Origin of the sequence: Paenibacillus lacisoli, assembly GCF_030580655.1 — a bacterium.
In the GTDB taxonomy this organism is placed as follows: domain Bacteria; phylum Bacillota; class Bacilli; order Paenibacillales; family Paenibacillaceae; genus Paenibacillus; species Paenibacillus lacisoli.
This window is the reverse complement of the sequence record NZ_JAUQTB010000003.1, coordinates 57,672-173,014: the sequence shown is the minus strand read 5'-3', so window position 1 is coordinate 173,014 and position 115,343 is coordinate 57,672. Positions and strand designations below refer to the sequence as shown.

At 50.7% G+C, this 115,343-nt stretch carries 106 protein-coding genes, 5 pseudogenes and 1 riboswitch (2 of these 112 cut by a window edge); of the genes and pseudogenes, 41 read left to right on the top strand and 70 right to left on the bottom strand.

What is annotated here, in order from left to right; all coding sequences use genetic code 11:
• The 3 genes from Q5741_RS07765 to ypfJ form a co-directional block, all read right to left on the bottom strand.
• A protein-coding gene (locus tag Q5741_RS07765; protein WP_305023507.1) for a hypothetical protein crosses the window boundary here: on the bottom strand, positions 1-65 show its 5' end (the start). Its footprint begins 1,354 nt before the window's first position; the window shows 65 of its 1,419 coding nt (coding positions 1-65); its start codon is at positions 63-65; its stop codon lies beyond the left edge, outside the window.
• A gap of 74 nt (positions 66-139) precedes the next feature.
• Positions 140-1,948: an LTA synthase family protein gene (locus Q5741_RS07760; protein ID WP_305023506.1), complete on the bottom strand. Its 1,809-nt coding sequence runs from the start codon at positions 1,946-1,948 to the stop codon at positions 140-142.
• Positions 1,949-2,070: 122 nt separating this feature from the next.
• Positions 2,071-2,913 carry a KPN_02809 family neutral zinc metallopeptidase gene (gene ypfJ, locus Q5741_RS07755; RefSeq protein ID WP_305023505.1) on the bottom strand — a complete coding sequence of 281 codons (843 nt, stop codon included), beginning with the start codon at positions 2,911-2,913 and terminating at the stop codon, positions 2,071-2,073.
• 178 nt (positions 2,914-3,091) lie between these two features.
• Between ypfJ and Q5741_RS07750 the strand changes: the two genes are divergently transcribed.
• The 5 genes from Q5741_RS07750 (at position 3,092) to Q5741_RS07730 (ending at position 8,157) form a co-directional block, all read left to right on the top strand.
• Positions 3,092-3,781: a response regulator transcription factor gene (locus tag Q5741_RS07750; protein ID WP_305023504.1), complete on the top strand. Its 690-nt coding sequence runs from the start codon at positions 3,092-3,094 to the stop codon at positions 3,779-3,781.
• The gene (locus Q5741_RS07745) at positions 3,778-4,782 is read left to right on the top strand and encodes a sensor histidine kinase (RefSeq protein ID WP_305023503.1); all 1,005 of its coding nucleotides are present in this window, start codon (positions 3,778-3,780) and stop codon (positions 4,780-4,782) included. The genes Q5741_RS07750 and Q5741_RS07745 overlap by 4 nt, the downstream gene beginning before the upstream one ends.
• Positions 4,783-4,921: 139 nt before the next feature.
• Positions 4,922-5,683: an ABC transporter ATP-binding protein gene (locus Q5741_RS07740; RefSeq protein ID WP_305023502.1), complete on the top strand. Its 762-nt coding sequence runs from the start codon at positions 4,922-4,924 to the stop codon at positions 5,681-5,683.
• Complete coding sequence (locus Q5741_RS07735; RefSeq protein ID WP_305023501.1) at positions 5,673-7,607, top strand: FtsX-like permease family protein; 1,935 nt, start codon at positions 5,673-5,675, stop codon at positions 7,605-7,607. The genes Q5741_RS07740 and Q5741_RS07735 overlap by 11 nt, the downstream gene beginning before the upstream one ends.
• 52 nt (positions 7,608-7,659) lie before the next feature.
• Complete coding sequence (locus Q5741_RS07730; RefSeq protein ID WP_305023500.1) at positions 7,660-8,157, top strand: hypothetical protein; 498 nt, start codon at positions 7,660-7,662, stop codon at positions 8,155-8,157.
• A 6-nt stretch (positions 8,158-8,163) separates the two neighbouring features.
• Here Q5741_RS07730 and Q5741_RS07725 read toward each other — a convergent pair whose 3' ends face one another.
• From Q5741_RS07725 to Q5741_RS07705, 5 genes are all read right to left on the bottom strand, one after another.
• Positions 8,164-9,192 (bottom strand): YdcF family protein, encoded by a 1,029-nt coding sequence (locus tag Q5741_RS07725; protein ID WP_305023499.1) that lies wholly within the window; start codon positions 9,190-9,192, stop codon positions 8,164-8,166.
• A 220-nt stretch (positions 9,193-9,412) separates the two neighbouring features.
• On the bottom strand, positions 9,413-9,769 hold the full coding sequence (locus Q5741_RS07720) for a nucleotide excision repair endonuclease (protein ID WP_305023498.1): 357 nt from the start codon (positions 9,767-9,769) through the stop codon (positions 9,413-9,415).
• Between the two features lie 230 nt (positions 9,770-9,999).
• On the bottom strand, positions 10,000-11,016 hold the full coding sequence (locus Q5741_RS07715; RefSeq protein ID WP_305023497.1) for an SDR family oxidoreductase: 1,017 nt from the start codon (positions 11,014-11,016) through the stop codon (positions 10,000-10,002).
• 253 nt (positions 11,017-11,269) lie between these two features.
• A complete protein-coding gene (locus Q5741_RS07710) occupies positions 11,270-12,328 on the bottom strand; it encodes an LLM class flavin-dependent oxidoreductase (protein ID WP_305023496.1) in 1,059 nt (352 codons plus the stop codon).
• A gap of 130 nt (positions 12,329-12,458) precedes the next feature.
• Positions 12,459-13,040 carry an NAD(P)H-dependent oxidoreductase gene (locus Q5741_RS07705; RefSeq protein ID WP_305023495.1) on the bottom strand — a complete coding sequence of 194 codons (582 nt, stop codon included), beginning with the start codon at positions 13,038-13,040 and terminating at the stop codon, positions 12,459-12,461.
• Positions 13,041-13,160: 120 nt separating this feature from the next.
• Here Q5741_RS07705 and Q5741_RS07700 point away from each other — a divergent pair, with 120 nt between their 5' ends.
• Positions 13,161-13,592 carry a MarR family winged helix-turn-helix transcriptional regulator gene (locus Q5741_RS07700; protein ID WP_305023494.1) on the top strand — a complete coding sequence of 144 codons (432 nt, stop codon included), beginning with the start codon at positions 13,161-13,163 and terminating at the stop codon, positions 13,590-13,592.
• 62 nt (positions 13,593-13,654) lie between these two features.
• Here Q5741_RS07700 and Q5741_RS07695 read toward each other — a convergent pair whose 3' ends face one another.
• On the bottom strand, positions 13,655-15,238 hold the full coding sequence (locus Q5741_RS07695; protein ID WP_305023493.1) for a histidine kinase N-terminal 7TM domain-containing diguanylate cyclase: 1,584 nt from the start codon (positions 15,236-15,238) through the stop codon (positions 13,655-13,657).
• A 264-nt stretch (positions 15,239-15,502) separates the two neighbouring features.
• Here Q5741_RS07695 and Q5741_RS07690 point away from each other — a divergent pair, with 264 nt between their 5' ends.
• Positions 15,503-16,420 carry an aldo/keto reductase gene (locus tag Q5741_RS07690; RefSeq protein WP_305023492.1) on the top strand — a complete coding sequence of 306 codons (918 nt, stop codon included), beginning with the start codon at positions 15,503-15,505 and terminating at the stop codon, positions 16,418-16,420.
• Positions 16,421-16,539: 119 nt separating this feature from the next.
• On the opposite strand, the gene Q5741_RS07685 is transcribed toward Q5741_RS07690, so the two are convergent.
• The gene (locus tag Q5741_RS07685; protein WP_305023491.1) at positions 16,540-17,379 is read right to left on the bottom strand and encodes an SDR family oxidoreductase; all 840 of its coding nucleotides are present in this window, start codon (positions 17,377-17,379) and stop codon (positions 16,540-16,542) included.
• A gap of 407 nt (positions 17,380-17,786) precedes the next feature.
• Between Q5741_RS07685 and Q5741_RS07680 the strand changes: the two genes are divergently transcribed.
• Positions 17,787-18,284, top strand: a complete 498-nt coding sequence (locus tag Q5741_RS07680) for a DUF1036 domain-containing protein (protein WP_305023490.1) — start codon at positions 17,787-17,789, stop codon at positions 18,282-18,284.
• Between the two features lie 97 nt (positions 18,285-18,381).
• Here the strand turns inward: Q5741_RS07680 and Q5741_RS07675 are convergent.
• The 7 genes and pseudogenes from Q5741_RS07675 to Q5741_RS07645 form a co-directional block, all read right to left on the bottom strand.
• Positions 18,382-18,672: pseudogene (locus tag Q5741_RS07675) on the bottom strand (darcynin family protein); the annotation flags it as partial.
• 26 nt (positions 18,673-18,698) lie between these two features.
• Positions 18,699-19,280 carry a Crp/Fnr family transcriptional regulator gene (locus tag Q5741_RS07670; RefSeq protein WP_305023488.1) on the bottom strand — a complete coding sequence of 194 codons (582 nt, stop codon included), beginning with the start codon at positions 19,278-19,280 and terminating at the stop codon, positions 18,699-18,701.
• A 112-nt stretch (positions 19,281-19,392) separates the two neighbouring features.
• Positions 19,393-20,040, bottom strand: a complete 648-nt coding sequence (locus tag Q5741_RS07665) for a histidine phosphatase family protein (RefSeq protein WP_305023487.1) — start codon at positions 20,038-20,040, stop codon at positions 19,393-19,395.
• Between the two features lie 89 nt (positions 20,041-20,129).
• Positions 20,130-21,287, bottom strand: coding sequence for a chromate efflux transporter (gene chrA, locus Q5741_RS07660; RefSeq protein WP_305023814.1), 1,158 nt, complete (start codon positions 21,285-21,287; stop codon positions 20,130-20,132).
• A gap of 231 nt (positions 21,288-21,518) precedes the next feature.
• Positions 21,519-23,807: a carbohydrate-binding domain-containing protein gene (locus tag Q5741_RS07655; protein WP_305023486.1), complete on the bottom strand. Its 2,289-nt coding sequence runs from the start codon at positions 23,805-23,807 to the stop codon at positions 21,519-21,521.
• A 28-nt stretch (positions 23,808-23,835) separates the two neighbouring features.
• Positions 23,836-24,519 (bottom strand): DUF4956 domain-containing protein, encoded by a 684-nt coding sequence (locus Q5741_RS07650; RefSeq protein WP_305023485.1) that lies wholly within the window; start codon positions 24,517-24,519, stop codon positions 23,836-23,838.
• Complete coding sequence (locus tag Q5741_RS07645) at positions 24,512-25,255, bottom strand: polyphosphate polymerase domain-containing protein (RefSeq protein ID WP_305023484.1); 744 nt, start codon at positions 25,253-25,255, stop codon at positions 24,512-24,514. Before Q5741_RS07645 ends, Q5741_RS07650 begins: the two co-directional genes overlap by 8 nt.
• 295 nt (positions 25,256-25,550) lie before the next feature.
• Here Q5741_RS07645 and Q5741_RS07640 point away from each other — a divergent pair, with 295 nt between their 5' ends.
• Together Q5741_RS07640 and Q5741_RS07635 are read left to right on the top strand one after the other, a co-directional pair.
• A complete protein-coding gene (locus Q5741_RS07640) occupies positions 25,551-26,228 on the top strand; it encodes a response regulator transcription factor (protein ID WP_305023483.1) in 678 nt (225 codons plus the stop codon).
• Positions 26,228-27,508, top strand: coding sequence for a sensor histidine kinase (locus tag Q5741_RS07635; protein ID WP_305023482.1), 1,281 nt, complete (start codon positions 26,228-26,230; stop codon positions 27,506-27,508). Before Q5741_RS07640 ends, Q5741_RS07635 begins: the two co-directional genes overlap by 1 nt.
• Before the next feature lie 52 nt (positions 27,509-27,560).
• Here Q5741_RS07635 and Q5741_RS07630 read toward each other — a convergent pair whose 3' ends face one another.
• Complete coding sequence (locus Q5741_RS07630; protein ID WP_305023481.1) at positions 27,561-28,973, bottom strand: aldehyde dehydrogenase; 1,413 nt, start codon at positions 28,971-28,973, stop codon at positions 27,561-27,563.
• Entirely contained in the window at positions 28,966-29,340 is a 375-nt protein-coding gene (locus Q5741_RS07625) for an ArsR/SmtB family transcription factor (RefSeq protein WP_345784153.1), read from the bottom strand. Before Q5741_RS07625 ends, Q5741_RS07630 begins: the two co-directional genes overlap by 8 nt.
• Positions 29,341-29,500: 160 nt before the next feature.
• Between Q5741_RS07625 and Q5741_RS07620 the strand changes: the two genes are divergently transcribed.
• Positions 29,501-30,565 carry a bifunctional transcriptional activator/DNA repair enzyme AdaA gene (locus Q5741_RS07620; protein ID WP_305023813.1) on the top strand — a complete coding sequence of 355 codons (1,065 nt, stop codon included), beginning with the start codon at positions 29,501-29,503 and terminating at the stop codon, positions 30,563-30,565.
• 66 nt (positions 30,566-30,631) lie between these two features.
• On the opposite strand, the gene Q5741_RS07615 is transcribed toward Q5741_RS07620, so the two are convergent.
• Positions 30,632-31,921, bottom strand: coding sequence for a sensor histidine kinase (locus tag Q5741_RS07615; protein WP_305023480.1), 1,290 nt, complete (start codon positions 31,919-31,921; stop codon positions 30,632-30,634).
• Position 31,922: 1 nt separating this feature from the next.
• Positions 31,923-32,597 (bottom strand): response regulator transcription factor, encoded by a 675-nt coding sequence (locus Q5741_RS07610; protein WP_305023479.1) that lies wholly within the window; start codon positions 32,595-32,597, stop codon positions 31,923-31,925.
• 204 nt (positions 32,598-32,801) lie between these two features.
• Here Q5741_RS07610 and Q5741_RS07605 point away from each other — a divergent pair, with 204 nt between their 5' ends.
• From Q5741_RS07605 to Q5741_RS07595, 3 genes are read left to right on the top strand one after another with little or no spacing between them, the layout of a single operon-like run.
• A complete protein-coding gene (locus Q5741_RS07605) occupies positions 32,802-33,293 on the top strand; it encodes an FMN-binding protein (RefSeq protein ID WP_305023478.1) in 492 nt (163 codons plus the stop codon).
• Positions 33,286-34,197: an FAD:protein FMN transferase gene (locus tag Q5741_RS07600; protein WP_305023477.1), complete on the top strand. Its 912-nt coding sequence runs from the start codon at positions 33,286-33,288 to the stop codon at positions 34,195-34,197. Before Q5741_RS07605 ends, Q5741_RS07600 begins: the two co-directional genes overlap by 8 nt.
• Positions 34,198-35,025 carry an RnfABCDGE type electron transport complex subunit D gene (locus tag Q5741_RS07595; RefSeq protein ID WP_305023476.1) on the top strand — a complete coding sequence of 276 codons (828 nt, stop codon included), beginning with the start codon at positions 34,198-34,200 and terminating at the stop codon, positions 35,023-35,025.
• A gap of 13 nt (positions 35,026-35,038) precedes the next feature.
• Here Q5741_RS07595 and Q5741_RS07590 read toward each other — a convergent pair whose 3' ends face one another.
• Positions 35,039-35,929 (bottom strand): diacylglycerol/lipid kinase family protein, encoded by an 891-nt coding sequence (locus Q5741_RS07590; protein ID WP_305023475.1) that lies wholly within the window; start codon positions 35,927-35,929, stop codon positions 35,039-35,041.
• Between the two features lie 109 nt (positions 35,930-36,038).
• On the bottom strand, positions 36,039-38,069 hold the full coding sequence (locus tag Q5741_RS07585) for a serine hydrolase (protein ID WP_305023474.1): 2,031 nt from the start codon (positions 38,067-38,069) through the stop codon (positions 36,039-36,041).
• 197 nt (positions 38,070-38,266) lie between these two features.
• Here Q5741_RS07585 and Q5741_RS07580 point away from each other — a divergent pair, with 197 nt between their 5' ends.
• The 4 genes from Q5741_RS07580 to Q5741_RS07565 all read left to right on the top strand — a co-directional run bounded on the left by Q5741_RS07580 (position 38,267) and on the right by Q5741_RS07565 (position 41,647).
• Positions 38,267-38,971: a response regulator transcription factor gene (locus tag Q5741_RS07580; protein ID WP_305023473.1), complete on the top strand. Its 705-nt coding sequence runs from the start codon at positions 38,267-38,269 to the stop codon at positions 38,969-38,971.
• Positions 38,972-39,934 carry a sensor histidine kinase gene (locus Q5741_RS07575; RefSeq protein ID WP_305023472.1) on the top strand — a complete coding sequence of 321 codons (963 nt, stop codon included), beginning with the start codon at positions 38,972-38,974 and terminating at the stop codon, positions 39,932-39,934.
• 101 nt (positions 39,935-40,035) lie between these two features.
• A complete protein-coding gene (locus Q5741_RS07570) occupies positions 40,036-40,980 on the top strand; it encodes an ATP-binding cassette domain-containing protein (RefSeq protein WP_305023471.1) in 945 nt (314 codons plus the stop codon).
• On the top strand, positions 40,952-41,647 hold the full coding sequence (locus Q5741_RS07565; RefSeq protein ID WP_305023470.1) for an ABC transporter permease: 696 nt from the start codon (positions 40,952-40,954) through the stop codon (positions 41,645-41,647). Before Q5741_RS07570 ends, Q5741_RS07565 begins: the two co-directional genes overlap by 29 nt.
• Before the next feature lie 85 nt (positions 41,648-41,732).
• Here the strand turns inward: Q5741_RS07565 and mmuM are convergent, their stop codons facing one another.
• Complete coding sequence (mmuM, locus tag Q5741_RS07560; protein ID WP_305023469.1) at positions 41,733-42,701, bottom strand: homocysteine S-methyltransferase; 969 nt, start codon at positions 42,699-42,701, stop codon at positions 41,733-41,735.
• Positions 42,685-44,085: an S-methylmethionine permease gene (gene mmuP, locus Q5741_RS07555; protein WP_305023468.1), complete on the bottom strand. Its 1,401-nt coding sequence runs from the start codon at positions 44,083-44,085 to the stop codon at positions 42,685-42,687. Before mmuP ends, mmuM begins: the two co-directional genes overlap by 17 nt.
• Positions 44,086-44,164: 79 nt before the next feature.
• A riboswitch (SAM riboswitch) is annotated at positions 44,165-44,269 on the bottom strand.
• Positions 44,270-44,530: 261 nt separating this feature from the next.
• Here mmuP and Q5741_RS07550 point away from each other — a divergent pair.
• From Q5741_RS07550 to Q5741_RS07535, 4 genes and pseudogenes are all read left to right on the top strand, one after another.
• A complete protein-coding gene (locus Q5741_RS07550; protein ID WP_305023467.1) occupies positions 44,531-46,822 on the top strand; it encodes a 5'-nucleotidase C-terminal domain-containing protein in 2,292 nt (763 codons plus the stop codon).
• A gap of 142 nt (positions 46,823-46,964) precedes the next feature.
• On the top strand, positions 46,965-47,492 hold the full coding sequence (gene infC, locus Q5741_RS07545) for a translation initiation factor IF-3 (protein WP_305023466.1): 528 nt from the start codon (positions 46,965-46,967) through the stop codon (positions 47,490-47,492).
• A 317-nt stretch (positions 47,493-47,809) separates the two neighbouring features.
• Positions 47,810-49,183 (top strand): annotated as a pseudogene (locus Q5741_RS07540) (discoidin domain-containing protein); the annotation flags it as partial.
• A pseudogene (locus tag Q5741_RS07535) lies at positions 49,175-49,627 on the top strand (AbfB domain-containing protein). The pseudogenes Q5741_RS07540 and Q5741_RS07535, both read left to right, overlap by 9 nt.
• Before the next feature lie 39 nt (positions 49,628-49,666).
• Here Q5741_RS07535 and Q5741_RS07530 read toward each other — a convergent pair.
• Positions 49,667-50,110 carry a MerR family transcriptional regulator gene (locus tag Q5741_RS07530; protein ID WP_305023465.1) on the bottom strand — a complete coding sequence of 148 codons (444 nt, stop codon included), beginning with the start codon at positions 50,108-50,110 and terminating at the stop codon, positions 49,667-49,669.
• Positions 50,111-50,216: 106 nt separating this feature from the next.
• Between Q5741_RS07530 and Q5741_RS07525 the strand changes: the two genes are divergently transcribed.
• From Q5741_RS07525 to Q5741_RS07515, 3 genes are all read left to right on the top strand, one after another.
• On the top strand, positions 50,217-51,068 hold the full coding sequence (locus Q5741_RS07525) for an SDR family NAD(P)-dependent oxidoreductase (protein WP_305023464.1): 852 nt from the start codon (positions 50,217-50,219) through the stop codon (positions 51,066-51,068).
• 99 nt (positions 51,069-51,167) lie between these two features.
• Positions 51,168-52,394, top strand: coding sequence for a low temperature requirement protein A (locus Q5741_RS07520; protein WP_345784155.1), 1,227 nt, complete (start codon positions 51,168-51,170; stop codon positions 52,392-52,394).
• Between the two features lie 75 nt (positions 52,395-52,469).
• A complete protein-coding gene (locus Q5741_RS07515; protein WP_305023463.1) occupies positions 52,470-53,918 on the top strand; it encodes a DEAD/DEAH box helicase in 1,449 nt (482 codons plus the stop codon).
• 63 nt (positions 53,919-53,981) lie between these two features.
• Here Q5741_RS07515 and Q5741_RS07510 read toward each other — a convergent pair whose 3' ends face one another.
• The 3 genes from Q5741_RS07510 to Q5741_RS07500 all read right to left on the bottom strand — a co-directional run bounded on the left by Q5741_RS07510 (position 53,982) and on the right by Q5741_RS07500 (position 56,188).
• Positions 53,982-54,467, bottom strand: a complete 486-nt coding sequence (locus Q5741_RS07510; protein ID WP_305023462.1) for a tetratricopeptide repeat protein — start codon at positions 54,465-54,467, stop codon at positions 53,982-53,984.
• Positions 54,468-54,551: 84 nt separating this feature from the next.
• Positions 54,552-54,965, bottom strand: a complete 414-nt coding sequence (locus tag Q5741_RS07505) for a VOC family protein (protein ID WP_305023461.1) — start codon at positions 54,963-54,965, stop codon at positions 54,552-54,554.
• An 89-nt stretch (positions 54,966-55,054) separates the two neighbouring features.
• The gene (locus tag Q5741_RS07500) at positions 55,055-56,188 is read right to left on the bottom strand and encodes an AraC family transcriptional regulator (protein WP_305023460.1); all 1,134 of its coding nucleotides are present in this window, start codon (positions 56,186-56,188) and stop codon (positions 55,055-55,057) included.
• Positions 56,189-56,409: 221 nt separating this feature from the next.
• Between Q5741_RS07500 and Q5741_RS07495 the strand changes: the two genes are divergently transcribed.
• Positions 56,410-57,033 carry a TetR/AcrR family transcriptional regulator gene (locus Q5741_RS07495; protein ID WP_305023459.1) on the top strand — a complete coding sequence of 208 codons (624 nt, stop codon included), beginning with the start codon at positions 56,410-56,412 and terminating at the stop codon, positions 57,031-57,033.
• A 113-nt stretch (positions 57,034-57,146) separates the two neighbouring features.
• Positions 57,147-58,616, top strand: coding sequence for an MDR family MFS transporter (locus Q5741_RS07490; RefSeq protein WP_305023458.1), 1,470 nt, complete (start codon positions 57,147-57,149; stop codon positions 58,614-58,616).
• Positions 58,617-58,694: 78 nt separating this feature from the next.
• Here the strand turns inward: Q5741_RS07490 and Q5741_RS07485 are convergent, their stop codons facing one another.
• The 6 genes from Q5741_RS07485 to Q5741_RS07460 all read right to left on the bottom strand — a co-directional run bounded on the left by Q5741_RS07485 (position 58,695) and on the right by Q5741_RS07460 (position 68,421).
• Positions 58,695-62,567, bottom strand: coding sequence for a glycosyl hydrolase 53 family protein (locus tag Q5741_RS07485; protein WP_407074330.1), 3,873 nt, complete (start codon positions 62,565-62,567; stop codon positions 58,695-58,697).
• 254 nt (positions 62,568-62,821) lie between these two features.
• Complete coding sequence (locus Q5741_RS07480; protein ID WP_305023457.1) at positions 62,822-63,757, bottom strand: SMI1/KNR4 family protein; 936 nt, start codon at positions 63,755-63,757, stop codon at positions 62,822-62,824.
• 220 nt (positions 63,758-63,977) lie between these two features.
• A complete protein-coding gene (locus Q5741_RS07475) occupies positions 63,978-64,988 on the bottom strand; it encodes a Gfo/Idh/MocA family protein (protein WP_305023456.1) in 1,011 nt (336 codons plus the stop codon).
• A gap of 229 nt (positions 64,989-65,217) precedes the next feature.
• Positions 65,218-66,192 carry a 2,3-diaminopropionate biosynthesis protein SbnB gene (locus Q5741_RS07470; protein ID WP_305023455.1) on the bottom strand — a complete coding sequence of 325 codons (975 nt, stop codon included), beginning with the start codon at positions 66,190-66,192 and terminating at the stop codon, positions 65,218-65,220.
• The gene (gene sbnA / locus Q5741_RS07465; protein WP_345784152.1) at positions 66,189-67,172 is read right to left on the bottom strand and encodes a 2,3-diaminopropionate biosynthesis protein SbnA; all 984 of its coding nucleotides are present in this window, start codon (positions 67,170-67,172) and stop codon (positions 66,189-66,191) included. Before sbnA ends, Q5741_RS07470 begins: the two co-directional genes overlap by 4 nt.
• A 13-nt stretch (positions 67,173-67,185) precedes the next feature.
• The gene (locus Q5741_RS07460; protein ID WP_305023453.1) at positions 67,186-68,421 is read right to left on the bottom strand and encodes a phenylacetate--CoA ligase family protein; all 1,236 of its coding nucleotides are present in this window, start codon (positions 68,419-68,421) and stop codon (positions 67,186-67,188) included.
• Between the two features lie 200 nt (positions 68,422-68,621).
• Between Q5741_RS07460 and Q5741_RS07455 the strand changes: the two genes are divergently transcribed.
• The gene (locus Q5741_RS07455; protein ID WP_305023452.1) at positions 68,622-69,428 is read left to right on the top strand and encodes a YheC/YheD family protein; all 807 of its coding nucleotides are present in this window, start codon (positions 68,622-68,624) and stop codon (positions 69,426-69,428) included.
• 110 nt (positions 69,429-69,538) lie between these two features.
• Here Q5741_RS07455 and Q5741_RS07450 read toward each other — a convergent pair whose 3' ends face one another.
• From Q5741_RS07450 to Q5741_RS07435, 4 genes are all read right to left on the bottom strand, one after another.
• Positions 69,539-70,195, bottom strand: a complete 657-nt coding sequence (locus Q5741_RS07450) for a GAP family protein (RefSeq protein ID WP_305023451.1) — start codon at positions 70,193-70,195, stop codon at positions 69,539-69,541.
• Between the two features lie 11 nt (positions 70,196-70,206).
• Entirely contained in the window at positions 70,207-70,965 is a 759-nt protein-coding gene (locus tag Q5741_RS07445) for a MerR family transcriptional regulator (protein WP_305023450.1), read from the bottom strand.
• Between the two features lie 23 nt (positions 70,966-70,988).
• Positions 70,989-71,138, bottom strand: a complete 150-nt coding sequence (locus Q5741_RS07440) for a hypothetical protein (protein ID WP_305023449.1) — start codon at positions 71,136-71,138, stop codon at positions 70,989-70,991.
• Positions 71,139-71,575: 437 nt separating this feature from the next.
• On the bottom strand, positions 71,576-71,926 hold the full coding sequence (locus tag Q5741_RS07435) for a YciI family protein (RefSeq protein WP_305023448.1): 351 nt from the start codon (positions 71,924-71,926) through the stop codon (positions 71,576-71,578).
• Between the two features lie 299 nt (positions 71,927-72,225).
• On the opposite strand from Q5741_RS07435, the gene Q5741_RS07430 reads away from it, so the two are divergent.
• The 3 genes from Q5741_RS07430 (at position 72,226) to Q5741_RS07420 (ending at position 74,845) form a co-directional block, all read left to right on the top strand.
• On the top strand, positions 72,226-72,693 hold the full coding sequence (locus tag Q5741_RS07430) for a MarR family winged helix-turn-helix transcriptional regulator (protein ID WP_305023447.1): 468 nt from the start codon (positions 72,226-72,228) through the stop codon (positions 72,691-72,693).
• A 45-nt stretch (positions 72,694-72,738) separates the two neighbouring features.
• Positions 72,739-73,677 (top strand): NADP-dependent oxidoreductase, encoded by a 939-nt coding sequence (locus Q5741_RS07425; RefSeq protein WP_305023446.1) that lies wholly within the window; start codon positions 72,739-72,741, stop codon positions 73,675-73,677.
• Between the two features lie 178 nt (positions 73,678-73,855).
• Entirely contained in the window at positions 73,856-74,845 is a 990-nt protein-coding gene (locus tag Q5741_RS07420) for a carbohydrate deacetylase (protein WP_305023445.1), read from the top strand.
• Positions 74,846-74,922: 77 nt separating this feature from the next.
• On the opposite strand, the gene Q5741_RS07415 is transcribed toward Q5741_RS07420, so the two are convergent.
• From Q5741_RS07415 to Q5741_RS07375, 9 genes and pseudogenes are all read right to left on the bottom strand, one after another.
• The gene (locus tag Q5741_RS07415) at positions 74,923-75,243 is read right to left on the bottom strand and encodes a DUF4303 domain-containing protein (RefSeq protein ID WP_305023444.1); all 321 of its coding nucleotides are present in this window, start codon (positions 75,241-75,243) and stop codon (positions 74,923-74,925) included.
• Positions 75,189-75,479 carry a DUF4303 domain-containing protein gene (locus tag Q5741_RS07410; protein ID WP_305023443.1) on the bottom strand — a complete coding sequence of 97 codons (291 nt, stop codon included), beginning with the start codon at positions 75,477-75,479 and terminating at the stop codon, positions 75,189-75,191. Before Q5741_RS07410 ends, Q5741_RS07415 begins: the two co-directional genes overlap by 55 nt.
• Before the next feature lie 37 nt (positions 75,480-75,516).
• On the bottom strand, positions 75,517-76,635 hold the full coding sequence (locus Q5741_RS07405) for a GNAT family N-acetyltransferase (protein WP_305023442.1): 1,119 nt from the start codon (positions 76,633-76,635) through the stop codon (positions 75,517-75,519).
• Positions 76,636-76,715: 80 nt separating this feature from the next.
• Positions 76,716-77,159 carry a MarR family winged helix-turn-helix transcriptional regulator gene (locus tag Q5741_RS07400; RefSeq protein ID WP_305023441.1) on the bottom strand — a complete coding sequence of 148 codons (444 nt, stop codon included), beginning with the start codon at positions 77,157-77,159 and terminating at the stop codon, positions 76,716-76,718.
• Entirely contained in the window at positions 77,143-77,613 is a 471-nt protein-coding gene (locus Q5741_RS07395) for an EVE domain-containing protein (protein ID WP_305023440.1), read from the bottom strand. The genes Q5741_RS07400 and Q5741_RS07395 overlap by 17 nt, the downstream gene beginning before the upstream one ends.
• Positions 77,606-78,052 carry an SRPBCC family protein gene (locus Q5741_RS07390; RefSeq protein WP_305023439.1) on the bottom strand — a complete coding sequence of 149 codons (447 nt, stop codon included), beginning with the start codon at positions 78,050-78,052 and terminating at the stop codon, positions 77,606-77,608. The genes Q5741_RS07395 and Q5741_RS07390 overlap by 8 nt, the downstream gene beginning before the upstream one ends.
• 255 nt (positions 78,053-78,307) lie before the next feature.
• Positions 78,308-78,880, bottom strand: coding sequence for a hypothetical protein (locus tag Q5741_RS07385; protein ID WP_305023438.1), 573 nt, complete (start codon positions 78,878-78,880; stop codon positions 78,308-78,310).
• 317 nt (positions 78,881-79,197) lie between these two features.
• Positions 79,198-79,568 (bottom strand): annotated as a pseudogene (locus tag Q5741_RS07380) (MarR family winged helix-turn-helix transcriptional regulator).
• The gene (locus Q5741_RS07375; RefSeq protein WP_305023437.1) at positions 79,549-80,547 is read right to left on the bottom strand and encodes an alpha/beta hydrolase family protein; all 999 of its coding nucleotides are present in this window, start codon (positions 80,545-80,547) and stop codon (positions 79,549-79,551) included. Before Q5741_RS07375 ends, Q5741_RS07380 begins: the two are co-directional and overlap by 20 nt.
• Positions 80,548-80,669: 122 nt before the next feature.
• Between Q5741_RS07375 and Q5741_RS07370 the strand changes: the two genes are divergently transcribed.
• A complete protein-coding gene (locus Q5741_RS07370) occupies positions 80,670-81,113 on the top strand; it encodes a MarR family winged helix-turn-helix transcriptional regulator (protein WP_305023436.1) in 444 nt (147 codons plus the stop codon).
• Between the two features lie 457 nt (positions 81,114-81,570).
• On the opposite strand, the gene Q5741_RS07365 is transcribed toward Q5741_RS07370, so the two are convergent.
• The 6 genes from Q5741_RS07365 to Q5741_RS07340 all read right to left on the bottom strand — a co-directional run bounded on the left by Q5741_RS07365 (position 81,571) and on the right by Q5741_RS07340 (position 88,531).
• Entirely contained in the window at positions 81,571-84,162 is a 2,592-nt protein-coding gene (locus Q5741_RS07365) for an ABC transporter permease (RefSeq protein ID WP_305023435.1), read from the bottom strand.
• Positions 84,159-84,842: an ABC transporter ATP-binding protein gene (locus tag Q5741_RS07360; RefSeq protein WP_305023434.1), complete on the bottom strand. Its 684-nt coding sequence runs from the start codon at positions 84,840-84,842 to the stop codon at positions 84,159-84,161. Before Q5741_RS07360 ends, Q5741_RS07365 begins: the two co-directional genes overlap by 4 nt.
• A 24-nt stretch (positions 84,843-84,866) precedes the next feature.
• A complete protein-coding gene (locus tag Q5741_RS07355) occupies positions 84,867-85,799 on the bottom strand; it encodes a VanZ family protein (RefSeq protein WP_305023433.1) in 933 nt (310 codons plus the stop codon).
• Positions 85,800-85,902: 103 nt separating this feature from the next.
• Positions 85,903-86,904: an ATP-binding protein gene (locus Q5741_RS07350; protein WP_305023432.1), complete on the bottom strand. Its 1,002-nt coding sequence runs from the start codon at positions 86,902-86,904 to the stop codon at positions 85,903-85,905.
• Complete coding sequence (locus Q5741_RS07345) at positions 86,905-87,588, bottom strand: response regulator transcription factor (RefSeq protein WP_305023431.1); 684 nt, start codon at positions 87,586-87,588, stop codon at positions 86,905-86,907. It abuts the gene before it with no gap.
• Positions 87,589-87,646: 58 nt separating this feature from the next.
• On the bottom strand, positions 87,647-88,531 hold the full coding sequence (locus tag Q5741_RS07340; protein WP_305023430.1) for a TetR/AcrR family transcriptional regulator: 885 nt from the start codon (positions 88,529-88,531) through the stop codon (positions 87,647-87,649).
• A 140-nt stretch (positions 88,532-88,671) separates the two neighbouring features.
• Here Q5741_RS07340 and Q5741_RS07335 point away from each other — a divergent pair, with 140 nt between their 5' ends.
• Positions 88,672-89,265 (top strand): isochorismatase family protein, encoded by a 594-nt coding sequence (locus tag Q5741_RS07335; RefSeq protein ID WP_305023429.1) that lies wholly within the window; start codon positions 88,672-88,674, stop codon positions 89,263-89,265.
• 167 nt (positions 89,266-89,432) lie between these two features.
• On the opposite strand, the gene Q5741_RS07330 is transcribed toward Q5741_RS07335, so the two are convergent.
• From Q5741_RS07330 to Q5741_RS07315, 4 genes are all read right to left on the bottom strand, one after another.
• Positions 89,433-90,074, bottom strand: coding sequence for a hypothetical protein (locus Q5741_RS07330; RefSeq protein WP_305023428.1), 642 nt, complete (start codon positions 90,072-90,074; stop codon positions 89,433-89,435).
• A 1-nt stretch (position 90,075) separates the two neighbouring features.
• On the bottom strand, positions 90,076-90,312 hold the full coding sequence (locus tag Q5741_RS07325; RefSeq protein ID WP_305023427.1) for a hypothetical protein: 237 nt from the start codon (positions 90,310-90,312) through the stop codon (positions 90,076-90,078).
• Positions 90,313-90,397: 85 nt separating this feature from the next.
• A complete protein-coding gene (locus tag Q5741_RS07320) occupies positions 90,398-91,012 on the bottom strand; it encodes a hypothetical protein (protein ID WP_305023426.1) in 615 nt (204 codons plus the stop codon).
• Positions 91,013-91,115: 103 nt separating this feature from the next.
• Positions 91,116-91,451 carry a winged helix-turn-helix transcriptional regulator gene (locus Q5741_RS07315; RefSeq protein WP_305023425.1) on the bottom strand — a complete coding sequence of 112 codons (336 nt, stop codon included), beginning with the start codon at positions 91,449-91,451 and terminating at the stop codon, positions 91,116-91,118.
• A gap of 105 nt (positions 91,452-91,556) precedes the next feature.
• Here Q5741_RS07315 and Q5741_RS07310 point away from each other — a divergent pair, with 105 nt between their 5' ends.
• Positions 91,557-91,940, top strand: a complete 384-nt coding sequence (locus Q5741_RS07310; protein ID WP_305023424.1) for a RidA family protein — start codon at positions 91,557-91,559, stop codon at positions 91,938-91,940.
• 101 nt (positions 91,941-92,041) lie between these two features.
• Here Q5741_RS07310 and Q5741_RS07305 read toward each other — a convergent pair whose 3' ends face one another.
• Positions 92,042-93,790, bottom strand: a complete 1,749-nt coding sequence (locus Q5741_RS07305; protein WP_305023423.1) for an ABC-F family ATP-binding cassette domain-containing protein — start codon at positions 93,788-93,790, stop codon at positions 92,042-92,044.
• 105 nt (positions 93,791-93,895) lie between these two features.
• Here Q5741_RS07305 and Q5741_RS07300 point away from each other — a divergent pair, with 105 nt between their 5' ends.
• Together Q5741_RS07300 and Q5741_RS07295 are read left to right on the top strand one after the other, a co-directional pair.
• Positions 93,896-94,201, top strand: coding sequence for a hypothetical protein (locus tag Q5741_RS07300; RefSeq protein ID WP_305023422.1), 306 nt, complete (start codon positions 93,896-93,898; stop codon positions 94,199-94,201).
• A gap of 4 nt (positions 94,202-94,205) precedes the next feature.
• Positions 94,206-94,442 (top strand): DUF6953 family protein, encoded by a 237-nt coding sequence (locus Q5741_RS07295; protein ID WP_305023421.1) that lies wholly within the window; start codon positions 94,206-94,208, stop codon positions 94,440-94,442.
• Between the two features lie 428 nt (positions 94,443-94,870).
• Here Q5741_RS07295 and Q5741_RS07290 read toward each other — a convergent pair.
• Both Q5741_RS07290 and Q5741_RS07285 read right to left on the bottom strand, forming a co-directional pair.
• Positions 94,871-95,719, bottom strand: a pseudogene (locus Q5741_RS07290) (SDR family oxidoreductase); the annotation flags it as partial.
• 172 nt (positions 95,720-95,891) lie between these two features.
• Positions 95,892-96,815, bottom strand: a complete 924-nt coding sequence (locus tag Q5741_RS07285; RefSeq protein ID WP_305023420.1) for a ketopantoate reductase family protein — start codon at positions 96,813-96,815, stop codon at positions 95,892-95,894.
• A 149-nt stretch (positions 96,816-96,964) separates the two neighbouring features.
• Between Q5741_RS07285 and Q5741_RS07280 the strand changes: the two genes are divergently transcribed.
• Both Q5741_RS07280 and Q5741_RS07275 read left to right on the top strand, forming a co-directional pair.
• Positions 96,965-97,516 carry a TetR/AcrR family transcriptional regulator gene (locus Q5741_RS07280; RefSeq protein ID WP_305023419.1) on the top strand — a complete coding sequence of 184 codons (552 nt, stop codon included), beginning with the start codon at positions 96,965-96,967 and terminating at the stop codon, positions 97,514-97,516.
• Between the two features lie 306 nt (positions 97,517-97,822).
• On the top strand, positions 97,823-99,271 hold the full coding sequence (locus Q5741_RS07275) for a serine hydrolase domain-containing protein (protein ID WP_305023418.1): 1,449 nt from the start codon (positions 97,823-97,825) through the stop codon (positions 99,269-99,271).
• 244 nt (positions 99,272-99,515) lie between these two features.
• Here the strand turns inward: Q5741_RS07275 and Q5741_RS07270 are convergent, their stop codons facing one another.
• Positions 99,516-100,487 carry an aldo/keto reductase gene (locus tag Q5741_RS07270; protein ID WP_305023417.1) on the bottom strand — a complete coding sequence of 324 codons (972 nt, stop codon included), beginning with the start codon at positions 100,485-100,487 and terminating at the stop codon, positions 99,516-99,518.
• Positions 100,488-100,638: 151 nt separating this feature from the next.
• On the opposite strand from Q5741_RS07270, the gene Q5741_RS07265 reads away from it, so the two are divergent.
• A complete protein-coding gene (locus tag Q5741_RS07265; RefSeq protein WP_305023416.1) occupies positions 100,639-101,091 on the top strand; it encodes a MarR family winged helix-turn-helix transcriptional regulator in 453 nt (150 codons plus the stop codon).
• A 166-nt stretch (positions 101,092-101,257) separates the two neighbouring features.
• Here the strand turns inward: Q5741_RS07265 and rlmH are convergent, their stop codons facing one another.
• The gene (gene rlmH / locus Q5741_RS07260; protein ID WP_305023810.1) at positions 101,258-101,737 is read right to left on the bottom strand and encodes a 23S rRNA (pseudouridine(1915)-N(3))-methyltransferase RlmH; all 480 of its coding nucleotides are present in this window, start codon (positions 101,735-101,737) and stop codon (positions 101,258-101,260) included.
• Positions 101,738-101,901: 164 nt separating this feature from the next.
• Here rlmH and Q5741_RS07255 point away from each other — a divergent pair, with 164 nt between their 5' ends.
• On the top strand, positions 101,902-102,525 hold the full coding sequence (locus tag Q5741_RS07255; RefSeq protein WP_305023415.1) for an acetate uptake transporter: 624 nt from the start codon (positions 101,902-101,904) through the stop codon (positions 102,523-102,525).
• 211 nt (positions 102,526-102,736) lie between these two features.
• Here the strand turns inward: Q5741_RS07255 and Q5741_RS07250 are convergent, their stop codons facing one another.
• The 6 genes from Q5741_RS07250 to Q5741_RS07225 all read right to left on the bottom strand — a co-directional run bounded on the left by Q5741_RS07250 (position 102,737) and on the right by Q5741_RS07225 (position 113,745).
• Positions 102,737-102,904, bottom strand: a complete 168-nt coding sequence (locus Q5741_RS07250; protein WP_305023414.1) for a CxxH/CxxC protein — start codon at positions 102,902-102,904, stop codon at positions 102,737-102,739.
• Between the two features lie 272 nt (positions 102,905-103,176).
• A complete protein-coding gene (locus Q5741_RS07245; RefSeq protein WP_305023413.1) occupies positions 103,177-106,080 on the bottom strand; it encodes a glycoside hydrolase family 3 protein in 2,904 nt (967 codons plus the stop codon).
• 174 nt (positions 106,081-106,254) lie between these two features.
• Positions 106,255-108,639, bottom strand: a complete 2,385-nt coding sequence (locus tag Q5741_RS07240) for a phosphoketolase family protein (protein WP_305023412.1) — start codon at positions 108,637-108,639, stop codon at positions 106,255-106,257.
• A gap of 232 nt (positions 108,640-108,871) precedes the next feature.
• Entirely contained in the window at positions 108,872-110,971 is a 2,100-nt protein-coding gene (locus Q5741_RS07235) for a TerD family protein (RefSeq protein ID WP_305023411.1), read from the bottom strand.
• Between the two features lie 353 nt (positions 110,972-111,324).
• Entirely contained in the window at positions 111,325-112,845 is a 1,521-nt protein-coding gene (locus tag Q5741_RS07230; RefSeq protein WP_305023410.1) for a malate:quinone oxidoreductase, read from the bottom strand.
• A 264-nt stretch (positions 112,846-113,109) separates the two neighbouring features.
• Complete coding sequence (locus Q5741_RS07225; RefSeq protein ID WP_305023409.1) at positions 113,110-113,745, bottom strand: TetR/AcrR family transcriptional regulator; 636 nt, start codon at positions 113,743-113,745, stop codon at positions 113,110-113,112.
• Positions 113,746-113,891: 146 nt separating this feature from the next.
• On the opposite strand from Q5741_RS07225, the gene Q5741_RS07220 reads away from it, so the two are divergent.
• Positions 113,892-114,305, top strand: a complete 414-nt coding sequence (locus Q5741_RS07220) for a VOC family protein (protein WP_305023408.1) — start codon at positions 113,892-113,894, stop codon at positions 114,303-114,305.
• 46 nt (positions 114,306-114,351) lie between these two features.
• Here the strand turns inward: Q5741_RS07220 and araA are convergent, their stop codons facing one another.
• Positions 114,352-115,343: the 3' portion of an L-arabinose isomerase gene (araA, locus tag Q5741_RS07215; protein ID WP_305023407.1), read on the bottom strand. 430 nt of this gene lie beyond the right edge of the window; only the last 992 of its 1,422 coding nucleotides appear in the window; its start codon lies beyond the right edge, outside the window; it ends in the stop codon at positions 114,352-114,354.

The window sequence follows — 115,343 nt, the reverse complement described above, 5'->3', positions numbered from 1 at the left end:
AAGCCGATAATGAGTGCAATAAATGCCAGATATACATAATGAATAGCTGTCAGATGAATAAGCATGCCCAATACCCCCACTGCAAAGTTGTGCTATATGCTATGCGGGGGAATGGGCTTGTGTTCAGATTATCCAGAGCCTAGAACAGCAGATTATCTGAATAATTCTGCCCCTCCAGAATGTCATACTCCACCATTTTGTAGTCATTGAGCAGAGCTTGCTGCTCTGGTGTCAGGTTCTTCAGTTCACCCTGTGCACCGATCAGCACATTTTTACTGAGGCCCGGAATTTCCGCTTTGACCTTCTCCAGCAGCTTGTAATACGCTGGCATCTGCTGACCGGTCAGCTGGAACATTGTTGGTCCGATAAATGCCGGGCTCAGCGTTCCCAAGGGCTGATTGCCAATATCGAAGTTAGCCATGTACATGAGCTTCGTCTCATGCTTCAGGCGCGGATTGCTGTCCCAGCCAGCCTGGGTATAGATTCCGGAGGACAGTGCAGGCAGGTGATCGCCCCAGAAGGCGACAACCGTCGGGCGTTGAATCGTCTTAAGCTGCTCACTTAGATACTTCAGCGCTTCATCCGTCAGTTTCGTATCCTGCACATAGGTCTCCAGTTCATCCTTCTGTGCTGCAGGTACGCCGCCTACGTCAATCGTTGTAGGCCCGTTAAGCCCTTTGGTGAACGGAAAATGGTTCTGCATCGTCACCAGGTGTAGGAAGGTTGGTTTGTCGGACGACTGCAGCTCACGAACCGCTTCCTTCACGGCTGCCATGTCCGAGATATAACCATCCGGCGTCATCCGCTCTGCATTCGGAAGATCACCTTCCGTCTTGAACTGGTCAAAGCCCATAATCGGGTAGACCCGGTTGCGGTTGTAGAAGGTTTTGTCAAACGGATGCAGGGCCAGCGCTTCATAACCCCGTTCCTTCAGGATGCTGACAATCGAAGGCAGCGAGGACATTTTGACAATGCGCTGCTGATATGGGATCGAGCCATCATTGAGAAAATACATCGACAGCCCGGTCAGCGCCTCAAACTCGATGTTCGCCGTATTGCCGCCAAATTCGGGCGACAGCATATAACCGGACGGTGTCTTGTCCGCCTGTTCATGAATGAACTTTAGGGGATCCTCACTGAAGGTATACGTAGGCATCCGTGTCGGATCGAAGAAAGCCTCATCCATCATATATACAATATTAGGCTGTTCCGCTGGCGCAGCAGTACCTGCATTATCCGGTAGTGCTGCGTATTTCTTGGCGATGGCCGTGATGGCTTCCTTGCTGTAACCTGCCGGTTCAGCGATCAGATTCTGCTTCAAGTTTCCAGTAAAGGCGAACAGAAATCCATTCTGGGAGTAATTCGCCTTCTGATTCCAGTAGACATTCTGGTACTTGATCGCGGCAGACAGCTTGCCGCCGCTGCCCACCATGGAGATAAATCCGAGGATCAAGGCAGTCGAGAGCACTGCCAGTCCGACACGAAGCGGAAGCTGAACACGGATCTTCGGCAGCTTGATGATCAGATAGACCAGAGCAGCCACGACCACAATCGTCAGAATAACCGCGAGCGGAGAGATCATGCCGCGCGTAATCTTGGCCATCTCCTGCGCGTTCTTCACCTGGTTGAGGTCCCAGGGGAAGAGCGGTTCGCCGGTTGTAGACATTTTCTTATAATTAGCGATGCCCAGTACGAACAGCGCGATGAATGCAATCAGCGGACCGGTATACGTATTCGGAATGATAGCCGCAAACACCAGCAGAATGAAGAAAAAAAATAAACTGCCGCAAATATAAAGCCAATAAAAATTTGAGATCCAGGTCAGCACACTGCTTACATCCATATTCAGCGAGGAAGCCTGCAGGAAGAAATTCAGCAGGAAACCGCCAATCAGAAGTGAGAGCAGCAGGTAGCCCACCCGCTTCGTGGGAACAAACCAATGACGCACATGTATCCTCTCCTATCTTGTTAGAGGAACAGTATACGCCATTTTACTTAAGAAAAGATTAAAAAAACGGCAAAAAATTTTGCCGTTTCTGGTAAGAAGACGCCGGAGCATCCCGCCGCAGTCTATAATGAAGCTGCTGTAAACGTGTTTCCTCCCTCAATTGTACCGTTCTCAAAACCTTTATAGAACCAGCGCTTGCGCTGCTCGGACGTTCCGTGGGTGAAGCTCTCCGGCACGGCATAGCCCCGGGCCTTCTTCTGAATGGTATCATCTCCAACCGCACTGGCGGCAGTCAGCGCCTCATCCAGATCGCCTTCCTCCAGCAGATCCTGTCCCTGGGCGTAATGCGCCCATACCCCCGCATAATAGTCGGCTTGCAGCTCCAGTTTCACCTGGATTTTATTATATTCCGTTTCGCTGAGCTTCTGGCGCTGCGGAGCCACCTTGTCCATCGTGCCGAGCAGCGTCTGCACATGATGCCCGACCTCATGAGCAATGACATAGGCCATTGCAAAATCACCCGGTGCGTTAAACTGCTGCTTCAGCTCATCATAGAAACTCAGGTCAATGTACAGCTTGTGATCTCCCGGACAATAGAACGGCCCTACCTGTGAACCCGTGACACCGCATGCCGACTGCACACTGTCCGTATACAGAACCAGTGTAGGATTCTCATACGTCATCCCTTTCTGCCGGAACACTTCTTTCCATACGTCCTCCGTATCTGCCAGCACAACCGACACGAATTGTGATAATTCCTTCTCCTGTGCGGTCTCCTGATAAGGAGCACTCGTATCCGAGCTCCCGCCCGTAACCCCGTTCAGAATCTGACCTGGGTTGCCGCCGAGCAGGGTAATGATCAGAAAGACGATCACCCCGCCAATGCCAAGCCCGCCGCCTACGACGGCGCCCCGGCCTCTGCGGTCCTCTACGTTGGAGCTGCCTCGCCTGCCCTGCCATTTCATGCTGTTCCCTCCCTAATATCAATGCTTCATTCCCGCTTACACTGCAAGCTGTATCGTTTAGTTGTGATTTACCCCAAAACCTCCCTCGCATCCCACACAGAATCAGGAAGACGCTGGTCTGCCTGGACAATATACTATACAATTTCTATAGCCAATCCAGCCCAAAGCAGGTGATTACATGTTTACAATACTTCTGATTGAAGACGACCAGACCCTGTTCCAGGAGATCAAAGACCGATTGACCCAGTGGTCTTATGAAGTGCATGGCATCCGTGATTTCAGCCAGGTGCTTCAGGAATATACAGCGATTAAGCCTGACCTTGTTTTAATTGATATCCAGCTGCCCAAATATGACGGTTTCCACTGGTGCCGGATGATTCGCTCTCACTCGAACGTACCGATTATTTTCCTCTCCTCGCGCGACCATCCAACCGACATGGTCATGTCCATGCAGCTTGGTGCGGATGATTATGTACAGAAGCCGTTTCATTTCGATGTGCTGATCGCCAAGATTCAGGCCATTCTGCGCCGTGTCTATAATTACAGCAATGATGCGGTTGCCCTGAAGACGTGGTGCGGAGCTGCTGTCGATTACGAGAAAAATACCGTTACCGCGGAGACCGGCACCGTAGAGCTGACCAAGAATGAAATTCTGATCCTCAAGCAGCTAATTGAGCATAAGAACAAAGTCGTCAGCCGGGAGCAGCTGATCCGCAGTCTGTGGGATGACGAACGGTTCGTAAGCGACAATACATTAACCGTCAACCTCAACCGGCTGCGTAAGAAGCTGGATGAGATTGATCTCGGACAATATATCGAAACCAAGGTCGGTCTGGGTTATATGGCCGTGGAAGGCGTCCCGTCATGATCGGCCGGTTCCTGCTTGAACGGGCCAGCTGGATCTCGTTCATCCTGCTGCAGCAGGCCCTGATTCTGTTCATCGCTCACATGGATACGTCGATTCCCTTCTGGCCTGTAGCTTACATTGTCCTGCTGTCCATGCTGATTTTTATCATGTTCCTGACTTTCCGGTACTTCAAGGAGACCCGCTTCTACCGTAGCCTGGAAGAGTGGAACAACAGCCTGGATATGAACAGCCTTCAGGACCCGAACAGCCCGTTCGAGCATATTATCGATAACAGCATCACCGAACAGACCGGGCGCCTGCGCCAGGTTGCCTCCCATAACCAGATGCTGCTGGAGAGCGAGAAGGATGACCTGCTCTCCTGGATTCATGAAGTGAAAACACCGCTGACGGCGATGCATTTGATGATGGAACGCATGGAGGATACCTCCATCAAGTCGCATCTGACCTATGAATGGCTGCGTATCCATCTGCTGCTCGACCAGCAGCTGCATCACAAGCGAATTTCCTTTCTGGAGAACGATCTGTATATCGAGAAGCTGAGCCTGAAGACACTCGTGGTCACTGAAATCAAAGCCCTTCAGTCCTGGTGCATGCAGAAAGGGATCGGCTTCGATCTCCAGCTGAAGGCACCTGAGGTGTATAGTGATGGCAAATGGCTCTCCTTTATCATCCGGCAGCTGCTGACTAATGCGATTAAGTACAGTGAAGAAAGTGACATCACCATTCTGAGTACACTGCAGGAAGGACAGGTCATCGTGGAGGTACAGGATGCGGGCCGAGGCATTGAAACTCAGGATCTTCCACGCATCTTCGACAAGGGGTTCACCTCCACGACACAGCACCAGGATCAGGCTTCAACCGGAATGGGTCTGTACCTGTCCCGCCGTGCGGCGGAAGCCCTGTCCATTCTAATTCAGGCAGAATCCGAGCCCGGCCGGGGTACCCGGATGATTCTCCGCTTCCCGAGGCGGAATGAATTCGTGGATATGATAAGCATGTGACGAGTTTGTCACATGCTTATGCTGTTTTGTTAGCTGAATCAAACGCCGGACCCCGTTCCCCTTCGATATACTAGGAACATAAAGCCGCGCATGAACGTCATGCAGAGATCGGCCATTTCAGAGGATGAGGGGTAGTTCAATGAGCATATTGGAAGCACGTAAAATTCATAAATTGTACGGCAGCAAGTTCAACAGTCAGGAAGTGCTGAAAGGCATTGACGTCACGATTGAGGAAGGCGAGTTTGTCAGCATCATGGGGCCTTCTGGCTCTGGCAAGACGACCCTGCTCAATGTACTGTCGTCCATCGACAAGCTGAGCCAGGGATCCATCCGCATCAACGATGTTGAAATGAGCAATATGAAGGAGAAGCAGCTGGCGGAGTTCCGCAAGCAGCATTTGGGCTTTATTTTTCAAGACTATAATCTGCTGGATACCTTGACGGTCAAAGAGAATATTCTGCTGCCGCTCTCGATTACGAAGATATTGAAGAAGGAAGCGAACCAGCGCTTTGAAGCAGTGGCTGCTGAACTGGGGATTCTGGATCTGAAGGACAAGTACCCGAATGAGATTTCCGGCGGCCAGAAGCAGCGTACATCGGCAGCAAGGGCCTTCATCCATGAGCCCAGTATTATCTTCGCTGACGAACCTACAGGGGCGCTGGATTCCAAAGCCGCTTCCGACCTGCTGAACAAATTAAGTGATCTGAACCGCCGCCGCCGCTCTACCATCGTAATGGTTACCCATGATCCGGTCGCTGCCAGCTACTGCAGCCGTGTCATTTTTATCAAAGACGGACAGGTATATACCCAGCTGAATCGCGGTGCACAGGATCGTCAGGTATTCTTCCAGGATATTATGAAAACACAGGGTGTATTGGGCGGTGTGCAGCATGAACATTAATCACCTGATCTGGCGGAATCTCCGCAAAAATCTTAAAAATTATTACTTGTACGTGTTTGCCCTAGTTTTTAGCTCGGCGCTGTATTTCTCCTTTGTTACACTGCAATATGACCCGTCTATGGATGAAACCAAGGGCTCCATAAAGGGAGCCGCTGCACTCGGGGCCGCATCCGTACTGCTGGTCGCGATTGTAGCGATCTTCCTCCTGTATGCGAACAGTATTTTTATCAAAAGGCGCAGTAAGGAGATCGGGCTCTTCCAGCTCATCGGGATGACAAAGCAGCGGATTTTCCGTATCCTGAGCGCCGAGAACTTGATGCTGTACTTTGGCTCACTGATCGTAGGAATTCTGGTCGGCTTCTCGTTCTCCCGCCTGATGTTGATGATTCTGTTCAAAATCATGGGGATTGAAACGGCGGCTGCAATGAGATTCTCGGGTCAGGCTCTGGTACAGACACTGATCGTCTTCCTCTGCATTTACGTCCTGATCATGATCATGAATTATACGTTCATTGCACGGCAGAGCATCCTGTCCCTGTTCCGGGTTCGTTCCTCCTCCGAAGGCAAGGTGGGCAGGCTGTCCTTCTGGGAGATCGTCATGGGTCTGCTCGGCCTGGGCCTGATTCTGTCAGGGTACTACGTTTCGTCCAAGCTGTTCGATGGTGATTTCCTGTCCACAGCCGCGTTATTCGGAGCTATGCTGTATATCCTGGCCGCCGTCATTATCGGGACCTACCTGTTCTATAAGGGATCAGTGAGCTTTATTTCCAAAATGCTCCGCCGGAGCAAGGGAGGCTATCTCGGCATTACCGATGTTCTGTCCCTGTCCTCCATCATGTTCCGCATGAAGTCCGGTGCACTCATGCTGACCATTATCACGACCGTTTCTGCACTGGCCATTGGCCTGCTATCCCTGTCTTACATTTCCTATTACTCTGCGGAGAAATCAGCAGCTGATTCCGTGCCGCTGGATTTTGCGCTGACCAAGACGGAAGATGCCGATCTGCTGGGACAGGCGCTGACCAAGGGTGACGTTGCCTATTCCCTGAAGCAGGTTGAGGTTATACGTGTGCCTGCTGACATTAAAGAGATTCAGGATGGGGGGGCGAGCGAGCTCATCTCCAGCGGTGAGGAGAATATAGATCTTGTCGTGGTTGGAGAGAAGGCTGTGAACCAATTGAACCTCGGTAAGAATGAAGCTCTGTTCGCCGGCCGCAACGATCTGCTGGAGAAGTTCCTGCCGCTCAAGGACTCCGGTGAAATCAAGCTGATCAACGGCCAGGAAACGATTCCCTTGCATTATCTGGGGCAGCGCCGGGACCAGGTCATTTCCACACAATATTCGATTGGTACCATGCCTACGTTGGTTATAGACCAGGACCTTTTTGAGCACCTCAAAAAAAGCAGTGACAAGATATTTATGTATAACGGCATTCAAATTACAGACTCCGCCAAGCTGGACCAGGCTAACGAAATCTTCCATGAACAGGAGCCCTTGATGAAAGGAAGTCCATTATCCCGTCTGGACCTGATTCAGAACCAGCGTCTGAATATGGGCCTGATCATGTTCATCGTCGCGTTCCTGGGACTTACTTTCCTTATTACATCCGGCTGTATTCTATACTTCAAGCAGACCGGCGAGAGTGAAGATGAGAAGGACAGCTATACCATTCTACGCAAGCTCGGCTTCACCCGCGGTGATCTGCAGAAAGGCATCCGGGTCAAGCAGGTATTCAATTTCGGCATCCCGCTGATTGTCGGGCTCTGCCACAGCTATTTCGCGGTTCAATCCGGCTGGTTCCTGTTCGGTACCGAGATCTGGACGCCAATGCTCATCGTTATGGCTGTTTACACCGCTTTATATTCCATCTTCGGTATTCTGTCTGTGCAGCATTACAAGAAGGTCATCAAGAGCGCATTGTAGAATATTAAGTTTAAGAGCCCCCTCCACTGGGAGGGGGCTCTTTCACATTCGAATGGGACAGAAGAATATCATCCAGGGAGGTGAGTTCATTATGCTTTTGTTCCTGATTCAACTGGCCGCCCTTGTCATCAATACCGTAACAGCTGTTTTTGCCGGAGGGGCTGTCTTCATCGGTCTCATCTTCATGCTCATTGGTCTGCCGCAGGCAGCGTCAGGTTTCAGGACAAACTCACGGGAACTGCTGCGTTTCCTGCTGCCGGTTATAGCAACCCTGCTCGTGATCGGCGTATTTCTGGTTCTCATGTATACGAATGTCAAGCTAAACGGCAGACTGGCCATCTCCCGTTCCCTTCCCTCCGGGACACGCCAATCCATAGGCCAATGGCTTATGCTCTCAGGAATCGCCGAACTCCTCTGGTTCTGGCTGTGCCAGCAATGGCTCTTCAAGCTGCTTATTGACGGTATCGACTTGGAACGTAAGCACATCCTTATTATTTGGGCTGGGGCTGGACTAAGCATCGTTGCCGGGGCCGCAGCCTATTTCGCCTGATCGTCGTTAACTGCTGGAATATACCGCCTGTCCAGCGGCCAGCCCAACCATGATCAGAATGACAGCAAGCGTAACACTGAGATGAATCCATCTATGCAGAGTCAGAATTGCAATGTATTCCCGGAGAAAGGCATTCGGTAAATAATACAGCGCCGTACGGGACCCGATCCCTGTTCCGGGAATACCTGCATCCCGGGCATAGATACCCGCCCGTGCCAAGTGAAAATTGCTCGTCACATAAATACATTTGTACTGGCCCTTTTCCTGATCCATCATCGCTTTGGAGAACGTCAGATTCTCCATCGTATTAGAGGAGCGATCCTCGACCAGAATGGACGCTTCGGGAATTCCCTTTCCCAACAGGTACCGTCTCATAGCCTCTCCTTCAGCAAGCGTCTCATCGCTCCCCTGTCCACCCGACACAATGAAACGCGGCGGCGCCCCTACCCGGCTCTGTCTGTAGTACCAATTCACGGCCCGGTCCAGCCGGCCGGCCAGCAGCGGCGGAACGCGGTTCTGAATAAGACCACTACCCAGCACAATAATAAAATCCTGATTCCATGCAGGCCGCTGACTGTTAGCAAGAATGCAGGAGACCAGAAAACTGATCAGCACGAATCCGTAATAACCGGCGAGCAGCAGCAGAAGCAGCACATAGAAGCGGGTATCCGAATTCCACTGACCGATCGCGTACAGAGCAGCCAGTCCGGCAATGACAGCCCCCATACCGAGTGACAGCAGATTGGGCAGCTTTCTCCCCTCCTTCGAAATGAGAACCCGGCCGTTCTGAATGAGCGCAATGCCCAGGGCTATGGCGAGAAAAGGGGCAATTACGATAAGCAGGACCAGCAGCACGGTGAGAATATACTGCGGGATCCCCTCAGCATCCAGGTAACTGCGCAGTCCAAGACTCAGCAGAAATAAACCCAGTCCGAGCGTCAGAAATACGCCGCTGCGCAGCATCCGCGGGTCAGTCCGATAGCTGATCAGGAAGGAGACCAGACAGGTCAGTGCAGCAAGATGAAGAACAATCATGAATATTCCTCCTCGTATCCACTTCTTTTAACATTTCATATGTATGGCACCTGCATGAGCGGTAACCTTCAGCCAGTCTGCCCCTTATCATTAAACAGGCCTTATCCCGTCGAACCCTTCACATGGCGATAAACGCTCCTTTTTCTCATCAGAAAAAGCCTCTGACCGCAGGGAGCAGCAGCTCCTTCGAGAACGGTACAGAGGCTTTCTATATTCCGGCTTATTTAAAGAAGACTTTCTCTACATTGTACTTTGCCTTCTGCTCATTAATGAGAAAGGTCTCGTAGATTTCACGGTGCACTGGATTCTCCACTTCACAGACGGCTATTTTAGTTACTTCTTCACGGTGATCTTTCATCGGAGATACGCTGTCTTCAAAATGCTTCTTGATCCGCGGTCTAAGCTTTCTGGCCTTGCCTACAAAGAGCAGCTCATCCTGCTCATTATAAAACATGAAGATACCGCCCTTCTCGCGGGTAATTAAATGGAAATCGGTGAAACCGTAAATATGGCTTAACTGCGGGTTATCCTGTTTAGTAATGGTCACGTCCGGTACCGGTACAGTCACTAGAATCATCGTTCTACACTTCCTTCATTCTAATCCTTATTGGATGTTGTGGTCTTTGAAAAGGTTATCCTACCATGGATTACGCAGCAATGCCATGGCTATTTTCGCGGATCTCAAGCACCTCTTCCTCAGCCTTCCCTAAAATCCTTTAATTTAAGGATTACAATAAAGAATAAAGCCCCTCTTCTCCTACAGGATGAGTAAGGGGCTTATGCTGTATATAATTAGAACGACTATTCTTAACCCTTCACGGCTTGGACCGCCTGATCCAGAGCCTGAATCACCCGGTCGCACCAGGCATCAAACTCGGGATCCTCCTGCTGCAGCTCCGGGTTGGCCAGAATATGCTCAACGGTCTCCTTGATTCCCTGATCCACGCGCGTGGTGGCAGTAAAGTCCGGCACAAGCCGTTTCAGCTTACTGTTGTCGAATACGACTGTGTTGGCCTTATCCCCCAGGAGGCTTCCTCTGAAGTCCTCGGTACTGCATGCATCCAGAAATTCGGACGGTACATGCACAGCCTTCAAGGGGACTCCGAGCGCGTCGGCAATAACATGGTAAATCTGGTTCCACGTCACTGATTCATCGGAGGTAATATGAACAGCCTCACCGATCGCGTGCAGATTCCCCATTAACCCGATAAAGCCTTTGGCAAAATCACGGCTGTGCGTCATTGTCCACAGAGAAGTACCGTCACCGTGAATGATAACCGGCTTGCCTGCCTGCATCCGCTTGGCTACCTGCCACGAACCCTTGCTGCCATGGACACCCAGTGGTATAGAGCGCTCACTGTATGTATGGCTTGGCCGAACAATCGTCACCGGGAAACCCTGTTCACGATACTGCTTCATCAAGTAATCTTCACAGGCAATCTTGTTGCGGGAATATTCCCAATACGGATTAGACAGCGGGGTACCTTCCGTAATGCGATAGTCCGACAGAGGGGTCTGATAAGCTGATGCCGAGCTGATGAAGATAAACTGCTTGGTTTTGTCTCTGAATAGACGGTAGTCTCGCTCCAGCTGCGAAGGGACGAATGCGATAAAATCAGCCACCACATCGAATTGATGTTCAGCAATCAGGCCTGCAACATGTTCTTCGTCATGGATGTCAGCCTGCAGCAGATGCGCACCTTCCGGAAGTTCATCCTTCCGATTGCCCCGGTTCAGCAGATACAGATCACACCCCTGCTCCAGCAGCTGCTGGGTAATTGCGGTACTGATCGTACCCGTGCCTCCAATAAATAACGCTTTCATGACTCCACCTCCAAAAAAATAGCAACCAAGCCCTATTACCCGACCCTGCTTCAGCGAAATTTGAGACAGGCTTCGGATGTTATTCTAATTTTCTATGCCGATCCATCCTATACCTTGTTTCCACAACAAGATTGCTGCTATTTCACAGTGTATAAAAATACTTTGTCCGAACGAACGACAAAACAGAGGAGCGCATGCTCCTCTGTCCCAGTTGCAGAAGAAGATGAAGACTTCTCCACACTAATAGATGTTCTTACTTACCTTCGTTCTCGGCTTCCCACTGTGCCACTTCTTCACGTACCCGTGGCGCCACTTCCTTGCCCAGCAGCTCAATGGCCCGCATGACCTCTTCGTGCGGCATGGTGCCCAGCGGCACATGCAGCAGGAAGCGTGTAATGCCAACATGCTTGCGCAGATTAATAATTTTGCGGGCTACCGTCTCAGGATCGCCGACATACAGCGCTCCTTCCGGACTCCGGGCGGCATCGTAGCTGGCACGGGTATATGGCCCCCAGCCGCGTTCGCGTCCCAGCTGCGACATGACAGCCTGGGTGGACGGATAGAACTTCTCTACTGCAAGGTCATTCGTATCGGCAATAAAACCGTGAGAATGGGAAGCTACTGTCAGCTTGGAGGCATCATGCCCGGCATGCTCTGCTGCACGCTTGTAGAGCTGTACCAGCGGCGCGAACTGCACGGGACGGCCGCCAATGATGGCCAGTACGAGCGGCAGGCCGAGCAGACCTGCACGGATAACAGATTCCTGATTGCCGCCGCTGCCAATCCAGACTGGAAGCGGCTGCTGCACCGGACGCGGATATACGCCCAGATTGTTAATGGCTGCCCGGTGCTCCCCGGACCAGGTTACCTTCTCGGCGTCCCGCAGCTTCAGCAGCAGATCCAGCTTCTCATCAAACAATTCGTTATAATCATCCAAGTCATAGCCGAACAGCGGGAATGACTCGATGAACGAGCCGCGGCCTGCCATAATCTCAGCCCGGCCGTTTGAAATGCCGTCTAGCGTTGCGAAATCCTGGAATACGCGCACAGGATCCGCTGAGGAGAGAACGGTAACGGCGCTCGTAAGGCGAATATTGTTCGTCTGGGAAGCAGCCGCCGCAAGAATGACAGCCGGTGATGAAGCCGCATAATCCTGACGGTGATGCTCGCCTACACCGTACACATCCAGGCCCACTTGGTCCGCCAGCACGATCTCCTCCACAACCTGGCGGATCCGCTCGGCATGGCTGATCAGTTCACCGGTCACAACGTCCGGCGTGGTCTCTACAAAAGTACTAATTCCGATCTCCATCATATAACCCCTCCTGTTTGTCTGTACCGACTCCAATTGATCTTTTAATATCTTAATTCAATTTATCTTAATGTTCAACAATATATATGAAATCAACTGAATGATGCTCTCTATGGTGATCCGTTTACACTTACACAGTCTTACAATAACGATAGATCCTCTCCAGCTTCTCTTTCTGTCTGCCTCGTGGACTCTCCATGCTGCCGAACTCGAAAAACTTGACTCGCCGTATCCCGACATACTGAAACAGCGCCTTGCGCATCAGTACCTGGTGAGCGTTACGCAGCCACAGCAGAGGGTAACGGGCCGGACCCATCATGGTCGATATGCACACAACTGACTTTCCTTTGAGCAGCCCCTCTGGAAACCATCCTCCCTTGTTCTGATAGGCAAAACCTGCCGCGAACATTTGATCAATATAACCGAGCAGCATCGCTGGCGGCCGCCCCCACCAAATCGGATAAATCATGACAATACGATCTGCCCAGGTCAGCTGCTCCCGGTATTTGGCCAGATTCGGATCATACTGCATATCCCTCCGCCGTTTCTGTTCATGAAATACCAGCACCGGATCGAAGCCCTCTTTATACAAATCCAGCACCTGAATTTCTGTTACGTTCTTGTTTTCCCGGCTGCCGCGCAGCACTTGCTCCAAAAATGCATAATTGAGACTTTCGTGATTCGGATGTGTAAAGATGACCAGTACGTTCATTCCCGCACCCCATTAGTTGTTATTTGATAACTACTAAGCTAACAGACACCATTATACTTGTCAAATGATAATTGTTTTTGGATAATCACTTTGTTATCTTGATACCTATGGGGTGATGTCTTGGATCAGAATTTGCTTTTTCACCAATTTGTTGTCTTCTCCGCTGCTGTACACCAGCTAACCAATGATCTCTCTCAGGGCGTAAAGGCTGCAGAAATTACACCGCTTCAATATAAAATACTGGAGTATCTGGCTGTCAGTCAGCCTGTAACACTCAGCGAGATCAGCCAATGTATGCATATATCTATGCCCAATACGAGCCGCGAGCTTCGCAAGCTGACCGAGCGGCAGCTGTGCGAGAAAGTGACCGACGAGACTGACCGACGCAGACAGGTAGTCCGGCTATCGCCGCAGGGCCAGTCCATGATGGACCAGGCTCTCCGGCAGATCCGTGCCCGGCTGTTCGAGCGTATCGGCCACCTGTCTGCCGAAGAGCTGCTGGAAGTCGAACAGGCGATGGATCTATTGAACCGCCGGATTTTTAACCCGTAATTCCGGATCATGGAACACCAAAAAAGCATGGGCTGTATGCCCATGCTTTTCGCTGCTGTATATTATTCTCCAGCACTGAGGCTGCTGTTGTGCGATTCCGCGTAGATGTGAACCCCATTCCGGCCTCTCCTCTTGACGGCATAAAGTGCAAGATCTGCTTCTCGCATGAGCCTGCGCATGACCTGATCTGTCTCTTCTTCCAATTGAGAGGTACCCGCTACCCCGAAGCTGGAAGTCACCCGGATGATCCTGTCCTCGAAGAGCAGATCGATCCGGGCTACCCTCCGGCGTATATCATCAGCCGTCTCATACGCTTCCTGGAAAGTTGAATTGGCAAGGCAGACAATGAATTCATCCCCGCCATAACGTGCAATGATTCCATTCCCGGCCAGTGACTCTCTGGCAGCAGCTGCGACATGAACCAATGCCTGGTCACCGGCTTCATGACCGTACGTATCATTCACCTTCTTGAAATTATCAATATCGAACATGATCACATGGAGACTGCCGCCGGATGGCTTGAGCGCATGAATCGTTTGTTCGGAACGCTGCATGAGTGCACTTTTGTTAAGCAGCCCTGTCAGACTGTCTGTGCTCGCCAGCCGTTTCAGCTCTTCTTCCATCTGGACCCGTTCGGTAATGTTCATGAAGGCTACAATGGTTCCTACTTCCACCTGGCCGGGATTACGGACGGATGAAAAACGGATGTGATAGTAAGTGCGCTGCTGATTCGCAGTGAAGGCATAATCTGCATCCACCCCAGTCAGGATCACATCTGCCAGTTCAGGCCGTCCCGGAATCAGCGCCGTAATCGGAGTGCCTACAGAACCCGGATGCAGATCCGGTAGAATATCCAGTACCGCATTATTGTAGTCCACCAGCGCATAACTCTCATTTAGCACGATAACTCCCTCTTTCATGCTCTCGAAGACCGTGTCACGTGCAATCGGAACCATGTTGAACATCCGGTACCGCATAAGAGCCACCGTGTGGAATACATAGGATACACTGAGGAAAACAGGCCCGAGATCCACCCCGTTCGGACTCATGCCCCCTACATAAAAAAAGCTGGCGACGATCGGTGTAATAAGACCGGCAACCATCGTAAGGATCTGCTGACGGAATCTTCTTTTCACCTTCTTCAACTGCATCAGCAGCATGACTACACAGGCCACCATACAGGCGTACAAATAAACAGAGTGAATGTAGAAGAAAGGTCCATGCTCAAGTTCAACAACGGGAAAGGGAGAGTTCTCTCTCATCTTCATAGAGGTGTAGTACAGATGATGCCCATCATTCGTAATCTGCATCGTCATGGTGAGAAGGGGAATGAAAAACAGGATGTACAGCAGCCACCGCGGCAGCTTCTGCCCGATATAAGAGCAGCACATCATCAGGGTGAAGGCCGGTATCAGTGGTAATGCAATATATTCAATCCTTAACCAGAATTTAATCTGGGTCAATGTAGGACTGAGCAGCTCAAACAGATAGCTGAAGCTGAACATGGCAGCCATAAAAGTAGCTGCGGTATAGGCTTTGCCCCCCGGGGCATCCCTTAATCTGAACGAAGCATAAATGCCCAAGCATAAACAAAGGGTACTGCCTGTGATGATCATGAGTACATAAACAATTAAATCCTGTGCCATCTTCACCTGCTCCAATGCATCTCAAGCCTGCTGCCTGCTGTAATGTCAGGTGTCAGGTTGTATGTGAATATAAGACTAGTCCATTATATATTGCTGCAGGCGGTTAAGACCAGTGTCGATTTGATAGCGCTCCAATATAGATTGCACAACAGAAAGGCGACAGGTATTGAAATAAGAAGGCCTTTTGTGTGACAATCAGGGAGCATGGAATAATGAAGACGGTTACACTTGCTCATTATACTTAAACATCAAGGAGGATATACCATGAGAACCATGAAGCTCGGAAGCAGCACCCTGGAGCTGCCTGTTATATCTGTCGGCTGTATGCGTCTGAATTCGCTGGATTCGAACGAGGCAGAACGTTTTGTTCAGACTGCATTAGAGGAAGGTGCTAATTTCTTCGATCACGCTGACATTTACGGTGGAGGTGCCTGTGAGGAAATCTTTGCAGATGCTATTCACATGAATGATGACGTACGTGAGAAAATCGTCCTGCAGTCCAAATGCGGAATCCGCCAAGGGATGTTTGACTTCTCCAAGGAGCACATTCTGAATTCGGTTGATGGTATCCTGCAAAGGCTGAAGACCGATTATCTGGATGTCCTGCTGCTGCATCGTCCGGATGCGCTGGTTGAGCCGGAGGAAGTAGCCGAGGCCTTCGATAAGCTGGAGAGCTCGGGCAAGGTCCGCCATTTTGGTGTATCCAACCAGAAGCCTATGCAGATTGAGCTGCTGAAGAAATATGTCCAACAACCGCTCGTCGCCAATCAGCTGCAGCTGAGTATTACGAATGCCAACATGATCTCGAACGGCATTAACGTCAATATGGAGAACGAATCCGCTGTGGACCGTGATGGCAGCATTCTGGACTACTGCAGACTGAATGATATTACCGTCCAGCCATGGTCGCCTTTCCAATACGGTTTCTTCGAGGGCGTTTTCCTCGGCAGCGATAAATTCCCTGAATTAAACAAACAAATCGATGAAGTTGCCGCTAAATATGGTGTCAGCAATACGACGATCGCAGTGGCATGGCTGCTGCGTCACCCGGCTCAAATGCAGCCAATCATCGGCACCATGAACACCGAGCGCCTGAAGGACTGCATCAAGGCAGGCGATATTCATCTGACTCGTGAAGAATGGTATGCAATCTACCGTGCAGCAGGCAATATCCTGCCTTAAGCCGCATGGTGTTCTCTAATCGACCAAGCCCCCTGGCTCATTCAGCCAGGGGGCTTGTGTCGTTCTGGAAAGCCTGAAGCAGCATAGACTGACACCTCAGATCTTTTAGTTCAAGCCGTCTATCGGTTCAAATGAAGCTTGCGGGTGTTCAGCAGGCCGTCGAGCCCGGTAGGATCCTGCTGCACCTTGAAGCGCACGAACTGCTCGGCGGACTCTGACGTACGGATGCGCAGCGGCTTCGTCTCCATCTGCAGCAGATCTCCAACCACCTCTGCTACGGACTCAGCCGTCTGCGGCTCGGATGTACGGCTGCGGAACGCCTCAAGATAGCTGTTCAGCATCGGTTTGTATTCGTCATCCAGAATCCCGCCGGTGTCGTTCAGCTGCCCCATCACGGTGCTGTTGAAGTTGGTCGCAATGGCGCCGGGCTCCAATAAGGTAATGTCGATGTTAAAGGCTGGCTTGTAGTAAGTGGCCATACTTTCAAGCAGACCTTCAATCGCAAATTTACTGGCGCAATAGATCTCGTTGAACGGCTGACCCACCAGCCCGCCGACGCTGGATGTAGCGATGATATAACCCTGACCGGCCTTCTGGAGAAGAGGCTGTGCGGCCCGTATGGAATGCATCACTCCGTAGACATTGGTATTAAACACCCGCTCTATATCCGCCGGGTCCGCCTGGCCGAGAGCCCGCAGGTAGCCGAATCCTGCATTGCAGAATAACACATCCAGCTTACCCTGCTCCTGTTCAATTCGGTCCATAGCCTGCTGCAGGGAGGCTGGTTCGGTAACTTCCATTTCGATGAAAGTCAGGTTCTCCACATCTGCATACTGTGTCTGATCCCGCTCTACATGCCGTGTTCCGGCGTAGACGATCCATCCTTCACGGGCCAGCTTCAGGGCAGAGGCCAGTCCGATCCCGGAAGACGCTCCGGTAATTGCGATAATTTGGCTCATCGTATCAGCCTGCCTTTCAATTTGAATACTTCCCATTCATATTATGGTATATTGTAGCTGATTGCACGTTTACATATTCTGGATTTTACCTCCGGTCTCATCTTTTAATCGGAAAGGAGTTTATTGATGAAAAAAGTATGGAACTGGCTGCTGCTTCTGACCTGAACCACATTCATCAGGCTTGCCGTGCACTAACGATCCTTAGCCTTGATTCCTTTTCTAATCAGGGCCTGACCGGCTTCAAGCCGGCAGGCTCTTTTTGTCCTATCAGCCTGTACTTTTCCTGTAATTCCCCTATAAATTCCACGTCTGACCCCCATTCCCTACCCTGCATACATCCAGTCCATTCCTTAAAGCGCTCATAGAATAAGACTGTAAGATGAAATTATCTGAAAGGATGTGTCATGATGAGTCTCTATTTCCGTAACAGTACGAGATCGACGGTATACGTCGCTTATGCTTATCCTGACTTCAGCTGCTCGCCAGTCAACTATGCCAAAATTGGCTGGTATCGCATCAGTCCAGGGCAAACCCGTGAGGTATGGAGCGGTTATGCCGGCGGCACCACGTTCTTCTTCTACGCCGAGAACAGCTCCCGCAGCCTGGTATGGGAAGGCTCCTACTTCACCCAGGTTCCGCAGCAGGCATTCCAGTGGTGCTGGGATACACGCTGCACGAACTGTAGAACTGTCGGATTCCGCAGATTGTACGTGCCGTCACAGTATGGCAACTATACCGTCAACCTCGTCACTGCCAACAGCGGTGTTCGTTCCACGAAGGGCAGCATGAAGGCGGTACTCCCGCTCAAGGTGAAGAAATCGGCTGTTCGCCGGACACCTCTGAAACCTAAATCCAAAGTCATTAAAGGCAAGCCGAAAATGACAGGCCGCATCGGATTAAAGTAATAAAAATCAGTAATATAAATTAAAAAGGCGCAGGTCCATTCGGCCTGTGCCTTTTTGTTGTTATACAGTGTTGCTGCATAACATTGCTGCCTCTGCTCTAGGAACGCTCCATGTTCAACACATCGGCTTCAAAAGCACGAAAGGCATAGTCCATCCCCATTATGACGTCTTTGATTTTCATATATCCTATGGTGTAAGGGGCGGAGTCACGAATCTCTTCCCACATGTAATGGTAGGACTTCAGATCTTCCGTATCGCAGATTACAAAATCCGTATAATCCTTCCCCGGAAGCGCTTCGGCATCACAAAAACGGGTCTGAACCTGGGGACTGTACTTCTGCAAAATCCCCTCAAGCACAGCCGCATGCTTGCGGCGCTCCTCCCTCGGCTTCTCCTGTGACGCATTAACCTAGGTTAATGCCCTTCCTGCCGGAGCAGTCGGCTCAGCGATACAGGGGATATACCCAGATAAGAAGCAATATGATATTGCGGTATACGGGCAGCTAAGCCGGGATATTTTAGATGAAATACGTCGTAGCGCTCCTTCGCTGTCAGATACAGTAATTCACGTTCCCGTTCTTCCTTGCGGATATAAAGTCGTTCCAGGCTGCGGCGGACATACCGTTCCCAGCCTCGACAGCAGTCCATCAAGGACTGAAGCACTAAGCTCGGAATTTCAATTACCGTTGAATGCTCCATGGATTCAATGGAATACGCGGCAGGCTCTCCGGTAATCACGGCGGCATAAGCTGTGGCAAAATCCGGTGCAACGGTAAAAACCACGTTATACTCACGCCCATCAGCCAAGGTATAATAGAGGCGAAACAATCCTGTTGTACAAAAGTAGGCATTCCTTACCTGCTGGCCCGCTTCAATTATTCGTTCCCCGGGAGCAGCCTGGAGCAGGCGGGTCCCCTGTTCAAACGGCCGCCATTCTGCTTCCTTGACACCCGTCTGTCTCACTTGATGATAGAGCAGCTCATAATGACCATTCATAGCATTCTCCCTTTAACAAACCAGATGATAATTAATAATGTATCATCAATTAGCTGCCTGCCCAAACAAAAGACGGGCCAGCTCTGCTCACAGCAGCTGACCCGTAACGGGTTCATTTCATCAGATTCTGCAGGTCTCCCGGTGATACACGACCGACAATCTCATAACCCTTGCCGGGGCCATTCGGTTTGATGATCACCGTACCCAGATTCGGAATATCGCCAAGCCCCAAGCCTTCAGGAAAGCTGTGGGCTACGATGACCTGGTTCGTGCCGGCAGGAGGGACTTTCTCAAGTACCGTGACGAGCTCCGCCAGCGTAGCCTGCTGCTCTGCCGGCCCGGCTTTGCCGCTAAGCCGGTACACCTTCACCCAGAACGGGTCAGGCTGAACCTGCTCCTGGCCGAATGCAAGTGCAGCTGTCTCCATCGTCCGGCAGAATGGACTGGCCAGTACCGGCCTGGCGACCGGGATCTGCAGCCTGCGCAGGGCAGCCCCCCATTCTGCAGCCTTCTGCTTCGCGTCCGGGGACAGATTACGCTGGGTAGAGCAATCCTTGAAATCCAGATTGGCAGCATCCTCCCCGACATTTGCTTCACCGTGACGGATATACAGGATATAGCCTCCCTGCCGCAAGTCGTTCAGCAGAGAAGGAACAGGCGGTGCTGCGGGAGCGGCAGCAGCTGTTCCTGTCAGCGCTGACGTATGGGACAGGAACAGGGTCAGCAGTGTTAATATAAAACCTAGTGCACCTTTTCTCATCATTTCATTCCTTTCATTTTCTGGTTAAGTGTTCATCCCTGTCTAGGTTGTACCAAAAAATGAAATTTCATGAGCCTGTGCAGCAGCCTTTAGAGCAGCAGACCGCCGGCTGCTCCTGCCAGAACAACCAGCCACGGGGGCAGCTTCCAGAATACAAGCAGCACGAACAGCCCGGCCGCCAGTGCAAAATCACCCGCACCCCGAACAGTCGTTGTCCACAGCGGGTCATACAGCGCAGCCAGCAGCAGACCAACCACTGCCGCATTGATGCCCAGCAGTGCCCCTTGTACCCGTGGACTGCTGCGAAGGCTGTTCCAGAATGGCAGAGCGCCTGCTACCAGAAGAAATGCCGGCAGGAATATGCCGATGGTGGCGACGACGGTTCCCTGAATCCCTCCGAAAACAGCACCCAAGTAGGCTGCAAAGGTAAACAGCGGGCCCGGTATAGCCTGGGTTACACCATAGCCAGCCAGAAAATCGTTCTCGCTCACCCAGCCGGTAGGCACCACCTCACGCTCCAGCAGCGGCAGCACGACATGGCCTCCCCCGAACACCAGTGAGCCGGAGCGGTACATGCTGTCGAACAGTGCCAGCGAGCCGGATGCCCAGGAAGAGCGAAGCAGCGGCAGCACGACAAGCAGCAGCAGGAATATACCCAGACAGCAGGCACCGGCCCAGCGGCTGATGCGGATAGAGTATGCTGCAGGACGTTCGTCAGCTGTATGTCTGTACAGCCATAGACCCGCCCCGCCGGCTGCCGCAATGATCAGGACCTGGCTATAGGGCGTCTGCCAGAATAAAGCTGCTGCAGCTGCGAGGACAACGAGGGTCATGCGCGCCCGGTCCGGCGCCAGCTTCTGCCCCATACTGAGTACGGCTTGGGCAACAATGGCGACGGCAACCATTTTGAGCCCATGAATCCATCCTGCCGCCGCCAAATTCATTCCTTTCATTAGGAGCGCAAACAGAACCAGCAGGATAACAGAAGGCAGCGTAAAGCCAAGCCAAGCCGCAATGCCGCCAAGCCATCCTGCCCGCAGCATGCCGATCCCGATCCCCACCTGACTGCTGGCCGGTCCAGGGAGAAACTGACACAGCGCGACCAGATCGGCGTAGCTGCGTTCATCCAGCCAGCGGCGGCGGTTTATGTACTCTTCATGAAAATAACCCAAATGTGCCGCAGGACCTCCGAAGGATGTCAGCCCCAGTTTGGCCGATACGCCCAGTACCTCCAGCCATGCAGTCATTCTGCCTCTGGTGCCATTCTGCTGTCCGCCATCCTCTTGTCCGCCCGTTCTCGTCATAATGGGTCCTCCTGTAAACAAATATTCGAATAGAACTTGGGTTCTACTATGCCACAGGCAATTCCCTTCGTACAGCGGTTTAACACAAATCTGTATTTGAACCCCTGTTCTTTTACAACAGGTTAACGTAAGCAGCAAAAGACGGTCACCCCGTTAGGAGCGGCCGTCTTTATCTTATTTTGAATCTGTCGCGGTACTTGTGCTGCTCTCTACCACCGTACCTTGCACCGCAGTACTACTTTCGTTGGACGTAGTACCTGTAGAGGGTACGTCTTTGTCGCCGGATCGGACGCCTTCCGGACGTCTCCCGCCGCCAGGACCGAAACCACTATTGGCTGTGGTCACCCCGGATTCATTAACCCAGGTCGTTACGCTGTCTTCTACCTGGAATTGAACCACTTGGGTCCCTCCTGTATATTGTCCTCCTTCATACCAGCCATCACTCTCGCTGCCTGTCGAGCTGCCGCCGGTATACAATGTGTACGTCCCCCCGTCCTTCAAGACTGGAGAACTGATCACAACCGATCTGAATTCCTTTGAAGGAGCAAATGTCGCAATCGTGTTTCCTTCACTATCTTCTACATGAATCAGTGTGCCTGCCTTCTGGGCTGCCGTAAAGGTCATAGCAATGGAACGCTGACCGGAGGTATCGGAGGGGGCCTGTGCCATACCTGCGCTGCCGGCTGCCACCAGAGTGCCGCCGCTGATGTTGAAGTCACCGTCAAAATCGAGTGGACCATTCCCGTCATCCGTTGGTCCATTAATGATGGCGGTTCCGCCTGTCATCGTGATCGAACCGTTCGCATCCAGCCCGTCACCGCCGGCATCCACGTTCAGAACCCCGCCGTTCAAGATCAGCTGTGCATTGGAGGACCCGCCTTCTGGACGGGGACCCGGAGCCGTCGTTCCAGCATCCGCTGCGGAGCCGGCAGCAGACGCTTCATCTGCACCCGTGCTCGCTGTATCCTCACTGCCGCCGGAAGCATTCACACCGTCATCCGAAGCGGTAACACTAATTTTCCCATCATTGATAGTGATGATATTAGCCTCCAGACCTTCGTAGCTTTTCTTGATGCCGATCGTACCGCCGTCGATTGTGAGAGCATCATCTGCATGAACCCCATCGTCACCTGTACGGATATCAAAGGTACCCCCGCTGATCAGAATCAAGCTGTTGCTGTGCACAGCATCATCCATCGCGTCAATCGTATACGTACCGCCATGAATAACGAGGTTGGTCCCGGCCTTGATTGCCTTCGCGCTCTCGGTCGCCGTTTCTGCATCAGCCGCTGCTGCGGTCGTAGTACCTGTTCCGGTCGGCGCTGCCCCCGCTTGGGCTGTTGACGCTGGAGGAGCATCCGGTACCGCCGTACTGGACGTTGTTGTCCCTGCCGCTGAAGATCCCGAAGCTGCACCTGTGTTCGTTTCCCCGCTTCCATCCGCAGGGGCTGTCACACCTGGCGGCAGTGCAGGACGTTCACCCGCAGGAGGTGTCCCGCCTCCGCCAAATCCCCCGGGCATTGTCTCCATTTTGACCGGAGCATTGGCGCTGCCGCCCCCGGTCGCCACCGTATACGTTCCCCCATCCAGCAGCAGATGGGTCTCTGCCTGGATACCGTCATTGTGGGCTTTGATATTAAAAGTGCCGCCTGCGATTGCTACAAAACCTTTCTTCGCATCTTCATCATTGGTGGACTTGATACCGTCACCGCCTGCCTTAACTGTGACCGTTCCGCTCTTCACTGCAACCATGTCCTTGCCTACGATGGCGTCATCGGCCGATTGAATCCAGATCGTACCGCCGGCAATTTTCAGATCATCCTTGCTGCGAATCCCGTCCTTGTAATTGGCGGTAATCGCAAGCTTACCCGTTCCATTGATCGTCAGATCCGCCTTGCTGAAGATAGCTGCATCCGGCTCTTCCTTCGTAGTATCGTCAAAGACGTAGTTCTTGCCGTCAGAGAGGGTGCTTTTGGTTCCAGCCTGCAGCGTAATAACTGCCTTGTCCGCCTTCTTAATGTAGATCGGGGCACTGGTGCTGCTGTGGATATTGGCGCCGTTCAGCACGAGGTGCACAAGACCTTCATCACTCGTATTGACGACGATTTGCCCTTCGCTGAGTGTCCCGCTGACCACGTACGTGCCTGCCTTCGTAATCGTAACCTTTCCGTTGGCAGCCGCAGCGCCTGTGCCGTTAATTGCCGCTGTTTTCCCGCTGAGCTTGATCATGGTGGAGCTGCTCTGGCTCCAGGTGGTGCTAGTATCGGTGCTGTCGAAGGTGACGAGGTCCCCCATGACCAGATTGGTCGTCTTGGCTACGGCAGCTGCAGCCGCAGTGCTGTCGGCATTGGTGGTTGTTCCACAGGCAGACAGCATCGCCGCGGTACAGAGAAGAACTACGCCCATCTTGCCTTTATTGCTCATTAATTGCCTCATTGTCTTGGTCGGTTTTAATTTTTTCATAGTTAAAACTTCCTTCCTTCAAGTCGTATTAGTATTCAGCCGTTGTCGGATTCATGGTCAGGGACAGATCCAGATTGCCGTTACGGCAGCGGATTTCGTCCAGGAATTCCTTCTGGTTGGTCAGCTGGTTCATCGTGACGGCATATACCAGTTCGTAGAGGCTGCCCAGCTCGGTAGTTCTGATTTTCTTCAGTTCATACTGCACGTTAAACTTCCTGAACACTTCATCAAAGGCCTCGTCATAAACCAGATTTTCCGGAATGGTCACTTTGAGCGTTCTTTGCAGTGACTTACGTGTTCCGTAATTCATAGAACTCAGGACGAACATCAGGACGCAAAGGATAATCGTAAACAGAACCGCGTAGCCAAAAGCGCCGACACCGCAAGCCAAACCGGATGCCATCGTGAACAGGACATACGCGATATCCTTCGGATCCCCTGGTGCACTGCGGAAGCGGATGATGGAAAAGGCTCCTGCCAGACTGAAAGCTCTTGCGATGTTGCTGCCGATCAGCAGAATGATAATTGCGACGATCACAGGGAGCACCACCATGGTCAGGGTAAAACTCTGGGTGTAGCCGCCCGGGTTCGTCTTCATGTACGTATAACTGATCAGACCGCCGAGAACGACGGCCAGCAGAATGGTGATGATCGTACTGGAGAGGGTCAGGGTGTCATCGGTAAGGGTTGTACTGAAAAGAGAATCAAGCATAAAGAATTCGCTCCTGTTCTGTTCGTTCATTTCTGATCTGATTTTTGTATTCATTGCCGTATTTGGAAAAGCCGGTCCGGTAGAGGCCGTGCTCCGACAGCAGCCTGGACAGCCAGAGCGGCACGGTCTTCTCCGCTTTCACTTCCATCAACCATTGATTCTCCTGCAGCAGCGGGTCACCATAATCGCCCTGCTCCAGCCGCAGGTCATACCGTCTGCAGCGGATGTTGGTATCAAAGGTGATCCGCAGATCCCGGCTTTCCTTGGAGAACAGCGCCTTACGGTCATACGATATGTATACCTTGGGCTCCAGATTATAGAGGCGCAGGAAGTAGCTGATCTCGTTCATCACCTGCTTGTTCATATAGTCCTGCAGTTCAGGGGCCTGTCCGGTACGGACGAACTCGTAGGCCTCATCCAGCTTCAGCGCGGTTCTTCTTTTATTGACGAGACCCAGCACCTTTTTCTTGATCTCCAGGTACACCTTCGCATTCTGCTCCGGCACCCCGTAGGCCCGCAGCCGCAGCTTTTCCTTATACTTGGGCTTCTGGATACTGGCTCGGATCAGGGAGTGATGCTCCGTATCAAAATAAATATTACTGATGGAATAAAACTCGTGTTTTTTGTTGTATTCATCCAGTTCCATATGCTCCATAAGGTCGAGATACAGCCTGCGATAGGCGCTTCCGCTGAGCAGGTATTTGCTCTCGTAGCGGTTGAACACTTCAATAGCCATATGAATTCGTTCCTTTCTGTCATCGGATGTCTCGCTTCCATGTCTGTATCTTACCGGGCTAACCTTTAATGAATCTTAAAGTTTTACATGATTTTGATGTTTTTTAACACCCGCTTGACCTTTCGGTGCTTTGCGCATTTTCCCTACATTAATAGCTCTTGAACAACTTCTGCCGGAGGTGGTGAAATGCATTGGAATGTCCATTTGTATAAGCAAAAATTAAGGTTGATTAAAGGTAATCCCGATATACTTAAGAACAGAAGAACCTATGAACGAGACAGAGGATGACGAATGAATGAGAATATTAATTGTGGAAGATGAACTGCATCTGGCAGAGGCTTTGACCCAGATTTTGCGCAAACAGCACTATTCCGTCGATGCTGTCCATGACGGCCGGACCGGGCTGGATTATGCACTGACCGGCATTTATGATCTGCTGCTGCTGGATATTATGATGCCTGAGATGGACGGTATCAGCGTTCTGAAGTCGCTGCGCGGCAAAGGTATGGCCACCCCGGTGATTCTGCTGACCGCTAAAGGGGAGGATGAAGATAAAATTACAGGACTGGATCACGGTGCTGACGATTACGTTGCCAAGCCCTTCTCCTCCGGCGAGCTGCTGGCACGCATCCGCGCCGTTCTGCGCCGCCGGGGTGAGATGATTCCCGAGGATGGGCTCCGGTTCGGGGATATCGAGCTGAATGCCTCCAGCCTGCGGCTGACGGTGAAGGGTAAGGATATTAAGCTGAACCCCAAAGAGAATGAGCTGCTGGAGCTGCTGATCAGCCGCAGGCAGGCCATTACATCAAAGGAGCAGATTATTGAGAAGCTGTGGGGATTTGATTCCGACGTAGAGCACAACAACGTGGAGGTATATATCTCATTTCTCCGCAAAAAGCTGACCTTCCTGAACTCCGACGTACGGATCAGCACCATTCGGGGCGTCGGTTATGTCCTGGAGGTGAACGATTAATGTTTACGAAGCTGCGGAACCGGTTTCTCATTGTCAATCTGACCATTATTACGCTGGTGATGCTCGTGGCCTTCGGGGCCATCTACATCATTACATTTCAACAGGTGCAGAGAGATATCGATATGGAGCTGGGGAAGGTCTCCGATTCTTATTCGCGACCTCAGGAAGACCGGGGGCCTCGGTCGGAGCCGTCCACCGGCTCAAACGCTCGCAGGGATCAAGGCGGTATCTTTCCAGACAACGGCGGCCCGCCGCCGGAGCGCGCCGTATCTTTCATGCTCCAGACAGACATGTCTCGCAAGCTGACCGGCACCGAGTCCCGTATTCAAAACGTGGATGCAGACTTTTTCGCCCAGGCTCTGAAGAAGGCCCTATCCATGAACCGCAATGAGGGCCAATTCGAACTGGACGACAGCCGCTGGGCCTTCCTCCTTCGCGAGAACAATGAAGGCTACATGTATGTATTCATGGATGTGAGCGAGCGGCACAGCATTTTGACCAACCTGATCTATACCTTCGTCATTGTCGCACTCGCCATGCTGCTGGTCCTTTACTTTACCAGCCGTTATTTTGCTAACCGCTCTATCAAACCGATCCGTGAAGCCTTTGAGAAGCAGAAGCAGTTCATCGCCGATGCCTCTCATGAATTGAAGACGCCGCTGACCATCATCGGCACCAATGCGGACGTCCTCCTCGCTAACGGCAGTGAACCGATCGACAGCCAATCCAAGTGGCTGCATTACATCAAATCGGAAACCGAACGCATGACAAAGCTGACGAATGACCTGCTCTATCTGACCGAAATGGAAGATTCGCGAACCGGACTGGTATATGCCAAATTCGATCTGAGTGAAGCGGTGGAGACTATAATTTTGACGATGGAAGCCGTTATTTACGAAAAGGAGATTGCGCTGGAATACGATATTGAACCAGAGCTGATGGTCACCGGGAACCGGGAACAGATGAAGCAGGTGGTCATGATTCTGCTGGATAACGCGGTCAAATATGCAAATCCTCGCGGTACCGTCACACTTACACTGAAGAAGCAGCATAACGAAACGGTCCTTGCCGTAACGAATACTGGGGAAGGCATCGCCCCGCTGCATCTGACCCGTATCTTCGACCGCTTCTATCGGACCGATACGTCCCGGGCGCGTAAGCAGGGCGGTTACGGGCTCGGACTGGCTATAGCCAAATCCATCATAGACCAGCATAAAGGCAGGCTGTATGCCAAGAGTACAGAGGGCGAATGTGCCACGTTCTACGTGCATCTGTCCTGACAGCTAATAACCCCATCCAGTGAATAGGATGGGGTTATTAGTATTCATAGAGTTACTTCATCATCCGGCGGATGAATTTCTGTTTCTTCGGCGTGTACGGGGGGAAAAGGAGCTGCAGCCGGATCCGGCTGTTCTTTTTCAATATACTTTTCTCGTGAGAGAATGTAACAAAGCTGCGATGACCGTGATACGATCCGATACCCGAAGACCCGACCCCGCCGAACGGCAGTTCAGGGTTTGCCAGATGGGTGATGGTATCGTTAACGCTGACACCTCCGGCCGAGATCCCGGCCAGTACACGCTGCTCTACACTGAGGTCCTCCGTGAACAGGTAGAGCGCCAGCGGTTTGGGCCGGCCGTTCACAGACGCTATAACCTCATCAAGCCGTTCGAAGGTCAGTATCGGCAGAATCGGTCCGAAAATTTCATCCTGCATACTCGCTGACTCCCATGCAGCTTCCAACAGCGTTGGCTCCAGGTACCGCGTTTCGGGGTTCATGCTGCCGCCGTACCGAATACCGCCGCGGTCCTGCTCCAGGATGTCCCGCAGGCGAGTCCAGTGCCGGTCGCTCACGATACGCCCATAATCTGCACTGTCCTCCATCGACGTGCCGTAGAACCGTACAAGGGTCTGCTTCATCTCGGTCAGCAGCTTCTCCTTCACGCTGGCATGCACCAGAAGATAGTCCGGGGCGACGCAGGTCTGGCCAGCATTAAGCGTCTTGCCCCAGATAATGCGCTCGGCAGCAGCGCGAAGATCAGCCGTCTGATCCACGATAGCCGGACTCTTCCCCCCAAGCTCCAGGGTTACTGGTACGAGATGGCGGGCAGCGGCTTCCATCACAATCCTCCCCACCGCAACACTTCCGGTGAAGAAAATGTAGTCAAACGGCGCATGAATCAGAGAGGTGTTCGTCTCTACCCCGCCTTCAACACAGCGGATATAGGCGGGATCGAAAGTGCTGCCGATCATCTCCGACAGAACCGCGGACACATGCGGTACAATTTCTGAAGGCTTGACAACAGCACAGTTCCCGGCCGCCATCGCTCCTGCCAACGGTTCAATCAGCAGCTGGAACGGATAATTGAACGGCGCGATAATCAGCACGCTGCCATAGGGCTCATACATGACTTTGCTGCTGGACGGGAACAGCACGAGCGGTGTCCGCACCCGCTTCGGCTTCGACCAGGAACGAAGATGCTTCATCGTATGGCGGATGCTGTTCAGAACAAAGCCGATCTCTGTAGCGTAGCTCTCGAATGCAGATTTCCCGAGATCCTGCATCAATGCTTCGTTCAGCCTGTCCTCGTAATCCAGAATGGCCTGTCTCAGCTTGTTGAGCTGACGCAGCCGGAAATCGATATCCAGGGTCTCCCTGTTCCCAAAATAATTCTTCTGGGCAGCAAGTATGCCTTCAATCTCCGGCGGTGTCCATTCCCCCGGATGACGTCCATGTTTATTCATGCGTGCCCCCTCCTTCCCGCTGCATCGGGGTCGCCGTATTCACCGCCTGATCGCCGGCCATGCGCCTGCTCTCTTCCTGCTCCAGCAGCCCCGTCAGCTCTTTCAGCAGGCCGATGGATGAAGTCAGTGAAGCAGAATAGATCCGCTGGGTCCCCTGCTGCTTCACCGCAATTAAGCCATGCTCCCGCAGCAGCTTCAGATGGTGAGATATCGCCGGACGGGACAGCAGCGACTGTTCTGCAATCTCATTCACGGTCAGCTCTCCCTGTTCACACAGGGTGAGAATGATACGCTGCCGATGGGGGTCTCTCAAGGTCTCAAATACCGGAATACACTGCTGAAAAACCTGAAATGCCTGCTTGCTCATCCTTTCCCTCCGTTCATATGTTTAAACATTTAAACATATTGTACAACGATCACTCCCGTGTAACAACTCTAAATAAAATCCATGCCTGATTTTCGGCGGCGTTCTGCACGCAAAAACTTTATAATGAGATCAAATTGATGAAAAGAGGACGTGCTTGTCCATGATCCAGGCCGAACGTTATTCCGAATTTTATGAAGCACTGCTGCAGAAAAACACTGAATATGAAGGGGTGTTCTATGTCGGTGTCCGAACAACCGGCATATTCTGCCGTCCTACCTGTCCCGCACGCAAACCTAAATTCGAGAACTGTGAGTTCTTCGCAACAGCCCAGGAGGCACTGCTCGCCTCATATCGGCCATGCCAGCGCTGTCAGCCGCTCTCACATCCGAATCATGTCCCGCCGACCGTCCGCCTCCTGGTGGAAGCTGTGGAGCGCCAGCCCGAGAAGCGCTGGAAGACACAAGACTTTCGGGAGCTGGCAATTGACGAATCAACAGCCCGCCGCCAGTTCAAGAAGCGGTTCGGAATGACCTTCGTCGCTTACGCCCGTGCCCGCCGGATGGGCATAGCACTCAAAAACATCCGTGCAGGACGCACGGTTGTCGACACGCAGCTCTCCGCCGGTTATGAGTCTGACAGCGGCTTCCGTGATGCCTTCTCCCGTATTATGGGCGCCGCCCCTTCCAGACTGAACGACACCCGTGTCCTGAAGGCATCCTGGCTGGATACACCGCTTGGACCCATGATGGCTATTGCCGATGAGGATGTCCTGTACCTGCTCGAGTTTGTAGACCGCCGGGGGCTTGAACGCGAGGTCGAGCGGATGCGTCAGCGCCTGAAGTGCGCCATTGTACCGGGAAGCTCGGCACCGATCGAGTCGGTCGAGCAGGAACTGAAGCTTTACTTTGTAGGGCGTTTGACCTCCTTCGAGACCCCGCTCGGGCTGCTCGGCTCGCCCTTCCAGCGGAGCGTGTGGGCACAGCTGACCGCCATTCCCCCGGGAGAGACGCGCTCCTACATGGCGATTGCGGCTGCTCTCGGCCGGCCGACAGCCTATCGGGCTGTTGCGCAGGCGAATGGAGCCAATCAGCTGGCCATCATCATCCCCTGCCACCGGGTCATCAATGCGAACGGTGAGCTGGGCGGGTATGGCGGCGGGCTGCCGCGCAAGACCTGGCTGCTGGAGCATGAGAAGAAGTGTCGGATGGAAATCGCAGAAACCTAACCTAACAGGTCACGATCAATATAGAAAAAGGCTTATCTCCTTAGAGATAAGCCTTTTTTCACACAATTAATCGCTCATCCTTTTTCGCCCCATCGGGAACTGTATCGTAAACTGGCTGCCCGCTCCTAATTGACTGGATACCCGGATTCTGCCGCCATGCTGCTCCACGATCCACCGGGCAATAGAAAGACCCAGACCGGTACCTTCATAACCGTCTTCCCCCTGCCGGGTCCTAGCTTTATTCCCCCGGTAGAAGCGGTCGAAGATCCTCGGCATGTCTTCAGGTGGAATGCCTGAGCCCGTATCACGAACAGACGTATAAATCTGCCCTCCCCTAACCGAAGCCTCCACCTGAATACGGCCGCCATTTGGCGTATACCTCAGAGCATTATCCAGCAAAATGACAAGCAGCTGGTAGAGCCGCTCCGGGTCCCCCGAAATTTCAATACCCGGCTCGACTGCTGCGGTTACCAGAATGCCTTTAGACTCGGCCAGCTCTGCAAAACCACGGGCTGTCTTCTCCAGCAGGCTGCTCAGATCCACTGGTGACAACTTCAGCTCCAGCTGGTTGGCATCCGATTGGGCAAGCGTCAGCAGCTGGGTGACCATCCGGGTCATATATTTGATCTCGCTGATCGCCTGGGAAATATGCGGGCTCTCCTGCTCAATCGTATGTTTCGGATGACGGAAGAGCCGTTCCAGATTCAGCTTCATGACCGCCAGCGGTGTACGCAGCTCATGTGAAGCATCCGCTGTAAATTGGGACTGTCTGTTCCAGGCAGACTGGATAGGAATCAGTGCCCGGTGTGCCAGAAAGAAACCGGCCAGCACAGCTACCGCAAGGCTGACAAGGCTGCCGAAACCGATGAACCTGCGCAGGTGCTCCAGCATTTCGTGCTCTCGTACCAGATTATAGACCAGCTGCACGCGCTCCACGTACATGGACTGATGATCCACCGTTACCTGCTGACCCATCGGCACCTCCAGCACCCGGTAAGCGGCTCTTTCTACTTCGAGACTCTGCAGCGCGTCCGTCCGCGGCAGCTGTCCGATCCGGCCGATCGTCTCATCGTTCAGCACGTTCTCCGGCAGCTCTTTATCCAGCTCCCCTTTCTTGCCCCATAACAAAAGGACGGTTCGCTGCTCGTAGTTATCATCATAGCTTTGCAGCCATTCCGATGTTCCTTCCTGTTGTTCCTGCAGAATGTACCGTTTGACGTGCTGGAGTGTCTCGTCTGCCTGGCTGTAGAGCCGGTGCTGCATAAAGGTGTACAGGAACGTGCCAAAGCCAAGCAGAATGACCAGCAGAACGATGGAATTCACCAGTATCAAGCGGCGTCTCGTTTGTTTGAACATGTTATTCCTCCGACAGCATATAGCCGACACCGCGGACCGTACGGATCCATTCTCCGCAGCTGTAACCACTCAGTTTCTTGCGCAAGTAATGGATATAGACATCAACCACAGTCTCACCGGCATTGGAATCAAGTCCCCAGACCCGGTCATAGATCTGGTCACGGATCAGGATCTGCTCCCGGTTCTGTATCAGATAATGCAGCAGCTCATACTCCTTTTTCGTCAGCTTGAGCTCCTGCTCATCTACGCGGCATGTCTGCTGTCTCGTATCCAGTACCATCGGCCCGTAGTGGAGCCTGCCTTCAATACCCAGCTTCCCGGCTCTCCGCAGAACGGAACGTACCCGTGCCAGAAATTCCTCTGTTGCAAAGGGCTTCACCAGATAATCGTCTGCTCCTACGTCCAGTCCTTTAACCTTATCTTCAACCCGATCCTTGGCTGTCAAAATCAGCGTCGGCGTGTCCTTGCCCTCAGCGTACAGCTCCTGAATCACCGTAATCCCATCCATCTCCGGAAGCATCAGATCCACAATAACGAGATCATAATCTCCCGAACGGGCCATCCACAGCCCTTCCTTTCCCTGCCCGGAGGCCTCTACCTCGTAGGCTTCTTCCTCCAGGATGGTCGTTACAATATTTCGCAGCGCGGTATCGTCCTCAATGATCAGTATTCGCATCCATTCACCTATTTTCTTCTTATTCGAGCGTCCAGCATTGATTATAATACCGGTTTCTTTAGTTTTGATTAGAAATGACGGCCTTTATATCCTTCTTGTTGTCAGCACCATCATCGTGCATAACTCTAATAAAATTCTAAGGTTCTGTCGCTATACTGAAGCCAGTTGACCGATTAATCGATGTCTATAACGGAGGATAAGCATATGGCTAAAATGGATAAAAAGTGGGTGGTTCTATGTTCGGCAGCCATCACGGCTGTGTATGCCGCCGGTTACCATCTTACAGATCCCTCACTCACCGATGCAGCGATCCCGGCATCAGCACAGTCTCACGTTCAGTCCGGATCAGCGGCCGGCTCTCTTACGATCGACAGCACAGCCTCTATCCCTGCACCTGCGGATAAGCCAGCTGCCGCAGCTCCGAAACGAGTCTATCAGGACGGGACCTTCACGGGACTGGGAATGAACCGCCGCGGCTCTATCGAAGTTACGATCAAGATCAGCAAGGATAAAATTACAGACGTGGTGATCAGCAATTACGGTATGCACTATTCCATGAGTGACGTGGCAGATCTCCCTGCAGAGGTCATCCAGCAGCAAAATACGTCGTTAACAAATGTATCCGGGGCTACTTACAGCACGGAAGCCTTCACAGATGCCGTTAATGATGCCCTGGCCAAGGCACGCAATGCCTGACTCATTGCATGTGCTGCGGCGTACCCGGCTCTATATGGACACCGTTGTCGATATCCAGGCGGTCCACGATGACAGCCTGTCCTTGCAGGAGGCGGAGCTGCACATTCAGCAGGCATTTGAAATGTTCCGTCAGGTTGAGCTGGCCTGCAGCCGTTTTGATGCTGACAGCGAGCTGTCCATAGCCTGCCGGTGTATTCAGCAGCCCGTGCCACTCAGCCCTTATCTCTTCGAGCCGCTCCGTTTTGCCATACAGCTGGCTGAGGCTACGGAGGGCCTGTTTGATCCTTGTATAGGCAGCACACTGATTAAACAGGGGTTTGACCGCCACTATCTGACCGGTGAACGCATGGCAGCAGATTCAGTCAATACATCCGCCACGTACCGGGACCTGATTCTGGATGAGGCGGATCGAACGTTGTACATCCATCAACCGCTGCTTGTGGATTTGGGAGCTGCTGCCAAGGGATTTGCCATCGACCTCGCAGCCCGACAGCTGCAGAATCTGCATGGCTTCCTGGTCAATGCCGGCGGGGATTTGTATGCGGGAGGGCGAGATCATCGTGATCAGCCGTGGGCCGCTGGCATTCAGCATCCGGAAATTGCAGATGAATTGATCCACCTGTGTCTGCTGGAGGATGAAGCTTTATGTACTTCGGGCAGCTACGAACGCCGCAGCCGCAACATTCCCGGCAACCATCACATTATTCGGCCGGACACCATGCGTTCGCCCCAGGATCTGGTGAGCATCAGCCTCAAGGCGCCTTACGCCATGATGGCAGATGCATTCTCTACAGCGGCCTTTTTATACGGCCCGGACAAGGGAGCCGCCTGGATTGAGGCTATGGGTCTCACGGCTCTCTTCGTTACAGGCCAGCTCGATATCATCAATATAGGAGGGTTCTAAATGACTTTCACCAAATGGCTGCGAACACCCAAGGCCTACATGCTGCTCGCCATGCTGTTCTGTCTGGCTGCTGCCTCCGCAGGTTCTCACACTCTTACGGGCGTGATTCATACCCTGGCCGCCGTGTTGGCTGCCGTATTAACAGACAATGTTTGCCGGGCGGTCACACGCAGGAAGTGGTCTGTATCCGACAGCACACTCATTACCGGGTTCATTGTCGGGCTGATTCTGAGCATAACCTCCTCCGCCTTGACGGCCGCCGTCACTGCTGTTTTGTCCATTTTGTCCAAGCATTTACTGGTTTATAAGAAGAAAGCGGTCTTTAATCCTGCCGCCGTCGGCCTGCTGCTCGTTATCCCGCTGCTGCATACTGGTCAAAGCTGGTGGGGTGCTTTTGGGGACCTGCCGGTCTGGATGCTGACATTTCTGCTGATCTGCGGGTATCCCATCGTGAATCGGATCCACAAATACCCTCAGGTATTCACCTTCCTGGCGGCAACCTTTGGGCTCCTGAGCCTTGCAAGCTTGCTTGGTCTGGGCGAGGTATCGGATGCGTTTCGGCCCCCATTCATTAATGCAACGTTATTTTTTGCTTTTTTTATGCTGACAGACCCGCCAACAAGCCCCGCCAAAACCACACAGCAAATGCTGTTCGGACTGCTGGTTGCCATGGTCGGCACCCTGGTATATGTATATTGGGGGGGTCTCAGCTACCTGTATATCGGATTGCTGGCAGGAAATCTGTACAGCTATTTGAACAAGCGCTCAGCCGCTCGGGCATCCGTCCGCCGCTCCCAAACTAAAAAGGCACGCAGCCCGGCAGGCTGACGTGCCTATGACTTTATTCTTCTTCCGGTACGACGACCTCCACATACCTCGGCAGGATGCTCAGATGAATGGGAAGAGGAGGCCCCTCCTCCCCATCCACATTGGTGGAGACGGACTCTGTCGAGCTCACTTTCACCTGACGTGCAGTAAAATAAACAACATCCTTATGATTCATCAGACTGCCGAACAGCAGTGACGTTCCCAGGGTCAGCGAATTGAGCACCCCAATATTTTTAATGACAAAGCAGTGAATCCAGCCATCATCAACCTCAGCACCGGGAACCAGCTTCTCGAATCCGCCGACGGAGTTGGTCAGTGCGGCCAGGAACAGCGGGGCTTCTCCTTCCCACACCTGTCCGTCATGCTCAATAACCAGCGGATAGGCGGGAGTATGGATCAGCTTCTTGATGCCTTCCTTGATGTAAGCCAGAGATCCCAGCTTCGACTTTTCTTCTGATGATACGGCCGACAAGGACTCCGCCAGTGAACCTGCGGCAGCGACATTGGCGAACAGACCTTCATTTATTCTCCCCAGATCCACAGGATGAACCCGGCTTGAATTCAGGGTGGCAATTGCCTGCTCCGGATCCAATGGAATATGGAGAGCACGGGCAAAGTCATTTACTGTACCGAGTGGCACTACACCCAGCCTGGGACGATGATCCTGGTCAATCATGCCGTTAATCGTCTCATGCAGCGTACCATCGCCGCCAATCGAGACGACCAGGTCACAGGCATCCCGGCAGGCACTCCGGCAAAAGTCCGTAGCATCCCCTTCACCCGCTGTCTCATTCAGAATGACTTCATATCCCTGACTGGCCAGTACATCACGGACCTGATCTACATAACGCTGAGCCTCTTCCCTGCCCGAAGATGGATTGCTGATCATCATCGCTTGCCGCATCTGTCATCTCTCCCTTAACGTCTCACTCACTCCATTCTTAACCTAAATACCGCCGGTTGCATCGGAAGCCGCCATCCCATCCGGCCATCCTTCCTGTTATAATCCATTCCTAAGGCAGCAGCGGCTTCTCGGGCAGCATCAGCAAATACTGGATGGCCGCCAGCTCCTGGCGGTTCAGCGCACGCCGAGAACCGTAGTCATATACGCCCTCATTGAGGGTGACCTCCCGGCCATGTATCTGCAAATCAATCAAGGTACGGACCGCCGCCTCTGCCCATGGCGATGTGTCTCCCGCCAGCATAGTGCGGCTCTCATTGACAGGGATACCTGATAAGGTCAGCAGATTCCGGACAATAACCGCTGCCTCTTCACGTTTAATGCTGCGGTTCGGTTCAAAACGGCCATTCCCCATGCCGGACAGCAGCCCCAGGTCGACGGCTCCCTGAATTTCGGCTTCATAGGGTGACTCGGCCGTATCTTTAAATACCGACTGGTTACGTGATGGCGGAAATTGGAATTGATGCATGAGGGCATGAATAAACTGCTCCCGGGTAACCTCCTCTTCCGTTCCGAACTTCTGCTCTGGTGTTCCCGTGATGACTCCAAGGGACTGCAGTCCATAGATGTATTGGCCATACGGATGGTCTGCCGGTACATCGGCAAATCCTCGCGCCTGTTCTGCCTTGGCGGCATAACTGCCGGGATTGCTGTATTTAATGTACTGGATCTGCCCCTCTTCATCCGCCTTGAAGGCGGCCGGGTTGCCCTGCTCATCGACAAACAGCAGATCCCCGGTCTGCTTCAGCACATGCTGAATACCGGTCTGATCTCCGAGCGTCAATGTACCGTCCGCGTTGGCGCGGATACCGGTCAGCATGCTGCCGATCCGCAGGTCCCTGTAGATTCCTTCAAACTTATGAAGAGCAGCCTGAGACTGGGACGGATAGTTTGCTGTACCGAAGTTCGGCTTCCCTGGATAGTAATAGTCCATGAACGCTTCATACAGCTTCTCATTAAGACCACTTACGCTCGTACTGCTCACGAATAAGGCGGTCTTCGCCTCCGGCAGCAGGAACATGTAGGACTGGAAGCCGGGAATACTGCCGCCCTTGGCAATCACATTCCTTCCATTCGCTGCGGAGAGCGGCATCGGGGCCTCCAGCCCATAAGTCATATCAGGCACATCCGGATGAATGGACACATGATACGTCTGCATCGCTTGTAACGATGATTGCGACAAGATCTGCTTTCCATCCGCAGCACGCCCTCCATTCAGAAAAGCATTCATGAACTTCGTCATATCCGAAGAGGTTGTCAGCATGCTGCCCTCTGGCAGAACGGTTGGAGACACCCGGTACTCCGGCTGCTCTTTTCCGTCAGGACCATAGGCCACCGGCAGTCTCTGACCCAGTTCCCCGGAAGGGTCGAAGGTGCTGGATGTCATGCCCAGAGGTTCAAAAACATGCTTGCTCATATAGTCGTTAAAAGGCTCCCCGCTCACTTTTTCCACGATGTAACCGGCCAGCTCGGAGGCAAAGTTATCATACATATAGGAGGTTCCGGGCTCCCGGACAACAGGTGGCATGACTTTGAATAGATGCTCCTTCAGCGACAGCTGCTTCTGGGAAGGATTATACAGAATGTTATCTGCCGTCGGATCACGAACCTCAAAGCCTGTCGTGTGGGTCAGCAGCATCTCTACGGTAACCGGGGTACCGAACGGATTCTTCAGCTTGTAGCCGTCCAGATACTTCTCGATATTGTCATCCAGCTTCAGCTTCCCTTCATCGGCCAGCTGCATGATGCCCATGACGGTGAACACCTTTGATATGGATCCTACCCGAAATGGAGTCTGTGCCGGATCCACCGGCTTGCCTGATGTTTTGTCAATGCTGCCGTATCCTTTTTCTGCGATCACTCTACCGTTCTGTACAACGGATACCGTTGTCGCCGCACCTTCCTTCTTGATCTCTTCACGGGCAAAAAAGGCATCCAGAAATGCGGCTGTATCGGATGGGCTTACCACGTGATTACCGGATACCGCTGTCTGCAGCGGCTTCTCCTGAGCGAATACAGCTGCCGGCGTTCCCATCGCCAGAGTCAGTGCGAGCAGTCCCGCAGCAGTTGAACGGATTCTCATCAGATCATCCTCCTCGATTTATTAACTAATTAATTCACCAAGATTTTACCACGAATGGTACTGTCAGGAAATGTATAACGTTTGTCAGATATGTCTTGTGGTTTCCCTGACCCTCACTTACAGTAGAATTAACATTCATTTCCTGCCCTCATTTCACCGGTGGGGACTAAGATAGATGAGTATAGGAGGACCATTCATTGCAAGCCAATCTGTTAATTATTGAAGATGACCCGGAAATCAGCTGTATGGTTGCTGAATATCTCGCTGCCGAAGGCTATCATTCTACGGTAGTGCACGACGGAGAACAGGCTCTGCCGCAATTCCTGTCAGCGTCCTACGATTTGGTTCTGCTCGACCTGATGCTGCCCAAGCTGAATGGCATGGAAGTTCTGCGCCGGATCCGGGAACACAGCCGTGTGCCTATTCTGATTCTGTCAGCCAAGGGCAATGAAGTGGATAAAGCGCTGGGCCTGCGGTTCGGGGCTGACGATTATATAGCGAAACCCTTCTCCCTGATCGAGCTGGCCGCACGCGTGCAGGCCTCCATCCGCAGGGCGACACAATACGCGGTGCCTGAACCATCCAGCCTGGACGAGCCAAGCCTGCTATGCTATGCGGAACTCCGTATGGATCCTGATAATTTTAAGGTGTGGAAGGGTGAGCAGGAGGTTAAGCTGACGGCCAAGGAGTTTCAGATATTGAAGCTGTTCATTCAGCATCCTACCCGGGTCTACACGAAGGCGATGCTGTACCAGCAGGTCTGGAACGAAGAGTACTACGGAGATGAGAACGTGATTAACGTACATATGCGCCGTCTGCGGGAGAAGATTGAGGAAGACCCCTCACACCCCCGCTATATCCGCACCCTGTGGGGCATCGGCTATCGGCTGGGGGAACAGTAAATGAGCCTGCTGTGGTGGCTGATGCTGCTGGTAGTTTTGATTATCCTTGTACTCTATCTCCGGGAACACACCTCCCACCGCGCATTGCGAAGGGATTTGACCTATATTAATCAGAAGATGACGACACTGAACGGGCCCGGGCTGACGCTTACCCGGGAGAGGGTTCAGATTGTAACTGGCGTTCAGGAGCTGCGGGAACTGCTTCAGGGTCTCAATACCCTGCTGGATCATGCCCGTCAGTCGTCAGCAGATTACATCCGTACTGAGCAGGCCATGCGCCGGATGCTCGCCAATGTATCTCACGATCTGAAGACACCACTTACCGTCATTATGGGCTATACGGAGTTTCTGACGGGACCGATCTCCCTCTCCCCGGAGGAGCAGCAGCGCATGCTTGGCCAGGTCCACAGGAAGGCCCTGGAATTGCATGAGCTGATTCATGCTTTCTTCGACCTGTCCCGCCTGGAAGCTGACGATTACGATCTCCCCTTGACTCCGCTGGATGCCTGTGAGGTTTGTCGCCACCGCATTCTTGCCTATTATGATCTCCTCGCCGAACAAGGATTTGAAGTACAGATTGCTGTTCCCGAGCACCCGGTGTGGGTGTACGCTAACGAAGAGGCCCTGTCGAGAATTCTTGATAACCTGCTCTCCAATGCGGTGCGTTACGGGGCAGACGGTCGCTATCTGGGCCTGTCCTTAACCTGCTTGGAGCAGAACGTGCATATCCAGGTTGCAGACCGGGGAGCCGGGATTGCGCGTTCAGAACAGGCCCGTGTATTTGAACGCATGTACACAATGGAGGATTCCCGGAACCGCCGTGTGCAGGGCAGCGGGCTGGGGCTGACCATTGCCCAACGGCTGACCGAGCGGATGAACGGGAAGCTGAGCCTGGACAGCGAACCCGGTGCAGGGGCGCGTTTCACCCTGACTCTACCCGCATCCACATACAGAAAGCCGTAACCGTTACCGAACTTAAGAAACAAGTAAGATTTGCGACATAGAAACGAAAGAGTTCCTCGATAAGATGTAAACATAACAAATCCAACGGGGAGTGAAATACAGTGACGGATATTATACAGACACGGCTGCTCAGCAAGCAGTATGGCAGTGCTACCGCAGTATCCAATGTCAGCATGAATGTGAAGCAGGGTGAAATTTACGGATTTCTCGGTCCCAACGGTGCCGGTAAGTCCACGATTATGAAAATGCTGCTCGGCCTGGTCAAGCCGACCGGCGGACAGATCGAGCTGTTCGGGGAGCGGCTGCTGGTGGATTCCATTGACCATTTGAAGCGGATCGGGCACCTCATTGAAACGCCGGTCTTCTACGAAAGGCTGACAGCCGAACAGAACTTAGAGCTCCATGGTGAATACATGGGCTACTACAATCCGCAAGCGGCAAGAGAGGCACTGGAGCTGGTCGAGCTGCTGGGTGTGGAGAACAAGCAGGTCCGCCAGTTCTCCCTCGGCATGAGGCAGCGGCTGGGCATTGCCCGAGCCATCTCGACCCGTCCCGAGCTGCTGATCCTGGATGAACCGATTAATGGATTAGACCCGGAGGGCATTCATGCCATGCGCATTCTGTTCCGGCGTCTGCGCGACGAATGGGGCATCTCGCTCCTCATCTCCAGCCACCTGCTCTCGGAAATTGAGCAGGTCGCCGATACGATCGGCGTCATCCATCATGGACGTCTGATCCGTGAGGTATCCATGGATACGGTACGCGCTTCGACCACAGAATACGTGGAGATTGTTACGCCGAATGTGAACCACGCGGCCTTCGTGCTGGCCGACAAGCTGGGTATCCAGCAGTTCAAGCGTACCGGGGAGCAGTCCATCCGGGTCTACGAGACAAAGATGACTCAGGAAGCCTTGTCCAAGGCGCTCATAATGAACGACGTACCCATCTCTTCCATTAATCGGCGCCATCAAACGCTGGAAGAGTATTTCTTCAATATGATCAAGGGAGGCGAAACCGATGCTGCATCTCATCAAGCTGGAGCTTAAGAAAGGTAAGCTGAAGGGCTTTATGTGGGGGCCCCTGCTGGCCTATGCGATCATCGCCGGCTTTATGGCCCTGCTCTATTTTGTAGATGGAGATAATCCTGCAGACCCGCCGTTCCATACCCTGGAAGAGATGCTGCAGGCTGTTGATCTGTTTGTTCGTGCTACCTTCGTGATCTATGCCGGGGCGTTCATTGCGAGACTCATTATTAGTGAATTCAGGGATAAAACGATGGCGCTGCTCTTCGCCTACCCGGTCAGCCGTCAGAAGCTGATCTCGGCCAAGCTGCTGTTGGTGCTGGTATGGACCTTCACAAATGTGTTGATTGCCAATCTGCTGATCGATGCCTTGTTCATTGCCATTAATTCTAGTGTCGGCCACGTTCAGGAAACCTTCACATCCGATCTGCTGTACAGCCAAGGCCTTTACGTCCTGCTGCAGGCAGCAGGGGCTGCGGGTATGAGTCTGCTGCCGCTTGTGGTTGGTCTGCGCCGCAAATCCGTCACCGCCACCTTAGTCTCGTCTATCTTTATTGTGATGGTCGTATGTTCTAACAATGGTGGCTTCTCGCTCAGCTCGATCATCGCGGTTCCGCTGTCCCTGGGGGCTCTGGGCATCCTGGTAACCTACCTGAGCTTCCGCAACATTCACCGTGTGGATGTGGGCTGACAGCTAACACAAAAGGCCGTTCCCTTGCTCTTCGACAGAGCAGTGGGAAAGGCCTTTTTCAGTGATTCTAAGATAACTACATCGGTCACATACTGCCCCTACGCCAAGCCTCGGCAATTCCCCGGATCTGCTCTGGCGTCGTCCTGCAGCAGCCTCCAATGATTCGTGCGCCGGCTTCGTACCACTCTCCAGCTTTGTTATCAATGCTGTCGCAAGCCCCCTCACCGTGCCATGTCTTGGTATTGGCATCATAGGTCTCTCCCGAGTTCGGATAGACGATGATCGGCTTACCCGTGCCTTGCCGCAGGACAGTGACGGCTTCCGTTACGATCGTTAAGGGTGCGCAGTTGATTCCGATCGCAGCGATCTGTTCACAGCTCCCGAACGTTTCTGCGCATACCTCCAGCGGTGTACCGTCGCTGATCGCCTGTCCGCTGCTCAGAGAGAAGGACAGCCAGGCATAGGCCTGCGGATAGGCCGTCAGCAGCTCAGCCAGCACCTTCGCCTCCTGGAAGGATGGTATCGTCTCGAATGCCAGCAGGTCGGCGCCAGCCTGGATCAAGGCTTCCATACGCGGACGATGAAAATCCCGCAGCGTATGGTCCGACACCCCGTAATGTCCCACGTATTCGGAGCCGTCTGCCAGATAGGCCCCGTAAGGACCTACGGATGCGGCAACCAGCGGCTTCGGTCTGTTCTTATCTGTATTCTCTGCCCAAAAATCATCACGCGCCTGACAAGCAATGGCTACGGTTTGTTTAATCAGCGCGAGAGCATCTTGTTCAGGTATCCCCCGCGCAGCCAACCCGGCTACCGTCGCCTGGTAGCTCGCTGTTATGGCACAGTCTGCGCCAGCCCGGAAGTATTCGAGGTGAACCTGGTAAATCAGGTCCGGCTGCTCAAGCAGAACACGCGCAGACCAGAGCGGATCGTCCAGGTTCGCGCCATGACGCTCCAGCTCCGTTGCCATGGCACCGTCGAGAATTAGAATGGGGTACTGCTGAAGAATAGATTGTATAGGATTCGTAACTGGATGTTCAGATGGAGTCGACATCGGCTGTTCCTCTTTTCTGTAAATACTGTGTCAAATAATAAGTGCCGTAGCACAATAGGATGAATGGAATCCCGCAGTACAGAGCGATCCGCTGGGTCGGGTCAAAGGCTATCCCTATCAGAGACGCAAGGCATAACAGGAAGGAGGCAATCGGAACAACCGGATACCACGGGGTTACATAAGCCAGATCCTTGACCAAACCTCCCTCACGGATATACTGCCTGCGGAACAGCAGCTGGGACAGGCTGATGCTCATCCACACGACGACGACAGCCAGACCGGAAATAGATACGAGGGCAATATAGACCGTATTGGGTGCAAATATACTCGACAGCAGCGCCAGACCGCCTCCTGCCATACTGAAAATGACCGCATTAACAGGCACGCCTTTGCCGTTCAGCTTCGCAAATACCGGAGATACGGTCTTCTTGTCAGCCAGCGACCAGAGCATCCGCGATGATGCATACAGCCCCGAGTTGGCAGCAGAGAGAATGGCCGTCAAAATGACAACATTCATAATGTCCGCCGCGTACGGCACGCCGATCTTCTCAAAGACCGTAACAAACGGACTCTCTGTCACACCAGCCTCCGCCATAGGAAGCAAAGCCGACAGTACGACAATCGTTCCTACGAAAAAGATAATCAGACGCCACAGCGTTGTGCGGATCGCCTTGGGGATGGTCTTCTTGGGATCCACCGTCTCACCGGCCGCAATCCCGATCAGCTCGGTGCCGGAGAAGGCAAAGTTAACCGCAAGCATCGTCATAACAATCGCAAAGGCGCCGTTCGGAAACCAGCCTGCGCTCACAAAGTTACCGAAGAGCGGAGCAGGCTGTGAATTCTCCATCGGAATGATGCCAAACATTGCCCCTGCCCCCACAATAATGAATACGACAATCGCAAGAACTTTAATAGCAGAGAACCAGAATTCGGACTCCGCAAAAAAACGAACCGTCAGTACATTCACGAACAGGATCACAATCGCGAACAGAGCGCTCCAGATCCATACCTCGATGGTCGGGAACCAGCGCTGCATCAGCAGGCCCGCAGCTGTAAACTCGGAACCCAGCGCTACCGTCCACGTCAGCCAGTACAGCCAGGCGACCGTATAACCCGTGCCCGGACCTATGTATCGGGCGGCATACGTATGAAAGGCTCCCGTCTCTGGCATGTGTACAGACAGTTCCCCCAGACAAAGCATGACCAGATAAACCGCCAACGCGCCGATCAGGTACGACAGAATGGTTCCAAAGGGCCCCGCCTGCTGAATGGTGTATCCCGAACTCAGGAACAGCCCTGTGCCGATCACACCGCCGAGTGAGAGCATGATGACATGTCTTGCTTGCATTTTTCTCTGAAAACCAGGCTTATTCTCGTTGTCCATTCTCTCTTCTCCCTCGTCTACATCCAGAAAACAACAAAACGCACTCTTCCGAGTGCGCTGCTGACAAATAAAACCGCTCGTCTTATCTATCAGGGTTCTTCACCCGCAGGAATTAGCACAGTGTCTTCGCAGACCTGCTGCTGAGGCTTCATCGGGCCTGTCCCTCCACCTCTCTGGATAAGAAATAATTTTTTATAACTTTAGCAATGTGAAGCGTAAATGTCAATGTTTTTCATTCCGCCTGGGAACTCCAAAATCAGGATGATCCCTAATAGTAAATACTAACATTTATCGTTATATATGCATTTATCATTCGTCTTTATGTCTATTTTTACAAATAAATAGTCCTATTTTTGTTATTGATGTTTACATTCCGTTAACATTTCTCTAGAATGATACCCGTACTAGATCCGATACATATTACCCAATTAGGAGAGATACCCTGATGCATAAATCAGCCGCCAAACGTTTCGCCTGCATATCGCTGTCCCTCGTAGTGAGTGCTGCCGTTTTCCTGAATCCGTTTACCCATTCGTCAGTTCATGCTGAGAAGGCTTCCTCTGACACCACAATCACGCTGCTCGGAACCTCTGATATTCACGGCCGGTTCATGCCCTGGGACTACGCGCTGGACGGCCCCAATCCCGCCGGAAGCCTGACACAGCTGTATACGATTGTCAAAAAAGTACGTGCGGAAAATCCGAACACCATCCTGCTCGATGCAGGTGATATGATCCAGGATAATTCCGCTGAATTGTTCAATGACCAGCCTCAATCCCCGATGATGGTGGCCATGAACGAAATGAATTATGACGCCTGGGTGATGGGCAACCACGAGTTTAACTTTGGACTGGATGTTCTGGAGAAGATCTCCTCCCAATTCAAGGGCCGGGCGCTTGTAGGCAACGTGTTCAAAGAGAACGGCGACCGGTATAAGCCCGCCTATACCATTATTGAGAGAGATGGGATTAAGGTAGGCGTGATCGGCATGAATACCCCCATGATTACCGAGTTCGAGAAAGGCACCGATCACCTGGATGGTGTCATCGTTAAAGATCCGATCGAAGAAACGAAAAAGGCTGTCGCTGAGCTGAAAGGAAAGGTCGACGTTATGGTAGGACTCATGCATATGGGTCTGGATAACGAGAACGGCAAATCAGGTACGGGGGTCACCGACATTGCCAATGCCAACCCGGAACTGGCAGCTATCTTCGCCGGTCATATGCATACACTGGTTGAATCCAAGACGGTGAATGGTGTCCTGATCTCGGAACCGAACAAGTATGGCTCCCATATTTCCCGAATTGATCTGACCTTTGCCAGACAGGGAGACCAGATTGTTTTGAAGAGCAAGGAAGCGATGGCTCTTGCGGTCAAAAATCAGGATGGCTCCTACCAGGTATCCGATCCGGGCCTCGAAACCACCCTGCAGCCGTTCCATGAATTCGCAAGGGCGGACGCCAACATCGTGGTTGCCCAGCTGAAAGGCACCAATCTGGTTCCTGCCAATGAAATCAAAGGGATTCCAGCCGTGCAGATTCAGGAAACGCCATTGTCCGACTTCTTCAGTGAAGTTATGCTCCACTACAGCAAGGCTGATGTGGTTGCACATCAAATTGATAATGACAAGGCCAGACTGGATGTTGGTCCGATCAAGAAAAAGGACATCGCCTTCAACTATCAGTATGCGCTGGGCGAAGTGACCGTTTATGAGGTGACCGGGCGCGATCTGAAGGATTATATGGAGTGGTCAGCCGGTTATTTCAACTCGACCCGTCCTGGTGACGTCACGGTCAGCTTTGATCCCAAGCGCCGGGCATCCAAATACAGCACCGACGATTTCTTTGGCGGCGTCACCTATGAAATTGATCTATCCAAGCCTTACGGCAGCCGGATTACCAATCTGAAATACAAGAACGGCCAACCTGTTACGATGAGTGATACCCTCAAGCTGGGTATGAATGCATACCGCATGGAAGCTCTCATTGCCAAGGGCGGTGCCCTGGAAGGCAGAACGTTCAAGCAGGTCTGGTCTTCAAAGGATGCCACCGCATTTGGTGAAGACAAAGGTACGATCCGCAACCTGGCGATTTCCTATCTGAAAGACGTCAAGAATGGCAGCTATGAGCCTGTCATCCAGCATAACTGGAAGGTTACCGGTGTTGATGTTAACGCCGCAGCACGTAAGGATGTGGTGGAACTGATTAATGACGACATTCTGAGCGTACCTGCAACAGATGACGGTAAATACACAAACATTGCCTCCATTAATGTGCTGGATAAGGTCACACCGGAAGAAATGACCGAGCTGTCGGCTAAAGCGAAGGTTAGCCCTGCCTCACTTGCCGGAGTGACAACCAAGGGTGAGTTTTATCAGAAGCTGAATCAGGCCAGGAAGGCAGGAACACAGCCTAAGCCTGATCCCAAACCGGAAACACCGGCACCGGTGAAGCCAGCACCAACACCGGCTCCTGCTCCCAAACCGGGCAAGCCTTCAACTCAGCCGGCACCAGCCCGGCCAGGAACGGTAAAAGACACGACTTCTGCCCAAGCCAAAGTAACGGCGGCCTTTTTGAATATCCGCGCAGGGGCTTCATCCAAAGCCAAGGTAATTACCGCTGTTCCGCAGGGAACGGTGTTAACCGTGACGGGCACCGCCAAGTACGGCTGGATCCAGATCACGTATAATGGCCGCACCGCATTTGTTTATGCTAAATATGTAAGTATGCTGCCTTAGTATGAAATGACGTTATTTAAGGGCAGCTCCTCACGGGGAGCTGCCCTTTTTGGCATCACTCTCGACTGGTCAGCAATTGCTCCGGGTGATCGTAATCGGTATGATATCACTATCGTTGTTTATCAAGGGAGGAACATGCATTATGGCTGCATTCATTAACGAACAAATCCGGGCTTCCGAAGTCGAACTGACCGGAATGCGGGGCGAAAAGCTGGGGGTCGTATCCCGTGAAGAAGCATTGACCCTGGCCCGCTCCCAAGGAGCAGACCTCGTCTGTACCTCTCTGATGAGCAGTCCGCCGCCCTGCAGCCTGCTGCCCAAGGGTAAAGGCAAGGCGCTTGCACAGGAACAGAAGAAGACCAGCCCTAAGAGCAGCAGCCAGCCAACAGGCAAACAAGGCAAAGGCAATTCCAAGGAGAAGGTCAAAGAGCTGCGCTTCACCGCACATATAGAAGAACATGATTATGAGACGAAGCTGCGGCAGGCGGACAAGCATCTTCGTTCAGGCAAGCCTGTTCAGCTGGTGGTCCGGGCCAGCGGAGCTAAGGAAGCTGCAGCAGCGAAAACCGTCATCGAGCGGCTGCTGGCCGATCTGAAGGAAGTCGGCCTGCGGGAGACGGGGATCCAGTCCAGCGGTAAAGGCTCGCAGGTCAAGGTGAATCCCAAGTAATCGCAATTGGCTGCCCCGTCTTCATCTTAGGAAAAGAAGCCGTTAACATTAACGGCTTCTTTTCTATAAAATCAACCGAATTCCCAACAATTACATCGCTCATCCGCTCGAATGACAGATTAAATCCGTTCTGTTCACTGATATGCAGAATGTTCACTTGATCCTGAAGGAGCATTCGATACAATTATTTTGAAATCGCTTACCATTACAATTGTAAATACTCCTGGGTGGTCTGTGCTTTCTAATCTATTGGGAGGTGTTAAGGAATGAGGAGCAAAAGCTGGTTATGGGTTTTGGTATTTACGTTAGTTGTGACGATGTTTGGATTCCCGCCCGGTAAGTCTCATGCGGCAAGTGCGAGTATAACGAACGGCACAGACTGGCTCGACACAGCCGGAAATCCCATTCAGGCGAACAGCGGCAATATTCTCAAAGTAGGCGGTACGTATTACTGGTATGGCGAGCATGCCGTGAACGGCACATTTGACCGGGTGAATGTATATACTTCCACCGATCTCAAGAACTGGACATTCAGTAATTCGATTCTGACCAAGAACTCTGCAGCAGAACTGAATTCCAGCAAAATTGAACGTCCCAAAGTCATCTATAATGCCTCCACCGGACAATACGTGCTGTGGGCCCATTACGAGAACGGAAGTGATTACAGCCTGGCCCGTGTCGCCGTGGCTACAAGCAGTACACCGAACGGTAACTTCACCTATCAGGGTAGCTTCCGCCCGCTGAATTATGAATCGAGAGACATGACGGTATTTGTAGACAGCGACGGTACCGGCTACCTGATCTCCGCATCCCGCAAAAATGGCGGTGCCAATGATACAATGGCCATCTTCAAGATGAATGCAAGCTATACCGGAATTGATTCGTTTGTAAGCTGGCAGTTCGAGAACGGATACCGGGAAGCGCCGGCCGTCGTCAAGAAAGGCAGCCGCTACTATCTCTTCACCTCCCAGGCATCCGGATGGTACCCGAATCAGGGCGCCTATGCTACAGCGGCTTCCATGACAGGGACATGGTCAGCATTATCCCCATTCGGCAATCCTTCGGCTTTCGGCTCGCAAATCCATGATATTGCGACCATCACAGGCAGCAATACGACCTCCTATATTTATATGGGAGACCGCTGGAACCCTCTGAATCTGAGCGATCACAAACATATCTGGCTGCCGCTCACGCTAAATGACAGCAGCGGCACAGCCACCTTGGAGTGGTACAGCCAGTGGAGCATCGATGCCGTTACCGGCAGCATTAACCTGCCCTCACTAATCAACCATGCCTCAGGCAAGACAGCTTCAGCCAGCTCCGCAGCGTCCGGTTCTCCTGCAGCCAGTGCCAATGACGGTAATTACCAGACCTCATGGGCAGCCTCCTCGAGTTCCTGGCCTTCCTGGTGGCAGGTGGACTTCGGCTCACCGAAGACTATCACCGAGATTGATACGTCCTGGTTCATGTACAAAGGCTCCGAAGCCTATTACAAATACAAAATCGAGATTAGCAACGACGGCGTGAATTACTCGACAATAGACCGGACAGGCAATACCACTTATGGCTTCACCACGGATGCTGTACATTTTACTGCCAGGTATGTCCGGATTAATCTGGTCAATGCCGTACTGTGGAATAATCCGAATAACTGGTATACTCCGACCCTTCACGAAGTCAAAATGCTGGGCCCTTCCGCGCCTGAGGCCGTGGGCTACAGCCAGTTCACATCCTATAACTACCCGACTTATTATGTCCGCCACTCCAACTTCACGGCACGTATTGACGCTAATGTCACTCCTGCCCTGGATGCCCAGTTTCGGGTCGTTCCCGGCTTGGCTTCCTCGTCAGGAATTTCGCTGGAGGCCATCAACTGGCCAGGATATTTCCTGAAGCGGAATAGCAGCAATAAAATCATACTCTAAGCCTTCTCGAATACGGAGACCTACAAGGCAGATGCTACCTTCCTGTCCAATCCGGGCTTGGCCGACAGTACCAAAGTGTCACTGCAATCCTACAGCCAGCCTGGCTATTATGTCCGGCACTATGACTATGTGCTCCAGTTGGACGCTGTCAATGCCGCCAGCAGAGCCACCACCAAAGCCGACGCTACGTTTGGCCGGCTTAATTTCTAGATCACTTCAGGCAAATCGAAAGACAGGCGGCTTTCTTCATTATTTTACGGAGAAGGCCGTCTTTTTGCGCTTTCTTCGGATTTCAGGAAGACCGGTGTTATTCCCGCAGTCCTCCTGCCGGGAGCCTTCGCTCTCCAAATGGACATCAATAAAATCAACGATCAGCTGAAGAGACGCCATTTGCTCCAGGATACTTTGCCGATAGGCCAGAATATTCTCCAGCAGGTCCGGGAACTTCTTGATGTCATCCATAATCGTCAAGCGCAAATAAGGCTTCATATCTTCCAGAGGCATCCCTGTTTTGCGCATACAGACAATCAGCTTCATAACCTCAATATTATCATCCGTGTAGGTACGATGGCCGTTAGACTTGCGCGCTGCCCGCGGTAGAAGCCCAATTTTCTCATAATAACGGATGGTGTCCTCCGTCAGACCGGATTGTTCTGCGGCTTCCTTAATGGATAACAAACTGGATTGAGCCATGTTTCTCTCCCCCTTTTAGCTCTATATAAAAACATTCTTGACTTGGAGTCAACTCCAACTTATAGACTGTGACTATGATCATGAAATCAAGCAAAGGGGATACGATATGTCTACATTTAAACACAATAAAACAGCCCTGATTACTGGAGCCAATAAAGGCATCGGACTGGAACTGACGCGGTGTCTGCTGCAGGAGGGCTGGAACATTATCGCCCTGAACCGCTCCTTGTATAACAACGACAATGAGCAGATCAACCGAAGTCTTGAGCAGGGGAGCCTGCGCGTTTATCAGGCCGATCTCAGTGACTTTGACAGCCTGAAGGCAGCATTGCAGCAGATCAAGGCCTCGGAAAATAAAATTGACGTGCTGTTCAATAACGCAGGCGGCAGCTTTCCGGAGCTGATTCTGACCAAGCAGGGCCGGGAAAAGCATTTTGACGTGCAGATAGTGGCGCCTTATATCATTTTGATGGAGCTCAAAGAACTGCTAGGGAAGGGTTCCATGCGAACCGTGGTCAACACGTCATCCAGCATCATCAAGACTGTCAGGCATTTTGATCCTGCTCATTTGGCCCACCCCCCTCAATTTAAAAGACTGTTCGGCCCCTACGCTACCACTAAGCTTGCCCTCTCCCTATGGACAGAGGAGCTTGCCGGCCAGCTTGCCCATGAAGGATTCCGCCTGCTCAGTGTTGATCCCGGAGGCAATAACACCCTCAGGAAAGATAAAGATTCCGGGCTTCCCATCTATATGAAGATGATTATGAAACTGTTCTTCCCTCATCCCGGCCGAGGAGCTTCTCTGCTGTATGACGCTGCATTCAGCAGTACACGCAGTGTACCCAGCGGCTCATTCCTGATCAAGGGAAAGGCGGCCTCGCTGAAATTCACAGAGCAACGCCGTGCAGTACTGGACATGGTTCACGACATCTACCAAGAAGCGTTCATTGGTAATTGATTCTCCATGGATCTCACTTGCTCCATCAGCTCGTTCAGCCACCGGATATCGTACTTGATCAGGCCCTTCTTCCGAAGCACTTTGAATTGATACCCATAAATAAAGGAATTTAGGCTATCCCCGAAGAAAATCTCACCCATTGCAGATATTACTGAAGGGAGTTGTAAGCCTATTCATCCAAAAAAAGTAACCTGGCTGGAGCTGTTCTACGATTTGATCTATGTCGCCGCTGTCTCGATGGCAACCCATATTCTTGCCGAGGCTCACGGAGGCCACATTTCATGGGATGCCATTATCAAATACCCGCTGATTTTCATTCCGTTATGGTGGGCCTGGACCGGGTTTACTGTATATGTTAATCGCTTCGGGCAGGATAACACGACAGAACGTATCGTCTATTTTGTACAAATGGTATTCGTCATTCTCATGGCAGCTCATATTAACATTGATTTTGAAGCACACTACCTCTTCTTCATGCTCGGTTATGTCGGTATTCGCTTATCCACCGTGTTCATGTATGCAAGAATATGGCGGGTGCGGGATGGCGTATCCCGTCAAGTTGCCCGATATCTCTGTATTAGTTTCCTGATCGGGTCTTTCATCAGCTTCAGCTCCGTTCTGTTTCCGGGCATGGCCAAATTCTACGTTCTATATCTCGGCATCTTCCTCGATATTCTGCTTCCACTGATCGGAAGGCACCAGCTGCGGAAATTACCGGTTCATCACCACCACCTGATGGAACGTTACGGTCTGGCTACCATTATATTGCTGGGTGAACTTATTCTTGTGATGGTAGATACCATCCGTGATCACTCCATTACCGTGGAGTCAGGAATTGTCCTACTGCTGGGATTCCTGATTGCTGTAGCCATCTGGTGGCATTACTTTGAATCATCCGAGGCAGCGGCACAGGAAGAGCGCACCAGCTCCGGACAATCGATTATCTATGGTCACTTATTTACATTTATGTCGCTGGGTATTACATCGAATGTGGTTCGTTACGCCTTCAATCGCGAACTCGAGCTTCCCGGCTTTGCCTGGCTGGCGCTGGCGGGTTTGGGCCTGTATGTCGTCTCTGTACTGGTGATCTTCCATCCGCTGAAGAAGAACGCGGCCCGAGGTACGTATCGTCTGCTCGGTTATCATTTGGCTGTACTGGGGTTGGCTGCAGTGGTGCTCCTCCTGCTTCCTTCTATTATAGCTGTCTACATCGCCTGCACGATCTTCTTCGTCGGCTATGCGCTGGTATCCCTCAAGACTCGCAAAGGGGGCAGAAACAGCACTTACACGAAAAAGCAGAAGATTCACCACCGAACTGGAGTATAATAAAATGCATATACAATGGACGTCCCGCCAATCAATATGTATAGGTAACTAAATCTAACGCAGAAGAGGTTTTACATGAGTGCAGAGCATTTTACAGATTACCCTCTGGGAGAAGAAATCCTGAGAGCACTGAAAGGCCTGGGGTACGAGACACCTACTGAAGTTCAGTCCAAAGTGATTCCGGTTGCCCTGAAGAATAAAGACCTTGTCGTCAAATCACAGACGGGAAGCGGCAAAACCGCCGCCTACGGCATTCCGCTGTGCGAGCAGGTCGATTGGAATGAAAATAAGCCGCAGGCCCTCATTCTGACACCCACGCGTGAATTGGCCCTTCAGGTTAACGAGGACATTATGAATATCGGGCGGTTCAAGCGGATTAAATCCACACCCCTGTACGGAAGACATCCCTTTCATATGCAAAAAGCGGAGTTGAAGCAGAGGACCCATATGGTGGTTGGTACACCGGGTAGGGTGTTAGATCACATAGATCGAGGTACCCTGCCGCTGAACCGGATTGCCTATCTCGTCATTGACGAGGCGGACGAGATGCTGAATATGGGCTTTATCGAGCAGGTAGAGTCCATTATTCAGGCACTGCCCGCGGACCGGGTTACGATGCTGTTCTCAGCAACCTTCCCAGACAATGTCGCCGAGCTGTCCCGCAAATACATGGATCATCCTGTTGAAATTGAAATCCAGGCCAGCGGCTTAACGACTGCCACCATTGAGCACGCCCTGATTCAGACCGCAGAGAAGGACAAGCTGGGACTGCTGCAGAAGCTGCTGGTGGTTGAGAATCCGGACAGCTGTATTATGTTCTGCCGTACCCAGGAGCATGTCGATCAGCTGTTCCGGCAGCTGAAGGATCTGGGTTATCCGTGTGACCGGATTCATGGGGGCATGGAGCAGGACGAGCGCTTTGAGGTGATGAATGCTTTCCGGAGAGGGCAGTTCCGCTATCTGATTGCCACGGATGTGGCCGCCCGCGGGATTGATATCACGAATATTACCCATGTCATTAATTATGATATTCCGCTGGAGAAGGAGAGCTATGTGCACCGCACCGGACGTACCGGACGTGCAGGCAAAAGCGGCCGAGCCATCACCCTTATCACTCCACGAGACCAGCAGCGATTAGCGGAGATTGAGACCTATATTGGATTTTCCATTCCGCGGGAGGAGCCGCCAACCGAAGATGAAGTCGACCGTCACCGGGAAGCCTTCGAACAGAAACTCAAGATCGGCCCGGTTCTGAAAAAGGATAAGCGGGAGCAGCTAAACCAGCAGATTATGAAGCTGAACTTCAACGGCGGCAAGAAGAAAAAGCTGCGTGCGGTAGATTTCGTAGGGACGATTGCCAAACTGGACGGAATCACTGCCGATGACATCGGCATTATTACGATTCTGGATAACGTGACTGATGTTGAGATTCTGAACGGCAAAGGACCGCGGGTCTTGGAGATGATGAAGAATACAACCGTCAAGGGCAAGCTGTTAAAGGTTCGCCCCGGCAAAAATAAGTGAGTACTGCAAAAAGCCGAAGAAGAGCGGTTATCTGCTCTTCTTCGGCTTTTTATAATTTAAAGACTACTCCCACACCTGATCCAGCTTGTCAGCATAAAACCGAATAGCCTTCGCGTAATCTTGAATGCTCTGCTCCTGCGAAGTTTCTGCAAGACACGTTAACAAAATTTGCATCGCCTCCTCATGCCGCTGGAGATTGTAGAGGGTCATGGCATAGAAGACCTGGAGTGCCTGATGCCCGGGGAACTGTTCCATGCCTTTGCGGAAAACCTCTGCGGATTTCTCGTATTGAGCCAGTGTCCGGTAGGTGCTGCCCAGTCCTAATAATGCCCCTTCCAGATCCTCTCCCGTTAATCCCAGACGGATTGCACGTTCGTAATAGGGAACTGCTGCCCTCTCCTCGCCCATTACGTCAAAGCTCCAGGCACATTGATATTGGATCTGAGCATCTTCCGGGTATGTTTGCACCAGCTCCAGCAGCAGCTGATTCGAGGCCGCAAGATCTCCTTTTTTCCTCAGCTCTACAGCCTGCTCTAATTGTTTCTGCATGTGAACGGCTCCTTTATGTGTGTAACTCTAAGACCTACATTATGGATGCTGCAACGAGAGAGATGCTGCATTCATAAACAGCTATTACCCGCGGCAGATCATCAGCTTGTTCCCGTCAGGGTCCTTTACTACAAACCAATGATCATGTTCAATTTCTGTGACAACATCGGCTCCGATCGCTCTCAAATACGCGAGCGAGGCTTCGATATCCTCGGTCAGAAGCATGAAGGCTGGCGTCTCTGTAGGCGGAGCCCCCTCCGGCCGGTCTCCTCCCCACTTGGGCATCGTGTCAAGAATAAGCCCGGTTCCCTCCATCGGCAGCGGACACAGATGACCGTTCATAATTTCGCAGTCCGTTTCATTCAACCCCAGCACCTGACAATACCAGCTGCGGGATCTCTGAATATCTGTCACCGGAACAAATACACCCCCTACCTTGTTTTTCACAGGACTTGTCTTCCTGCGGTCATGCTGCACAGGCTGCTGCTGTTCGCTCATTTTTTGGCCTCCCATTATTATTTTTAACGCTCTAGGTATAACAACCGGGCGGTAACCTTCCGGAAAAACACTGCTCTTAGGCACCTCGCTCATTCTCCTGCCTCCTGTTCCTGATTACATAACCTTACGGGTATGCAGCATTCCACAGTCACCTGCTGCTCGATATAAGCCGTGCTCCACTCCTGTGTGCTGCTAATCAGCACCTGCAGGCAGGAATCTCCCCTCCAGCCTTGTTCTGATAACCACTGAACAGCCTCCTGATCTGCCTGCAGGAAACCCTCGTTTTCCTCTGCCCGGAATACCATCACACGCAGCTGCTCACGCTGCCTGACTTCCAGTGTCTCCTTGTCCTGCGAACGCTGAACGGGGAGATACAGCTTCATTCTGGAGACCTGGCTGTTGAATACCTGGAATTCCTCAAGCAGTCCATGATCCCCCCATTCAAAAACGCTGAGCGGAAGCCACTCCGATAAAAGCCTGTTCCATGCCTCTACAATCTCTTCGCTCGCACCGGATCGAACCCAAGTTACAGCATAAGTACCTCCAGGAATCTGAACAGGCGACAGCCCGGCAAGCTCCTGGCCAAGCGCAGGCTTGTTTTGCTCCACTGCCACCAGCTGATAGCCGTGAGGCAGAGGGGAATCATCAAGATCCACGTTCCAGCCGAATATTCTACAGGTATTCACTTGGATATGGTGTTCCATCAGAATTGTCTGGAATCGTTGATAAGCCTCCGCCTCGATCCCTTCTTCACACTCGGAAATATGGAAATACCCCACTCCATGCTGGACAGGCAAATGAATGACTTTGACATCAGGAAAACGTTCCGTAACATGCCGGTTCTCCAGATAATCATAACGCTCCTGCAGGCGGATACACTCGAAGCTGTAGATGATTTCTGCTTTGCGGTACATGCCGGGCGTCAAACCCGTATACTTTTTGAACGTCTTCGTGAAGGTCTGATACGTATCAAATCCGCTGCGGTAGCCGATCTCCTTGGAGGAAAGGCTCGTCTGTCGCAGCAAACTGGCCGCCTCGCTGGTTCTGCGTTTGCGAATGTACTCCTTAACGGGGTGACCGGTCAGGGCATAGAACTGACGATATAAATTGGGCACGGACATGGCCGCAGCCCCGCTGATCTCTTCTAGAGACAGGAACGGAGGATCATTCAAATGCTGTTCAATATGTTCAATGGCCCGCTGGATGGATTCTTCGGTATGCATACAGTTCCTTTCGAATATTTCGGCTTGCTGTACTGCTAATAATTACAACCATCATAACAAATTGTTCCTACAGGACAGTCTCCTTTTTTATCAATAAGTGAAGAACGGTATAAAAAAACTCAAAAATTGTGCACCAACTTGACAGTGCGCCCTTCGCTGGAGCATTATGTTGTTATCGAACGATAACATACACCGAAGCAGCCGGCTTCTCCGACAGGGAGATGATCCATACTTTGAAGAAAACGAACAAACAGCGGACCCGTCCAGAGGACGGTGCCGAGACACGGCTGCTCATTATGCAGGTAGGTCGGGATTTATTCATGACCTACGGCTTCCGGGCCGTTTCCACCAGACAGATCGCATTGGCCTGCGGCTTGACCCAGCCCGCTCTGTACCGGCATTTTCGCGATAAAGAAGCTTTGTATATCGATGTGCTTCTGCATGAACTGGAGACGGTTAACCAGGCGCTGCTTCAGCAGATTGAGCAGGGTCAGAGGCAGACCGTCGCCACCCTGCGTCTGCTAGCACGGTATCTGTCAGATACCCCCCATGATCTCAGCTGGATGTTCCATGACCTGGAGCATGAGATCGAGCCCGAATCACGGCAGCGGGTACGTACCGCCTTCTGGCGCCAATTTCTGCAGCCCGTAGCCGATGTCTTCGGTCAGGGTTTCCGGAGTGGGGAGCTCCACACCATGGAGGAGCGCCTAAATCCTGAAACAGCGGCTATGATGTTTCTTAATTATCTGAAGCAGCAGCCCGGCAAGGCGCCCCGTGAAGACTGGCCTGATACAGTCGTTGACCTGCTTCTGTACGGCATATCCGCCCAACCGAACAAAAACTAGCAAATCAGAAGAACTGCGGCACAGCCGCTTTCTTTATAGCCTCTTGTTATCTAGTGATAACATGCTTAGTGAATGGCCGCTTTATATTCTGCTTATAGAAAGGAAGACCGCTTATGTCTGAACAGACAGCTTCTCGGACTCATGAGGATGACAGCTACAAATGGAAAGTGCTGGCGTCTGTCGTTATCGGATTGTTTATGGTTATTCTGGACTCGACCATTGTGAACGTGGCACTTCGTGCGCTGCAGCTGGATTTCACAGCCTCTACTACCGAAGTGCAGTGGGTCATAAGCCTCTACACTATGGCGCTGGGAGTAGCCACACCGCTGTCAGGTTTTCTTGGCACCCGTTACGGATCCAAACGCATCTTTCTCACTGGTCTCACACTGTTCATTACTGGCTCCGCACTCTGTGCGCTGGCCCCCTCGCTGCCGCTGCTGATTGCAGCCCGGGCCATCCAGGGGATTGGCGGCGGCATGGCACTTCCGCTCGGAACCGCCATGCTGTTCCGAGCCTTTCCCGTTGAGCAGCGGGGCATTGCCTTTGGCGTCTTCGGTATCGTGCTCGTCTTTGCACCGGCGTCAGGCCCGATTCTCGGCGGCTGGTTCGTGGATCATGACATGCTGTCCTGGATTTTCTGGATTAACGTGCCGATTGGCATCATCGGCATTACGATGGGCAACCGTCTGCTCCGCAAGGAGAGCGGCACGAAGCTGCCCGTGAACTGGCTCGGCATCCTGCTCGCCCCGCTCTCCTTCGGACTTATCCTCTTCGCGGCCTCCAGCGCCGGCGAGAGCGGTGTCGGCTGGAGCAGTCCTCGTGTCATCTATGGACTTATTGCAGGTGGACTAGTGCTCGCCCTGCTGGTATTCACCCAGCTGCGCAGCAAGCATCCTCTGCTGGATCTGCGTCTGTTCCAATACCGCAGCTTTGCCGTCGGCAGTGTCGTTGGGGTTGTCGGCTCGCTCGCCTTGTTCGGAGCAGAATTTCTGCTGCCGCTGTATCTGCAGATTCTGCGGGGCAAAACCGCGTTCGAGGCCGGTCTCTTCCTGCTCCCGCTCGCCATTGCCTCCGGCGTCATGGTGCCGATCGCAGGCAAGCTGGCCGACAAGTTCGGCCCGCGGGTGCCGATCATCATCGGCTTTCTGCTGCTAATTTTCAATACTTATCAGCTGTCACAGATTACACTGGATACCAGCCTGACCTACATCCTGTTCCTGACCATTCTGCGCGGGATCGGAGTAGCCTTTGTCATCCAGAACGCCCAGGTCGCTGCGCTCTCCGAAGTTCCGCCGGCCCGTCTGAACGGTGCTACTCCCTTGTACAGTGCATCGAGCCAAGTCGTGCAGTCGCTCGGGGTAGCTGTTCTGGCCACCATTTTGTCCAGCGCTGTTACCACATCCTTTCCGTCCAGCGGCGGCACACCCGATCCTCAGGCGCTCGCCCAGTTTAACACCCAGTATGTGACCGGTCTGGAGCATGCGTATCTGGCTGCCTTGGTGATTACGGTTTTTGTTACGGTCATTGCATTCTTCCTGCCGGGCAGAGCAGCACAATCCAAGACAGAGAAAGCAGCCTCTTAATAAGAGAGAAGTCATTATATGCCAAAGAGCCTGAACATGAGTTCAGGCTCTTTTTCGATTATTCTGGATGATAGCAACTTACTTGGAGATCATCTGTTCTTCGCCCTGGTCTCCAGCGGTAAAGCTGTGACTGCGGGAAGCTTCCTCGATATCATGGAATGCCCAGTGACCTTCTGCTGCATCTGTCCAGGCTGGTGCTGTCACTCCATAGAGAGGTCCCCGCTTCAGCACCCGGTTAATCAGCGTCACTGCTTCGGCCCGGCTCAATGGCTGATCCGGCTTGAAGGTTCCATCCGGCATACCTTTCATATAACCGGCCTGTTGGACTAATGCAATGTTCTTGGCAGACCAGTGTCCCTGGGTATCCGGGAACGTCGCAGAAACTTCACCCGTCAGCTTCATCCAGCGTGCCACTACAGCCGCCATCTCTGCACGGGTCACATGCTGCTGCGGCCCAAACGTGCCATTCTTGTATCCTGTCATCCATCCAGCCGAGGTTACCTCACCGATGGCATTGGAAGCCCAGCCGAAGCGGTCTGCATCCCTGTAGTTGGCTGTTGACGTCTCCTCTTGCTGAATTCCACCAACTCGTGACAGGATGGCAGCCAGTTCCGCACGTGTGACGGCCTGCGCCGGTTTGAATGTTTGACCCGGATAGCCCTGAATGTACGGCTGATGTACCGCCTGCGATTGCTGATATGCTGCCCAGTTGTCTATATTCAGCACGGTAAATGTACTGAACTTCTTCACACTGAACTTCAGACCAGGCTGATCACCGGTGTATTGCACCAGCTGAGGCTGTACCAGCTCTCTCTCCCCATCGCTATGCTCAATATACACAGCCAGATTAGAAAGGAACTTGGCACGAGCTGCAGCATCTGCAGGAAGGTCATTGGCCGGCAAAGGCAAAACCAGCTCAACCGGCTGGCCGCTCACGGCTGTCTCAATGGAGACCGGTCGGCCGACCACCTTCACAGCGCCTGTACCTGCTGCTGTCTGTACAATAAGATCTTTTTTCGCACGGTCTTCGACGTCCTGAATTCCCTTTGCAGTTTTGGTTGGCGTAAATTTGAAATTATAGTCTCCATTCAGCGAAGCCATCGACTGCTTCGGCAGAATCAGTCTTGCATGATTCGTGAAGACCTCCAGATCTACCTGGCCTGCGGCAAGGGTCTTCATGGTATCTTTGGACAGTCCAAAATCAAGCTCCGATACTTCATCCTTCGTATCAGGCATCGTAAGACGCACGGTACCCGTACCTGCTGCAATGACCTTGCTGATGGCCTCTTGCGCCTGATCAGCAGTATAGTTCACTTGATCTTTCTTCGTTCCGTCCGCCAGAGTCGTCCGGCGAATCACTGCACTGCTGCTTGTGATATCTTCCGTTTGTGGAGCAGGAACCGATGAACCTGACTGCACGTTTCCTGAACCACCCGGCGGTTGGGTTGGCGTTTCCCCATTGCCTGGTTGGGACGGGTTATATTCACTGGCAAGACTGAGATTGAAGTCATCCAAGGTTCCCCATGCGCCGGCATCTGCTTTGATGTTGGCTCCGACCGTCAAGGTTCCTTTGGTGACCAGGATGCTTTTCATCTCCGGATTGCTCCACTGGGTCCAGCCTTTGACGCCGGTATCCACGCGGAGCTCTTTGTTGTCATCGGTGATGGCAAACAGATTCATTTGAGCGTTATGCGCATCTCCGCCCTGCAGAAACATCGAGAGATTATAGTAACCCGGCTTCAGCCCGGTAACCGTCTGCTCGACTCTGAAGTCCACACCCTTATCCGAATAGAAATGCAGCGAATAGCTGCCGGATTTGGCATCGGAAACCTTGTTTTGATAATCGGTTTGCTTTGGATCTGAATTGCCGTAAGTGATTCTCCACATACTGCGGTCACTGTTCTCGAACCCTGGATTGACGACAAAGTTATGGGCTCTAATCTCAAGATTAGCCTTGACTGATTGGCCACCTGCCACTGTTCCTGTAATAACATAAGTTCCCGCACCGCGGTCAATGGCCTGCTGCAGCGCCTGTTGATCCCATGTTACTGCAGCGCTGCCTGTGCTTCCGTCATTGAAAATGACCGTGGCCGTATCCGGCAGCGAAATGACATCTCCTGCGTTGCCTGTTACGGACACGTCCTTAATGGAATCAATCGCAAGCGGAGCTACCGCGCCTGTATTAACATATTTGAAAACATTCAGAGATGGCAGCGGATGTCCTGTGAAATCAAACAGAGCCTGATTATCGACGGCGCTTCCGCCGTACCATTTCCCAGCATCCTCTGGATCATATTCTCCGGCATAACTAGCAGCCCAGCCAGAGCCGTATTGATCCCACAGAACTTTATTTTGCTCGATACTCGATGGAGGACCTACCGGCAGCCAGGCAGGCTCCCAATAGAATACACCGAGCCCTGCATTGCCCACTTTGGCTACAGCATCAATCACATTCCGGACAGAGTTGGCCTGGCCCTGCACACTGATCGGATAATCGAGCACTTGTCCTGAGCTCTGCGGCGCGGTATTCCCGTGTCCGTCTCCTTCCTCCGCTGTGTAGGTGTAGGAGGTTTCGGCTACCATGACTTTTTTGCCATAGTTAACAGCCACCTGTTTCAATACAGATGTTAAGTTGTCCAGCGTGCCGTGCCAGAAAGGATAATAGGAGCTGGCAAACACATCATAATCTACATGGTTATCTTTTAAAGCTTGTGCGTAACCGGCATAGCGTCCTGCAGATTCCGGGTTGGTAAAATGTAGGGCTACGAGAATGCTTGAATCCACCTCTCGAATCGCTCTGCTTCCCGCGTTAAATAATTTACTGATATTGGCCCAATCTTTTTCACCGATAAAATTCTGGTTCGTTTCATTCCCTACCTGAACCATGCCAATATCGATACCTTCACTGATCATTTGCTGCAGACTTGTTTTGGTATATTCATATACCGCCTGCTCTTTTTGCTCAAGCGTCATAGCTGCCCAGGCTTTTGGCGTATGCTGCTTACCCGGATCTGCCCAGAAGTCAGAATAATGGAAGTCGACCAGCAGCTTCATTCCATTCGCAGTTGCCCGCTTGCCGATCTCAATGGCTTTGGCCAGATCATTATTTCCGCCGCCGTAGCCATTTCCGCTTGTGCTATAAGGATCGTTCCATACCCGAACACGGATATAGTTGACGCCCGCATCATGGAGAGTTGTGAAGATATCCTGCACCTGTCCAGCTTCGTTATAGAATTGGACTCCACTCTGCTCCAGCGAAAGAATACTTGAGATATCGGCCCCTTTGATAAAATTCGGATTAAGGCCTTCGACCTTCTTCACAAAGATGTTGGCATTGACCGGCTGGTTCGTGTTGTCACCCGGCTGATCCGTGTCCCCGCTTACTTGCTTCAAGGAGAAGCTGTCCAGATAGCCCCATGCATTCGGTGCACCTGTAACGTTAGCTCCAAGATCCAGATTAGATGTGTCCTGTGTTAGAGTAAAACTCAGCTTTACGGTAGCCCAGTTGTTATAACCGGTAGTTGCAACGGCTGCCTGACTTTTTTCGCTGCCGGCAAACAGTTTAACTTGTCCTGCTTCTAACCCAGCGCCACCCATCGAATGAACCGATAGTTCATAGCTTCCTGCCGGAAGATTGGATACGCTTTGTTTTACCATGATGGACTGCTCTGCTGGCGCTGTGTTCTTAATCCAATACTTGAACGCATAACTTCCCTCATCAGGTGTGAGATACGAATCCTTTGCGTATTCGAATGGATTAATTTCGACTTGATTCCAGTCTGCCGTGTCAACCGCCCATGTATAATCCGTCCAGAAGTCTGTTTCAAATCCGCCATTGGTAATATAGTCCGTTCCGGTATCAGCCGAAGCTGCTCCTGCCCGGAACGAAAACGAACTGAGCATCATAACCATGGCCATAACGACCGGTAAAACCTTTTTCTTTTTCCTCACGTATCGATCACCCTTCTATTCATATTCTATGCTGCGAGTAAGCACCTCAAGTAATGAAGCGTTTACACCAGGTACTTTGATCCCAATATACCAACAGCCTTAGGGGGAGAATACGTAACAATAAAAAGATATTGGATGCTTAAGCAATCATTTTGGGCGTAGAAGCAGAATTCCACTGCCGTTCCTGCACACAAAACAAAAAGCACATTCGCCTTAGCGAATATGCTGGAGTCTGTCGATGCATCAATGCGTACTTAATCTTCTATTGGCGCTTCCGCTGAAACCAACGGCCCAGCCATCAAGCCTTTAACAAAGCTTGCAAAATCTGGAGCCAGATGAGTAACCTTAAAGTTCTGATCCTTATTCACATGAACCACCTCAGGCTCCCCGTCATTCCCGGATGGACGGTAATCCAGCATGATGACTTCACCAGGTGCCGTACATTCACCGATAATGACACCGAATTCAGGGTAATTCTCATGGATGACACGAGACCTGCTGCCCTGCTCCCCACACAAGGAGTAAGGCTTGTCTCTGCCGATGCCGAGAATGGCTGCGACCTCTACAAATCCCGCAGCTCCCGACGTACCTGCAGGGTAATAACGCTGGCTTGGCACACCGCCGTTATGCAGCTTCATCATCTGCACATAAGATGCAGGCAGCTTGAAGACCAGCTCTTCTTCCACTGAAGCAATCTGCTCATCCGTAGGGGGTGATAGCACATATTGTTCCAATGCATGCTCACTGTCGTCCCAGAAGTTCATTAGATCCAGCTCTGAATCTACAGCAGCAGCTGCTGATGTTTCCACAGCTGCTGCTGTGTCTTCCGGCTGCTCTTCAAGCAGCTTCTGATCAATCAGTTCCAGGAACTCCAATGTATCCTCATCTTCCGGCTCGAGCCGGTCTGATGCTTCAAAAGCCTTTTTCGCTTCCTCATATCGTTCCAGATAGTAGTAAGCCATCCCGATGCGGTAATGCCAGAGCGGGTCTTCCTGACCTTCATCGGCGATCCTGCTCAGAACTTCAACGGCATCCACATACTGCTCCAGATTGTTGTACGCCCTGCCCAAATGGCTGTTCAGTATGTAATCTCTTTCATCTTCAGGTACTTCCAAAATGGCCTCAACGATCTGTTCATACTCGTCCTCTTCATGCCATGTATCCAGCTGCTCCAGAAGCTCTTCCTGCATGCTTCACGCCTCCTGTATCTTGTCCTTGCTGTGATTATAGCATTTCTTGGGAACATATCTCCATGCTGTAATCCATCGCCTCATACTGTAGAATACATGTTAAAAGAAGACGGAGGGGCGGTAAGACAGCTAGCGTTTCCTCAAAAGCCGTAGAATCAAAAATACAGATACAAATAAAACCGGCTGCGGACAGCAGTCGGCCTTTATTTGTATCTTCGTATTAGTCCCTTCTGTTAATCAGCTGCTGCCGCAGATCCGTTACACCCTCACCCGGCTTGCGCAGCGCCTCTAGTACCACCTGAGCATTGTAACCGTCATAGAAATCATAGACCTGGCCCGGCTTGCCGTTCAGGATCTGAAGCACCTGCTTGAAGACAGGAAGCTCATCCTCTCCCCCTCTGACAGGTACCGGTCGCAATTCCGCTTCGTTCGGACCCATATACAAGCTGCTCCAATTCTCTAGTGCAATAATTCCCTGCTCCCCATGAACGACCAGAGAGACGCGTTCCTCTCCTTCCCGGTGATCCGTACCTGATACATGGATATCCATACCGTTATGCAGACTCATCACCGCGCTCACACGGCTCTCGCATTGTCGTCCATCTGATGGATATTCGATCTGGCTCTTCACCTGAGTGATCGGGCCAAATACCTGCTGAATCATATGGATCCAATGAATGCCAACTTCCAGCAGATAGCCGCCCTCATGTCTTGTCGTAATCCAGGGGTTCTGCTGCCAGGCCCGCGGCCACTGCGGAAACTCCAGATAAAAATCCATCTGTTCAATCGGACCAACCGCCTGCTCATCGATCAGCTGTTTGAACTGCACGACTTCAGGGTCCATCGGGAATGAAAAATGAATGGCATGCAGCCGATCGGACTGCTCTGCCAGCTCCAACAAATGCCTCGCTTCCTGCAGGCTGTTCGCCAGCGGCTTCTCGCAGAAGACATGAACGCCTTTCTCAAAAGCGATACGCGCCACATCATGATGCATGGATGGCGGGACAGCGATATAGACCAGATCCAGCTGTTCCTCGTTCAGCAGCACCCGGTAATCAGTATACAGCCGGGCACTGCTTCCTGCCGCTTCTGCCTCCTGCTGAAGTCTGCTTTCCTCGTTATCACACAGCGCTGCTACTTCAACCTGCTCTGCAAACTGGGGAACCCAGCGGTGAAGCATATGCTTGCCCATATGCCCCAGACCGATGACGGCCAATTTTAATTTAGTCATAGATTTTGTCCCTTCAGCGTTAAATAAGCCCCTTTTCTACAGGGTGTTTCACTCGTCAAAATTATGTATTCACTAGTTACCAATATCCCACAGTTGTTCGTATTACTCAATGGTGATCGTCCATGCATCGGCAAACTTTGCAAATGAATAGATCATTGCATGTACAAAACGATACAATGCCATGCAGAAGAAGAACGGGCTGCCCGTTCCTCTCCTGCATTTTTTGCCATCATGCATCATTCCCCAACAGGATCCCCTTGCCTGATCTTAATGCTTCCTGCAGGTACAATGCGGCTATACCGATATCGAACACCGCGAGACCCATCGGGTTGAAGAACACAGGCTCTTCCTTGCTCAAGGCAGCCAGCCCGTCGTGACAGATGACATCCTCCAACGTGATTACCCCGGATTCCTGCAGGCCATATTGCAGGTGCAGCTGCTCCATGTCTGTATTCTCCCGGCATACCTCCTGCCAATCATCAACGACGATCGCTTGTAAATGCGCCGCACTTTCCGGCTTGTAATCCCTGAGCGATACGTTGAGCAGAAGTGCACCTTTGCCAGGCGGCTCATCAATGTATCTATGGTTGGACACGGTGCACGTAATAAAAATATCCGCATCCTGGTAAACCTGGCGCCAATCGTCTGCAATCGCTGTTCTGGCCCGCACAGCCTCAGGCACGGTATCCAAATCAATTGGCATCAGGTCATACAAGCTAATCCGCTTCAGCTTATCGCCCAGCAGGGCGATACACATCTCCAGATGATTGCGTCCCACGGGCCCCCATCCGATGATGCCGAGCCGCAGTTGATTTGACGGTCTGCTGGAGGTAAAAGCCTTAATCATGGAACCGCTGACTGCCGCTGTGCGAAGGGCGCTGAGCAATCCGCTGTGTATAAAAGCGGCAGGCTCGCCGGTCGCAGGATCATTCAGTATCATCGTATTATGGGCTCTGGGCAGACCCAGCCGGATATTGTCCGGATAACTTGCGATCCACTTGATACCTGCCATATTTATGCTTCCGCCGACAAAGGCAGGCATGGCAATGATGCGGTTTCCCGGATCACGAAATCTCAAATAAGGCTTGAGCGGATGCACACAGTCGCCTTCAGCCTTAATTTTCACGACATTCTCAATAATTTCAATCAGCCTCGGCCAATCGATTCCGATCTCAACAATATCACGATCATGCAAATAAATCATGCTTTAGCCTCCATAGGAGAGCATAAGTCCAAGCCCAGCTCCTGTCTCACCCAGGCATCACTGTATACGGTAGACAAATACCGTTCGCCGCGGTCCGGCAGTATGGCAGCGCAGACCGATCCCGCAGGGATCATCTCAGCCAGCCTGTTTACAGCGGAGATCACGCCGCCGGAGGATGCCCCGGCCAGAATGGCCTCTCGGCGGACCAGACTGCGGCAGCCCCGAACACATTCTTCATCGGATACGTTCACAACCTGGTCCGCCAGGCCGGGCCGATACAATCCGGGCGTGATCCCGGCACCCATCCCGGGGAATTTGCGGGGACCTTTCTCCCCGCCGAAAATCACGCTTCCGACGGCATCCACAGCTACGATTTGAGTTGACCAATTCTGGCTTCGGATGTACTCCATGCAGCCGCGAATCGTGCCGCATGAGCTCACAGCACAAAATAAGTAGTCAACAGCGCCCAGCTGCTCGCCGATCTCCCGCATCGTGGTGTCTGCATGTGCCCTATAATTATCCGGGTTGCTGTATTGATTGGTCCAGTAGGCCTGCGGCCATTGGTGGAGCAGCTCCTGAACCCTCCGGATCCGGGCTGGCAGGAACTCCCCAGTCTCCTTATCCGGCTCCGTCACCAGATCAATCTCTCCGTGAAAACTCCGGATAATCTGCTTATGCTGTTCGGTCGTGCGGGGGTCCACAACACAGATAAAACGAATCCCCATATAGCAGCATAATTGGGCCAGACTGATGGCCAGATTTCCTGAACTCGATTCGATCACTACCGTGTCTTTCGTAATATCGCCGCGCCGTATGGCCTCACGAAGCATCGACAGCGCGGGCCTGTCCTTGGCGCTTCCTCCGGGATTCATCCATTCCAGCTTGCCGTAGACCTCAAAAGGCTTCTTCGCAAACAGCCGCTCCAGCCGGATCAACGGAGTTCCACCGATGGCTTCAGCAATCCCACCTTCAAGTTTCAACCTGATCCCTTCTTTACTCATAAAATATTTTTTTGTTCTTGATGGAACCGGAGGAGTAAAGATCCTCGCGCGTGCCTTCGATGACCTGAATACCGTCGAGGACCCCAGCCTGGATCATCATGCCGATTTCCGGAATGCGCTGCTCTATATCGTATTGTATCTGCTGCATTACTTTTTCGGTTGCATGAGGGCTGAACAGGTATACGATAACAGCATTACCCGCGACTTTGACACGAATGTCCGCTTCAGCAAGGTGGCGGTATACTACGTCTTCAATATCATAAATACTGATCTTCTCGCCGTGCTTCAGCTCAGGACCGATTCTTTTTACGATGCTTCGGAAGCTGGGTCTTAAGATACCGTCTACCCGGATCGGACGAAAGTCGCGGACGACATCATAGGTCACATAACGTATGGCGGGAAACGCTTCTCTTACCGACGAGGTCACAACAAGCACCCGCTCCTCCTCATCGGACAGTGTTCCCAAGCCCTCTTCGACTTCTTCCGGCAGCAGGCCTTCTGCTGTAATACCTTCCGTTAACAGGTATCGTCCATGCTCATGCGAATAATATGCGATCGTGCCGATCTCAATTGAACCGTACGTATCCGTGATGTGCTCTGTACGGATGCCGAGCCGGCGTGCAGCCTGACTGCACCAGGCGGGGGAAGTCATCTCCCCAACCAGAATGACATGGCGAATACCATATGCCGCCGGGTCAGGAGACTCAAGAAGAATACGGTTCAGGATTGAAGGCATCGTATACAGCACTTCTGGCTTGAAATCCTCCAGCCGTTCCAGATGCTGCTGAATTGGCAGCCGGAAGGAGATCGATTCGGCATGCATGCCCAAACGGCGGAATACTTCTACAGCTGTGGCTTCAGCATGTCCCGTACCCATATCAGCCAAGGCTCTCTGATAGTTATGGTTTCCCAGAATCGTCCGGTACACGTCCAGCTTGATTCGCACGTAGTTCTCTTCATCCCAGTCGGAGTAATAAATGGATTTCCGCAGGCCGGAGCTTGTGCCCGATGTCTGGTAGCGATGCATATCTCTGCGCTGCACCAGCGGGCTGTTCTTCACATAGTAATGCCTCTCCAAGACAGAGGCCGTCATCAGCGGCAGTTTTTCCCGTACAGATATCCCTGCCCTGCCGACAAGCTGAGATCGAAACCATGATTGGTACCAGGGCATGCAGGACACCACCCGGTTGATCGTTTGCTCCAAGTCTGCATATTGACACATGGCCATGGTTTCCCCTCGTCATGAAATCATTTCCTTATTCCCTCTAACACTCTATAGCTTATGCATTGGCCTAACAGGTGTTCCATTGCTGGCGACCGGTTAGACCGTCTGCAGAACGATCTCATCCTGCCCACATCAGCTTACACCTATATGCAGGAAGCTCCGTATACTGAAGCAACCTAACCCTTTGGAAAAGAGGCCAGCACATGAAAAGCAACCGGAAGGCCGTTTCGAGCAAGTTAATGAAAACCCGCATTCTGCTGCAGCATTCAGAATTGTCCAAATATGTACCTGCCACCTACAGGCTTAACCGCAGCCGTCTGCTGGTGTTGCTGAAAAGGCATGGCATGCTGTACTTAAAGCCGGATACAGGTTCGCTGGGAATCGGAGTCATCCGGGTTGAGAAACGGGGAAAGATGTTCCATTACAGGCATGATGTACAGTCCCATACGTTCCCTACGTTTCAGGCTATGTTTCAGTCCTTGCAGCGGCATACCGGAAGCCGGAACTATCTCATTCAGAAGGGGATCCATCTGCTGAAGCACCAGGGGCGCCGGTTTGATTTCCGTGTGATGGTCCAGAAAAATCCGTCCGGCGAATGGGAGCCCACCGGGATAGCCGCACGGGTCGCTCACCCGCACAAGATTGTGACGAACGGAAGTCAGGGAGGCACGATTTATGCTGCTGCGGACGTGATGGAACCGATAGCCGGAACGGAAAAAACGGACAGACTCCTTCATAAAATGGATCTTCTGGCCCGTTGGACCGGAGCCCAGTTCAGCCAGTCCTACCCGGCTATGAATGAGTTAGGGCTGGATATCGCCGTTGACCGCAGGCTGAGACCCTGGATTCTAGAGGTGAATACCCGTCCGGACCCTTGTCCTTTTACCAAGCTGGAGAATAAAGAGAGTATCCGTAAAATTATTGCCTATGCGGAGGGTTACGGCAGGAAGTATAAACTGGACTGCTCCAAGGCTAAGCGTGCTCCCGGCAGCAGAGAGTCTGATTCTTAACGATTACAAAAAAAGCCTAGCGCTGAAAAATTTACAGCAGCCAGGCTTCTTTCTCCCCAAAATATTTAACAGCCTAAGCCAAAGAGGACATCTTTAATCGCTCATCCCGGCTATAAGTAGTCCAGACTATAAAAAATCAAAATCAGCCCAAAGATACTCATCATCCACGAAACAGCCGATCCCGAATAGCTCATAAGCTTAACACGCATTTTTTCCAACGGTTGCTGCATCACTCGCCCGAATAACAGGTGCAGTATAAACAAGATCAATGGCGGTAACAACATTATAAAATTATAGCCCGCCAAAATTGGGAGCCACTGACACACAGCCAGGTTTGAGGCAGACATCAGACCAATCGCCGCAAAATAAGGAAACGCTGTCCCTACTTCGATCAGCGAGGTCGTAAACCCAAGCGCAATCATAGCGGCTGCACTTTTGGACTTCGGCCTAGGTACATCGCTCTTGGTATTCTTGGGATAATAAAAGCTCGCTGTAAACAGCAGCACACCAGTAATCAGCATAAACCAGCTTAGGATCCGATTTTTGAGGATCGAAGAGAACACTTTCATTACAACATCCATCCCTAACCTGACAGCAATACCTGCTAGAAAATAAAAGGCTGCCACAGTTATTAAATATACTATTAAGCGTGATCCTAACCGCTCTTTCTCCGTCAACAACAAATATACCGTGACGCCCAGAGCTGTAGGACTGAGCATATCCAAGAGGGCCAATCCCCCTACTCCCAGCAGCAATTCAGCACTCACCTTATCCCCCCTTACTGGTTGGAAGAATGCTTATTAGACGAAATATAGATTTCATAGGCCCGTTCCATAAAATCCAGAACCTCCTGTTCGATCGGATAAAGTCCAAGCTCCTCCGACTGATTTGGAGATTTTCTCACCTTCCACAACTTATCCATAAATTTGTCTTCCTCATGGAAATCCTCCATTTGCTTCTCCACCATACGCCGTATAATATTTTGTGCTTTAGGGGATGCAGGATCATCCTTCACTGAGCGCTTGATCTGGCCAAGCAGAGCGATCCATTCCAGGGAATCCGGATCTTCTCCGTTCATTTTGGGGAGCTTCGCCCACAGCTCAAGCTCCTGATCATCAAACATATTCTCCCTGAAAATCTGCAATTTTGCTTTATTTTGGCTTGATAACTGGACAAGCTTCTGAACTGCGAGATGGTCATCTCCGCCTTCCAATGTGATGCTGTTGATTAATTCTTTTAGCGCAGACTCCATCTTTCTTAATCTTTGCTGCTCTTCAACAATGTACACGAGCTGTCCTTTCAAACTAACCGACCACTGCCATTTGGAATCCGATAACATATCTTTAATATCCTGCAGGCGGCAGCCTATTCCTTTTAAAAACTGGATTTGCTGCAGCTTCTTCAGATCCTCATCCGAATAAAGACGATGCCCTCCATCGGTTTTGGAAGCGGGAGTTAATAATCCGATCTGATCGTAGTACCTCAGGGTTCTAACCGTGACCTTCGTCTGCTGTGCCACCTCTTTGATATGAATCATGCACTACACCACCAACGATTATGTTATTGTTCTTTGTCCTTATATAAACCATGTTTAATTAAATATCCTATTCCCAGACCGACTAATACGCCTGGAATGGCTTGATCTAACATAAGTCCAATCCCTGCTCCTATAATGACACACGCATAAATGATCATATCCCCTTGTTTCACTCCAACATCTCCTTGGTATCATTGCTCCTCCCCTCCCACCGTGTTCACAGCATGATGCTAAGAGGCTTCGGCATTGGCTTCATTATATAAAATGACGTAACGTCACTTTCAAGTGTAAGTTTGAATGGAGACGGGATCATAAGCTTCAAAGTCACTTTAAGGCCTGCCTTTTATAATCGCTTTGACTCGCAAAAATTTTTCAGCATAACAAGAAAGGCTGCCGGTACCGGCAGCCTTCTTATGGATAACCCTGTGACTATTCCGTTCGTCAATATATACCTGATTTCAGTAATGCGGTGATCTCAGAGTCCTGTTTTAAACTTTGCAAAATGATGGTTACCACTTCTGCCGCTTTTCCTAATAGTTCAAAAATAGTAACCGGTTATGCGTTGCGTTATTTCCGGAATAGTTAAAGAAATTTACTCCTGCATTTCGCTTCAATATACTTGACGCAATTCAATCTGACCTTCCCCATGCCCTTGCGGGTCAGGCATCCGCATTGCCCATTCAATAGCTTCTTCCTTCGACGCCACATCAATCAGAATGAATCCGGCAATCAGTTCATTGGTTTCCGGAAAAGGACCCTCCGTAACTACCGGTATTTCTCCGGGTCTCAGAAATGAAAGGCGAAGCCCGTTTGAGCTTGGATGAAGTCCTTTAGCCATCACTCGAACGCCTGCCTTAATTAATTCCTCATTGTACTTCGTCATGGCTTCCCTGAGCTCTGAGCTCGGGAGATTTCCGGCTTCCGAATGATTCGAAGCTTTAACAATCATCATAAAAAGCATAAAAACCCCTCCTTTTTTTAAGATGATATCTTTACCTTTCCTAAAAACCTCTTTGTAAATCGAGTCAACCTCTTTAAAATGATGACCTTTGTCAAAATTCTATTTACTCAATGAATATTCCTGTCCATCGGTCTTAACTCGGGAAAAAGCACTCCAGAATCATTCACCCTCACCCGGAACCCCCAAACGCTGCCTAATTTTCAAGGAATAATTAATTTATGTTGACGGCAACATATTCGTGTGTTATCTTAAGTACAAGAAATACGTTGACGACCACACAATAAGGAGGGATTACAAGATTGAATAACGACAACCACAACGAAGCCGTTGAGAATGAAATGAATGCAGTCAACCAATTTCCCGTTAGCTTCTCGATCTTCAGCTTGGCTCGTTCCCATCACCGGGTTGCAGGACAATTGTTACGGGAAGCAGGCTTATATCCAGGACAGGAGCTGGTGTTAATGCAGCTGTGGTATCAGGATCGTCAGCCCCAGAGCAGCCTCACCAAAGCACTTCGTCTGGATCACTCAACCATAGCAAAATCAGTTCGCCGATTGGAAGATGCAGGCCTTGTCACCTGCAGCCGCTCTGAAGAAGATAAACGAGTAACCCTCGTATCACTTACCCACGCAGGGCGTGATCTTGAATCAAGAGTCACTCAGGTCTGGAGCAAGATTGATGAGATCACCATAGAGAATCTTACAGATGAAGAAAAAGTACAGTTCGTAGCCTTGGCCAAAAAGATAAACGCTGCACTGGAACGTTAAGAGGGATTACATTAAACCAATATCGATATCAGAGGAGAGATTAATATGTCTACAAAATCAATGCAAGCGGTTCTCGTTCATGAATACGGTGGTCCGGATGTTTTGAAGGTGGCAACCGTCGATCGTCCCCAACCGAAAGCGGATGAAGTGCTCATTCGCATCAAATATGCCGCGGTTATTCCACTTGATTTCAAAATCCGTAACGGCTGGCTCCAGACTGTATTTCCTGTAACGATGCCTTATGTCCCTGGTTTTTACGCTTCAGGGGTTGTTGAAGAGGTAGGTAAAAGTGTAACCGAGGTCACCTCCGGCGATCGCATCTTTGGTATGATCCGAGGCGCTTATGCGGAATATGGAGTCGCCAAGGCCCAAGAATTGATTAAACTGCCAGAGAATCTTACTTTCGAAGATGCGGCAACGATTAAAGCCGGAGCCGAAGCTGCCTGGAAAGCGCTGTTCACAGAAGGTGAACTCCAAGCTGGCCAAACGGTTCTCATTCATGCGGCGGCAGGCGGCGTTGGACAGTTTGCCGTTCAGTTAGCCAAATGGAAGGGAGCAACCGTAATCGCCACGGCTTCCACCTCTAACCTGGACTTCGTGAAGTCATTAGGTGCGGATCAGGTCATCGACTATACCACGACAAAGTTCGAAGACGTCGCCGAGGAAGTCGATCTGATCGTCGATTCGGTTGGAGGCGAGACCGAGGCCAGATCCTGGTCTGTCCTGAAGAAAGGCGGGATTTTCGTCTCTTTGACTCAAGATCCATCCCAGGAAAATGCCCAAAAACACAGCGTTACAGCCAAATTCAATACCAAATTTCCTACCCGCGAAGACCTGCAAAGCTTAACGGAACTGATAGCTCAAGGTACAATTAAAGCCATGATTGATTCCATATTCCCATTAAGCCAAGCGGCAGAAGCATTGGAGAAAAGCGAAGCAAGACATGGACGGGGACGAATTTTGCTGAATATGAACTACATCTAACAACGTCAAAACACACGCAGTATGCTGCGTGTGTTTTTCTTGTTTTCGCAATTTCTCAACGGCTTGGCAAACATGATCCATACCAACAAAATATAAAAGAAAGGCGTATGCCTCACTCCATCCTCCGCTCTGCTGCATTCAATATGGCAAACAGGTATGAGAACGGAGCGATCGCGTCATGAAATATTTGATCATTAATGCCGACGATTTCGGCCTGTCTCCAGGTGTGAACCAAGGGATTATTGAGGCTTACCAGGCTGGAGGGATCAGCAGCACGACGTTAATGGTGAACACGCCGGGCTTTGAAGATGCTGTTCGGCTTGCAGGTTTACATCCGGAGCTTGGAGTGGGCTTGCATGTCAACCTGACCTATGGCCGGCCTGTGTCCGATCCAGGGCTTGTCCCTTCTCTCGTTCAAGCGGATGGTCATTTTCTTCCTGTCAGCGAGATCTACCGCAGAGAACTGCATGAGATCGAGATCGAATTAACGGCCCAGTGGGAGCGGTTCACTGCTACTGGGCTGCGTCCAACCCACCTGGATGCACATCACCACCTGCATCAGGTTTTTCCGGACGTGTATGAAGCAATGGTACGGTTGGCAGCCAAAGAGGGCATTGCTATGCGGCGGCTTCAGCAGCCGCATAGCAGGAGCGAAAATTCCGCTGGGCTGCCGCTGACCACGAATCGGGTTGTACTGGATACGTATGAAGCGGATCATGGGCTGCAGAAGCTGCTCCACTATCTCCGCAATCTGCAGCATGGATCGACTGAATTGATGTGCCACCCTGGATATGTAGACGAGCCATTACGGGCAATCTCTGCGATGACCACAGAACGGGAGTCCGATCTGGCTGTGTTCCGCAGCCCGGCGGTCAGCAGAACCATTCGGGCCCTCGGCATCCACCTGATTCATTACGGGATGCTCGGTTCTGCCGAGAACAGAGTCGAGCCCGCAGAGTCCGAAGCTGTAACCAATGAAGATATTGTCCCTCCGGCGCCAAGGAGAACCCTAACGAAACGGAAGAGCTCCGGAAACCGAAAGCTCAAGTCCAGATTATTGGCGAGAAGAAAACGACGGCGGCTGGGAATCCCAACGAAAAAGCCTCGGATCATTGCGAGAAAAAAGAAAAGAAGCCGGCGAACCGCCGCGCTCCCTATATTCAAATAGCTGCTGCGCATGTTATATGCACGGCGGTTATTTTTTTGGAGGGGGAAACAGCGCAAGCGTAAGTGAATCGTCCGTGCTTACTCCGCTGCCTCTGCCAGCCATGCCTGCATAGCCGGGGATTCTTTATGATTCAGACGCAGCGCGATTTCAGTATTAATCTTATCCGGCGGCATGACCTCGACAAGGATGCATACCGACTCTCGCGGTTGATTCAAGGCAAATATGCCTTCATCATCGAGCATCTCCATCGCCAGCTCCATAGCCTTCAGCCTCAATTCAAACTCACAATTCCATTCGTCAGCCTCAAGCTCTGCAATGGAAGGACGCTCCGCGAACCCTTGCTTTATACCATCGAAGTTTTCATCCCCATAACAACAGGGTGAATGGCATAAGACCATTTGATGAGCTCTGCTATCACGGATTTCGAAGTGCCGCTTTCGTCTGCTTGTTGGGCCGCCTCCCTATCCAATGCCTCCCACGACCAGGCGGAGATGCTTGGCGCATGTCCCTCTCCAGTAGTAAATAGCGTGCAGTAGTAATAACGCTCACCATTTGCAAAAAGAGTCCGGAGAGGCGTCCTGGCTGCACCTGCAAACTCTCTTGCAAGCGCCTCTATTTCTTGTCTCCGGTTCATGGCATTCGCCCCTTTCCCTTCGTTCGTGGGTGTAATTTCAAAATTTGTCGACCTTGTACCAAAATACAGGTAGTGGAAACCACCCTGCGGGCGCAGAAACCGGCATATAACGACTGTGTTGTGTAAGCAGAAGTGCCTGAGCCTGCTGCTTATTAAGGACAACTGCATGGGGCGGAGCAGATCGCTCAACCGTCACGCCTCCCGCATCCACTCGAGCAGTAACCGGCTGGCCGTCCATGACGGCTGAGAACTCCCCCTCTATCACTCCAGTCGTTTTGTACTGTAGGGTTAGGTACGCCTTCAATACATTGGCAAAATCTATAATATGGTACATGTCTGATGTCTCAATAACATAATCCTCGGCTATACTGCCCAGTGTGTTATTCAAGGGAACGTCATATTCTGGGGTAACTATCGCTATCCGTTTGGCTCTGCTATACCCCATATAAGCCTTGATCGTCAGCGAAATATGGTCAGCATTTTCCAGCGCAAATTCAGATATTTCATCACCTGCTCCATTTACGATCAGATACCCGGTTAGCTTACCCTGATTCACAACGCCAAGTGCCTGCTGATGGAGACCGTTGAGAATAAGTGGTAATTGCTGTATTGTTCTTTCCACATAAGCAAACCTTGATGTATTGATGGCATGAGCAAAAGATTCTGCTCCTTCAATCTCAAGTAACGGTCTAAAGGATATTCCTGTGTCACTCACATGCTGTAACCCATGGCGAACATTGGCCTCTTCCACGAAATACTTGAGCTTTACGCCACCCAGGGTGAAGCCGAAATACTCATATCTCTGTCGCTGTCCATTTAATACAATGATGTCACACGTATCACGAAGCTCCTTAAGCCACATGTCCATGAGTATCTTCATATGTCCTTCTCCCCGAGCCCGTGGATGAACTGAGACCGTGCCCAAATAGCCGGTCCGAAGCATATGATCACATACCGTCAAAGTCTCTGGAAAAACGGCCACCTGTGCATGGATTCTGCCCTTCTCGTCCACAGCAACCTTATGCATGGCTGAAAAATCTACATTCTTTCCATATGCTTTGGGCATCAGAGTTTCAAAATTCAAGTGAAAAGCATAGTTGGCTAAATCTATACATTCATCGCGCTCATTCGGAGTTGCCATTCTGTATTTAAACATTTGCCCTATCCTTTCAGCATTAATTTATGAAACTGCTAACTGACAATAATGATCCTCTTTGCTAATAGGATGGCCGCCGTCTACCGCTTCGTAAGCTGCTGCAGAATTCGATTCAACTGTTCCACCTCATGGCCAAGGCTGGAGAAAAAAGCCCGATCCTCCGCTTCAACCGCCTGGACCGCCTGAGATGCGATGGTGTCCCCCGCCTTCGTGACGGAAATCACGTTCGCTCTTGAATCCGTCGGGTGGGGTCGGCGCTCGATGTAGCCTTTCTTCTCCAGCGTCCTCAGCACCTGCGAAGTAACATTCACGTCCATCTGCGTGTACTGGGCTAATTGAACCTGAGTAATGCTCGTATGATCATTATGTTCATTCATCCACTTGCATGAAAAAAGGAGTACAAATTGCGGATGGGTCAGTTCAAAAGGTTCCAATGCAGTTCGTATCGCTTTTTGCCACAGATTCGTGACCTGCCACAGCATAAAGCCGGGGCTTTCCTTTTCGCTATTAAATTCTGAGCTCATGTGCCTTTCCCTCCGCGCTGTTCAACATGACATCGGTTATGACCCGGAAGTCTTGCTCCGAGATCTCAAAGTGGCCAAACCGGAACCGGTAACCCCAATTGCTCACCCCGCGCGTGAAGCTAAGCTGCTCCAGCAGCGGGCTGATCTTCGTTACCTTACAAGAAGTATAGCGAATGTTGCGGCGGAATGGTATGAATGAATCGGACATCGGGAACGTATAAACGTGGTCATCCTCCACCTGCCCGATTGCCGTGAAAGCCTGCAGGGGTTTCCCGTTCTGCATATCCGTGCGAGGCGAGTAATAAATCAGCCAATCGCCGGCTTGCATTCGTTTCAGGGGATTGGCCTTCCCATGACAGAGCTGGGCGAATCCGCCCTCCACGCCTCTGGCCACATGAGAGGCTGAGACGACGCCAATCCAGTACCTAGGGGTCTCTTTAACCTTTTTATTCATTGGGGTTTTGCTCCTTTTCCCGTTCCAATACCAGTCTTGCGAGTCCATCCATCGTTTGGGGGATGCCCTCCACCATGTGAGCTCCGAATTTAGGTCCTATCTGCTCCGCATTTGGTCCTGTGATTTTCACTTGATGGGTGATCTTAGTTGCTCCGTTCGACTCCTCCAACAGATGAGTAAACTGAACCTGAATGCCGGCACCCGGAATGTCCGTGATATCCGAGAAACCATGCAGCGGGTTGACCTCCAGAAGCTCAAAAGGAAGCGGATCCTGACCTTCCGGCTGCAGGAACCCCCTCGTGCCCTGGACGAATAATCCCTCCAACGAAGCACTTTCGATACCTTTATCCCAGAGTGGCCAGGTTGTAATATCACTGTACAGCCTCCAAATCGTGTCCGCTTTAGCCGTTGTTATAAGAGAATGTTCAAATTGCCACATCATTATCTCTCCTTAAATTGTATTTATACATATTATATATGTAAATACTAATTTTTATACCTATTTGAATTTCTGCCTCTATCTCAGGTCACCGATATCCTTGTGCGATGGGTATCGCTCCGCAATCTTTAGCCGTTCTCTTCATCTCCCCGCCAAACAAAAATAGCCTGTCTGAAAAGTCTTTAAATAGGACTTTTAGACAGGCCACTATATGTGTTCGTTATGCACAGAACGATACGCCCATTTGTCGATACGTTAACCCGTGATCCATGTAATCCCCAGTATGAATAACCAGATGAAAAAGGAAGCTCCACAAATGATAATTTCATAAAAATGGATCTGGAACAGCTTATAAGGGCCCTGTTCTGTTTGGCGAAGCCCGAAGAAATCACAGTAGTGAATGATATAAATAAATCCACAGGCAATGGATAGTCCTGACAAGATAAATGCAGCTGTTGGTAAACTCATGACGTACATGGGATTGCCGCCTGTCTCAAGACTCAGCATCAATCCATACTGCTTAGACAGTAAAAGAGTCAGGACAATGATAATAAATAAGAGCAGCCCCAGACTGAAGGGATGTTCCCTGTAATCGATCAGACGCAGAAGAGCCCGCAGTTTATGATTTTCAGGCTGCAGCTCCTCCTCCTCTACCTCCTCACCCTCATCATTCATAATATAGAAAAATGAAAATACAATCATGCCCACAACCATGCTGGGCTGCAGCATATTTAACGCCAACCTAAAATCAAAGATAGCGATAATTACAAGGATCACAAGGAGAACCGCGGTTAATTTGCTTCCCACCGTTTCCCGCTGCTTCCACATCCGGTTAACGAACAGCTGAACAGCCGTCCTTTCTTCTCGTACATTATTTTTTTTATGCTGTGTATGAGCAACTTCCTTCGATCTGTGCCGGATGATCAAGTAAGCGATCATCATCAGGCATAGTCCAAGAACCAATACGAAAAACGCTTCCCTCGGGTATGTATCGTATGCATCATACGTTCTAACAACCCAAAGACCATCCAAAACCACGAGAAAAAGACCCATCAAAAGAATATAAGGAGCTGCTTTATAAGTGATTCATCTTCACTCCTTTCTCCACTCCGTATATGTATGTATAACCTCAAGTCCAACCGCAATCACAAGCTCTCATTAATTTTAAGGAGCAGTTCCTTTAAGGTTTGCTTCTCCTCCACGGTAAGGGCTTGAACGATTTCGTCCTCACACCTTGAAAGGACTCATTAAAGTCTTCAATCAACTCAACAGCCTTGGGCAGGACATATATATTTTTTTGCCGCTCATTATTGGCAGGGATCTTACGCTCGATAAATCCTTGTTTCTCAAGACCCTGAAGCATGCTTGTAATACCGGCTCCTCGTACGTTGAAGCGTTCGGCAAGTTCCTTTTGAATAATACTCCGATCCTGGTTTTCGTAGATATAATCAATGATTTTTCCTTGCTGCGCGTTTAAATCTAACTCTTTTATGCTCTCATCCGCTTTTACACTCAATTATACCTAGCGGATTAGGTGTATTCTTCAACTCGACACACACTTTATGCCAGGCAGCGTCTTCTGGATAGAGTGCACTGCGGAGATAGGACCAGACAAGGGCTCGAAGCACCGCTACACGCTCGGGATTTTCATCGGTTGTTTCCGCCGCATCGTACGAGGCTATCCCGCCAAGCCCGTGCTCCGCACCGATCAGTGTCAACAGGCATTTCGGACCGGGGCTCAGATAATAGGCATCGGAGCGCCAATCCTTGCGATTGGAAAATCTGGGGCTCCAGTCGTTCTCGCCCACGACGATTAAGGCTGGCGTTGTCATGTTAGCAAAGCTAGTTGATCTCAAAACCGGGTAGTGCTCGGTTGCAAACGCGGAGAGGTCCTCACCTCTTCCTGGGGCAGCCAGCAGTACACCAGCCTTAATCCGGGGATCAAGCAGATTCACTTCTTTACCGTCCACCGGATCCGTTACCCCCTGACCGCACAACATGCCTACCGTAAGCCCGCCTAATGAATGCCCAACTGCGGCGATCCGACCCTTGTCAATACGCCCACCAAGCCCCGGTACAGCAGCCTCGATATGATCGAGTTGATCAAGAATGTAGCGCATATCCTCAGCTCTAGATCGCCAATACAATGGAGCTTCCGGGCTTTGCGTTTCACGCAGGCCCAACATCATTGAGTCCAAGTGAGTGGGCTGGATAACGACGAATCCATGAGCTGCCCAGAAATCTGCAAGGGGGCCGTAGCCATGTAGGGATGATATGAAGTTTGAAGGCCCGTGGCCGTGTGACAACAGTATCACGGGTAGGCCGCTCCCCGTCGATGGTGCAGAGACCTTGATCTGCAGATCTACAATCCTGCCCGGGACCGACAGCACCACAGGGCTAAAGGTCATGACTGGCGTGGAATCGCTAACCGAAATACCGTCAGCTTCAGTAAACGGCTTGCTCATGGAATGTTCCTCCTTAGGTTGACCTTGCATAGTTCCACTCTCCTTTACTTCATCCATTTGAATATATAGCAGCACAACTCGAGTTGATGTATCAACTCAATCACTAAGGTAACACGTTGAAGTTGACGCGTCAACCATGTTATTATATCTCTATGGAAAAGTTTGAACTAAACGAAGCGGAAATGCGTATATGGCACATGTGGAAGGGCTCTTTTCAGACCATCTTCGGTCGCGTCATCAAAGAATTAACCGAGTCTACAGGACTCTCTGAAGCTGATTATGGTGTATTAGATCGATTAGCCCTTCTGGGGAATGGGGATCTTCGCCAACAAGAACTAGCTGACTCGATGGATTGGGAGAAAAGCAGATTATCACATCATCTGACACGGATGGAAAAACGGGGGCTTGTGACAAGGAGACCCATAGATACAGATCGTGGCGTTCAAGTGATCATCACTTCCGCGGGCCAATTGGCATTGGATGAGGCCCGTCCCATTGTCTCTAAGGCCATACAAAAATTTTTTCTTGATCAATTAACCGATCAAGACATTGAATCGATTACTAAGCTGGCAGAAAGAGCAAAAGCTTATTCTTAAGCGAATTTGTCCCTGCATGCCTTGACCCGTCTGTTAATAAGCATGTTGTTAACCTGGCTCCTACCGCAAACGGCGGAGGGAGCCTTTGATCTTTTTGACGCGAATTTCTCAGGGTTCACCGTGTCTAGAAGATACCAATGAAACGTGAGAGAAAAACGGTTCGCCGCATCATGTATAGGGCGAAATTTTTCCTTTCCGCTACTTCATACGCAAAAGTACCCACAGCCTATTCCCCTTTTTCAAAGTGTTTAGTCTATGGGTACCGGCTTGCAATACCTTGATTTATTATATAACCTGTCTACTATATAGGAGGCTATGGGTATTTCAGTATCCGGCTTTATTAGAAATAACTACCCCTTACTCCGGCACTCCTCCTTTGATAATTCCACGTACTCCCTCCAATTTAACAACAACCCAACCCCGCCGAAAGAAGAAAACGAACCGTGCCGGTGACCGATCATATATTCTCTTGCTTTAATGCATCAATAATATTCTCCTTTTTTACTTTAGCGCCGGAATAAACAATCGCGGAACTGACAATGACAAATACGCCAACAATGACCGACAGAATGCTCATCCAGGGTAGCGTAAACCCATAGCTGAATTTTTTCGCAAATGCTCTATAGATTAGAACCATTACGACGAAACTGACGGGAAGCCCGAACAACAGTGACTTGATTCCATAAAAAACACTTTCATAGTTCATCATTTTCGCAAAACCTTTTGGCGTCATGCCTACGGATTTCAGCATCGCAAATTCCCGTTTACGAAGAGCCAGTCCCGTCGAGATCGTATTAAAGATGTTCGCAACGGAAATCGCAGAGATTAGTACGATAAAACCGTAAGCAAAGACGGTCATCAGAAGAATCTGTTGTTCTTCGCTTTTCCTGGATTGATATACATTGTAGACATTCAGATTGGTCTCATTCATCTCTTCAATTTCCTGCTGCGTTTTCATCGGTTCCGTGCTTGTCAAATGGAGGTACGCCGAAGCGTTAGCCAGGTCCTCGTCGTCTGCCAGCCGATTCATAACACGTTCTGACACGACCATATTTAACCCGCCTATGCCGATCGAGTTCATCCCCATCGGTGCTTGACCCGTCAATCCGGCAACCATCACTTTATTTGACTTCGTTTCTTCCCCATTCTCTTTATTGAAGCTCGTCAGCTCGATACTTTGACCGACATTCGTATATATGGCCTTCGCCTGAACATATTTCCCCGTGTCCATATCCTTGTAATGAATCGTATCCATCACGATTGCAGCGGGATGATCCGGATCCGTAAGCTGTTCGTAATCTGCGCCAACCGCTCTGGCATAGGCTTGCAGACTCGAATCATCCAAGGCATGAATTTTAATACCGTAAGGGTACTTCCCATCTTGCAGCAAACTCTTATCCTGCTTAACCTTCTCTTTCAATTCATTGGCGATGTACGCTGCATTGACCCAAGCGTTCCCATCTAACTCGTGAATTACGTTGTATTCCGTGACGCCATCCAATGATACAATCGATTGCATCAACCGGTCATCCGTTCTTTTTCCATTGCTGTACGATACTTCAATATCGTAATTGGCGCCTTCCCGCGACAGTTCCAGGGATTGTGTCATGCCGGTCGTAAAAAATGATACCGTCAAAAACAAAACGATACTGATGACAAGCGAAAAAAGAATAGCATGATATCTTCTTTTGTTCCTTTTTAAGTTTTTCAGTCCGATCTCCGCTTCGATCCCGAAGAGCTTGCGAATGATCTTCGACGTTTTCACAGCTTTGGCCGTAAGCTTTACGTCGGTGGTTTGGCGAATCGCGTCCATAGCAGATACCCTGGATGCCTTGATCGCCGGGAGATACGTCGACACCAAAATCGTCAGCATCGAAACAAGACAAGCCATCAAGAGCGATAACGGCGTGACGATGAGCTTCAGCTTTTCATTGGTCCATAATGCCCCTTCAATCATCGTGTTCATGAACCAAAAGGTGATCCCGATTCCGGCAAGACCGCAGAGGATGCCAATGGGAATGCTGATCAAGCCAATGATGATACCTTCAAAAAACACGGAATTTCGCTTCTGCCTTTTCGTAGCCCCCACGCTCGCGAGCATCCCTAAATGGCGGAAACGTTCCGAGACGGATATCGCAAAAGCGTTATAGATGAGCGCAACCGAACCAATCATAATGACCCCCATAATGATTGCCGATAGGGAGAACATCATGCTGGATGCAGCGCCGCTGCTGGACAAGCCATAATAATGAAGCAAATCGTTATGATACTGGACGTTTTTAATTTGGTTATTCTCAGCCAGCCGCTCTGCATGCGCGAACAAGAACGGATTGACGTGCTGCAAGACCACCGATGCATTAACTCGATCATTACCCCCGATGGTATGATCATCAACATAGCTAATGATCGTATAACCCGGGGCAAAGGTCGTTTCCCACAAGGGGCGTTTAATGAAGCCTACCACCGTATAATCCCTGATCATGCTATGCTGTAACGTCTCGGTTAAAGTACCGTCTTTCCTGCGCAGCGGGTCAGTCTGATCCAGGGGTTGATCCCCCCCTTGTTCGAATCGTTCGCCGACGCGGAGCCTTAGATGGTCGCCGATTTCGTACTTCACTTTGGCATTCGTTGCAACGGGCTCGGAGATCACAACTTCCTTGTCCGTGTGCGGAAGACGTCCCTTGCTTAGTTTGACCTGAAATTGTGCGAACCCTTGCGCATCATATTCCTTGATGAACAAGTACGGCTTATTGGGATTTTGTCCCCCTTCTAAAGGGGCATAACCAAGGTCCCTTGTGATCGCAACGGTTTTGGCTGCATCATCGCCCTGTATCGCCGCCAGCTGTACTTTGGTTATATCTTGATATTGGATATGCCACTCCCCTGTATCGGCGATGGTTTGTCTGATCATTACATCCGCAAAAGAAAAAACAAGCGTAGCGACAGCGGTCACCATGGACACCGAAATGATGACGCCAATCATAGTTACAAGCGTTCGCCTCTTGTTCTGCTTCAGATGCCGGAGGGTTAACGTATTGACAATATTCATCGCCTTATCACCTCGTCTTTGGCAATCCTCCCGTCTTCAATCGAAATGATCCTGTCGGCTTGCAGGGCGATCCGTTCGTCATGCGTGATCACGATCAGTGTCTGATGATAGGTCTTATTCAGCATTTTTAATAAGTCGATGATCTCGCTGCTATTCCTGCTGTCCAGATTCCCGGTCGGTTCGTCGGCCAGCATGATTGCAGGATTGCCGATGAGCGCCCTGCCGATCGAGACACGCTGCTGCTGTCCGCCGGATAGCTGATTCGGCAGGTGGTGTAATCGATACTGCAAATTCAACGTATTCACAAGGCCGGCTAATTGCTTTTGATCTACCTTTTGTTGATCCAACAAGAGCGGCAGCGTAATATTCTCTTCCACGGTCAGAACGGGTATCAGATTAAAAAACTGGTAGATCAGACCGATTTGCCTGCGCCTGAAGATAGCCAGCTGCGTTTCGTTCAAGGTATACATGTCCGTATCCTGAACATAAACTTTCCCGCCAGTCGGCCGATCCACGCCGCCCAGCATATGAAGGAGCGTTGATTTCCCTGATCCGGACGGACCGATAATCGCGACGAATTCACCCTTTTGGACCGAAAAGGAAACATCGTCAAGCGCCTTCACCGCCGATTCGCCTGTGCCGTATAGTTTAGACAAATGCTCAATTCTTAAAATTTCCATTGTCATCCCCCCCTTCCTAAACCCTCAATTCCAGGTATATACCATCTCTCTAAATCCAACATCCCAGAGGGTTACGTTCCCCTCAATAGTTATCGTAAGTTCATTTGCGCGTGGGATCAAAATTTCAGACATATTCATCTCGTGACCTTGATTCTCTACAAATAAAAACTCATGACTATCGGCGGTAATCCTGATGCTGCCCTGAAGATCCTTTGAATCGGGAACCCCGTAATTCAAGGAGAGGTACAACTCCTTCTTATTGCCTAACGCATACGTGTACGTTTTTTTGCTTTTGCCTTCGATGCTGTACACATTATATTGGGGTTCTACGTTTTGACCGCCAATCGTAAGACGCTTTGGTTTGGTCCCCACTGTTGGATTTCCGGCGCTATCCTCCAATTCGTTAATCGCTACGAAAGGGCCCATTTCTTTGGTGAACGCTTGGTCAACCACCCCAAGGATTCCACACACCCCGAGCATAAGGATTAAACTAGAAATGCCTGCATACAAAATATTTTTCCAGTTATTCTTCGTGCGGAAGCCAAGTTTGTACGCCCCGAATCCGACAGCTGCGCCCAATGCATTCTGTATGACGTCATTCGTGTCGAAGCTGCCGAGGAAAGTTAGTGCCTGAATCGTCTCCAGCACGAGAATGAACAAAATAAATAAAGTTATGAAGCGAACAAAGTTCGTTCGATATAACAACGGAAACAATATGCCAAAAGGGATGAAGGCGGCGATATTCCCAAAGCCAACCAGATCCATCTGTGTCGGGTGAAGAAGATCAGATAAATCGGGTACCCTAAAAAAACTGTCCGGCAAAAACATAAAGGTGTACTCAGAGATTTGGTCTACCTTGCCCACTCTGCCGAAAGCGAAAAACATAAAATAAAGAATAAACAGGGTGTAGCCTATCGTGATAACAAAAATAATCTTACGCTGCTGCTTCGAATGCATGTCGTACCTCCATCGTTCATCTGTTAAATATCATTTTATCTGTCTAAAATGACTTTACAGTGACGATGGAGGTGACAATTCAGTCACTTACGGAGAGTACTCGCTAAATCACGTGCTTATAAAATTTAATCCGAAACTGCGTACCCTTCTCACTGTCGCTCGTCACATCAATTACGCCGTTCTGGCTGGCAATGATGCTCTGAGCAAGCGCAAGCCCTATGCCGATACTCCCTTCGCCAGCATTCTTTCCTTTGTAGAAACGTTTGAAAATATAAGGCAAATCCTCTTTCAGAATGCCTTTTCCGTTATCGGCGATTTCAATTTCCGTAAATAACGCGTTTTCGGAGAATGTAATGGTTATCGCACCGCCTTCAGGCGTATGCTCCACGCTATTTTTCAAAATGTTGATGACCGCTTCAGCAGTCCAATTGAAATCACCGATAAAAGAGACATGTTCATCACCTGTGATTGAAATCGTCTGTCCCTTAATATCCATCGGAATCATAACCGGCTCTAATGCCTTTAGGACAAGTTTTTTCATGGGTATTTGATCTTTTTTGAATGGGATAGTCTTCGCATCCATTTTCGATAGCTTTAATAAGGAAGAAACAAGCCAATCGATGCGTTCAAGCTGGATGCGGATATGATGGGTGAACTCCGTTCTTTTGGCCGGAGGAAGGTCAGGGGCGCTTAGCAGATCAGCCATGACCGTCATGGAGGTGATCGGTGTTTTGAGCTGATGTGAAATATCGGAAATAGCATCTGTTAGTTGGATTTTGTCCCGCTGCAATAGCGACCTGTGCTCGGATAGCATGAGCGTTACTTTGTAAATATCATTCTTTAATATACTTAGCTCGCCTTCCTGGTTATCGCGAACATCAAGGGAATGGTTACCGCTGCTGATGTCCCGCAAATAGACTGAGAGCTTCTCCAACTCTCGGTATCTCCATCTCGTGAATAACAGGCTCGTGCCCATAAACAGCATGGATACAATAAAAACGAGAGCTGCGGCGACGGACGAAATGAAAGCAGCAATGACGGTCGCCGATATGCTGATCAAGCCCATGACGAGTAATAACATTTGATTTTCCCGATTGCGCAGCATCTAATCACCAACCTTATAACCTAAACCGCGTACCGTTTTAATCAAAGTCGGCTGCTCTGGATGGTCTTCGAGCTTTTCCCTCAGTCTTTTGATATAAACCGTTAACGTATTGTCATTCACGAAGTCGCCGGCCACGTCCCAGATTTGCTCTAGGAGCTGATTCCTGGTGAGGACCTGTCCAACGTGGCTGCCAAAGATCAGCAATAGGCGGTATTCCAAGGCAGTTAGCGAAATTTCGACACCGTTTTTATATACTTTGCCTTCCAGCGTATGGATTCGCACGTTGTCGATGTCGATGATCGCTCCGGTGTGGGACAGCTTCTGGTATCTCCGTAAAACGGACTTGATCCGCGAGAGAAGCTCACGAACCCGAAAAGGTTTGGTAATGTAATCGTCGGCCCCCATATCAAGCCCCATCACGACATTGACCTCATCATCGATCACTGTTAAGAAGATGACCGGAATATCCCGCCGCTCCTTCACCATCTTGCATAATTCATAGCCGGATCCGTCTGGAAGCTGTAAATCGAACAGGCATAAAGTGAACTGGTCGATGTCTTCGGCGAGCACCTTTCGGGCTGAAGCGACATCATGGCAGATAACGGTCCAATACCCATCCTGCTGCAGCGAATATTCCAGTCCCGACGCAATCGTTTTATCATCTTCAACTAATAAAATTCTCATATGTAAGTCATCCTTACGATTAAATTGAATGATTCAAAAATATCAAGATAAGCCTTCCTTACTCTTCCAGGACAATTTGCTTTAACTGAATGACCGGACTTCTCAGCTCCTGTTCTTGCTCTAAGTACGCGCAAAGTGCCTGAATGAGCGATTTCTTGGGCTGAGTCTGAGCAATCTCTGTCCCCAGCAATTGAACAATCTCCTGCAGCTCCCTCCCCCGGGCGAGCCCGCCGGGCCAAGCCTCAAGCAGCTCGGTCACTCTACTGAACAATTCTTCGATCATTCTTTCTTTTTCGTTATTCCAGTCCTTTGAATCGGAATGAACAAATTTTGTGAAGGCACTTTGTCCAAGCAGCCCCTTCGAACCTGACCTAGACATATGTTCGACTAGCGCATCCATTTTATCGACGATGAACCAAGCCGTATCCTCTATCGACAGCAGCTTCGCCTCGAAGATGATGCGCTGCAGATAGTCCTTCAGGATCGCGCGGTATATAAAAACTAGATCCCAGAGAAACGATTCGATTCTCTCACCATAAACTTCAAGCAGCCAAGATCTATGCCACTCCATCATACGGGCGCGAACATGATTCCTTAGTGAACGGAAAGTTGTGTACTGCGTAATAGGAAGATCTACGAAGTCAACCATAATGTGACGGTATTCAATAAAATACTGAAAGCGAAATACAATTTGATTGACGAGCCGCTCCTTGGGAGTGCCCGTCCCGGTTTGTTTCAGGTGCTCCGCCCGGTCAAAATAAACCGTCTGGCACTCGTCGAAAACCGCGCACAATAAGTCCTCTTTGGACGGAAAATATTTGTACACGGAGCCCTTTGCAATAGAACAGTCCTGAGCAATTTCCTGAATTGAGGTCGCCAGAAACCCTTTTTCTTTAAACATCTTAGAAGCCGAACGAATTATATCCTGTTTGGTTACACTCATCCTCACGTATCCCCCACTTGACAACTTTAAACTCATAGTACAAAATTGTGAACATAGAGTCAATTGACCTTATTTTCAAAAAATTAAACTTCAGGTCACATTGAAACAAACTCATTTTCTTAGTTGGAGTGTGATTAATCTTGGAGGAACTTTTGTTTCAATTTCCTAAGACGGCATTAATCGTAATCGACTTGCAAAAGTGGCTTGGAACCCAGTATGCCCCCCACTCGGCAGAACAGGTCGTCACCCGCGCCGCCACTATGGTTCAAGCATTCCGTAAGGCAGGCGCATTCGTTGGGCTTGTTCGCGTATCCAGGAAAGACTTCATGGATATGCCTCGTCCGTTGCTGGATCAGGCTCCCCCAACCCTCAATCTGGTGCCTGGATGGGACGAAATTGTACCCGAGATCGGAGTCACTGACACTGACCATTTAATTACCAAGCGCCAATGGGGAGCATTTTACGGAACAGACTTGGATCTGCAGCTGCGCCGGCGGGGTATCACGACGATCGTGCTGTGCGGCATTGCTTCTGGTATCGGCGTAGATACCACTGCGCGTGAAGCCTTCGCCCATGGGTATCAGGTCATATTCGCGACAGATGCCATGACTGGTTTCAGCGAGGAGGAACATGAACACGTAGTTAAGACCATCTTCCCGCGTATTGGCAGAATTCGCTCGACCGAGGACATTATTGCTTGCGCTGCGCGTCAATCTTGCCCGGCATCTATATAATGGGATCCATAAAAATCCATTAAGAAAGGGCTGTAACAGGCAACTTGCTCCTAACCTGTCACAGCCCTCTCTCTATGTCCGACGCAGCCTTTCTACTCTTCGTCACCTTTTACCAAAAAACTCGCGTCAATTGTGATACGGCTCATCGTAATATCTATAGAGTAAAATTATGAAAATTGCCAAAAACCTGCTACGGGGTGTTGTATCTCGGCCGCGCCTAAAATAGCGAAGATATAGAGTGATCCAAAACCAAAAAGATAATTGTAATCGGGTTGAACCAACGTTTCGGGGTAACCATCTTCATCGACTTGCAATAAAAAGGAAAATGATTCTTCCCTCAGCTTCGTAAAATAATAGTCTTCATCTTGAATAAGTCTCGGATTTCCACCTACTTTGATCAAAAAAGACTGATCCATCGATTTCTCGTCATTACTTAGTACCCCATCTGAAATGATGTGTTTTATAAGACCTGGGTTAGTAAACCTCTGTTTGGTGCTTTCAGTGGAAATCGGATGCTCCATCACCTTGATCGAGCAATTAGGATATATATTGTTTTTCAAGTACTCCTCATAATCCTCAGGGATGAAGATCGAAATCATACTCTCCGGTTTAAAGGGATGGATGAGGGTCAAGTAAAAAACATATCTTTGGGTACCTTCATGGATAAAGTCATCTTGATCATCAAAAAAGCCGGGTGCATTTCCACCGATCCAGCCTGCTCCCTGATCTTTCGCTAGGCTGGATTCGGCATAATAAAGAATACTGTTTGTTCGCTCAACTAACACTTTCATTTTATTGTCCAAAGGCATTCTACAAGCCTCCTTCTTGCATTTTTTCGCAAAATTCTTTAACGCTTTTAAACAAGCTCTCTGGGGCAATCCCTGATTCATTGATAACGAACAATTCTTTATGTTCCGTAATAACAGGGTTGCGATTTAAATGGTAAAGTTGAAAAGAGGTTCCTTTGCAATAGGATTCATAAATTGGAACTTCTATGTTTTCAATGAAATCTCCATCCGTATAATTCAGGGTAAACTTTACAGTCATCACCAGTCTCCTTTCAACAGACCTCATCATTGTTCTATTTGTCTTGTCGCTGCTTTTCAACTTCTAGGTCAGCTTATCAAAGATTTCATGATTCATAAAAACGATCTATCATTTGCTTTACTTTCATTGGAGTTCTCAACGAAATTTGCTTCCCCTCTTCATCAAAGGTCAAATGCCCCTTAAATGCTTCCGGCATATCCTGGTATTGTTTCTCGACTTGTTGATATACCTTTTCGAAACAGGAATACCCGTATTTTTTAATTAAAAGAGGAAATCCGAAAACAGACCTTAGAAACTCATATTCATAGTAGTTATAAGGAATTGTCTCTGCTCTTTTAATTAAGAGCTCTAGAAAGTGATGGATGACCTTGTCTATCTCTTGTTCGGTAGCATATTGGGCCAGTCCATGGATGGTGAGTAGTCTCATATCTAAGTATCGTTCTTTTTTATAAGCTTCCTGAAAAAAATCTTTCAACTCTAATTTCTTACATTGAATGAGACCTCTCAGAATCTTATTTCGCCATGCGGCATTCTTAGAATTAAAATACAAGATTTCTATTAAGTCTGCCTCTTCTTTTGTTAAAAACTCATACACGACATCATCTAATGCGCTCATAAACTTAGGGTCATTTGGGCGAATCGGCGCAGTTGTGAGGTACTTCATCGATTCCTTGTGAAGCTCTTGATTATTTAAAAACATAGCGCATGCCCCTTTATAAACTGATTTAACATGAATGCTGCACTTAGATACACACCCATTAAAGCTTGTGCCACCGTTGTTTCCTTGCGAAAATCCGTGAATCTCACCGATTCTGTGCTCCCCACTCGCACAGCTGCTCCAACACAGGCAGCAGTGTCTGCCCTCTGGGTGTCAGCGAATACTCCACTTTGGGCGGAATCTGTGGATACTCCACGCGCTTCACCAGCCCGTCGGCCTCCAATTCCTTAAGCTGCGCGCTGAGAACTTTGTACGTCACCGCTCCGAGCTGTCTTTGCATTTCGTTGAATCGAACCGGCTGCTTGGCAGACAGCAGATACAGAATCGCCATCTTCCACTTACCGCCAATCACGGACATCGTATAACCGAACGGTGTGTCTTGGATCACGGTTTCCTTGCCCTTCAAATCAGAAATGCCCATGTTCACGCTATCCTTTCGGATAGTAGCCCACTTCTTTGTGCGTACTATCCCTTTATTTTCGCCTAGTTTATACTAGCCTTACTTTGGAGTAAAGGGGCTAACGCAATGACGATCATTCGAACTTACAACCATAATCTCTGGGATCATGGGATTTCACAGGGATACCTTGTCGACAGCACGCTGTATATCTCGGGACAGTTCTCCCATAACGCGGAGGGCGAGTTCGTCGGAGCAGGCGATATTCGGGCGCAGATGACGCAGACGCTGGAGAATTTGGATACCGTGTTACAAGAGTTCGGAGCGACGAAGCATAATCTGGCTTACGTGGAGCTGTATCTGACGAATGCGCAGGAGCACGGGGAAACCGCGATCGAACTGTTCAAAACGTATGTCGGGGAGCATCGGCCAGCGGGGAGCATGATCGGAGTGACTTATCTGGCATTTTCGGAACAGTGGGTAGAGGTTCGGGCTGTGGCGCACGTAGGTTAAGAAAAAAGAGAGGAGCTTCGCTTGTAGCGGAGCTCCTCTCTTTTGAGTACTTCTGAGTATTCGGCTATTCATCCCGAAATCGTCTATGCCTGTCGCTGATGCTAGAGCGCAGACAGCTGCTTGATAATCCCTTCCAACTCATCGACCAATCCTTTGGCAAGTTCGAAATTCGTATCTTTCAAAGCCAATTCAATTTGCATTTCGACCAACTTTTTCTTTTGCTCAACTTCCAAGTAGTCTTTATTGAAATGACTTACGTAGATCATCTGTCTGAATTTTCGCATACTCATTTTTCGAATGGTCTTATTGTCAACGATCAGCACATAATCCATCCCGTTCACGACGGAATAGAAATCGTGCGACACCATAACGATCGCACCTTTATAGTCGATGATGGCTTTTTCCAGCGCGATCTGTGTATAGATGTCCAGATGGCTCGTCGGTTCGTCAAGCAGCAGCAGGTTGGCTTGACTGGCCGCGACTTTAGCCAACTGGAGCATGTTTTTTTCTCCGCCGGACAACGATTCGATCTTCTGCTCCAGGATCTCTCCTTCAAAGCCGTAGTTTGCCAGATACGCCCTGACCTCGTCATAAGTCTTGAATCCGGCGTCGATGAATTCATGCAGAATCGTATTCGAATCTTGCAGCGTTTCGCCTTGAAGCTGAGACAAGTAAGCCACTTTCGCATCCGTATGGACTTCAATCGACTCATGATGATTCCGGAAAATGTCCCGCAGCAAAGTCGTTTTCCCGGTACCGTTCGGACCGATGATCGCGACTTTATCCGTGGATTTGATCTCGAAGTTTACGTTTTCCAACAGCAGCTCGTCGAAGGCCGCGCTATAGTTATCGACTTTTACAACAACAGCGTCTTCCATTTCATGCTCGATCCCGAAGCGGATATCCGGCTGCTTGATCTCGACGAACGGCGCTTTGATTCTGCGCGCTTCCAGTCGTTCCTGAAACCTCACTCGGGCTTTTAACGCTCGGCCTCGGGATGCTTCTGAATTAACAGTCGCGATCGCTCTGAGGTTGTCGATGATGTGATCGTATCGCTCGATCTCTTCTGCTTCAGCGACGGCAATCTCCTGCAGCTCGATCTTCGTCTGAAGCAGCGAGAAACGATATTCGATATAGCTTCCGTCAAACTCTTGAATTTCCATATTTTCCAGGTGAATGATTTTGTTGAAGCAATGGTTTAGAAGATAGCGGTTGTGCGTGACGACCAGCAGCATGCCTTTGTGGGAGTTGATCAATTTTTTGAGCGAATTCAGGTTCTCGAAGTCCAAGAATACATCCGGTTCGTCCATGATCATCAAGTCTGGATTCGTCAGCATTTCCTTCATGACTTGAATGAGTTTGAATTCTCCGCCGCTTAAGGAGGTTACGCTAACGTCTTGTAACTTCCCGAGATTGGCCAGATTCAGCTGCTTCTGGATGCGGCTCTCGAAATCGTCTCCGCCCATCGATTCCAACGCGTCCAGAGTGAGTTGATATACCTCCATCAGCGAATCCATATCCGATGTCGTCGCCATTTCGGCATAAATCACGTTGAGTTTTTCTTGAATCTTGGTAAATTCTTCACTAATATATTCAAAAACGGTCATTTCTTTCGCCGGGTCCACCTGCGAGAATTGACTGACGTACCCGATTCGGCAGTTCGGATCGATCTCCAGCTTGCCGTCGAACAAATGCTTCTCCGGGTCCATCAGGATCTCGATCAGCGTGCTCTTCCCGCTGCCGCTTGTTCCGATAAAGGCGCAGTGCTGGCCTTCTTCGAGTGTGAACGAAACGTCGGTATACAGTTCTTTTTGCGGGAACGAGAAGGATAAATGTTCAACTTTGATCATTGTGTTACCTTTCTTGGTAGCTGAAATGGGTTGATTAGAGGTACTGCAGAACATGAATACGGAGTCTGCTGCACCTCAGATTAACACTGTTTACTGCCAAATTCAATGCTTAGACCAGGCCGCGTTAATGAGGATACTCGCTCAGCGCTTGCGCACCAGAAGTTCGGCAGCCCAAGGAAGCATTTGCCCATCCGGATCGCCGTCAGGAGCCGCCAGAAAAAGTCCGGCAAACAGCAGGACTTCGGCAGCCGTGTACGCCAAGTCTACCGGATAGTCAGCGGATTTAAACCCGCCAAGCAATACGACAACGACTCTAGACCCTCTCTAGGCCAGCGAGAGGATGAGAAAGCTCCAGATGGATCATGGTATAATGGAACAAGCTGCGAGCAGAGCGAGCTGGAAGGAGCATGATTCCATGGAAGTAACCGCACAGGAAGTTGCGGAATGGATGGTTAAAGAAATCAGGTTTAAAGGGCAGCTATACCAGACCGATGCAATTGAATATGTAAAAGTCCACTTTGGCGAGCAATTCGTATTTATAAATGAGAATGGAAATGAATCTTTGTCCAAAGAGGTAAAGAAGGCCTTTCGCAAGCTCCACGGAGGCAGAATTGCCTGGGACCGCGACGGGTTCCAATGGGCTTGGACCTGAGGCAACCGTCGTGTCTCTATCCTATTCAGAGGGTGTCTCCAATTTATTATGGGGACACCCTCTTTGAATATTCGACTGTTCTTCACGGGGCATGCCCGGATCGTCGTCAATAGCCGCAAGAAAGAGTCCGGCAAACAGCAGAAATGCAGCAGCCGTATACATTCACCCGCTTGAAACCGAACGCAGCGAGCCACATCTAACCAGCATCAGCAGCCCGCAGAGAGCGAAGGCCAGGTCGTTGTCCAGCTGAAACAGTATGAACGGGCTGTCGAGCTAACTGGAGAAGCGAACAAGGCGCAATGGGATCGAGCGACAAGTTGTAAAAATATCCGCCTTCTGCGGGAGGCATCAGAAATCAAAAGGCACCCAATTGGGTGCCCTTCATTTTCAAGTTTAATAACTCGCAAAGCTGCTATGTCGACGCAAGCTTAATTTTTAAAGTAGTATTCTCCCTCCAGGTCAAGCAAAAGATCTGCATGCTTTGGCTGCCACCCAAGCCGCTCTTGAGTCAGCTTGCTTGAAGCCTGGATGTTCTGCGAAGCGAAATGCGCCAGCCAGCCGAAGTGACCGGAAGCGGCCTCGGTCGGCTTGCTGATTACAGGCAAATCGAGGCGGCGACCGATGACATCGGCAATCTCGTGTATAGGTATTCCTTCCTCGCCGACGGCATGAAAGATGGAGCCTGCAGGAGCAGCTTCCAGTGCCAGCCGATACAGTCGCGCAGCGTCCCTCCGGTGCACGGCGGCCCAACGGTTCGATCCCTCTCCCACGTATGCCGAGACGCCCGTTCGGCGAGCGACGCGAATCAGCGCCGGGACAAAACCGATGCGATCGTCATCGCCGTGTACCGCAGGCGGGAGCCTCAGCGCGGATACGCATACGCCTCCAACTGCCAAGGACAGCGCCTCCTGTTCGGAAGCGATGCGATGCTTGCCTGCAGTATTGACGTCCGGAGCGTCTTCCTCCGTTCCGATTCGACCGGGTGCAAGATGGGCAATGACAGAAGTAACGACCAACGGACGGCCAGTACCGGCAAGCCCTTCACCTAGAGCCTGAACTACTCGCAGATCCGTCAGTGCGGCGCCTTCCATATTCGAGAGGTCGTCGTGGTTAAAGGCGGTATGAATGACGCCATCGGATTCTTCTCCGCCTTTTCGAAGGCACTCTAGATCTTCCAAAGAACCGCGCAGGACGGATGCCCCTGCTTGCGCAAGGGATTGGGCCGCCTCTTCCGAGCGAGCGAGCCCCAACACTTCATGCCCTGTGCCTAACAATTCGCTTACTACGGCATCTTTAAAGGCAAGTTTTTTAGGCCATCCCTTGTGGGGATGGACATTCTAGTACATCTAATGAGAAAACGACCAATCTTCGTTGAAGAAACAGTTTATTTAATCAAGCCCACATCCGATGGAAGCTACAAACAAAAGCCCCATTATGTGCCTGTTCTAATCACTGAATATGTATTTCCGATTTGATACCATTTTGACTTAAAAATTTTATTAAATCATTACTCAGCTGCACAATCTCATTGTTAGCATTTTTCGTATAATCCGGCAACATCATATCTCTAACCGTTTTAGTTCGTAGCCATGTCATAAAGAAAAGATCCAAAAATAAGTTTGGAAATTTAAGCACCATTTTAAGCATTGGTGGATCAATTGAAACGCCAGCTTTTTGTATTGCATTTAGATGCGCTTTTAAAGTGACTGTTATTTTGCGTGCCGTATCTCTGGTTTTGGCTGTTTTTTTGTCCATTAACTTATTGTCGGATTGTAAAAAGCTCAACAAGGCAATGTCTGATACGGAGTGTGTGATTAGATACGCTTGCATATCCTTTTTAATATCGTAAGGAAGCTTTGCTGTTTTAAATATGATTGCGAGTTTTTCTATGCGTTCTGTCACTACACCATTAATTTCTCCGAATGCAGCTGCCGCTATAATCTTTGGTAGAAATCGAGCATGCAATACTCCATCTTTAATCTGTCCGCCGAAGCCCGGAAAAGCGGGTAAAAGTCTATCACCTACGATATCCAGCCACGAAGAAAATCCCATTGAATTACTAGTCATCGTAACTATATTTTTGCTTTGATTATCTTTAAGCGTTAACAACGCTGATTCAGACCGATCATAACGAACGGTAACGAAAATAAAATCGTATACATCGTCGTTTTCGAGTGTATCAATGACATTCACTTTTATCGATCTAACTGTACCTTTTTTCATATATCGCAGGCCATTTTCTCTTAATGATTTATATCTATTAGAACGTGCAAATAGGGTAACGTCAAACCCTGCTTCAATAAGCTTAATTGCGTACATGCTACCGATGACACCTGCACCAAAAATTAAAATTCGACCTTGTTTATTTGACATTAAAACCGCTCCTATTTATTAACATCTCTTATTTAATCATCCGACAACATGTTGTATGATGTGAGTATAAATTTTCATTATTCATTGATCAACCATCAGTTTTTTATGATTTGTCGGATGATATTCTTGGATGCTAGTAGGAGGAAAACATGAAAAAGCAACCCCAAATAACGGAGAAGACAAGACAAACCTTTGTTGAAGTTTTTTGTAAGTTATATAGCCAAAAACCAATCGAGAAAATTTCAGTACAGGAAATTGCGAATAAGTCAGGATATAACCGCAGCACCTTTTATCAATACTTTACTGATATTTACGAATTGTTAGAAGCTGTTGAGAATGACCTATTGAACGACATAAAAGAAGAAGTGGCGAATAAAGAGCCATCGATGCATACGATTCAAGATGCGCTCCATTGTCTGGACAAAAACGAACATCTCTTGGTTCTCAATGCCCTTTTAGGTGATTATGGAAGTCCCCGTTTTTTAAAACGCCTAAAAAAAGAAATCACTCTAAATCGGTTGAAATTAAATATTCCGCAAAACCCTTCCTTAACGCCTTACTTGATTGAGTTTTACCTGTCAACCTCCCTTTCCTTATTTCGTCTTTGGCTCCAGCGACAAAAGGATTTATCGTCAAAAGAGTTTTTCAAGTTAGTGGACAACCTCTATTCAAAGGGGGTTACGTCCTACTCTAAAGAATGAGTCTGCTATTCAAACCTAATCGGTGTGTAGTACAATAAAAAACTTGCCCTTCCTTGTGATACGGTTCGCCATATCATCTACAGTGCGAACTTAATTCCTATTAAAAGAACTCGTCCATAAATCGCCTCAAAATGCTTTTGTGTTCCTGGCAAAATAGTTCGTAGTAAGTAGAAGATTATGATAGAGATCCCATTTTTTATATCGTATGATTCTTTACATACAATAAGATTTTGCAATTTAGAGGAATAAGGCGTCTGCGGATTATTTATATTTTCCGTACGGGAGTTTTTTCAGAATGGAGAGACTATGAAAAAAATTATTGTCTTTATGATTGCACTACTTATACTGTTCACCCGATTCGCAACACCAAGTTATGCATTATCAGATTCGCAATCTGATTCAATACAAAAATTGTTGGATGATGCAAGCCGTAGATCAGGTGTACCGGGAATATCAATTTCAATACTTGCGAACAATGAAGTGCTCTTCTTTTCTTCCGGGTACGCAGATCGTGAAAAGGGACTAGTGGCAAGTGAAAATACTCTATATGAGCTGGCTTCAGTAAGTAAAGCTTTTACCGGCATGGGTATTCTGTTGATGGAAGAACAAGGACTGCTGTCAATGTCAGACCCTATCCAGAAATATTTGCCGTGGTTTACGTTACAGTATCAGGGGAAACCCGTTGATATGCAAAGCATTTCACTCAATAACTTTTTACACCATACTAGTGGCTTAACAAATGGCAGTCACAGTCAAAACATTCCACAAGGCAATACGCCGGATATGTTGCAAAAAACCGTAGAAATGCTCGTAGATTCTGAATTGTCGTTCAATCCTGGTGAGCAGTATCATTACGGAACTGTTAATTATGACGTATTAGGCCTGGTTATTGAGATTGTGTCGGGACAAAGCTATGAAGACTTTATAAGGGAAAAGTTATTTCAGCCGTTGGGTCTTCACCAGACGTATGTTTATAAAGAAGATGCTCAAGCCACCGGACAGTTGGCCCAGGGCTACCGTTCTTCTTTTTTTATGACAACACCATATAATGGGCCCGATTATTCCGGGAATAAACCCGCAGGCTACATCATTTCTTCTACAAAAGATATGGCGCGTTGGATGGGCATACAGATGGGTATTATGCAGGACATACCTGAAATATTCCATACGGTTATCGAAAAATCACATCAGGGTGATATATCTGTTCCGGCTGTCAATGAAATGTATTATGCGGCGGGCTGGTTTGTAAACGCCAACCAAACGATTATAGAGCACCCAGGGAGCAATCCCAATTTTGGAACCGAGGTGATCATACTGCCAAATGAACGTACAGCCGTCTGCTTGCTGACCAATGGCGCAAACATCAATAGAAGCATGGTACTAAAAATTGTAGATATATTAGACGGCAATCTGACGCAGTCATATGGAATAAGCGGCACACAGCTTTTGGATATCATTTTGTCGTCTACCACAATTATTCTTTGCCTATTGGCTGTTCTATTTTTTCTCTTAGGTTTACGCAGAAGGAAAACGTATGAGCGGCAGCCAATGACAAAAAAGCGAATAATCGTAACAGCTATTTTGCTGATTGCTACGATTGTCCAGTGTACAATGTGCTGTGCATTAGATTGGTCAACGATACTTATTTGGCAAACATATAGTTTTCTTACAGCTTTGATTTCGTCGGCAATATTAACAGCAAGCATTATATGGTTTGTATACACTCACCGATATAATGCCTCGCTCCAAAAATAAGCACTTGATTCGTTCACGTATTGAAACACGCGCAGATTTCTATTAATGAGAGAACAATATCAGCAAAAAGTGAGTGCCAGGCCCCCCCATTTTTCGCCGTCACTTATGGTACGGTTCATCCTATCACCACAAAAGCGAAAGAACTCTTCATGAGAAATAGCATGAAGAATTCTTTCCATAGAATTGAACATATAAGAATTAGGCTTTGCATGATTAGCAGATGCACGCCTTACTTGCGTCAAATTTATACGAATGGATGTGGAATATACAGTTCTTCTAAACGGGTAATTTCTTCAGAAGTTAATTTAACCGACAACGCCGAAACCGCATCTTCCAGATGGCTGATTTTGGTCGAACCCAAAATCGGCGCTGTGACCTCTTCCTTTTGCAGCAACCATGCAAGTGCAATTTGTGCGCGCGAAATCCCCCGGTTAGCGGCAATTTCTGCAACTCTTTCCGCGACTTTGCGATCAGCCTCTTCCGTTTTATTAAACAAAGCCTTTGCTACCTGGTCCTTCTCTGATCGCACGGTCTGCTCATTCCAATCCCGAGTTAACCGGCCTGCAGCCAAAGGTAGGTAAGGAGTGACGCCAACTCCCTCGTCTCTGCAAAGGGGGAGCATTTCTCGTTCTTCTTCCCGATAGAGCAGGTTTAATCTATTCTCCATGGAAACGAACCGTGTCCAGCCGTTGCGCTCTGCGACATGCTGAGCTTTCGCAAACTGCCATGCCAGCATCGAGGATGCACCGATGTATCTGGCCTTGCCCGCCTTAACTAAATCGTGAAGAGCCTCCATGGTCTCCTCAATCGGCGTATTAGGATCCCACCGATGTATCTGGTACAAATCGACATAGTCTGTTCCGAGTCGTCTTAGACTGTTATCAACTTCGGTCATGATAGCTTTACGGGAAAGTCCCATAGCATTCGGACCTTTGCGCATCGGAACAAATACCTTTGTTGCTATGACGACTTCGTCACGATGAGCGAAGTCCTTTAAGGCACGTCCGAGAATTTCTTCGCTTGTTCCGTCGGAATACATGTTGGCGGTGCTGAAAAAGTTGATGCCCGATTCGATTGCCTTCTTAATAATCGGTCTACTTTGCTCCTCATCCAGAGACCATGGGGTATTGCCGCGTTCAGGTACTCCGAAGCTCATGGTTCCAAGGCTTAACTTTGAGACCTCTAGCCCGCTGCGTCCAAGTTTTACATATTCCATTTGATTGCACACTCCTTAAGGAAATTGGGAAGGCACGATGCAGGTTAATACATCAACTGAGAATTCGTCAGTTTCCCAGTTGGTTGAAACGTCAACCTAAATGTAGACTAACATCTTGTGGTTGATGTGTCAACCATGATATTATACTTGCATGGATATCAATAAAGTAAGCGAAGATGAAATGCAAATATGGAATATGTGGAAAGGCTCCTTTAAGCGAATCTTCGGTCGCGTTGTTAAGGAGCTTTCTGAACAAACAGGGCTATCAGAAGGAGACTTTGGAATACTAGATCGGTTAGTCCAATTCGGAAATGGCAAGCTTCGCCAACAGGAACTAGCCGACTTGATGAACTGGGATAAGAGCAGATTATCCCATCATTTGACGCGGATGGAAAAACGGGGCTATGTTATAAGGAGTCCTTTAGACGCAGACCGTGGTGTCCAGGTCATCATCACTTCTGCCGGACAAGCAGCTTTGGATGAGGCCCTACCCATCGTCTCAATGGCAATACGCAAATATTTTCTGGACCAATTAACCGATCAAGACATTGAATCGATTACGAATCTGGCGGAAAGAACTAAAAGTGACCCTAGCCTCCGGTAAATCCTCGTTGACTTGGTCGCTTTTCTGGGCACTGTCCATGCTGTATATTCGAAAAAGACAAGGGACTGAACCGGTCTTTCCCTTTATCTGTAACTCCAAGAAACACGCAGCAGCCCGTTTAATTCGGCTTTTCCGCCAGTCGTGGGTAGCTCACCCCCTTTTCGCCCTACTTGTGATACGGTTCCCCACGGTTAATCTTCACCGCCCGGTACACCTGCTCCACCAGCACCAGCCGCATCAGCTGGTGCGGCAGCGTCATGCGCCCGAAGCTAAGCTTCTGCTGGGCGCGGCGCAGCACGTCATCGGACAGCCCGTGGCTGCCGCCGATGACGAATACGACATGGCTCGTCCCGTAGGTGCCAAGCTTGTCGAGCTCCGCGGCCAGCTCCTCCGAGCTCCACAGCTGGCCGCCAATGGCCAGGGCGATCACATGGGCATCGCCCTTCACATGCGACAGGATCCGCTCTCCCTCGCGGTCCTTCACCTGCCGCACCTCCGCCTCGCTCATCGTCTCCGGCGCCTTCTCGTCCGGGACCTCAATCACCTGGAACTTGATATACGGCGTCAGCCGCTTCGCATACTCGGCAATACCCTGCACGAGATATTTTTCCTTCAATTTGCCTACACCAATAATCTGTATGAACATCATGTCCTCCTGATCTCTAACTTCTAATTGAATTTCCGCTATTCGCTTACTGTCACCATAAAATATCATAGCCGAACCGCCCGCAATCGGTTACAATAGGTCAGCGGTACTGGCATCGGCAGACTCCGCGTATTCGAACATTACTGGAGGATTTAACGAACCCTATGCACAACGCAGCTCCCACGAACATCAAAATCACCACGGCGGATCCCAGCGCGATCGGCCTCTTCGGCCTGGCTATCGTGACCCTGGTCGCCTCATCCCAGAAGCTGGGCCTCACGGACGGCCTCAGCATGGTCATTCCCTGGGCCATCTCCCTCGGCGCCTTCGCGCAGCTCTTCGCCAGCATTCAGGACGCCAAGCACAACAATACCTTCGGCATGACCGCCTTTGGCGCCTACGCCTTCTTCTGGTTCGCCACCGCGAGCAGCTGGATGGTCAAGATGGGCGTCTTCGGCCCGGAGCTGGCTTCCGCTGTAGACGGCAAGCAGCTGGGCTTCGCCTTTATCGGATATCTGATCTTCACCCTGTTCATGACGATCGGCGCCATGGAGACGCATAAGGTCTTGTTCTTCATCTTCGTACTGATCGATTTTCTATTCTTGGGCCTGAGCTTCGACGCCTTCGGCGTAGCGCCGCATATCTTCCATACCATCGCAGCTTATGCCGAAATGGGCATCGGGCTGCTGTCCTTGTATGGCGCCGGCGCAGCCGTGCTAAACGTACATTTTGGACGGGTCTTCCTGCCTGTCGGCCAACCGTTCGGCATCTTTAAGCCACGCGGCTAAGCAGCCGACGGATCAGATCGGCCGCAGGAAGCCGGTTCATAACCTAGACCAGCCTTCATCCACCGCGCCGATCCGCAGCAGGACGAGGATGGACACCACAGCAATATATCACACTAAAAAGCCGCCCCTATCTCACTCAGCTAGGGACGGCTTGTTCATTATACAAGAGATATCAATGATTCACAGTGACTCCGGAGCCTGCTGCGGTCAGCTAGACGACGAGGTACTGGGCATGCTGCTCACACTGCGAACATTTGGCCGGCGGATCCCAGTCCGCGAATTCCGTTTCCTTCAGGTCCACCACATCCGGTGCGTCTTCGAATTCATCAACGAATAGGTCAAGGGCCAGTTCTACGTGGTCTTTGCATACAACATACATACATTTAAGCATCCTTTCTGTCTATCGGCCTCATCGGGTACAACAAGCGTCTGTACAGTATAGCCTCTACTCAGTTCTACCATACTATGCACGGAAAGGGAAGACCATGGACCCGGATGATGTACATTCAACAAGTGCTTGTTCCTACAATTCCCTCGTTCCCCCACTATAACGCAAAAGGACCAGGCCTCCCCGCAGGAAGGCCCAGCCCTTCTTCATCCGTTTCCCCCTAAGAAACCGGAGTGTCCCCAAGTCCAAATCATGTTCTCTGTTTATTGAAATTGAATCGTGCTAAGCGATACGCTGCCATTCAGGATCACATAGACATCCTGACGGCCGCTCACGCCGTTCAGCTCAGCGGTGTAGTCGTTCCAATCCTGTGCGCCGCCTGCTTTCAGCTCAACACGTCCAGCCAGCGGTCCGTCCGGGCTCTGCAGCCGAATCTCCGCCGATCCTGCGGTAGGGCTCGCCGCCTGCAGCTTCACGCTGTCTGCACCTTCGCCAAACTCCGCATCAGCAAAAGCGATCCAGCCGCTCTGCCCCTTCACTTCCACTGCACTGCCGCCTTCGCGGCATTCACCGATCAGCACACCCTCATACGTATCATAGTTCACGGCCTTCACAGGCTGCTTCAGATCACGCGGCGGGATGACTTCACCTTGTACGTCAAGCGCTGCGCTCACCGGCAGAACCGACGAGGAAGCACCCGCCATGAAGGTATACGTGCCCTGCTCGATGCAGAAGCGCTCGCGGGTCACATCCCAGATCGCCAGTTCGGACAGCGGCAGGGTGAAGTTCACTTCAGCTGTCTCGCCCGGCTGGATCTGCACACGGCGGAACGCCAGCAGCTGCTTCAGCGGACGCTTCACACGGGACTGCTCGGCATGTCCGTAGAGCTGCACCACTTCTTCGCCTGCCACATCGGAGGTGTTCGTGACACGAACGGTAATGCTAACTTCGCGGTCCTGATCTGCCTTCACCGAATTTTTGTCCAGGCTCAGTCCATCATAACGGAACGAGGAGTAGGACAACCCATGTCCGAACGGATACAGTACATTCCCTTCGAAGTACTGATACGTTCTGCCGCCCTGAATCACATCGTAATCCATGAATTCCGGCAGCTGGTCCACTGATTTGTACCAGGTCATGTTCAGACGGCCCGCAGGATTCACATCCCCGAACAGCACGTCAGCCACCGCGTTTCCGATTTCCTGACCCGCATGTGTCGTGTACAATACAGCCGGTACGTGCTCATCTACCCAATTCAGCGCATACGGATAGCTGCCCACGACAACAACAATCGTGTTCGGATTTACGGACAGCACTTCCTTGATCAGCTGCTCTTGAGATGCTGCCAGCGTAATGTCTGGACGATCGATCGTTTCCTTCCCGTTAATGAGCGGATGGTTGCCGACGAAGACAACCGCCAGATCCGCGTCTCCTGCCGCTTCCTTCGCTGCCTGGAACTTGTCAGTTACCGTCTCGACCTCGAAGACATCCGCCGTAATAGCTTCCTCTTCTCCGCCAGATACGGAAGCTGCTCCAGCTACGTTGATCTCGTTCGCCGTTTCTTCCGCGCTGCCGCTGCCTACGAGCAGTTCACCGTTCTCGCCAACAGTAACAGGTGTGTCGTTCCATGTGGAGAAGGTAACCTGCTCTGCGCCCTCTTCAGAAGGACGAACGAGGAAGACTTCCTTTGTGAACCACTCCCAGATCTGATCAGCCGAAGCCTTCACGATCCGGTCATCGGTCGTCAGGTACTTGCCGTTGCCTTCTGCAATGATCGTTTGGCTGTCCCAGCCCCAGTCGGTCATCTCGAACACTGCTGCCTGATCAGCTGCTTCGCCGGTTGCTGCCAGTGCTGCCTGCTCACCGTCCTGCACCTGCACATAGCGGCCGCTCTGCTTCGCTTTCAGCTTAACGCGGTCGGTACCTCCTGCAAATGTGGTCTTGCCTCCCGTACCTTTCAGCTTCTCCTGAATCCCCTGCAGCGGAGTTACCGCGTAAGGCAGAGAGCCGCTGTACCAGTCCCGATACACCGTACCGCCGAGCGGGCCGATGACTGCGACTTTCTTCAGCTGGTCTGCCTGCAGCGGCAGCATGCCGCCTTCGTTTTTCAGCATGACAACCGCTTTGCCGGCTGCTTCACGGGACAGCTTCGCATGCTCGGGAGCCAGAATCACCGACTCGTCGATCGCCGCATACGGATTGCCTTCTTCCGGATCGAATTCCCCGAGACGGAAGCGGACACGGAACGTATTGCGCAGCGCCACATCCAGGTCGCTCTCGGCGAGCAGGCCTTCCTCCAATGCTTCGCGCAGCGACTGCTTCATCAGCTCGCCGTCATCCGTCAGGCTGTCGATACCGCCTTCTTTAACAGAACGAGCAACCGCTTCCTTATGTGTCTCCAGATAGCCATGGTCACGCACCGTACCGGACACGTCGAACGCATCGCTCACGACAAAGCCGTCCATGCCCCACTCCTGCTTCACGATCCCGTTCACGTCCGGGCTCAGGTTAGCCGGTACACCGTTAATGGCGTTGTACGCCGTCATCATCGACTGGGCGCCGCCTTCCTTGAACGGAATCTCGAACGCTTTCAGATAGTATTCACGCATGTTGCGCGGGTCAATGCTGACCGACTGATCGCCGCGTCCAACTTCATTATTGTTGGCAATAAAATGCTTCAGCGTGGCAACCGCTTTCAAGTACTTCGGATGATCGCCTTGAATACCCTGTACCAATGCGGACGCCAGCTTACCAGCCAGCACCGGATCTTCACCGTACGCTTCCTCGGTACGTCCCCAGCGCGGGTCCCGCTCCATATCGACGGTCGGTGCCCACAGGGTCAGTCCATTAATCTCCGGATTGCGCTTGTAGAACCCGCGGGCTTCATCGCCGATCGCGTCACCGATGCGCTGCATCAGCTCCGTATCCCAGGTACAGCCCAGACCGATTGGCTGCGGATATCCTGTAGCTTCGCCCAGCCAGGCCATACCGTGTGCGGCCTCCGTACCATGCTTATATGCTTTGACACCAAGCCGCTCGACGGCAGCCTGATATTGAATCATGAGATTCACTTTCTCTTCCAGGGTGAAGCGGGAGACCAGATCGTTTACCCGTTCTTCAAGTGGAAGTGACGTATTCTGAAATGGATAATTAGTAGTTGTAGACATATTGAACCTCCTTCAGGTGATTCCCTAACGCAAATTTTATGCCAGATCGCCCGCTCCGGCTACCCGAATAATTGGAGGCGTTTTCATGAAAAATTCAGGGATATACTAGGAACGCCAAAGAAGCACGCCCCGGGATCTTCCCATTCCAAGGGACGTGCTTCTTCAATTTCCGCTTTAGCTCAGACCGGTCCAGCGCCAATCTGCCACTACCGGCAGGTCGGCACCCTCTGCTGTAATATAGCGGTTATGCTTATCGATCATGGCATCCATCTCTTTGACAAGCGCCTCATACCGCCCGGCATCCGGCAGGCCGTGCACAGCCGCCTTCACCAGACTGAACCGATCCATCTCATTCAATACCCGCATATCGAACGGCGTAGTAATATCCCCGTTCTCCCGGTAGCCATGAACGGTTATATTGCGGTTCACATGATCGAAGAACAAATCTTTAATAAGTCCCTCATAACCGTGGAAGGCAAACAGGACGGGCTTGTCCTTCGTGAAAAAGCGGATGAACTCTTCCTCTGACATGCCGCGCGGATCCCGGCTGGAGATGCGCAGACGCAGCAGGTCCACTACGCTCACGAAGCGGATCTTCAGCTCCGGCAGCTTCTCATGCAGAATAGAAACGGCGGCCAGTGCCTCAGTCGTTGGCTCGGTTCCTGCAGCCGCAATAACGAGATCCGGCTCGCCTTCCCCGGCGTTGCCTGCCCAGTCAACGGTCTTGATTCCCTGCTCGACCAAGTCCTCCGCCTCTTCCGGTGTAAACCACTGCAGGCGCGGATGCTTCGACGAGATGATGAGATTGATTTTGCCGCGGTCATTGGCAACCTTCGCGAAGACGGCGAGCAGGGTGTTGGCATCGGCCGGCAGATATTCCCGGACCAGCTCCGGCTTCTTGTCTGCCAGATGTCCAAGGATACCCGGGTCCTGATGCGTATAGCCGTTATGATCCTGCTGAAATACCGTGGATGAGGCGATCAGGTTCAGCGAAGGAATCTCTGCTCGCCATTCAAGATCGCTTGCTTTGCGCAGCCATTTGAAATGCTGGGTAATCATCGAATCAACCACCCGTAAGAACGCTTCATAGCTGGCGAAGAAGCCGTGGCGGCCGCTGAGGATGTATCCTTCCAGCATCCCCTCCGCCTGATGCTCAGACAGCTGCGAATCGATCACGAAGCCGTCATGCGCCATAAATTCATCATTGGCCTGCTCGATGTCAGCCATCCAGCGGCGATTCGTCACTTCGAATACCGGTGACAGCCGGTTGGACATCGTCTCATCCGGTCCGAAGATCCGGAAATTCCGCTCTTCCCGGTTCTGCTGAATCAGGTCCCGTACATACCGGCCCAGCACCTCCATATCCTGCTCCAGCGTATGGCCGGGCTTCGGCACATCCAGCATGTGGTCGCGAAGATCCGGCAGCTTCAGGTCCCTGATCAGCCGGCCGCCATTCGTAACCGGGTTCATGCTCATACGCTGCTCCCCCTGCGGCAGGATGTCCGCAATCTCCTGCTTCAGCCGGCCGCTCTCGTCGAAGCACTCCTCCGGCCGGTAGCTGCGCATCCACTCGATTAAAGCCGGTGTGTCCTCCATATGCTCCCGGCTGGCCGGAATCGGCACCTGATGAGCGCGGAAAGACCCCTCGATCGTCTTGTGGTCCCACATCTCCGGTCCTGTCCAGCCTTTCGGACTGCGGAAAATGACCACAGGCCATGTTGGCCGGGTATCATCCTGATTCTCTCTGGCATGGCGCTGGATCTCTAAAATCCGCTCCGCTGCTGCATCCAGCGTTCTCGCCATGGAAGGGTGCAGGACCTCGGGATCATCCCCTTCCACGAAGAACGGCTCCCACCCTAGGCCAGTGAAATACGCCTTGAGCTCCTCGTCTGTAGAGCGTGCCAGTATCGTCGGATTGCTGATCTTGAAGCCGTTCAGGTGCAGAATCGGCAGCACGGCACCGTCCGTAATCGGATTGATGAACCGGTTCGAGAACCAGGAAGCCGCCAAAGGGCCGGTTTCAGCTTCTCCGTCGCCGATAACTACTGCAGCGATCAGATCCGGGTTATCCAGTATGGTTCCCACGCCATGGGACAGAGAGTAACCCAATTCCCCGCCCTCGTGAATCGATCCCGGCGTTTCCGGTGCCGCATGGGAGGCCACGCCGCCCGGAAAGGAGAACTGCCGGAACAATCGCCGCATCCCTTCTTCCTCCTGCGTAATGTCCGGGTAAATCTCCGTATAGCTGCCATCCAGATAGGAATTCGATACCATCACCTGGCCGCCGTGTCCCGGGCCTTCGATATAGAACATGTTAAGATCATATTTCATAATGATTCGGTTCAGGTGAGCATAGATAAAATTCTGTCCGGGAACCGTCCCCCAGTGGCCGATCGGATGAATTTTCACATCATGCTCTTCCAGCTTCCGCCGCAGCAGCGGATTGTCCATCAGATAAATCTGCCCCACGGACAGGTAGTTGGCCGCACGCCAATAAGCATCCAGCTTCTTCAGATAAGATTCGGACGAATAGTCAGTCTGTACAGTTGGCAGTTTCATCTCTCTCACTCCCCAATAGATTGGTTGGTCGGTGTATCGTTATGTGTCTGATGTGCCTAATAAGCCTCCGCCGTCTCCTTAAGCCCTTCTGCCCTAATTTACCCCAATCCGGACCCGCTCTATCTTGAAAAGTAAATATGGCACCGAAACGTCATATCATATAACAGAAAAAAGAGCAGCTGCACGCTGCTCCCATTCAGTAACTGTATGGATCCTCACACTATATAAACGCTCACACTACGTACTCCGCCATAACCTCCTCTATATGAAAAGGAGTGATGCCTGCGTCCACCGCAAATACGGTATCGGCCTGCTGCATGGCCTCCACCAGCTGACCTCTGGCTGAGGCATGCATCATGAACAGATCATACAGATTCGGCTTACGTAATCCTGTCATCGCCTGTCCCATCAGAACCATGCCCTTCTGATTCCCTTCCACATTGTTATACCAATAAGGCTGTCTTGTCAGGGACAGGTCGGTCCAGATGACCGTACGCTCCACCAGATCAATAATGACAGGAATCGTAATCTGGGTATCTGCCGTGACATCGATTTTGTTGGCTACCGTTGCTGGCTCAAAAATCTCACCAGAACCCGGCTTCTTCCGCATCATCCAGCCCGTAAAACATTCCGGCAGATCACAATATGGCTGCTCGGTAAAAGAATGAAGGCTCGCTACAATATAGCGTCCGCCATATGCCAGGATCGAAGGAATATGCAGATCGATAAATTCACATGCTCCTTGGGGAGCCGATACGATATCGCCGCTGTGAACAGCCAGGTAGTTGGAGGACCTGAGGTTGGTATACGAGATATGCTCTACATACTGCCAGCTGTGATCGTACATGACCGCCGACAGGTCGATGTCCACCCGTCCCGTCGGCTTACCGTCCACCATCCCTTCTTTCCACCAGTTGAAAAAGCGGATCGTATCTCCTTCCTGCAGGGGAATCCGGCTGCCTCGGACCAGCGTATGCAGCGCCTTGCTGGCTGACCTCTGGGCAAATGGCACGTGATAGTCTTTCAGCCGTTCATCAACATAGACCTTCCCCAGTGGAGACAGCTCAGCAAACCGCTGAATCAGTATCTCTTCGCACAGCTGTACAAAGTCCTGACATACGTTTCGGTTGATAGCAGGAAGCGTATCGGGAATGGCATAAGCCTTGGCCGCATTTCCTTTCGGAAAAAATACACGCAGCTCCTGCCGCTCATGACGGCGGGCAAAATGCTCCTTGACCTGCAGCAGGACAGGCGTCGATACCTGGCCGGCCACTTCCCCGAAGGCCAGCACAACATATTCGGTATCCTCCGTGATCCGCAGCAGCTGATCGAGCCGTCTGGCGAACTCACCCGGACGCTGCACCAGCAGATCCAGCAGGGTCCACACGTTATGGTATTGAAAGGCAAGCTCTACGCTGCTGTTGAAGGTAGTCACCGGCTTGTTATTGCGCAGAATATCAAAGGCTTCAGCAGCTCTTGGATAACGGCCCGCATACTCAGAAGGATGCAGGATTTCACCGAGACGGATCCAGCGTTCCTTGTACCGCAGCATATCCTCTGTTATCTCCCCGCATTGCTCCAGGAGGCCCAGCAGTAACCGTCTCTCCGGCCGCTTGAATGCACGGAACCGGGTCACTGCGGCCAGGCTGACATCCCCTTCCGACCAGGCAGCAGCCAGCCGAAGGACATCGGTTGCCGTCTTGAAATAACGTCCGAGCAGCACCAGATTGGCTTTGCCGTGCTTCAGCAGCGAGGCTGCGATGAATGCTGCATTTTCTTTGAACGGAATCTCAGCGGGCAGCATAGCTTCAAGCTCTTCCGGTTCGGTGAACCCGATGACCTCATCGATGTCCCTCTTATCCGTCTCGGAGATGGAGCCTTTGGCCAGCATCAGCTGGCCAATGATCTGATAGAAGGTTTCTTCACTTCCCAGATCAATGATCTTCAATTGGACTTCATCCTGCAAAGGCTGTCTCTGGATGGACTTGAACTCAGGCAAATCCAGTGTGGCGTAATGATAGATGGCATTCAGATACAGTTCGGCGTCATCCTCTTCCATCACCTGCATGGGGAAATCCGGATACATCGGCTGATAGACCACATGGGCACCCACCATCAGCTTGAGATCGGCCATGACCTGGTCATAGAGGGATTGAAACTGCTCTCTCGACAAGGTACGGACGGTATTAAGTAAGGGATGAGAAAAGGTATACCCCAGCTGCTCCAGATTCTTAAGAGCTGAGGCCAACATAGCCTTGGAAACCTGTTCGCTGCCCTGACCTGTATCAACAATCATTCGATTGGCTCTTCGCAGATAAATGGTATTGATCATGATTAACGAGTCCAGGAAAGCCCTATCCCTACATGGTTTAAGGAGTTAGAAGGAAGGAATAAGATAGCCTGGATGCCTCCTCTCTGATAATAAAATTTTTCAGGAGAGCGGCAGCCCTATTTCGCCAAATGAAGTTAGAAGGAAGGACTGCCATAGCCTGAAGGTCAAAGGAACGAGTCCGTGACCCAAACCTTTGATATCCCTATCATCGCAGACTGGAATCCTGGCCAACAGGGCGAAAGTATTACGAATTGAAATCGGATGAAGACAAAATAAAAAAGGGCTCCCACCCTGTTTCGGATGTTGAGGCCCTCTTCTGTAAAAGCAAATATCAGATATCACCAGCAGTCAGGTCATGCTTTTCGCATAAGGTGGGATGGAACCGGATTCTGTTCGTTCAGACCCAGTGTCTCCGCGGTGGACGAGAAGATATCCTCGAAAAGCTCCGGATTGTCCGCCAGCGATAAGCCGTAGGAAGGAATCATCTCTTTGATCTTCGGCTCCCACTGCTTCATTTGCTGCGGGAAGCATTTTTCCAGCACTTCAAGCATGACATGTACGGCGGTCGAAGCACCGGGCGAAGCACCAAGCAGCGCTGCGATGGAGCCGTCAGACGCACTGACCACTTCCGTACCGAACTGCAGTGTTCCTTTGCCGCCGGTATCCGTATCCTTGATGACCTGCACACGCTGACCGGCGACCACCACGTCCCAGTCTTTGCTTTTGGCATTCGGTATGAATTCCCGCAGCTCTTCCATCCGCTTCTCATTCGATAGCATAACCTGCTGGATCAGATATTTGGTCAATCCCATTTCCTTCACGCCCGCAGCCAGCATCGTCATGACATTGTTCGGCTTGACGGAACGGATCAGGTCCAGATTAGAGCCGGTCTTCAGGAACTTCGGAGAGAACCCGGCAAAAGGTCCGAAGAGCAGCGTCTTCTTGTTATCAATATACCGGGTATCCAGATGCGGAACAGACATCGGCGGAGCGCCCAGCTTGGCTTTGCCGTATACTTTGGCATGATGCCGCTCGGCCACTTCCGGATTATTGCACACCAGGAACAGACCGCTGACCGGAAATCCGCCGATCCGTTTGGACTCGGGAATGCCGGTTTTCTGCAGCAGATGCAGACTTCCGCCGCCGCTGCCGATAAAGACGAATTTCGCAGTATGATTCTCGATGGTACCGCTGCGGGTATTGTGAACCTTCACTCTCCACGAGCCGTCATGAGTCCGCTTGATATCCTTCACACTATGCTGATAGTTCATCTCCACGCCCTGCTTCTGGAGATAATCGAACAGAAGGCGCGTTAAAGCACCAAAGTTCACATCCGTTCCGGAATCGATTTTGGTGGCGGCCATAGGCTCATGGGAAGTTCGACCCTCCATAATCAAAGGAATCCATTCCTTCAGCTTCTGTGGATCCTCCGAATACTCCATCCCATGGAAGAGCGGATGGTTTGAGAGCGCTTTAAATCTTTTTTTCAGAAAATTTACGTCTTTTTCACCCTGCACCAGACTCATATGAGGAATAGGCATGATAAAGTCCCGCGGATTACGAATCAGACTATGTTGGACCAGAAATGACCAGAACTGTCTCGACAGCTGGAATTGTTCATTAATCTTGACGGCTTTGCTGATATCAATGGATCCGTCCGATTTCTCGGAGGTATAGTTGAGCTCACACAGTGCAGAATGGCCTGTACCTGCGTTATTCCATTCATTCGAGCTTTCCTCCCCGGTACAGGCGAGTTTCTCGAATACCTTGATATTCCATTCAGGCGCCAGCTCTTTCAACAATGCCCCCAACGTTGCACTCATCACACCGGCACCAATTAAGATAACATCTGTTTTCATCTGAATGTCGCTCATTATAAACCCTTCCTTATCCCCTATGATTTGTAGAAAAGGGTAGCCGCTCGGCTCGGACGTGACCTGGAGCAAAGCGCCGCCTGGGAACATGCCTACGATCTTCCATGTACTATTCTGAATGTACTATTTTGAATGTACTTTTCATCTAGTTTAGTACAAATTTTTACAGATTAAAATATTTATTATTATCTAATGATTATAAACGATTTAATTCCGATACAAAAGCTAGAATTATGTCGGTTCCCTGCAGGAGAGCCCCTGCTTTTATGTCTTTTCATCAGAAAGTTCAAAGATACGCTGGCTGATCTGGCGCAGGAACTGTAACCATCTCTCCTGGAATTCAGGATCCTCCAATGTGGAGCCGGTGATCATTTGAGTAACATTGCCGTACAGGAGCGGGTACACGGTCAGACTGGACATCATGAGTGTAATTAATGCAGGGTCAAGCCCCTCCGGAATCATCCCCAGCTGCTGCTTGGATTTCATATCCTCATTATAAGCCTGAAGCACACGCCTTCTCGTTTCTTCCCCGGGAGAACCCTGCGGCAGCTCTTCAATGGCCTCCCACGCAGTGAACTTCAGAAACTCTTTCAGGTGATCCATATTTACACGCATACGGAAGGAGGCAATCTCGGCGGGATCATCCGGCAGCGTCAGGTTTCCTGTGGATACGGAAGACACAAATTCCTCGATCGTCTGATTGATCAGGTCTTCTTTATTGTGAAAATAATGATAAATCAGCTGCTTCTGCACACCTGCACGTTTGGCAATCGATTCTACCCGGGTACCTCTGTAGCCCTTCTCGAAGAATTCCTCTTTCGCAGACTGGAGTATGCTTTTTCTGGTGCGCTCTGCGTCGCGTTTTTCGCCCAATGTGTACACCATCCGTTCGCTTTCCATTTGTATTATCGTAGGAGGTTCATTAGGCAAAGTCAACCTGACCTATTCCTTAAAAAGCTCTACTTGACTTCAGCTAAGTTGGGTAATATGATCTTGTTGCAACTTTACTTTTGTAAAGTTAAGCAAATTAGATGAGGTGATATGAAGTGACTTTTCAACCTGCCAAAACGTTTGTAAATCTTGCCGTGCAGGACTTGCAAGTAACGATGGACTTCTTCCAGGCTATTGGTTTCTCCTTCAATCCCATGTTCACGAATGAAGATGCTGCTTGTATGGTAATTAATGAAAGCACCTATGTCATGCTGCTCACTCACGATCACTTCAGGAAATTCACCAAGAAGGCTATCGCCAATCCGTCCGAAAGTACGGAAGTATTGATTGCCTTGACCGCAGAGAGCCGGGAGCAGGTTGACCAGATTATGAACACCGCGCTGCAATCCGGAGGACGTGCTGCCTCGGAGCCGCAAGATCACGGATTCATGTACCAGCAGAGCTTCCAGGATCCAGACGGACACATCTGGGAAGTTTTCTATATGGACGAGTCGGCTGTACAGGCCTGATGGTATGATAAAATAAAAGCCGCTCATCTGAGCGGCTCTTCTTCTATTACTTGATAACGACGTATTCCAGGCCTACAAGCTTCGCATACGTCACAATCTGATCAGTTGTCAGATTCAGAGAGACGACCGTGTGGTGGCCGCCGCCATTCTCGATCCAGGCTTTGACTCCATCCTGGAAGTTCGGCTTCACATTCCACAGGACTCGGGCTACCGGCAGCTTCGGAGCTGGAACTGTCGGCTCGAATGCCGTTACTTCGTTGATCAGCAGCTTGTAGTGCGTACCGAAGTCCGCCATCGATACAACCACGCCATCACCGGCCTTGCCGTCGAATACGAGACGTGCCGGATCTTCACGGTCGCCGATACCAAGTGGAGACACAACAATTTTCGGTTTGCTGCTGGCCAGCGTCGGGTCAACTTCAAGCATGTGGGACTGAAGGATCGATTCCTGACCCGCCGTCAATTCATACGTGTAATCCTCCATGAAGCCGGTAGACTCGTTGTGGCTCATCACTTTGAGCAGACGGTCGAGCGCAGCTGTCTTCCAGTCCCCTTCGCCCGCAAAGCCGTAGCCCTGGGCCATCAGTCGCTGGACAGCCAGTCCGGGAAGCTGCTTCATGCCGTGCAGATCCTCAAAGTTCGTCGTGAAGGCATTGTATCCCCCTTCATCCAGGAACCTCTTGATAGCAATTTCATAGCTTGCCTGTACTCTTACACTGGCTTCCCATGCTTCCTTGCTGTTTGAACCATAATCGAATTCATACAGCTCTGCATATTCCGCCATCAGGGCATCGATTTCCTCGTCCTTAACTGCATTTACGTACTGTACCAGATCTCCGATACCGAAGTAGTCTACGGTCCAGCCGAATTGAATTTGCGCTTCAACCTTATCCCCTTCGGTGACGCCAACGTTACGCATATTGTCGCCAAAGCGGGCGACCTTGATATTAAAGCTTTCATTGTAAGCCACCGCTGTATCCATCCAGTCAGCAATTTGCTGCTGCACTTCAGGACGCTCCCAGTAACCTACAACGATTT

What these genes read in the sequence shown, in the direction of transcription:
- Q5741_RS07300 (WP_305023422.1), top strand. Translation starts at nt 93,896, where the DNA reads ATGCTTAGACCAGGCCGCGTTAATGAGGATACTCGCTCAGCGCTTGCG.
- ypfJ (WP_305023505.1), bottom strand. Translation starts at nt 2,913, where the DNA reads ATGAAATGGCAGGGCAGGCGAGGCAGCTCCAACGTAGAGGACCGCAGA.
- Q5741_RS07460 (WP_305023453.1), bottom strand. Translation starts at nt 68,421, where the DNA reads ATGGCCATGTGTCAATATGCAGACTTGGAGCAAACGATCAACCGGGTG.
- Q5741_RS07240 (WP_305023412.1), bottom strand. Translation starts at nt 108,639, where the DNA reads ATGAAACTGCCAACTGTACAGACTGACTATTCGTCCGAATCTTATCTG.
- Q5741_RS07415 (WP_305023444.1), bottom strand. Translation starts at nt 75,243, where the DNA reads ATGGTCTTATGCCATTCACCCTGTTGTTATGGGGATGAAAACTTCGAT.
- Q5741_RS07230 (WP_305023410.1), bottom strand. Translation starts at nt 112,845, where the DNA reads ATGAGCGACATTCAGATGAAAACAGATGTTATCTTAATTGGTGCCGGT.
- Q5741_RS07420 (WP_305023445.1), top strand. Translation starts at nt 73,856, where the DNA reads ATGAAATATTTGATCATTAATGCCGACGATTTCGGCCTGTCTCCAGGT.
- chrA (WP_305023814.1), bottom strand. Translation starts at nt 21,287, where the DNA reads ATGACTGCATGGCTGGAGGTACTGGGCGTATCGGCCAAACTGGGGCTG.
- Q5741_RS07750 (WP_305023504.1), top strand. Translation starts at nt 3,092, where the DNA reads ATGTTTACAATACTTCTGATTGAAGACGACCAGACCCTGTTCCAGGAG.
- Q5741_RS07385 (WP_305023438.1), bottom strand. Translation starts at nt 78,880, where the DNA reads ATGTGGAAGCAGCGGGAAACGGTGGGAAGCAAATTAACCGCGGTTCTC.
- Q5741_RS07355 (WP_305023433.1), bottom strand. Translation starts at nt 85,799, where the DNA reads ATGCATTCGAAGCAGCAGCGTAAGATTATTTTTGTTATCACGATAGGC.
- Q5741_RS07375 (WP_305023437.1), bottom strand. Translation starts at nt 80,547, where the DNA reads ATGCAAGGTCAACCTAAGGAGGAACATTCCATGAGCAAGCCGTTTACT.
- Q5741_RS07680 (WP_305023490.1), top strand. Translation starts at nt 17,787, where the DNA reads ATGAGTCTCTATTTCCGTAACAGTACGAGATCGACGGTATACGTCGCT.
- infC (WP_305023466.1), top strand. Translation starts at nt 46,965, where the DNA reads ATGGCTGCATTCATTAACGAACAAATCCGGGCTTCCGAAGTCGAACTG.
- Q5741_RS07255 (WP_305023415.1), top strand. Translation starts at nt 101,902, where the DNA reads ATGCACAACGCAGCTCCCACGAACATCAAAATCACCACGGCGGATCCC.
- Q5741_RS07345 (WP_305023431.1), bottom strand. Translation starts at nt 87,588, where the DNA reads ATGAGAATTTTATTAGTTGAAGATGATAAAACGATTGCGTCGGGACTG.
- Q5741_RS07730 (WP_305023500.1), top strand. Translation starts at nt 7,660, where the DNA reads ATGGGACAGAAGAATATCATCCAGGGAGGTGAGTTCATTATGCTTTTG.
- Q5741_RS07390 (WP_305023439.1), bottom strand. Translation starts at nt 78,052, where the DNA reads ATGTGGCAATTTGAACATTCTCTTATAACAACGGCTAAAGCGGACACG.
- Q5741_RS07490 (WP_305023458.1), top strand. Translation starts at nt 57,147, where the DNA reads ATGTCTGAACAGACAGCTTCTCGGACTCATGAGGATGACAGCTACAAA.
- mmuM (WP_305023469.1), bottom strand. Translation starts at nt 42,701, where the DNA reads ATGTCGACTCCATCTGAACATCCAGTTACGAATCCTATACAATCTATT.
- Q5741_RS07565 (WP_305023470.1), top strand. Translation starts at nt 40,952, where the DNA reads ATGCTGCATCTCATCAAGCTGGAGCTTAAGAAAGGTAAGCTGAAGGGC.
- Q5741_RS07395 (WP_305023440.1), bottom strand. Translation starts at nt 77,613, where the DNA reads ATGAATAAAAAGGTTAAAGAGACCCCTAGGTACTGGATTGGCGTCGTC.
- Q5741_RS07480 (WP_305023457.1), bottom strand. Translation starts at nt 63,757, where the DNA reads ATGCAGGAAGAGCTTCTGGAGCAGCTGGATACATGGCATGAAGAGGAC.
- Q5741_RS07705 (WP_305023495.1), bottom strand. Translation starts at nt 13,040, where the DNA reads ATGAACGTACTGGTCATCTTTACACATCCGAATCACGAAAGTCTCAAT.
- Q5741_RS07740 (WP_305023502.1), top strand. Translation starts at nt 4,922, where the DNA reads ATGAGCATATTGGAAGCACGTAAAATTCATAAATTGTACGGCAGCAAG.
- Q5741_RS07400 (WP_305023441.1), bottom strand. Translation starts at nt 77,159, where the DNA reads ATGAGCTCAGAATTTAATAGCGAAAAGGAAAGCCCCGGCTTTATGCTG.
- Q5741_RS07615 (WP_305023480.1), bottom strand. Translation starts at nt 31,921, where the DNA reads ATGTTCAAACAAACGAGACGCCGCTTGATACTGGTGAATTCCATCGTT.
- Q5741_RS07715 (WP_305023497.1), bottom strand. Translation starts at nt 11,016, where the DNA reads ATGAAAGCGTTATTTATTGGAGGCACGGGTACGATCAGTACCGCAATT.
- Q5741_RS07280 (WP_305023419.1), top strand. Translation starts at nt 96,965, where the DNA reads ATGAAAAAGCAACCCCAAATAACGGAGAAGACAAGACAAACCTTTGTT.
- Q5741_RS07710 (WP_305023496.1), bottom strand. Translation starts at nt 12,328, where the DNA reads ATGGAGATCGGAATTAGTACTTTTGTAGAGACCACGCCGGACGTTGTG.
- Q5741_RS07365 (WP_305023435.1), bottom strand. Translation starts at nt 84,162, where the DNA reads ATGAATATTGTCAATACGTTAACCCTCCGGCATCTGAAGCAGAACAAG.
- Q5741_RS07515 (WP_305023463.1), top strand. Translation starts at nt 52,470, where the DNA reads ATGAGTGCAGAGCATTTTACAGATTACCCTCTGGGAGAAGAAATCCTG.
- Q5741_RS07665 (WP_305023487.1), bottom strand. Translation starts at nt 20,040, where the DNA reads ATGAGAAAAGGTGCACTAGGTTTTATATTAACACTGCTGACCCTGTTC.
- Q5741_RS07245 (WP_305023413.1), bottom strand. Translation starts at nt 106,080, where the DNA reads ATGTCTACAACTACTAATTATCCATTTCAGAATACGTCACTTCCACTT.
- Q5741_RS07275 (WP_305023418.1), top strand. Translation starts at nt 97,823, where the DNA reads ATGAAAAAAATTATTGTCTTTATGATTGCACTACTTATACTGTTCACC.
- Q5741_RS07270 (WP_305023417.1), bottom strand. Translation starts at nt 100,487, where the DNA reads ATGGAATATGTAAAACTTGGACGCAGCGGGCTAGAGGTCTCAAAGTTA.
- Q5741_RS07600 (WP_305023477.1), top strand. Translation starts at nt 33,286, where the DNA reads ATGCCTGACTCATTGCATGTGCTGCGGCGTACCCGGCTCTATATGGAC.
- Q5741_RS07745 (WP_305023503.1), top strand. Translation starts at nt 3,778, where the DNA reads ATGATCGGCCGGTTCCTGCTTGAACGGGCCAGCTGGATCTCGTTCATC.
- Q5741_RS07320 (WP_305023426.1), bottom strand. Translation starts at nt 91,012, where the DNA reads ATGTTTTTAAATAATCAAGAGCTTCACAAGGAATCGATGAAGTACCTC.
- Q5741_RS07635 (WP_305023482.1), top strand. Translation starts at nt 26,228, where the DNA reads ATGTTTACGAAGCTGCGGAACCGGTTTCTCATTGTCAATCTGACCATT.
- Q5741_RS07510 (WP_305023462.1), bottom strand. Translation starts at nt 54,467, where the DNA reads ATGCAGAAACAATTAGAGCAGGCTGTAGAGCTGAGGAAAAAAGGAGAT.
- Q5741_RS07590 (WP_305023475.1), bottom strand. Translation starts at nt 35,929, where the DNA reads ATGCGGCAAGCGATGATGATCAGCAATCCATCTTCGGGCAGGGAAGAG.
- Q5741_RS07610 (WP_305023479.1), bottom strand. Translation starts at nt 32,597, where the DNA reads ATGCGAATACTGATCATTGAGGACGATACCGCGCTGCGAAATATTGTA.
- Q5741_RS07645 (WP_305023484.1), bottom strand. Translation starts at nt 25,255, where the DNA reads ATGGCTATTGAAGTGTTCAACCGCTACGAGAGCAAATACCTGCTCAGC.
- Q5741_RS07495 (WP_305023459.1), top strand. Translation starts at nt 56,410, where the DNA reads ATGATCCATACTTTGAAGAAAACGAACAAACAGCGGACCCGTCCAGAG.
- rlmH (WP_305023810.1), bottom strand. Translation starts at nt 101,737, where the DNA reads ATGTTCATACAGATTATTGGTGTAGGCAAATTGAAGGAAAAATATCTC.
- Q5741_RS07595 (WP_305023476.1), top strand. Translation starts at nt 34,198, where the DNA reads ATGACTTTCACCAAATGGCTGCGAACACCCAAGGCCTACATGCTGCTC.
- Q5741_RS07530 (WP_305023465.1), bottom strand. Translation starts at nt 50,110, where the DNA reads ATGGCTCAATCCAGTTTGTTATCCATTAAGGAAGCCGCAGAACAATCC.
- Q5741_RS07410 (WP_305023443.1), bottom strand. Translation starts at nt 75,479, where the DNA reads ATGAACCGGAGACAAGAAATAGAGGCGCTTGCAAGAGAGTTTGCAGGT.
- Q5741_RS07310 (WP_305023424.1), top strand. Translation starts at nt 91,557, where the DNA reads ATGACGATCATTCGAACTTACAACCATAATCTCTGGGATCATGGGATT.
- Q5741_RS07405 (WP_305023442.1), bottom strand. Translation starts at nt 76,635, where the DNA reads ATGTTTAAATACAGAATGGCAACTCCGAATGAGCGCGATGAATGTATA.
- Q5741_RS07505 (WP_305023461.1), bottom strand. Translation starts at nt 54,965, where the DNA reads ATGAGCGAACAGCAGCAGCCTGTGCAGCATGACCGCAGGAAGACAAGT.
- Q5741_RS07370 (WP_305023436.1), top strand. Translation starts at nt 80,670, where the DNA reads ATGGAAAAGTTTGAACTAAACGAAGCGGAAATGCGTATATGGCACATG.
- Q5741_RS07620 (WP_305023813.1), top strand. Translation starts at nt 29,501, where the DNA reads ATGATCCAGGCCGAACGTTATTCCGAATTTTATGAAGCACTGCTGCAG.
- Q5741_RS07670 (WP_305023488.1), bottom strand. Translation starts at nt 19,280, where the DNA reads ATGAATGGTCATTATGAGCTGCTCTATCATCAAGTGAGACAGACGGGT.
- Q5741_RS07735 (WP_305023501.1), top strand. Translation starts at nt 5,673, where the DNA reads ATGAACATTAATCACCTGATCTGGCGGAATCTCCGCAAAAATCTTAAA.
- Q5741_RS07250 (WP_305023414.1), bottom strand. Translation starts at nt 102,904, where the DNA reads ATGTATGTTGTATGCAAAGACCACGTAGAACTGGCCCTTGACCTATTC.
- Q5741_RS07630 (WP_305023481.1), bottom strand. Translation starts at nt 28,973, where the DNA reads ATGAATAAACATGGACGTCATCCGGGGGAATGGACACCGCCGGAGATT.
- Q5741_RS07625 (WP_345784153.1), bottom strand. Translation starts at nt 29,340, where the DNA reads ATGAGCAAGCAGGCATTTCAGGTTTTTCAGCAGTGTATTCCGGTATTT.
- Q5741_RS07435 (WP_305023448.1), bottom strand. Translation starts at nt 71,926, where the DNA reads ATGCTTTTTATGATGATTGTTAAAGCTTCGAATCATTCGGAAGCCGGA.
- Q5741_RS07650 (WP_305023485.1), bottom strand. Translation starts at nt 24,519, where the DNA reads ATGCTTGATTCTCTTTTCAGTACAACCCTTACCGATGACACCCTGACC.
- Q5741_RS07225 (WP_305023409.1), bottom strand. Translation starts at nt 113,745, where the DNA reads ATGGAAAGCGAACGGATGGTGTACACATTGGGCGAAAAACGCGACGCA.
- Q5741_RS07725 (WP_305023499.1), bottom strand. Translation starts at nt 9,192, where the DNA reads ATGATTGTTCTTCATCTTGCTGCACTGACCTGTCTGGTCTCCTTCCTG.
- Q5741_RS07575 (WP_305023472.1), top strand. Translation starts at nt 38,972, where the DNA reads ATGAGCCTGCTGTGGTGGCTGATGCTGCTGGTAGTTTTGATTATCCTT.
- Q5741_RS07690 (WP_305023492.1), top strand. Translation starts at nt 15,503, where the DNA reads ATGAGAACCATGAAGCTCGGAAGCAGCACCCTGGAGCTGCCTGTTATA.
- Q5741_RS07340 (WP_305023430.1), bottom strand. Translation starts at nt 88,531, where the DNA reads ATGAGTGTAACCAAACAGGATATAATTCGTTCGGCTTCTAAGATGTTT.
- Q5741_RS07475 (WP_305023456.1), bottom strand. Translation starts at nt 64,988, where the DNA reads ATGACTAAATTAAAATTGGCCGTCATCGGTCTGGGGCATATGGGCAAG.
- Q5741_RS07550 (WP_305023467.1), top strand. Translation starts at nt 44,531, where the DNA reads ATGCATAAATCAGCCGCCAAACGTTTCGCCTGCATATCGCTGTCCCTC.
- Q5741_RS07445 (WP_305023450.1), bottom strand. Translation starts at nt 70,965, where the DNA reads ATGATTCATATCAAAGAGGTGGCACAGCAGACGAAGGTCACGGTTAGA.
- Q5741_RS07655 (WP_305023486.1), bottom strand. Translation starts at nt 23,807, where the DNA reads ATGAAAAAATTAAAACCGACCAAGACAATGAGGCAATTAATGAGCAAT.
- Q5741_RS07605 (WP_305023478.1), top strand. Translation starts at nt 32,802, where the DNA reads ATGGCTAAAATGGATAAAAAGTGGGTGGTTCTATGTTCGGCAGCCATC.
- Q5741_RS07330 (WP_305023428.1), bottom strand. Translation starts at nt 90,074, where the DNA reads ATGCCTTTGGACAATAAAATGAAAGTGTTAGTTGAGCGAACAAACAGT.
- Q5741_RS07265 (WP_305023416.1), top strand. Translation starts at nt 100,639, where the DNA reads ATGGATATCAATAAAGTAAGCGAAGATGAAATGCAAATATGGAATATG.
- Q5741_RS07425 (WP_305023446.1), top strand. Translation starts at nt 72,739, where the DNA reads ATGTCTACAAAATCAATGCAAGCGGTTCTCGTTCATGAATACGGTGGT.
- Q5741_RS07720 (WP_305023498.1), bottom strand. Translation starts at nt 9,769, where the DNA reads ATGATTCTAGTGACTGTACCGGTACCGGACGTGACCATTACTAAACAG.
- Q5741_RS07350 (WP_305023432.1), bottom strand. Translation starts at nt 86,904, where the DNA reads ATGCTGCGCAATCGGGAAAATCAAATGTTATTACTCGTCATGGGCTTG.
- Q5741_RS07500 (WP_305023460.1), bottom strand. Translation starts at nt 56,188, where the DNA reads ATGCATACCGAAGAATCCATCCAGCGGGCCATTGAACATATTGAACAG.
- Q5741_RS07455 (WP_305023452.1), top strand. Translation starts at nt 68,622, where the DNA reads ATGAAAAGCAACCGGAAGGCCGTTTCGAGCAAGTTAATGAAAACCCGC.
- Q5741_RS07285 (WP_305023420.1), bottom strand. Translation starts at nt 96,815, where the DNA reads ATGTCAAATAAACAAGGTCGAATTTTAATTTTTGGTGCAGGTGTCATC.
- Q5741_RS07640 (WP_305023483.1), top strand. Translation starts at nt 25,551, where the DNA reads ATGAGAATATTAATTGTGGAAGATGAACTGCATCTGGCAGAGGCTTTG.
- Q5741_RS07315 (WP_305023425.1), bottom strand. Translation starts at nt 91,451, where the DNA reads ATGGGCATTTCTGATTTGAAGGGCAAGGAAACCGTGATCCAAGACACA.
- Q5741_RS07325 (WP_305023427.1), bottom strand. Translation starts at nt 90,312, where the DNA reads ATGACTGTAAAGTTTACCCTGAATTATACGGATGGAGATTTCATTGAA.
- Q5741_RS07695 (WP_305023493.1), bottom strand. Translation starts at nt 15,238, where the DNA reads ATGGCACAGGATTTAATTGTTTATGTACTCATGATCATCACAGGCAGT.
- Q5741_RS07685 (WP_305023491.1), bottom strand. Translation starts at nt 17,379, where the DNA reads ATGAGCCAAATTATCGCAATTACCGGAGCGTCTTCCGGGATCGGACTG.
- Q5741_RS07585 (WP_305023474.1), bottom strand. Translation starts at nt 38,069, where the DNA reads ATGAGAATCCGTTCAACTGCTGCGGGACTGCTCGCACTGACTCTGGCG.
- Q5741_RS07470 (WP_305023455.1), bottom strand. Translation starts at nt 66,192, where the DNA reads ATGATTTATTTGCATGATCGTGATATTGTTGAGATCGGAATCGATTGG.
- Q5741_RS07305 (WP_305023423.1), bottom strand. Translation starts at nt 93,790, where the DNA reads ATGATCAAAGTTGAACATTTATCCTTCTCGTTCCCGCAAAAAGAACTG.
- Q5741_RS07525 (WP_305023464.1), top strand. Translation starts at nt 50,217, where the DNA reads ATGTCTACATTTAAACACAATAAAACAGCCCTGATTACTGGAGCCAAT.
- Q5741_RS07235 (WP_305023411.1), bottom strand. Translation starts at nt 110,971, where the DNA reads ATGATCAATACCATTTATCTGCGAAGAGCCAATCGAATGATTGTTGAT.
- Q5741_RS07360 (WP_305023434.1), bottom strand. Translation starts at nt 84,842, where the DNA reads ATGGAAATTTTAAGAATTGAGCATTTGTCTAAACTATACGGCACAGGC.
- Q5741_RS07295 (WP_305023421.1), top strand. Translation starts at nt 94,206, where the DNA reads ATGGAAGTAACCGCACAGGAAGTTGCGGAATGGATGGTTAAAGAAATC.
- mmuP (WP_305023468.1), bottom strand. Translation starts at nt 44,085, where the DNA reads ATGGACAACGAGAATAAGCCTGGTTTTCAGAGAAAAATGCAAGCAAGA.